The 111,982-nt window shown below is 59.6% G+C and carries 108 protein-coding genes and 1 pseudogene (1 of these 109 running past the window's edge); 58 read left to right on the top strand and 51 right to left on the bottom strand.

The annotated features are described in order from the left end of the window. Positions 1 to 508 precede the first annotated feature (508 nt). Positions 509 to 877 carry a hypothetical protein gene (locus tag QO231_RS13035; RefSeq protein ID WP_316776951.1) on the top strand — a complete coding sequence of 123 codons (369 nt, stop codon included), beginning with the start codon at positions 509 to 511 and terminating at the stop codon, positions 875 to 877. 130 nt (positions 878 to 1,007) lie between these two features. Beyond that, positions 1,008 to 1,385: a hypothetical protein gene (locus QO231_RS13030; RefSeq protein WP_316776950.1), complete on the top strand. Its 378-nt coding sequence runs from the start codon at positions 1,008 to 1,010 to the stop codon at positions 1,383 to 1,385. Between the two features lie 71 nt (positions 1,386 to 1,456). Here QO231_RS13030 and QO231_RS13025 read toward each other — a convergent pair whose 3' ends face one another. After that, entirely contained in the window at positions 1,457 to 1,954 is a 498-nt protein-coding gene (locus QO231_RS13025) for an RrF2 family transcriptional regulator (protein ID WP_316776947.1), read from the bottom strand. A gap of 69 nt (positions 1,955 to 2,023) precedes the next feature. Here QO231_RS13025 and QO231_RS13020 point away from each other — a divergent pair, with 69 nt between their 5' ends. Continuing rightward, complete coding sequence (locus tag QO231_RS13020; protein ID WP_316776945.1) at positions 2,024 to 2,941, top strand: hypothetical protein; 918 nt, start codon at positions 2,024 to 2,026, stop codon at positions 2,939 to 2,941. Positions 2,942 to 3,116: 175 nt separating this feature from the next. Then, positions 3,117 to 3,227, top strand: a pseudogene (locus QO231_RS13015) (IS630 family transposase); the annotation flags it as partial. A gap of 362 nt (positions 3,228 to 3,589) precedes the next feature. Here QO231_RS13015 and QO231_RS13010 read toward each other — a convergent pair. Continuing rightward, the gene (locus tag QO231_RS13010; protein WP_316776942.1) at positions 3,590 to 4,660 is read right to left on the bottom strand and encodes an AraC family transcriptional regulator; all 1,071 of its coding nucleotides are present in this window, start codon (positions 4,658 to 4,660) and stop codon (positions 3,590 to 3,592) included. A gap of 73 nt (positions 4,661 to 4,733) precedes the next feature. Here QO231_RS13010 and QO231_RS13005 point away from each other — a divergent pair, with 73 nt between their 5' ends. The 7 genes from QO231_RS13005 (at position 4,734) to QO231_RS12975 (ending at position 11,572) form a co-directional block, all read left to right on the top strand. Next, positions 4,734 to 5,528, top strand: a complete 795-nt coding sequence (locus tag QO231_RS13005; protein WP_316776939.1) for a methyltransferase domain-containing protein — start codon at positions 4,734 to 4,736, stop codon at positions 5,526 to 5,528. Positions 5,529 to 5,795: 267 nt separating this feature from the next. Continuing rightward, positions 5,796 to 6,497 (top strand): DUF2306 domain-containing protein, encoded by a 702-nt coding sequence (locus QO231_RS13000; protein ID WP_316776938.1) that lies wholly within the window; start codon positions 5,796 to 5,798, stop codon positions 6,495 to 6,497. A 1,235-nt stretch (positions 6,498 to 7,732) separates the two neighbouring features. Further along, on the top strand, positions 7,733 to 8,137 hold the full coding sequence (locus QO231_RS12995; RefSeq protein WP_316776935.1) for a DUF3768 domain-containing protein: 405 nt from the start codon (positions 7,733 to 7,735) through the stop codon (positions 8,135 to 8,137). Between the two features lie 145 nt (positions 8,138 to 8,282). Continuing rightward, positions 8,283 to 10,142 (top strand): ParB/RepB/Spo0J family partition protein, encoded by a 1,860-nt coding sequence (locus QO231_RS12990; protein ID WP_316776932.1) that lies wholly within the window; start codon positions 8,283 to 8,285, stop codon positions 10,140 to 10,142. A 91-nt stretch (positions 10,143 to 10,233) separates the two neighbouring features. Beyond that, a complete protein-coding gene (locus tag QO231_RS12985; RefSeq protein WP_316776930.1) occupies positions 10,234 to 10,776 on the top strand; it encodes a hypothetical protein in 543 nt (180 codons plus the stop codon). A gap of 219 nt (positions 10,777 to 10,995) precedes the next feature. After that, positions 10,996 to 11,295, top strand: coding sequence for a type II toxin-antitoxin system RelB family antitoxin (gene relB, locus QO231_RS12980; RefSeq protein WP_316776928.1), 300 nt, complete (start codon positions 10,996 to 10,998; stop codon positions 11,293 to 11,295). Next, on the top strand, positions 11,267 to 11,572 hold the full coding sequence (locus QO231_RS12975; RefSeq protein WP_394356599.1) for a type II toxin-antitoxin system RelE/ParE family toxin: 306 nt from the start codon (positions 11,267 to 11,269) through the stop codon (positions 11,570 to 11,572). Before relB ends, QO231_RS12975 begins: the two co-directional genes overlap by 29 nt. 57 nt (positions 11,573 to 11,629) lie before the next feature. Here QO231_RS12975 and QO231_RS12970 read toward each other — a convergent pair whose 3' ends face one another. Together QO231_RS12970 and QO231_RS12965 are read right to left on the bottom strand one after the other, a co-directional pair. Next, positions 11,630 to 11,878: a WGR domain-containing protein gene (locus QO231_RS12970; RefSeq protein WP_316776927.1), complete on the bottom strand. Its 249-nt coding sequence runs from the start codon at positions 11,876 to 11,878 to the stop codon at positions 11,630 to 11,632. Between the two features lie 75 nt (positions 11,879 to 11,953). Further along, positions 11,954 to 12,289, bottom strand: a complete 336-nt coding sequence (locus QO231_RS12965; RefSeq protein ID WP_316776924.1) for a hypothetical protein — start codon at positions 12,287 to 12,289, stop codon at positions 11,954 to 11,956. Between the two features lie 794 nt (positions 12,290 to 13,083). On the opposite strand from QO231_RS12965, the gene QO231_RS12960 reads away from it, so the two are divergent. Then, the gene (locus QO231_RS12960; protein WP_316776921.1) at positions 13,084 to 13,989 is read left to right on the top strand and encodes an ArdC family protein; all 906 of its coding nucleotides are present in this window, start codon (positions 13,084 to 13,086) and stop codon (positions 13,987 to 13,989) included. Between the two features lie 435 nt (positions 13,990 to 14,424). On the opposite strand, the gene QO231_RS12955 is transcribed toward QO231_RS12960, so the two are convergent. Further along, positions 14,425 to 15,456, bottom strand: a complete 1,032-nt coding sequence (locus tag QO231_RS12955) for a Fic family protein (protein WP_316776919.1) — start codon at positions 15,454 to 15,456, stop codon at positions 14,425 to 14,427. Between the two features lie 506 nt (positions 15,457 to 15,962). On the opposite strand from QO231_RS12955, the gene QO231_RS12950 reads away from it, so the two are divergent. The 5 genes from QO231_RS12950 (at position 15,963) to QO231_RS12930 (ending at position 21,375) form a co-directional block, all read left to right on the top strand. Next, on the top strand, positions 15,963 to 16,703 hold the full coding sequence (locus tag QO231_RS12950; RefSeq protein WP_316776917.1) for a ParA family protein: 741 nt from the start codon (positions 15,963 to 15,965) through the stop codon (positions 16,701 to 16,703). Position 16,704: 1 nt separating this feature from the next. Next, positions 16,705 to 17,676 carry a ParB/RepB/Spo0J family partition protein gene (locus tag QO231_RS12945; RefSeq protein ID WP_316776914.1) on the top strand — a complete coding sequence of 324 codons (972 nt, stop codon included), beginning with the start codon at positions 16,705 to 16,707 and terminating at the stop codon, positions 17,674 to 17,676. 421 nt (positions 17,677 to 18,097) lie between these two features. After that, positions 18,098 to 18,646 carry a plasmid mobilization relaxosome protein MobC gene (gene mobC, locus QO231_RS12940; RefSeq protein ID WP_316776911.1) on the top strand — a complete coding sequence of 183 codons (549 nt, stop codon included), beginning with the start codon at positions 18,098 to 18,100 and terminating at the stop codon, positions 18,644 to 18,646. Beyond that, positions 18,639 to 19,865: a relaxase/mobilization nuclease domain-containing protein gene (locus QO231_RS12935; protein WP_316776908.1), complete on the top strand. Its 1,227-nt coding sequence runs from the start codon at positions 18,639 to 18,641 to the stop codon at positions 19,863 to 19,865. The genes mobC and QO231_RS12935 overlap by 8 nt, the downstream gene beginning before the upstream one ends. A gap of 217 nt (positions 19,866 to 20,082) precedes the next feature. Continuing rightward, a complete protein-coding gene (locus tag QO231_RS12930; protein WP_316776905.1) occupies positions 20,083 to 21,375 on the top strand; it encodes a PQQ-dependent sugar dehydrogenase in 1,293 nt (430 codons plus the stop codon). A 142-nt stretch (positions 21,376 to 21,517) separates the two neighbouring features. Here the strand turns inward: QO231_RS12930 and QO231_RS12925 are convergent, their stop codons facing one another. Further along, the gene (locus tag QO231_RS12925) at positions 21,518 to 22,414 is read right to left on the bottom strand and encodes an AraC family transcriptional regulator (RefSeq protein WP_316776902.1); all 897 of its coding nucleotides are present in this window, start codon (positions 22,412 to 22,414) and stop codon (positions 21,518 to 21,520) included. Positions 22,415 to 22,582: 168 nt separating this feature from the next. On the opposite strand from QO231_RS12925, the gene QO231_RS12920 reads away from it, so the two are divergent. Together QO231_RS12920 and QO231_RS12915 are read left to right on the top strand one after the other, a co-directional pair. Further along, positions 22,583 to 23,611, top strand: a complete 1,029-nt coding sequence (locus QO231_RS12920) for an aldo/keto reductase (protein ID WP_316776899.1) — start codon at positions 22,583 to 22,585, stop codon at positions 23,609 to 23,611. Between the two features lie 288 nt (positions 23,612 to 23,899). Continuing rightward, positions 23,900 to 24,604 carry an SAM-dependent methyltransferase gene (locus tag QO231_RS12915; protein ID WP_316776897.1) on the top strand — a complete coding sequence of 235 codons (705 nt, stop codon included), beginning with the start codon at positions 23,900 to 23,902 and terminating at the stop codon, positions 24,602 to 24,604. A gap of 185 nt (positions 24,605 to 24,789) precedes the next feature. On the opposite strand, the gene QO231_RS12910 is transcribed toward QO231_RS12915, so the two are convergent. The 16 genes from QO231_RS12910 to QO231_RS12835 all read right to left on the bottom strand — a co-directional run bounded on the left by QO231_RS12910 (position 24,790) and on the right by QO231_RS12835 (position 39,775). After that, a complete protein-coding gene (locus tag QO231_RS12910) occupies positions 24,790 to 25,800 on the bottom strand; it encodes a purine-nucleoside phosphorylase (RefSeq protein WP_316776896.1) in 1,011 nt (336 codons plus the stop codon). Between the two features lie 214 nt (positions 25,801 to 26,014). After that, the gene (locus QO231_RS12905) at positions 26,015 to 27,787 is read right to left on the bottom strand and encodes an LPD7 domain-containing protein (protein ID WP_316776894.1); all 1,773 of its coding nucleotides are present in this window, start codon (positions 27,785 to 27,787) and stop codon (positions 26,015 to 26,017) included. Then, a complete protein-coding gene (locus QO231_RS12900) occupies positions 27,780 to 29,918 on the bottom strand; it encodes a type IV secretory system conjugative DNA transfer family protein (RefSeq protein WP_316776892.1) in 2,139 nt (712 codons plus the stop codon). The genes QO231_RS12905 and QO231_RS12900 overlap by 8 nt, the downstream gene beginning before the upstream one ends. Further along, entirely contained in the window at positions 29,915 to 30,955 is a 1,041-nt protein-coding gene (virB11, locus tag QO231_RS12895) for a P-type DNA transfer ATPase VirB11 (protein ID WP_316776890.1), read from the bottom strand. Before virB11 ends, QO231_RS12900 begins: the two co-directional genes overlap by 4 nt. A gap of 6 nt (positions 30,956 to 30,961) precedes the next feature. Continuing rightward, the gene (virB10, locus tag QO231_RS12890; RefSeq protein WP_316776888.1) at positions 30,962 to 32,107 is read right to left on the bottom strand and encodes a type IV secretion system protein VirB10; all 1,146 of its coding nucleotides are present in this window, start codon (positions 32,105 to 32,107) and stop codon (positions 30,962 to 30,964) included. Beyond that, complete coding sequence (locus QO231_RS12885; RefSeq protein ID WP_316776885.1) at positions 32,107 to 32,958, bottom strand: TrbG/VirB9 family P-type conjugative transfer protein; 852 nt, start codon at positions 32,956 to 32,958, stop codon at positions 32,107 to 32,109. The genes virB10 and QO231_RS12885 overlap by 1 nt, the downstream gene beginning before the upstream one ends. After that, positions 32,955 to 33,638: a virB8 family protein gene (locus QO231_RS12880; RefSeq protein ID WP_316776883.1), complete on the bottom strand. Its 684-nt coding sequence runs from the start codon at positions 33,636 to 33,638 to the stop codon at positions 32,955 to 32,957. Before QO231_RS12880 ends, QO231_RS12885 begins: the two co-directional genes overlap by 4 nt. Next, a complete protein-coding gene (locus QO231_RS12875; protein WP_316776881.1) occupies positions 33,625 to 33,813 on the bottom strand; it encodes a hypothetical protein in 189 nt (62 codons plus the stop codon). The genes QO231_RS12880 and QO231_RS12875 overlap by 14 nt, the downstream gene beginning before the upstream one ends. 45 nt (positions 33,814 to 33,858) lie before the next feature. After that, positions 33,859 to 34,740: a type IV secretion system protein gene (locus tag QO231_RS12870; RefSeq protein ID WP_316776878.1), complete on the bottom strand. Its 882-nt coding sequence runs from the start codon at positions 34,738 to 34,740 to the stop codon at positions 33,859 to 33,861. Positions 34,741 to 34,746: 6 nt separating this feature from the next. Continuing rightward, a complete protein-coding gene (locus QO231_RS12865; protein ID WP_316776876.1) occupies positions 34,747 to 35,004 on the bottom strand; it encodes an EexN family lipoprotein in 258 nt (85 codons plus the stop codon). After that, on the bottom strand, positions 34,997 to 35,701 hold the full coding sequence (gene virB5 / locus QO231_RS12860) for a P-type DNA transfer protein VirB5 (RefSeq protein ID WP_316776875.1): 705 nt from the start codon (positions 35,699 to 35,701) through the stop codon (positions 34,997 to 34,999). Before virB5 ends, QO231_RS12865 begins: the two co-directional genes overlap by 8 nt. Further along, complete coding sequence (locus tag QO231_RS12855; RefSeq protein WP_316776873.1) at positions 35,698 to 38,055, bottom strand: VirB4 family type IV secretion/conjugal transfer ATPase; 2,358 nt, start codon at positions 38,053 to 38,055, stop codon at positions 35,698 to 35,700. The genes virB5 and QO231_RS12855 overlap by 4 nt, the downstream gene beginning before the upstream one ends. Then, positions 38,055 to 38,369, bottom strand: coding sequence for a type IV secretion system protein VirB3 (locus tag QO231_RS12850; RefSeq protein WP_316776871.1), 315 nt, complete (start codon positions 38,367 to 38,369; stop codon positions 38,055 to 38,057). Before QO231_RS12850 ends, QO231_RS12855 begins: the two co-directional genes overlap by 1 nt. Before the next feature lie 19 nt (positions 38,370 to 38,388). Further along, on the bottom strand, positions 38,389 to 38,679 hold the full coding sequence (locus tag QO231_RS12845) for a TrbC/VirB2 family protein (RefSeq protein ID WP_316776869.1): 291 nt from the start codon (positions 38,677 to 38,679) through the stop codon (positions 38,389 to 38,391). A 15-nt stretch (positions 38,680 to 38,694) separates the two neighbouring features. Further along, positions 38,695 to 39,369, bottom strand: a complete 675-nt coding sequence (locus QO231_RS12840) for a lytic transglycosylase domain-containing protein (RefSeq protein ID WP_316776866.1) — start codon at positions 39,367 to 39,369, stop codon at positions 38,695 to 38,697. Then, positions 39,335 to 39,775 carry a hypothetical protein gene (locus QO231_RS12835; protein WP_316776863.1) on the bottom strand — a complete coding sequence of 147 codons (441 nt, stop codon included), beginning with the start codon at positions 39,773 to 39,775 and terminating at the stop codon, positions 39,335 to 39,337. The genes QO231_RS12840 and QO231_RS12835 overlap by 35 nt, the downstream gene beginning before the upstream one ends. Positions 39,776 to 40,016: 241 nt before the next feature. On the opposite strand from QO231_RS12835, the gene QO231_RS12830 reads away from it, so the two are divergent. The 5 genes from QO231_RS12830 to QO231_RS12810 all read left to right on the top strand — a co-directional run bounded on the left by QO231_RS12830 (position 40,017) and on the right by QO231_RS12810 (position 43,768). Next, entirely contained in the window at positions 40,017 to 40,568 is a 552-nt protein-coding gene (locus QO231_RS12830) for a hypothetical protein (RefSeq protein WP_316776860.1), read from the top strand. Positions 40,569 to 40,659: 91 nt separating this feature from the next. Further along, positions 40,660 to 41,031 carry a hypothetical protein gene (locus QO231_RS12825; RefSeq protein WP_316776857.1) on the top strand — a complete coding sequence of 124 codons (372 nt, stop codon included), beginning with the start codon at positions 40,660 to 40,662 and terminating at the stop codon, positions 41,029 to 41,031. A gap of 110 nt (positions 41,032 to 41,141) precedes the next feature. Further along, on the top strand, positions 41,142 to 41,525 hold the full coding sequence (locus QO231_RS12820) for a helix-turn-helix domain-containing protein (RefSeq protein WP_316776854.1): 384 nt from the start codon (positions 41,142 to 41,144) through the stop codon (positions 41,523 to 41,525). Next, positions 41,525 to 42,748: a type II toxin-antitoxin system HipA family toxin gene (locus QO231_RS12815; RefSeq protein ID WP_316776852.1), complete on the top strand. Its 1,224-nt coding sequence runs from the start codon at positions 41,525 to 41,527 to the stop codon at positions 42,746 to 42,748. The genes QO231_RS12820 and QO231_RS12815 overlap by 1 nt, the downstream gene beginning before the upstream one ends. A 174-nt stretch (positions 42,749 to 42,922) precedes the next feature. Beyond that, positions 42,923 to 43,768 carry a DUF6635 family protein gene (locus QO231_RS12810; RefSeq protein ID WP_316776849.1) on the top strand — a complete coding sequence of 282 codons (846 nt, stop codon included), beginning with the start codon at positions 42,923 to 42,925 and terminating at the stop codon, positions 43,766 to 43,768. Between the two features lie 2 nt (positions 43,769 to 43,770). Here QO231_RS12810 and QO231_RS12805 read toward each other — a convergent pair whose 3' ends face one another. The 10 genes from QO231_RS12805 to QO231_RS12760 all read right to left on the bottom strand — a co-directional run bounded on the left by QO231_RS12805 (position 43,771) and on the right by QO231_RS12760 (position 54,296). Further along, a complete protein-coding gene (locus QO231_RS12805; RefSeq protein WP_316776847.1) occupies positions 43,771 to 44,163 on the bottom strand; it encodes a PIN domain-containing protein in 393 nt (130 codons plus the stop codon). Between the two features lie 112 nt (positions 44,164 to 44,275). Beyond that, on the bottom strand, positions 44,276 to 45,049 hold the full coding sequence (locus QO231_RS12800) for an MBL fold metallo-hydrolase (RefSeq protein WP_316776844.1): 774 nt from the start codon (positions 45,047 to 45,049) through the stop codon (positions 44,276 to 44,278). A gap of 198 nt (positions 45,050 to 45,247) precedes the next feature. Next, positions 45,248 to 45,814, bottom strand: coding sequence for a biotin transporter BioY (locus QO231_RS12795; protein ID WP_316776842.1), 567 nt, complete (start codon positions 45,812 to 45,814; stop codon positions 45,248 to 45,250). Between the two features lie 49 nt (positions 45,815 to 45,863). Further along, positions 45,864 to 47,030 (bottom strand): acyl-CoA dehydrogenase family protein, encoded by a 1,167-nt coding sequence (locus tag QO231_RS12790; RefSeq protein WP_111368592.1) that lies wholly within the window; start codon positions 47,028 to 47,030, stop codon positions 45,864 to 45,866. Further along, positions 47,027 to 49,054 carry an acetyl/propionyl/methylcrotonyl-CoA carboxylase subunit alpha gene (locus QO231_RS12785; RefSeq protein WP_316776839.1) on the bottom strand — a complete coding sequence of 676 codons (2,028 nt, stop codon included), beginning with the start codon at positions 49,052 to 49,054 and terminating at the stop codon, positions 47,027 to 47,029. The genes QO231_RS12790 and QO231_RS12785 overlap by 4 nt, the downstream gene beginning before the upstream one ends. After that, positions 49,039 to 49,833 carry a crotonase/enoyl-CoA hydratase family protein gene (locus tag QO231_RS12780; protein WP_111368594.1) on the bottom strand — a complete coding sequence of 265 codons (795 nt, stop codon included), beginning with the start codon at positions 49,831 to 49,833 and terminating at the stop codon, positions 49,039 to 49,041. Before QO231_RS12780 ends, QO231_RS12785 begins: the two co-directional genes overlap by 16 nt. 10 nt (positions 49,834 to 49,843) lie before the next feature. Then, entirely contained in the window at positions 49,844 to 51,442 is a 1,599-nt protein-coding gene (locus QO231_RS12775; RefSeq protein ID WP_111368595.1) for an acyl-CoA carboxylase subunit beta, read from the bottom strand. A 4-nt stretch (positions 51,443 to 51,446) separates the two neighbouring features. Further along, positions 51,447 to 52,076, bottom strand: a complete 630-nt coding sequence (locus QO231_RS12770; RefSeq protein ID WP_111368596.1) for a TetR/AcrR family transcriptional regulator — start codon at positions 52,074 to 52,076, stop codon at positions 51,447 to 51,449. Between the two features lie 180 nt (positions 52,077 to 52,256). Beyond that, positions 52,257 to 53,087 carry an SDR family NAD(P)-dependent oxidoreductase gene (locus tag QO231_RS12765; RefSeq protein WP_111368597.1) on the bottom strand — a complete coding sequence of 277 codons (831 nt, stop codon included), beginning with the start codon at positions 53,085 to 53,087 and terminating at the stop codon, positions 52,257 to 52,259. Positions 53,088 to 53,111: 24 nt separating this feature from the next. Continuing rightward, a complete protein-coding gene (locus QO231_RS12760; RefSeq protein WP_111368598.1) occupies positions 53,112 to 54,296 on the bottom strand; it encodes a lipid-transfer protein in 1,185 nt (394 codons plus the stop codon). Between the two features lie 280 nt (positions 54,297 to 54,576). On the opposite strand from QO231_RS12760, the gene QO231_RS12755 reads away from it, so the two are divergent. Beyond that, the gene (locus QO231_RS12755) at positions 54,577 to 55,188 is read left to right on the top strand and encodes an acyltransferase (protein ID WP_111368599.1); all 612 of its coding nucleotides are present in this window, start codon (positions 54,577 to 54,579) and stop codon (positions 55,186 to 55,188) included. Between the two features lie 105 nt (positions 55,189 to 55,293). Here QO231_RS12755 and QO231_RS12750 read toward each other — a convergent pair whose 3' ends face one another. From QO231_RS12750 to QO231_RS12730, 5 genes are read right to left on the bottom strand one after another with little or no spacing between them, the layout of a single operon-like run. After that, positions 55,294 to 56,901, bottom strand: coding sequence for an acyl-CoA carboxylase subunit beta (locus tag QO231_RS12750; RefSeq protein ID WP_111368600.1), 1,608 nt, complete (start codon positions 56,899 to 56,901; stop codon positions 55,294 to 55,296). Between the two features lie 2 nt (positions 56,902 to 56,903). Next, the gene (locus tag QO231_RS12745) at positions 56,904 to 57,407 is read right to left on the bottom strand and encodes an acetyl-CoA carboxylase biotin carboxyl carrier protein subunit (RefSeq protein ID WP_316776820.1); all 504 of its coding nucleotides are present in this window, start codon (positions 57,405 to 57,407) and stop codon (positions 56,904 to 56,906) included. Beyond that, the gene (locus tag QO231_RS12740) at positions 57,407 to 58,876 is read right to left on the bottom strand and encodes an acetyl-CoA carboxylase biotin carboxylase subunit (RefSeq protein ID WP_316776817.1); all 1,470 of its coding nucleotides are present in this window, start codon (positions 58,874 to 58,876) and stop codon (positions 57,407 to 57,409) included. Before QO231_RS12740 ends, QO231_RS12745 begins: the two co-directional genes overlap by 1 nt. Before the next feature lie 12 nt (positions 58,877 to 58,888). Then, complete coding sequence (locus QO231_RS12735) at positions 58,889 to 60,688, bottom strand: acyclic terpene utilization AtuA family protein (RefSeq protein WP_111368603.1); 1,800 nt, start codon at positions 60,686 to 60,688, stop codon at positions 58,889 to 58,891. 21 nt (positions 60,689 to 60,709) lie between these two features. Beyond that, positions 60,710 to 61,468 carry an enoyl-CoA hydratase-related protein gene (locus QO231_RS12730; protein WP_316776960.1) on the bottom strand — a complete coding sequence of 253 codons (759 nt, stop codon included), beginning with the start codon at positions 61,466 to 61,468 and terminating at the stop codon, positions 60,710 to 60,712. A 161-nt stretch (positions 61,469 to 61,629) separates the two neighbouring features. Between QO231_RS12730 and QO231_RS12725 the strand changes: the two genes are divergently transcribed. Genes QO231_RS12725 through QO231_RS12700 form a run of 6 tightly spaced genes read left to right on the top strand, consistent with a single transcriptional unit; the run spans position 61,630 to position 66,616 of the window. Further along, positions 61,630 to 62,844, top strand: a complete 1,215-nt coding sequence (locus QO231_RS12725) for an acyl-CoA dehydrogenase family protein (protein ID WP_101657258.1) — start codon at positions 61,630 to 61,632, stop codon at positions 62,842 to 62,844. A 14-nt stretch (positions 62,845 to 62,858) separates the two neighbouring features. Beyond that, entirely contained in the window at positions 62,859 to 64,058 is a 1,200-nt protein-coding gene (locus QO231_RS12720) for an acyl-CoA dehydrogenase family protein (protein WP_111368604.1), read from the top strand. Between the two features lie 11 nt (positions 64,059 to 64,069). Then, positions 64,070 to 64,924, top strand: coding sequence for an SDR family NAD(P)-dependent oxidoreductase (locus QO231_RS12715; RefSeq protein ID WP_111368605.1), 855 nt, complete (start codon positions 64,070 to 64,072; stop codon positions 64,922 to 64,924). Then, complete coding sequence (locus QO231_RS12710; RefSeq protein WP_111368606.1) at positions 64,917 to 65,720, top strand: enoyl-CoA hydratase-related protein; 804 nt, start codon at positions 64,917 to 64,919, stop codon at positions 65,718 to 65,720. Before QO231_RS12715 ends, QO231_RS12710 begins: the two co-directional genes overlap by 8 nt. Before the next feature lie 12 nt (positions 65,721 to 65,732). Further along, on the top strand, positions 65,733 to 66,215 hold the full coding sequence (locus QO231_RS12705; RefSeq protein ID WP_027238769.1) for a PaaI family thioesterase: 483 nt from the start codon (positions 65,733 to 65,735) through the stop codon (positions 66,213 to 66,215). Further along, the gene (locus QO231_RS12700) at positions 66,215 to 66,616 is read left to right on the top strand and encodes a PaaI family thioesterase (protein WP_027238768.1); all 402 of its coding nucleotides are present in this window, start codon (positions 66,215 to 66,217) and stop codon (positions 66,614 to 66,616) included. The genes QO231_RS12705 and QO231_RS12700 overlap by 1 nt, the downstream gene beginning before the upstream one ends. Before the next feature lie 15 nt (positions 66,617 to 66,631). On the opposite strand, the gene QO231_RS12695 is transcribed toward QO231_RS12700, so the two are convergent. Beyond that, positions 66,632 to 67,987 carry a TetR/AcrR family transcriptional regulator gene (locus QO231_RS12695; protein WP_316776802.1) on the bottom strand — a complete coding sequence of 452 codons (1,356 nt, stop codon included), beginning with the start codon at positions 67,985 to 67,987 and terminating at the stop codon, positions 66,632 to 66,634. A 102-nt stretch (positions 67,988 to 68,089) separates the two neighbouring features. Between QO231_RS12695 and QO231_RS12690 the strand changes: the two genes are divergently transcribed. The 5 genes from QO231_RS12690 to QO231_RS12670 all read left to right on the top strand — a co-directional run bounded on the left by QO231_RS12690 (position 68,090) and on the right by QO231_RS12670 (position 72,928). Beyond that, positions 68,090 to 68,851: a glucose 1-dehydrogenase gene (locus QO231_RS12690; protein ID WP_111368607.1), complete on the top strand. Its 762-nt coding sequence runs from the start codon at positions 68,090 to 68,092 to the stop codon at positions 68,849 to 68,851. Between the two features lie 102 nt (positions 68,852 to 68,953). Continuing rightward, complete coding sequence (locus QO231_RS12685; RefSeq protein ID WP_111368608.1) at positions 68,954 to 70,891, top strand: AMP-binding protein; 1,938 nt, start codon at positions 68,954 to 68,956, stop codon at positions 70,889 to 70,891. Further along, on the top strand, positions 70,888 to 71,742 hold the full coding sequence (locus QO231_RS12680; RefSeq protein WP_111368609.1) for an SDR family oxidoreductase: 855 nt from the start codon (positions 70,888 to 70,890) through the stop codon (positions 71,740 to 71,742). Before QO231_RS12685 ends, QO231_RS12680 begins: the two co-directional genes overlap by 4 nt. Beyond that, complete coding sequence (locus tag QO231_RS12675; protein ID WP_111368610.1) at positions 71,726 to 72,451, top strand: helix-turn-helix domain-containing protein; 726 nt, start codon at positions 71,726 to 71,728, stop codon at positions 72,449 to 72,451. The genes QO231_RS12680 and QO231_RS12675 overlap by 17 nt, the downstream gene beginning before the upstream one ends. Positions 72,452 to 72,472: 21 nt before the next feature. Beyond that, positions 72,473 to 72,928, top strand: coding sequence for a PaaI family thioesterase (locus QO231_RS12670; RefSeq protein ID WP_101657152.1), 456 nt, complete (start codon positions 72,473 to 72,475; stop codon positions 72,926 to 72,928). A gap of 20 nt (positions 72,929 to 72,948) precedes the next feature. Here QO231_RS12670 and QO231_RS12665 read toward each other — a convergent pair whose 3' ends face one another. Further along, positions 72,949 to 74,469 (bottom strand): class I adenylate-forming enzyme family protein, encoded by a 1,521-nt coding sequence (locus QO231_RS12665; protein ID WP_111368611.1) that lies wholly within the window; start codon positions 74,467 to 74,469, stop codon positions 72,949 to 72,951. Between the two features lie 27 nt (positions 74,470 to 74,496). Continuing rightward, the gene (locus QO231_RS12660) at positions 74,497 to 76,530 is read right to left on the bottom strand and encodes an NADPH-dependent 2,4-dienoyl-CoA reductase (protein ID WP_316776788.1); all 2,034 of its coding nucleotides are present in this window, start codon (positions 76,528 to 76,530) and stop codon (positions 74,497 to 74,499) included. Positions 76,531 to 76,623: 93 nt separating this feature from the next. On the opposite strand from QO231_RS12660, the gene QO231_RS12655 reads away from it, so the two are divergent. The 18 genes from QO231_RS12655 (at position 76,624) to QO231_RS12570 (ending at position 97,370) form a co-directional block, all read left to right on the top strand. Further along, complete coding sequence (locus QO231_RS12655; protein ID WP_111368613.1) at positions 76,624 to 77,805, top strand: acyl-CoA dehydrogenase family protein; 1,182 nt, start codon at positions 76,624 to 76,626, stop codon at positions 77,803 to 77,805. After that, positions 77,802 to 78,581, top strand: coding sequence for an enoyl-CoA hydratase/isomerase family protein (locus QO231_RS12650; protein ID WP_111368614.1), 780 nt, complete (start codon positions 77,802 to 77,804; stop codon positions 78,579 to 78,581). The genes QO231_RS12655 and QO231_RS12650 overlap by 4 nt, the downstream gene beginning before the upstream one ends. Positions 78,582 to 78,590: 9 nt before the next feature. Further along, positions 78,591 to 79,751 (top strand): acyl-CoA dehydrogenase family protein, encoded by a 1,161-nt coding sequence (locus QO231_RS12645; protein ID WP_101657255.1) that lies wholly within the window; start codon positions 78,591 to 78,593, stop codon positions 79,749 to 79,751. Between the two features lie 26 nt (positions 79,752 to 79,777). Continuing rightward, positions 79,778 to 81,169, top strand: coding sequence for a phenylacetate--CoA ligase family protein (locus QO231_RS12640; RefSeq protein ID WP_111368645.1), 1,392 nt, complete (start codon positions 79,778 to 79,780; stop codon positions 81,167 to 81,169). Continuing rightward, a complete protein-coding gene (locus QO231_RS12635; protein WP_111368615.1) occupies positions 81,166 to 82,773 on the top strand; it encodes an acyl-CoA carboxylase subunit beta in 1,608 nt (535 codons plus the stop codon). The genes QO231_RS12640 and QO231_RS12635 overlap by 4 nt, the downstream gene beginning before the upstream one ends. Positions 82,774 to 82,783: 10 nt before the next feature. Beyond that, positions 82,784 to 84,790, top strand: a complete 2,007-nt coding sequence (locus QO231_RS12630; protein ID WP_111368616.1) for an acetyl/propionyl/methylcrotonyl-CoA carboxylase subunit alpha — start codon at positions 82,784 to 82,786, stop codon at positions 84,788 to 84,790. Positions 84,791 to 84,794: 4 nt separating this feature from the next. Continuing rightward, positions 84,795 to 85,754: a hydroxymethylglutaryl-CoA lyase gene (locus QO231_RS12625; RefSeq protein ID WP_101657251.1), complete on the top strand. Its 960-nt coding sequence runs from the start codon at positions 84,795 to 84,797 to the stop codon at positions 85,752 to 85,754. Between the two features lie 12 nt (positions 85,755 to 85,766). Next, entirely contained in the window at positions 85,767 to 86,681 is a 915-nt protein-coding gene (locus QO231_RS12620) for an SDR family NAD(P)-dependent oxidoreductase (RefSeq protein WP_111368646.1), read from the top strand. Next, on the top strand, positions 86,681 to 87,475 hold the full coding sequence (locus QO231_RS12615) for a citryl-CoA lyase (protein WP_316776772.1): 795 nt from the start codon (positions 86,681 to 86,683) through the stop codon (positions 87,473 to 87,475). The genes QO231_RS12620 and QO231_RS12615 overlap by 1 nt, the downstream gene beginning before the upstream one ends. A gap of 3 nt (positions 87,476 to 87,478) precedes the next feature. After that, positions 87,479 to 88,642, top strand: a complete 1,164-nt coding sequence (locus QO231_RS12610; protein ID WP_027238752.1) for an acyl-CoA dehydrogenase family protein — start codon at positions 87,479 to 87,481, stop codon at positions 88,640 to 88,642. A 10-nt stretch (positions 88,643 to 88,652) separates the two neighbouring features. Further along, the gene (locus QO231_RS12605; protein ID WP_111368619.1) at positions 88,653 to 89,492 is read left to right on the top strand and encodes an FAS1-like dehydratase domain-containing protein; all 840 of its coding nucleotides are present in this window, start codon (positions 88,653 to 88,655) and stop codon (positions 89,490 to 89,492) included. A 211-nt stretch (positions 89,493 to 89,703) separates the two neighbouring features. Further along, positions 89,704 to 90,483 carry an ABC transporter ATP-binding protein gene (locus QO231_RS12600; RefSeq protein ID WP_111368620.1) on the top strand — a complete coding sequence of 260 codons (780 nt, stop codon included), beginning with the start codon at positions 89,704 to 89,706 and terminating at the stop codon, positions 90,481 to 90,483. 25 nt (positions 90,484 to 90,508) lie between these two features. Beyond that, positions 90,509 to 92,485: an AMP-binding protein gene (locus tag QO231_RS12595; protein WP_111368621.1), complete on the top strand. Its 1,977-nt coding sequence runs from the start codon at positions 90,509 to 90,511 to the stop codon at positions 92,483 to 92,485. Positions 92,486 to 92,500: 15 nt separating this feature from the next. After that, the gene (locus QO231_RS12590; RefSeq protein ID WP_111368622.1) at positions 92,501 to 93,385 is read left to right on the top strand and encodes a branched-chain amino acid ABC transporter permease; all 885 of its coding nucleotides are present in this window, start codon (positions 92,501 to 92,503) and stop codon (positions 93,383 to 93,385) included. 3 nt (positions 93,386 to 93,388) lie between these two features. Beyond that, positions 93,389 to 94,441 carry a branched-chain amino acid ABC transporter permease gene (locus QO231_RS12585; RefSeq protein ID WP_027238747.1) on the top strand — a complete coding sequence of 351 codons (1,053 nt, stop codon included), beginning with the start codon at positions 93,389 to 93,391 and terminating at the stop codon, positions 94,439 to 94,441. A gap of 104 nt (positions 94,442 to 94,545) precedes the next feature. After that, positions 94,546 to 95,715: an ABC transporter substrate-binding protein gene (locus tag QO231_RS12580; RefSeq protein ID WP_316776748.1), complete on the top strand. Its 1,170-nt coding sequence runs from the start codon at positions 94,546 to 94,548 to the stop codon at positions 95,713 to 95,715. 61 nt (positions 95,716 to 95,776) lie between these two features. Continuing rightward, the gene (locus QO231_RS12575; RefSeq protein WP_111368647.1) at positions 95,777 to 96,568 is read left to right on the top strand and encodes an ABC transporter ATP-binding protein; all 792 of its coding nucleotides are present in this window, start codon (positions 95,777 to 95,779) and stop codon (positions 96,566 to 96,568) included. Positions 96,569 to 96,581: 13 nt separating this feature from the next. After that, on the top strand, positions 96,582 to 97,370 hold the full coding sequence (locus QO231_RS12570) for an SDR family NAD(P)-dependent oxidoreductase (protein ID WP_111368624.1): 789 nt from the start codon (positions 96,582 to 96,584) through the stop codon (positions 97,368 to 97,370). 25 nt (positions 97,371 to 97,395) lie between these two features. Here QO231_RS12570 and QO231_RS12565 read toward each other — a convergent pair whose 3' ends face one another. After that, a complete protein-coding gene (locus tag QO231_RS12565; RefSeq protein WP_246156676.1) occupies positions 97,396 to 98,499 on the bottom strand; it encodes a CaiB/BaiF CoA transferase family protein in 1,104 nt (367 codons plus the stop codon). Positions 98,500 to 98,611: 112 nt separating this feature from the next. On the opposite strand from QO231_RS12565, the gene QO231_RS12560 reads away from it, so the two are divergent. The 4 genes from QO231_RS12560 (at position 98,612) to QO231_RS12545 (ending at position 102,934) form a co-directional block, all read left to right on the top strand. Next, positions 98,612 to 99,400: an enoyl-CoA hydratase/isomerase family protein gene (locus QO231_RS12560; RefSeq protein WP_188078292.1), complete on the top strand. Its 789-nt coding sequence runs from the start codon at positions 98,612 to 98,614 to the stop codon at positions 99,398 to 99,400. Between the two features lie 16 nt (positions 99,401 to 99,416). Next, on the top strand, positions 99,417 to 100,655 hold the full coding sequence (locus tag QO231_RS12555; protein WP_316776735.1) for a thiolase family protein: 1,239 nt from the start codon (positions 99,417 to 99,419) through the stop codon (positions 100,653 to 100,655). A 16-nt stretch (positions 100,656 to 100,671) separates the two neighbouring features. Then, a complete protein-coding gene (locus QO231_RS12550; RefSeq protein ID WP_111368626.1) occupies positions 100,672 to 101,838 on the top strand; it encodes an acyl-CoA dehydrogenase family protein in 1,167 nt (388 codons plus the stop codon). A gap of 130 nt (positions 101,839 to 101,968) precedes the next feature. Then, positions 101,969 to 102,934 (top strand): NAD(P)H-dependent flavin oxidoreductase, encoded by a 966-nt coding sequence (locus QO231_RS12545; RefSeq protein WP_111368627.1) that lies wholly within the window; start codon positions 101,969 to 101,971, stop codon positions 102,932 to 102,934. Positions 102,935 to 103,005: 71 nt separating this feature from the next. On the opposite strand, the gene QO231_RS12540 is transcribed toward QO231_RS12545, so the two are convergent. The 10 genes from QO231_RS12540 to QO231_RS12495 all read right to left on the bottom strand — a co-directional run. Then, entirely contained in the window at positions 103,006 to 104,202 is a 1,197-nt protein-coding gene (locus QO231_RS12540; RefSeq protein WP_246156677.1) for a phenylacetate--CoA ligase family protein, read from the bottom strand. Between the two features lie 27 nt (positions 104,203 to 104,229). Continuing rightward, complete coding sequence (locus QO231_RS12535; protein ID WP_111368629.1) at positions 104,230 to 105,039, bottom strand: enoyl-CoA hydratase/isomerase family protein; 810 nt, start codon at positions 105,037 to 105,039, stop codon at positions 104,230 to 104,232. Positions 105,040 to 105,078: 39 nt separating this feature from the next. Continuing rightward, positions 105,079 to 106,230, bottom strand: a complete 1,152-nt coding sequence (locus QO231_RS12530; RefSeq protein WP_111368630.1) for an acyl-CoA dehydrogenase family protein — start codon at positions 106,228 to 106,230, stop codon at positions 105,079 to 105,081. Continuing rightward, complete coding sequence (locus QO231_RS12525) at positions 106,227 to 107,351, bottom strand: acyl-CoA dehydrogenase family protein (RefSeq protein ID WP_316776720.1); 1,125 nt, start codon at positions 107,349 to 107,351, stop codon at positions 106,227 to 106,229. The genes QO231_RS12530 and QO231_RS12525 overlap by 4 nt, the downstream gene beginning before the upstream one ends. Beyond that, the gene (locus QO231_RS12520) at positions 107,338 to 107,787 is read right to left on the bottom strand and encodes a MaoC family dehydratase (protein WP_111368632.1); all 450 of its coding nucleotides are present in this window, start codon (positions 107,785 to 107,787) and stop codon (positions 107,338 to 107,340) included. The genes QO231_RS12525 and QO231_RS12520 overlap by 14 nt, the downstream gene beginning before the upstream one ends. Next, complete coding sequence (locus QO231_RS12515) at positions 107,784 to 108,503, bottom strand: transglutaminase-like domain-containing protein (RefSeq protein ID WP_111368633.1); 720 nt, start codon at positions 108,501 to 108,503, stop codon at positions 107,784 to 107,786. The genes QO231_RS12520 and QO231_RS12515 overlap by 4 nt, the downstream gene beginning before the upstream one ends. A 64-nt stretch (positions 108,504 to 108,567) precedes the next feature. Further along, positions 108,568 to 109,704, bottom strand: coding sequence for a CaiB/BaiF CoA transferase family protein (locus QO231_RS12510; RefSeq protein ID WP_111368650.1), 1,137 nt, complete (start codon positions 109,702 to 109,704; stop codon positions 108,568 to 108,570). A gap of 10 nt (positions 109,705 to 109,714) precedes the next feature. Continuing rightward, complete coding sequence (locus QO231_RS12505; RefSeq protein ID WP_188078293.1) at positions 109,715 to 110,572, bottom strand: MaoC/PaaZ C-terminal domain-containing protein; 858 nt, start codon at positions 110,570 to 110,572, stop codon at positions 109,715 to 109,717. 23 nt (positions 110,573 to 110,595) lie between these two features. Continuing rightward, positions 110,596 to 111,747 (bottom strand): thiolase, encoded by a 1,152-nt coding sequence (locus tag QO231_RS12500; protein WP_111368634.1) that lies wholly within the window; start codon positions 111,745 to 111,747, stop codon positions 110,596 to 110,598. Positions 111,748 to 111,750: 3 nt separating this feature from the next. Then, positions 111,751 to 111,982: the 3' portion of a Zn-ribbon domain-containing OB-fold protein gene (locus QO231_RS12495; RefSeq protein ID WP_111368635.1), read on the bottom strand. It continues 146 nt past the right edge of the window; only the last 232 of its 378 coding nucleotides appear in the window; its start codon lies off the right edge, out of view — the gene reads right to left on this strand; its stop codon occupies positions 111,751 to 111,753.

The raw sequence follows: 111,982 nt of genomic DNA, 5'->3' as shown, positions 1-111,982 counted from the left end.
GATTGGGAGAAATCCATCGAGAGCGCCGAGGCTTGGCTGCTGATCGCCCATATCCGGCGACTGACCCGACATCTCGCAACAGGGTGAAATCATTCATTCCGTTTTGAATCGGACACTTAGGTTTGTGGCTGCTGTCAGCGTGAACTGCAGCGGCGACAAATCTGACAAGGAGGAAAGCGCGGGCAGGTTTCGGTGCTATGGGGATTGTGGTTTACGGCTGCATCGCTTGATGAGCAAACCGAACGACTGGGTGATGACAGGCAGTGCAAAAATGCTGTTCTTCCTGGCACGGCATGTCTGACAGGCTTGTGATCTTACCGCCATAGACCTGATGCAGCGCGGATTCTGCAGGGATGCCCGAGCATTTTCACCGCGCGCGACGTCTGAAACAGGATCAGGAACCCTCGCTACATTGCAGCAGGCCCGAAGACACCTTTACGAGCGCTATAAAAGCGGATAGTAATTGTCCGAATTAGAGTCGCAGAGATGGTTTGAGGAGAGGCGAACGTTGTTAGTGATTGCAGCTGTTCTGCTCGTACTGGTTGGTGCGATGCATAGCTTTCTAGGAGGAAGAAGGCTCGTTGCGCCTTTGCTGAGAAGAAGTGACTTCCCGGTTATCTTGGGCAGCCAGCGGAACGGACGCCTGACGCTTTGGTTTGGTTGGCACGCCTTGACCTTATTTTGGTGGAGCCAAGCGGCAATCCTCTTTGCGATGAGCATGGACGAAAGATTGACGGCAACAGCGGTCCTGGCGTCCATCGCCGTCGCCTGTGCGATCGTCGGTCTAGCCGCCGTATTTGCGACAAGAGGACGGCACCTCTCCTGGGTCTTCTTCTTTCCAATTGCCGCCATCCTGGCCTTCAAGCTCTTTGAATAGCAGTCGTGTCGTTCCTGCGCACAGGCGGTCTCAAACGGTCCGGCCTCTGAAATGAAACAGACCGGACAGTCGCCTTCAAAAACGCAATGTACCCCGTTTCAGCCCAAATCGAGCACAGATGGAGATCAAAATGTCATTCCCTATCCTGTTTGCTGGCCTTCTGTCGGCACTGTGGACCCTTATCCACATCTTTGCCGGAGGGCCTGGCGTTGCACGCCCTCTGCTCAAGGCCTCCGACCTTGAGAAAAGCCCGAAATACGTCGCCTACTTTTGCTGGCACCTGGTTTCCATCAGCCTTGCGACCATGAGCGTGCTGTTTCTGTGGCCCGCGCTTTGGGGCGGCAGCACCGATCTTGCCGTTGTCGGGAGTGTGATGGCGTTGCTGTTTGCGGCTTGGGGCATCGGTCTGGGACAGTTTTCAGCAGCCAACCTGACCTTTGCGGACTTGCCTCAGGGTTGGTTGTTTGTACCGGTCGCAGCTTTGGGGTTTTGGGGAAGTGTGCTTTGAGCGCAGCGCCGATCGAATTCAGAATGTCAGTCAAAGAACTCCTTGGCTTGGGTTATTTGAACCAGTTTCGGCTAGCCAAGTGTGCGATGGTTTTCCGACAACCAGTCCGCGGCGTCTCGAAGATTGTCGGGGCTGAGGTCGCTGATCACGCCTGCGTTGAGTGATTCAAGGTCAATTTTTTCAAGGCTTGCACGATATTGCCGCTCTGCCCTGGCGAAATGAGCAGCAATACCGCACGGCGAGGTACAGTCTTCCGATGCCTGCGCACAGGGTCCGTTTTGTCGGATTTCGGTGCAGACAAACATCGGTTCATTGCCGTCAACGGCCAACAAGATATCAAGTAATGTGATTTCCTTGGGAGATTTTGACAACACGTAGAAGCCATTGCGCCCGCGCCCGCCCTTCACAATGCCTGCTCTTGATAGGGCCTGCATTTGCTTGGCCATGTAGGCCTCCGGCAACTCGTGAAATTCCGCAAGCGCCGAAAGCGGCAAACCCTTGTCGGGCCATAAAGGCCCCAGCAGAGAGCATGCATGTGCTGCCCATTCGACACCTTTGTTGATCTTCATTGAGCATATGATCCTTTACTGCTGCATTTTATTTGGATATAAAATATCCGAATAATGCAGGGATTACAAATGTACGGCAAATTTGACGCGATAGATCGCGTTGTGCAAATCCTGATCGGATCGGCAGCACTGTTCTCATTTTTCTTCGGCCTCTATATGCTAATCAATCCGCTGGGTTGGTATGGGTTCGTAGATACGGTCAAGGCGACCGGCCCTGCAAACGTCCATTTCATTCGAGACATCGGATTAGCATATCTGGGCTCCGGTGTGGTGTTGGGATTTGCGGCGCTTCACCCCGGCCTTCGATGGGGGGCAGCCATCGTTGGAAACCTCTGGCTGTTTGCCCATGGGGTGCTTCATATCTACGAAGTGGTCATTGGAATCTGTAGCCAGGATATATTCTGGCGCGATGCTCCGGGTGTTCTGGGCCCGCCGCTGCTCGTATTTGCCGGCGTTTTCATCCAACTGCTGCGCCAGCACGTGTCGCCGGTTCCCCTGCCGAAATTCGCGTTCGTGTCGCTGATGCGCGATATGAACGAGCCCTACATTGACGATCTTTCGTGCGCCGGCGGCTTCATGACCGAAAGGTTCCAACATGGGATGCTGCTCTCTGGTCATCGTCATCACGCGTCGGCGCCGCTTTTTCACATGGCTTGCCTTGGTTCGGTGCGCTCCGAGGATTGCGGCCCGTGTATCGAAACGGTGCGTAGTTATGCGCTGTCTGAGGGGGTTGGCTCTGAACGGGTCAAGCACGCTTTGGCGGGCAAGCCGGACAGCGCGGAAGACGCGCTCGCATATGAATTTGGAACCGCCATCGCATCCGGCGATCTTGTTCAGGCCGCAGAGCTGGGTGACAAAATCGAGGCCCGGTTTGGCCGCGACGTGCGCACCGAGTTGTCATTAGGAGCGGCAAGTGTACGCATGTTCCCTGCAATGAAGCGAGGCTTGGGCTATGCATCCGCCTGCCAAATTCCCCGGCCCGGATAGAGGACGGTCCGACGCAACCAGAGCTATGAAGCCGCAGAGCGGAAACGATGGTGACGGCCCTCCGGCACTCTTCGGATGGCCTAATGAATGCCCGGCCACATCCTTGGGCAGTCCGACGGGATCGGCTGAACGCACAAGGCGGTCGTTGATGCCAGAGATGCTAACGGATGCGTTGCCGCCCGCCCATGCGGTTGTGCTGTCGGTGGATGAAAAATCGCATATACAAACGCTTGATCGAACCCAGCCCGGCCTGCCGCTGAAGAAAGGCCGTGGCCCTACCATGTCCTGTCATAGTCTGCCGCTGTTCAATTTACCTTCCATCATCTTCGTGAGGCGGACAGGGTTGAAGGTTATCAGGCCATAGGCATCACGCGTGGTCTGCCCATCTTGCTCCAGCGGGCAGCGAAATCGCGCTTTCGTTCTGCGCTGAAGAGGTCCGGTCAGCGTCGACTGCAGGATCGCCGATTCCTCGATGCGCGTGCTCGCGGCACAATCACCCACTGCACGGTCAAAAAATACGCTGCATGGCAGAAGGAAATGCGGCCGGTCGAACAAGGCGCAGCGAAGTTTCTAAGGACAACGCCCGGATCGCGTGAGGGACATTTGAGACCTTCGGATTGAATGCAGCGACGGGTCTCGATGTTGGGTCTAAACACCCGCGATCGTCTTCTTGCGCCAGTCGGCAGGAGATAGACCAACCGCTTTCTTGAATCTCCGGCTGAACGCCGCCTCGGATTTGTAACCGATCTCGCGCCCGACCCGAGCCACCTTCATGGAACTGTCGGCTAAGAGGCGAGCGGCAATCTGCATGCGCCAGAGAGTGAGGTACTGCATCGGAGAATGCCCGATCAGGTGGGTGAAGCGCGCCACCATGGCGGAACGAGACATGCCCGCCTCTTCGGCCAGCAAGGCGAGCGTCCAAGGATGGGCCGGGCGGTCGTGGAGCAGGGTCAGGATCCTGCCGATGGCCGGATCGCGCAGTCCCGACAGCCAACCGGTTTCGTGCGCCGGCAGGGAGTCCAGGTAGAGACGGATCACCTCGACGAAGATCAGTTCGCTCAGCCGCAGGCGGATGGCTTCGCCGCCCAGCTGCGGCAGGCGCGCGTCGGCAAGCGTCAGGTCGATCAGGCGTCCCAGCAGATCCTGCCGGTCCAGTCCGGACTGCCGGATGCGCAGCAACTGCGGAAGTGTCGAGAGCACCGGATTGAACGGGCGCAGGTCGCAGCCGAGAAAGCCGCACATGTATTCGGTGCCGCCCGCGCCACCGCCGCCTTCGCGAGTAACGAAGGACAACTTGCCGGCCATCCACTCGCGGAAGAAACCGATGGTCGCCGCACGGTCGTACTCGGGCGTCTGACCTGGCGAGCTGAGCAGCGAATAGGCGTCGCCGTGGGCCAGCACCAGGATGTCGCCCGCCTCGAACCAGGTCGAAGCCCCGCCCGGAATTCCCACCCAGCCCGAGCCCTTCAGGATGATGTGGTAAGAGATCACATGCTGTGCGCGGGGCAAGATGATCGAGGAATAGTCACGCGCCCGGGGAACATCCACGCCCCAGGGGAATGTCGCCTCAACCAGGTGGAACACCGCGCCGGTCAGCTTCACCATCCGCAGCACGTCGGACAGCGGGTCGGTGGCCGAGTCCTGACAGAGGACCGGCTGGCGCTGAACCGTGGACGATCCAGCATGTGAATGAGACGTCTGGTCATGGGTCCGAGCCATGTCTCAGGATAACCTCATTGCCGCGATGTGCCCAGCCGTCGCGCCCAGAACGTCCAACAGAAGGAGATACAGGATGACTGTTCAGCAGAAAACACGCCCGCCGGCGGAGGTTTATGATGCGCAATTCGTGCCAGCCCTGTTTGCTCAGTGGGGACCGGTGGTCTGCGCCGAAGCCGGGGTGCAGACAGGCGACCGCGTTCTGGATGTGGCCTGCGGAACTGGCGCGGCGACGCTCGCCGCCGCCGAGATTGCAGGGCCATCGGGCTCGGTGGTCGGACTGGATGCCAATCCGGAAATGCTGGCTGTTGCGTGCCGCAAGCCAGGGCAGATCGAGTGGCGGGAAGGCAAGGCCGAGAACTTGCCTTTCCCGGACAACAGCTTTGACGCGGTCGTCAGCCAGTTCGGCTTCATGTTCTTCGAAGACAGGCCGAAAGCGCTCACCGAGATGATGCGGGTCCTGAAGCCCAAGGGACGGTTGGCCGTGGCGGTGTGTGACGCGGTCGAGAATTCTCCAGGCTACGGCGCTTTTGCGCTCCTGCTCGATCAGCTATTCGGCAAAGACGTTGGGACCACCTTTCGAGCTCCATTTATTCTCGGCGATGCAGAGCGGCTGACTGACATCTGCCACAAAGCAGGTTTTGTCGATGCAGAGATCGTACGGCACAGCGGCGAGGTTCGCTTCCGGTCGATTGACGCAATGGTCTCGACCGAGCGAGCCTGCGTGTGGACGCTCGGAGGCGTCTTGTCAGACAAGCAGTTCGAACGACTGGTGGAGGCGTCCGAGCACGCCTTGGCGCCGTTCTCCGCCGGAGACGGAGGGGTTGAGTTCGATATGCCAGCACTGATCATCAAGGCACAGAAACCCTAGTCGCCTCTCTTACACCCACATTCGCAGCAGTAGTGCGATTCCGGTCTGTCCCGCCCAGTGTGAGTTCACCGGCACCGGAATCATGCGGTCGCAGCGAATGGCTCCTAGGACAGGCCGTGGCGCAGCATCGCGATCTCTTGACGAAGTTCCCCAATGGCGAAGATTTTTCGATGTGGGCCAATCAATGTGCGTGTTTTCGGCTTGTCTTGATTGTGAGCAGCACTGGAAGATCGGTCGCGGAAGAAGCCACTGCCAAGAGCTTGGCCAGTGGCTTTGACCCAGGATGCGCGCTATCTAATCTGCATGCAGCGTTACCTGCCGACTTTGCTCCTTTCGGTGCTGGCCCTGAATACGGGCTGGTTCGTGGTCTATTCCGGCGATCTGGGTGTGCGCGGCCTGGTTTCTCAATCGCCGGGCGAGGTATCGCGTGTCTTTCAGAAAGATGGCACTTTGGCCAATGCAGTAATCGCACTGCACATGATTGCGGGTGCCGTTTTGACCTTTGGCGCACCACTTCAGGCGCTTCCGATCGTCAGGCGCCGCTGGCCCGGTCTGCACCGGCGGTTCGGATATGTTCTTTTCGTGCTGGCCGTCACCACGGGGCTTGGCGGGCTCGTTTACATTACGCTGAATGGCACAATAGGCGGCTGGTGGATGAGTCTGTGGTTCGCCATCTATGGCACTGCGATGATCTGGACGGCGGTCAACACGGTTTACTACGCGATGGCCAAGGACTTGCGTCGCCATTTCGCTTGGGCCGTGCGCTTGGTCGTACTCGCGGTCGCGTCATGGATATATCGCATGCATTACGCCATCTGGTACGCTGCAACCGGTGGCCTCGCCTCTAACAAGGAGTTCACAGGTTTATTCGACCAGATCCAGGTCGTTGCGTTTTTTGTGCCGTATCTACTCGTCGCTGAGATCGCGATGCGATGGCGGGACGAGCGGCGACCCCCGACGGCAGCTTGACGCTCTATTTGCACGGTTTGGTCCGGTCGAGTTGGGGTGAATTGTGAGTGAATTCGGCCCCATGCCGGGCGGCAGGTGAGCCGGCCCGTTGTTCCGCCCTGATCAGCTGCTCATCGAAAATGCTGCAAGATGCAGGAATGGCAGGGATGCGAACGCTGCGCTGCGGCGTTGATCTAACAAGCGGACGTCTAATCGGGGTCGTGTGTAGATGCTGTAGGCCACGGCCCTGATCATAAAATTGGGCGCAAGGTCTCCCTTGCGCCCGGCACTTGATAAAATTGTTCGTGAACACCTTCGCTCAATTACGAAGAACTCGTTACCTTCACCACTCACCTATTCCGTACTCGTTGCCAGGATCATCGTTACAATATCCAAGTCTTGCCACAGCTTGCCTTGGAACTCTGTAATCCTGCTCACACAAGCTGGATTTAATATGGAATTTTCTGGACTTTTTGTGGCACGCGCGCTCAAATCCGGTGCTCTTACGGTGCCGTCCGTTCGATGTGAGGGCAGCTATATTATTGAAAGATCAGCGTTCTTTAATCGCGCGGCCGATCTCACGGCGCATTTGCGCTGATCCGAAGAATCAGAACTCGATTTGATGTAACTGATATCAGTGTCTGCTCGACGTTGAAGTCATGGAGCGCGCGCTGGCAAAGGCGGAATGACGAACGCATTTGATGACCAGCTGATCCACACAGCACTGCCTTGAAACAGCCGACGACCAGTATCGGTGCAAATCCCGAGCCTTGTGTCTCGGGACCAGGCACTAGGCTCCAGCCGGCAGGCCGGCTTTCACCCAGAACCCCACGTCCTGAACTCCCTGCCGCAATAGCCCCCGCGCCGTCTCTGCCGAGCCGGGGCAGGGGCTTTGCGGCAGGGTCGTCTCAACCCGCGGTGATCTGCCCTTTCGGGTGACGATCCTTTTTGCGCTCGCGCAGGATCGGGGATCCTTTGCCAATTCTTGCTGGGTCAGGCGGGATTTGGACAAGCCAAACGCCGCCTTCCCGTCAGGGGGAAGGCGCGGCCTCCCCCCTCGGACAAGACAAATAGACAAGGCCGTGTCCTCGGCTCTCGCCTGCGGGCCGCACCCCCCTTGTCGATTTGTCTGGTCTCGCCCCTCTCCGCGTTCGCCACGTGGCAGGTTTTAGAGACGACGCCCTTTCAGGGCTTGGCTCAAAACCAGCGCCATTCGGGGATCACCCCCGGAGGGATCAACACAAGGAGACCTGACTATGGAAGTCGAGACCGCAAGCGACATCGAACACGACACCGCCCAGCAGGCGGCAGAAATTGCCAAGCAGAATGATCTGTTCCGCAACGCTCTGATCGATCCTGTGGCGGCGTATGAGATGCAACAGAAGGGCATCAAGGGGCAGGTTCTCGTGACCCCCGGCGTGTCAGGTGAGGGGGCCGCGTTCCAGGCGGCTGCACTGGCGGCGGTGGCCACCGATACGCAGTTCACCGAAGATAACGACCCCTGGGGCGATCACACATTCGGATCGGTGACGGTCGGCGACCAAAAGCTGTTCTGGAAGGTCGATCTCTATGACCTGGACTTCAGATACGGCTCCGAGCGCCCGTTTGATCCGACGGTCACCCAACGCGCCCTGACCATCATGTGTCCGAGCGAATACTGATTTCAACCGCAATCGGGAAAGGTCTCTCCGCCAAGATCGGCCTCGCTTTCTTGAAAACACAAGCCCGGGCCTAGGCCCCTCGCTCTACACCGTCGGGGTAGGGCAACCCAAACAAAAGCACCGATCTTTATCAAGGAATGACCCAATGAATACGCAAACAACCATCGTCGCAGAGACTGCTGCTGAAATCATCGAATACGTGCCGCTGGCCGATCTGTACCTGTCCGATCTGAACCCGCGTCAGGAGGTGGCCGAGGAGGGTATTGCCCTTCTGGCGGATAGCATCACGGCTTGCGGCCTGATCCAGAACCTTGCCGGATTGCGCGACAATGCGGGCAAGGTGGGCATCGTCGCTGGCGGTCGCCGCCTGCGCGCGCTGACCATCGCTGTGGCCGAGCGCCCCGACTTGGCAACCGTTCCGGTCCGTATGGCCGCGTCAACGCATGTGGCCGAGGAATGGGCCAATGCGGAAAACACCGCACGCGAAGAGCTGGACCCGGTGGACGAGGTGCGCGCCTATGCACGAATGGCGGAAAAGGCGCTGTCCATCGGCAAGATCAGCCAGGCGTTCGGAGTGACCGAGGCGCATGTGCGCCGTCGCCTTGCGCTGGCGGGCCTGCCCGGCCCTGTACTGGACGCACTGAAATCCGAAGAGATCAGCATGGGCCAGGCCAAGGCCATGACTGTCAGTGAGGATCACAAGAAAATCCTGGAGGTGCTGGAACGGGCAAAGAGCGGCTGGTTCAACGAATACCAGATCAGAAGCGCCCTGAAACCCGATGCAGTTGATGGCGACAATCGCAAGGCACAATTTGTCGGGCAGGGGGCCTATGAAGCAGAAGGCGGCACCGTCACTCAGGATCTCTTTGAGGATGAGACCCTGTTTGACAATCCAGACATCCTGAATCGTCTGTTTGCCGAGAAGCTGGAAGAAGAAGCGGGTCGACTCCAAGAGGATGAAGGCTGGGCCTGGATCATGACCTCCGACGACAGCAACCCGTTCTGGTATGAGATGCAGCGCGACCACGGCTTTGCCCGCGTCTACAAAGAGGAAGGCGTGCTGAGCGAAGATCAATCCGCGCGTCATGATGCCTTGGCAGACCAAGCCGACAACGGGCCGTTGGATGAAGCAGAGCGTGCCGAGTTCGCGGCTTTGGAAGCGATCACCGAGGGTGCCTATTCGGATCAGCAGACAGCGCTGGCCGGGGCCATGGTCTATGTCAGCCACGATGGCGCACTGTCGGCACTTCGCGGGTTGATCAAGCGCGAGGATCAGGACGCCGCCATTGCGACAGGCGTTCTGGAAGCTTCACAACACGACGCCGGCGCAGCTTCGGCGGACAAGCCGAAATCGCCAATCTCCCAGAAACTGGCGGCTGATCTGGCCTGCGTCGCCACGGGGGCTCGGCAACATGCCGCCTTGCGCGATCCGGACATGATCCTCGCCCTGCTGGCGTTTCAATTGACGGGCAAGGCAGGCTATCGCCGCCCGTTTGGCCTGAGCGCCAGTGACGTGGCAAACCTGCCCTCGACCGATGCGGCAGGCTATGCGCTGGATGATCGCCTGACCACCCCGGCGAGCACTCCGAAGGACCCGTTTGGCAGTGATCTGGCCCGTGGGTTCCGTGCGTTCAAAGCAAAGGGCATGGAGCATATCATGGCGGAGCTGACCCGCCATCTCGCCGCATTGCTGACGGTGGAGGATGAGAAACTGGCCGGTCTGATCGACAAGAGGGTCTCGACCTCGATCCGTGAGGTCTGGACACCGACTGCCGAAAACTTCTTTTCCCGGGTTGGGGCCGCCTATCTCAATTCCCTGTGGCGTGAACTTCTGGACCTGCCAGAAGATCATGCGACCGTGACCGGTTTCGCCAAACTGAAAAAAGGTGAAAAGGCCGAGAAGTTGGAAACCCTGTTTGCCGACCCCGCTGTGCGTCGCGCGCTTGGCCTGAGCGATGCGCAGGAGGCAATTCTTGCAGCTTGGCTCCCCGAGGGAATGGGCTGAGACAGCGAGGCAGGGCGGAATACCGCCCTGCCTGCTCATCCTGAGAAGCGATGAACTTGTGCAACCAACCCTGTTGTGAAAGGTGCGATCCATGACTGTGACGAAGACCCCTCTGGCGCGGATATGGCGCTCGGCCCAACTTTATATCGGGTTTCACCGGGACCCGCAGGGCAATCGGCGGGCGGAGGCGAATGTCTGGCCACCCAAAAACGGAAATGCCACGATCCACTCCGATCCCGAGCAGCAGGAAGCGTTTCTGGTCGTGAGTACGATCGACAAGGACAGGCCGCGCGATGTTCAGATCAAGCTGCGCCCGGACAAGATCGTGCTGCGCCGTGATCCTGATGTCAGTTGGGAAGGCGTGGTGGTCGAAGATCACATGATTTCTGTACAAGTGGGCGGGGCCTGGGTGCGGATCAAGGCTGACGGATCGGTGTCACATGAACGTGGCGGTGACATGACCTACGTGGAATCCGATGGCTCAGTCCTGAAGAAAACCGAGTTTGTCGACGCCATGATGTCCGGCGATGGGGTCGAACTCTCGCGTCGCACGCCGACTTCGATTGCCGCAATCACCGAAGATGGCGTGCTCGCGAAACCACGGGCGACGATGCCTGAGATAGACTTCGAGTAAGGTCCTCGATTTGCGGCGGGCGCATTCCACCTTGTCAGGGTTGCTCGGGATTGGCGCACTACCGCTTCGCGCTAAATTTAGCGCGAAGCGCGTCATTCCAGCACGGAGCCGCTGCGCGGGATGCGTGCCGCTTGTCGAAAGTTGATCGGGTTCATGTGGCATCCATTGGGTTGAAGACGCATCTCAAATGAGATACATTCACGCTCAGGAGGATGCTCAATGCCAGCCCGAACCTCAATGCTTCATGTCCGCGTCGACGACCAGCTCAAAGCTCAAGCTGCGGACGCCCTCGCCGGCGTTGGTCTGACGCTTTCGGATGCGGTCCGCATTCTTTTGACACGCGTTGCAAGGGAAGGTGGATTACCTGCGGGGCTGACCACTGATCCGGATGCCTATGACGCCTGGTTTCGCGCAAAGGTGCAGGAAGCCCTGGACGATCCTCGCCCGGCTGTCCCTCACACTCAGGCGATGCAGGACGCCCAGGCGTTGATTGACGAAAAACGTCGTGCCGGTTCTTGAGTGGAGTGCGTTGGCCATCGCTGATTTGTTCGCGATCATCGACTACATTTCCGACGACAATCCCGACGCGGCTCAAGCGCTGAAAGACGAAATCGATGACAAGACATCTCGCCTGCCGGAGCATCCGCAGATGTATCGTGTGGGTCGGGTAGATGAAGCGCGCGAGATGGTCGTGCGCCCCAACTACATCGTGGTCTATGCTGAGACTGCGGCCGCCGTGACAATCTTGCGTGTGCTTCATGCAGCGCAGCAATGGCCTTTGACAGAAAGATCATGAGCGCAGACGTTTTTCCCGTGGCGGGTTCGACGTTGAAGTGGACGTCTTAAACCCGCGTCAGAAAACGCGTTGAGAGTCACACTGACAATACCCCCGATGACATTTCTGATCAGAGAGTTTTCTGAGAGCGGCTTCCGCGTCCTCTTGGGAGGCGGTGTAGTCGACCATCCTCTGTCCGCCTGCCGCTCCAATGCGGCCCCATTCCCGGATGAGACACCATTCGCCGAACAGGGTCTGTGCGACGTTCATCACGTAGAACCGCCGTTGGCGTTTCGCAGGGTTGATCTTTTCAAGCCGGACAAACATCGCAGGGTTCCTTCCCGGAGTGGATCCCGTGTGACTGTCGAACCATGAGCAATTGCTGCACTGATCGGTAAACGCCTAGCGGTTGCTGTCAATCCATTTGGACATCAGTGTCTTGTCCCGAAAGCACTCACGGGGAACATCGCGGTTTTTGATCCGGGCAATCCGTTCGGCAAATGCGACCTGTTTGGAAGATGGATAATTGGAGAACGGCGAAGTGGCGGCTTGTTTGCGATGGGCGTCAATCCAACGAGACAACCGGCGCCGATCGCTTGTGAGGTCTGCCGGTAGTTCCACCCTGGTGCGCTGCGCGATGTTGCGGGCAAACCGGATCTGTTTCTCGGTTGCGGGAACGACATGATAGTCGTTGCTGTTGAAGGATGTGGCTGTCGTTTCGATTGAAGTCGGTTGCATGAAAGGGGCCTCCGGTATCTTGATACTCAGCCTAGAACAAATGCGGAACAATAGCAAGTGTTGTGTGGGCTTCGACGTGTTCCACTTCATATGGTGTGTCGCGTCCTTTCTCGGTCTCGGTCGCGGGTCCAAGAGATGACCGTTGATCAAGTCAATACGCCACTCTTGCGGGTTTGAGGAAACGCACCAGTGCCTGCCTGTGTTTGCTCCGATCGGCGCGCAACAATGCGACCTCACCGCATGCTTGAAAACTGACCAACGACGGGAGTGAGCAGCGGATATCTGTTCTTGGCAAATCCCGAGCCTTGGGCTCGTGACCGCGCTCTCAGGCTTCAGCCGCATGGCGGCTTGCGCCCGGAACATCGCATCCCCGGTCTTCCTGCCGCAATACCCCGGGCCCGGTCTCTGCCGAGCCAGGGCACGGAGTTTGCGGCATGGTCGCCCAGGGATGTGCTGATCCGCCCCTTCGGGTTTCGATCGCTTTTGCAGGTGGCGCAGGATCGTTGATCCCTTGCCAATTCTCATTTGTGCCTTGGGGTTCGGGCAAGCCGAACGCCGCGGTGGCACGGTGCTTTAGAACCCGCTGGGTTCTCGCGCGCGCAACCAGAATAGACCGGGCCGTGTCCTCGGCTGCGCCTGCGGGCCGCACCAACCCGGTCGATTCTGGTGGCACTTGCTCACTCCGGCACTTCGCCAGCGGGTCAGGTTTTAGAGACGGGCGCGCAAATGCGCTTCGCTCAAAACCAGAAACCAACGGGGCCGACCCCCGGCGACACCGCACAGGAGCACAGCAAATGGCCAAGACACGTTTTGATATTCACCAGCACGTCACCGATACGATCATCGCTCAGATTGAGGCCGGAACACCGCCGTGGCGCAAACCCTGGACCGGCAGCACCGGTGGTGCATGTCTGCCCGTGCGTCACAACGGCGAAGCCTACAAGGGCATCAACATTCTCATGCTGTGGGCCACCGCCCATATGCGCGGTTTGACCTCCGAGCGCTGGATGACATTCAAGCAGGCGCAGGATCTCGGAGGGTCCGTGAAGAAGGGCGCAAAAGCCGCGAAATCGGTTTTCTACGGCACAATCGAAAAGGAGGATGACAGCAAGCCCGCCGGGGAAGAAACGACCATCCGGCGCTTTGCCAAGTTCAACAATGTGTTCAACGCGGATGACATCGAAGGGTTGCCGGAAGAATATTACATCCGCCCCGATCCGCCGCGTGATCTCGGCACCAAATCAGATCCGACGCTTGACGCATTCTTTGCTGGTACCGGAGCGGTCATCATCACCAGCGAGGATCCGCGCGCCTATTACAGTATCGAGAAGGATCACATTCACATGCCGCCGATTGCGACGTTCCATGACGCGGCTGGATTTTTCGGCAGCTTGGCCCATGAATCAATCCACTGGTCTGGCAGCGCGAAACGGTTGGATCGGTTCGCGAAGTTTCAGGATCGCAAAGCCTATGCGTTTGAAGAATTGGTGGCCGAGATCGGCGCCTGCATTCTTGGCGTGACATTGGGCGTGGCACCGCAATTTGATCAGAGCGCTGCCTATATTGAAGGTTGGATTGAAGCGCTCAAGAATGACAAGGGGATGATTTTCAAAGCCGCATCGGAGGCCCAGAAGGCCGTCGATTTTATCATGGCATCGTCTGCCGCGACGGCTGGACACAAGGAGGAACGGGCCGCGTGAGCGTCCTCGCCCCATGACACCACAGCAAAAGGCGATGCTGGCTGTTTCGGAGGCGCAATTTGTGGTAAGGTAAATAACTTCCCCGTCGGTTCCACCGACAACTGCCCCCGTCTCTCAAAGGCGGGGGTTTTCCATTGCGCCTGATGTGATCAGGATCAGCGTTTCAGAGGTGACGGTGCGTGTGAAAGAGCCAGGGCTCCTCCCCACGCACCGCCCGGCGCTTCGCTTGGACCTGGCATCTTGCCAGGGGATCGCCCACGGCAATTCGGGTAGTGAGACGAAGCCCTACGTTGCCGCATCCAACACGAACGGCGGGAAGCCGTCTGACGAAAACGCAGCATTTTGAACCTGCCGGGCCTTGAAGCCGGACATTCAGCCGACTTCATTCGTGTTGATACTATGTCATCTCTGAATGCGCACCGGCCGGGACCGGCATTACGCCTCCTCCGACACCGTCAATAGCAACCGCACGAGCGCTGTGTTGATGTAGTAATTGCTCTTCCCGGCTCGGTGCTTCTCGACAAAGCCATTTTCGGAAAGAGTGTCGAGATACCGCGCCGCTGTTTGACGGGTGATCCCAAGTTCGTTCTGAACATACTCAATCCGGGTGTAGGGGTGCCGAAACAGGTTGTTCAGCAACTCTTGGCTATAAATCTTCGGCAGTTCCGATCGCAGCCGATGCTTCGCATCGCGCATTCGCGTGCCGATACCGTCGACCAGCCGTGCTGTGGTGTCGGCTGTGTCGGCCACGGCGTCCAGCATGAAGATGACCCAGTCTTCCCAAGCGCCATCGTCGCGCACCGCCTGTAGCAGCCGGTAGTATTCGCTCTTATGGCGGGTTATGTGGCGCGAAAGGTAGAGAATGGGAATGTCCAGCAGTCCGGTCCGCGTCAGGTAGAGCACATTCAGGATGCGTCCGATCCGCCCGTTTCCATCCGCGAAGGGGTGGATGCTTTCGAACTGGTGGTGAATCAGCGCCATCTTGACGAGAGGATCAAGGTCCGAAAGCTCATCATCATTCACGAACCGCTCGAGATCGTTCATCAGCCGAATGATTTCGTTCGCATCTTGTGGCGGGACAAAGATCGTGTCCCCACTGCGCTCATTCTTTAGAGCCGTGCCGGGCGTCATCCGGAAGGCATCGTCTCGATCCTTCAGCAGACGGAACATATCGATGAGGGTCGAGTTCGGAACAAGGCCTCCCGTCTCGACCAGCCGACGATGTCCCAGCCGCAATGCATCGCGATAACGCGCCACTTCCTTGGCAGCGGGAGACTGTGGATCACCGGGAAATACGTCCGCCTGAAACAACTCGTCCTGAGTCGTGACGATGTTTTCGACTTCGGAGGATGCCTTGGCCTCTTGGAGGGCCAGGGTGTCGATCAGGATGCCTTGGTTCGGGATTGTCTTTGCTTGCCCCTTTAGAGTCGCGAGGGCGCGTGAGGCTCGATTAAGGCTCTTCAGCACCGGTACCGTCTCCAGAACGACCGGAGGAGGCAACTTTGGGATAATGTAGGTTGGCTTTAACATGACCTCAGTTACGTGTTACATAAGTTGGATTTTCTTAACATGACAGGCTGCACATGTTCGCTCAAGACCCATTTCGAGAACATGACGCGAAACTGCCCAGAGATTCAGACGGGAGTGACCCCATGCATCATCAAGTCAGCGGCTTGATGTTGGCCCGGCGGCTCTGAATGAGCTGACAACTTATGAACGTTGCCTCAACGGGCCTCGGACATTGAGCTGTTCCTCAAAGCAGTTTTTCAATCAGATTTTCGGCAGACTTTGGCGCGTCCTCCGACTTGAGACGCATTCCAGTTGCGGCCCCCAAACGGATGCTGCACTTCGGCGAAAGTCGGGCGATTTGTGGGTTATCTCTTCGCTCCAAGGTAGAACAATCGAGCAGACAGGACCTTCATGCCGAAACAGAATAATAGCGGATCGCACGTTCTTTGGGGCAGCGCGCACCCATGAAAAAGATCATCATCGCCAACAACAAGGGCGGGGTGGGCAAGACCACCATTGCCAGCCAGCTTGTCTATGCCTTGGCGACCAAGGGTCATTCGGTGATCGGCGTCGATCTCGACAGCCAGCGCAATTTCACGGGATCGTTCGAGGGCGTCAACGATCTGGGAAGCGCGCTCGACTTGGTGACAAAGGGAAAGCCTGTCGAGGCAGAACTGAACGCCGGCGATATCGGTATTCTCTCCGGTCACAAGGATCTTCTGGCGCAGAATTCCGATGATGTTCTGGTCAATGTCAGGAATGGCCTGGTTGGAAGCCGTGGCGCCGATTACTGCGTGATTGACACGCCTCCCAGCTTTTCTGAGGTGGTCTATGGGGCGCTGTTGGGATCGGACCATCTGCTGGTGCCGATCGAGTTGAAGAAGTTCTCACTCGATGGCATCGAGGGAGTTCTGGAAGCTTTCATTGCCGCGCAGGAGCACAATCCGGGCCTTGTGCTTGTCGGGCTGTTGCCGTCGCGGTTCGACGCGGTGAAGCAGGTTGAGCGGGATGCGCTTGTCAAAGTCGCCGAGGCCTTTGAGCGACTGTTGGTGCCACATGCAATTCGCAACCGCACAGCATACGTTCAGGCGCAGGAGGCGGGAACCGCGCTGTCTGAGATCAGAACCCGGAGCGGCAAGGAAGCGGCGGCCGAATTTGGCGCGTTCTTTGACTGGTTTTATGCAAAGATTGATGGAGACACCTGATATGGCACGCAGCCTGACAAGCACGCTGGACAAGCTCGCCGCATCCGGGAAACTGGACAGTTTCACGGCGGGTAAACGGCCTGATGCCGGCAACGTTGCCTTTATTGCCCTGTCCAGCATCGAAGCCGACCCTGATCAGCCGCGCCGCATTTTTGATGAGGAGAAGCTGCAATCCCTGAGCGAGAGCATCAGAGAGCAGGGTGTCTTGCAGCCAATCACGGTTCAGCCGGCGAATGCGGATGGTAAACACCTGATCATCATGGGTGAACGCCGATGGAGGGCAGCGCAGCTTGCGGGTTTGACAGCCATTCCGGCGATGGTGCGGGAGGTTACTGCAGAGCTCCAGGCGATCCAGTTGACGGAAAACGTTCAGCGCGCCGACCTGACAACCATGGAGATCGCACAGGCGGTCGAGCATATGCGCAAGGACGGAAAGAAGCGGGCCGAGATTGCCGGGGCCTTGGGGTGGAGTGAATCCGCGGTGTCCAGATATGCGGGTATTGCGAAGATGCCGGATGAACTTAAGGCGCTGGCGCAGGCCAATGCGCCTATTCTGGCCTTGTCTGATCTCAATTCGCTCTGGAAAAAAGATGAGGCTGCAGCACGTGCCTTTGTCGCGACTACATCCGCGGAGGACATTTCGCGCACGAGTGTTGCGATGCTGCGATCGTCGCTTGAAGCGGTGCCGCGCGAGATGACAACCGGTACTGACGCGCGGGACCGGCCTGCATCAACGCCATCATCCTTGCCGGAGCCCGCCGCAGAAAATAGCACTGAGGCGGGTAATGCCGTTCCCAATTCCCCGACCGGAGCGGTTGCCATCCTTTGTCGTCACGGTGAGGATATTGGCAGAATACTGACGGATCGACTGGCGCGTTCAAACAAGGCGCTCATGGTGAGCTTTGCCAATGGCGAACGTGTTGAGGAGATTGCGCTGAGCGACATCGAACTGCTGGAAGTTGTGGCGTTGTGAGGACGGACATGGACTGCGCCTAACCACTTGGACGAAAGACGAAGACTAAAAGTCACACCCGTCAACGTCTGCCCGGTCATGTTGCTGAGGACTTGGTCAGTCACGTCCTCTCCTGGCCGGATCGCATTCGGCCAACACAGCAGATCGAGAACCAGGATCAGTTATCCAGTCGCGGTGTTTTCGACCTTGGGAGAAAACGCCTCGACCTTGCGCCCCCGAAAGCGAAGACGCCAAACATCGGAGCGTCGGGGGTGTGGGTAACTGATCCTGGTTCGGCCTGGCAATGAAGTGCCAGCGTGGGAGGCGCGCTTCCTTCTCGCAACACCTGCTACTCTAAAATGTGCTCCCGGAGCACAAATTGGGTGGAGGAAGAGACTAATGCAGGATAGGCTAGACGCCAGCAATGTAGCACGAATTGAACATGCCCCAGAAATCAGAACTCCTCCGAACCCGCATCGCCCCCACCAGCAAGACCCGCTTTGAAGCGGTTGCAGCCGAGCACGGTCTGTCGCCATCCGAGTTTCTGCGGCAGGTGATCGAAACCGTGTCGGGTGATGCGGATGTGCCGGAACAAAGGCCGACAAAGGCCCGCCGCGAAGGCAAGGTGACGGTGCGGCTTGGTCAAGAGGTTCGCCATGCGCTTGACGTTGAAGCGCGAGGGCAGGGCGTTCCAGTCTCAACCTGGGCGGCGAAACTGCTGACGGCTCGGGTGAGATCGGCGCCTCAACCAGTGACGCAAGAGCGCAAGCCCATCCAGTGGGGGTTTCGCCAGCTCCGGGGCATGGCCACCAATCTCAACCAGATTGCGACGGTGATGAACCGGGGTGTGTTTACTGGCGACAGTTACGCGCCAGCGAAGGGCGAACTGCAGGCGCTGCGTCGGGACGTTCAGGCGCTCAGGGCAGACCTCGCGAAATATGCCGGCGGTCAGTTCAAATTCCAGACGGGCGTGGTGGTGCGAGATGAGTGATTTGAAAACCGAGCTGGGCTTTCAGGATTGCTGGTCCAACCTTGCGAGCGGTCGGTCGGTTCGATCCCCGGCAGCGGGGTTTTTCTCGACTGGCGAGGAGGAAGCTGCGGGTTCTGGGGGTGACGGAGCCGGCGATAGATCGGTTGGTTCTTCTGCATCGGCTCAGGTCAACTCAACGGCCACGTCGATCAGCGCCGCTGACAAGGCGCGGCTGGCACGCGTTGTGCGTGGCGCGCCGGAGGTCATGGTGAAGGTGTCAAAGCCAGCCAAGATGGACAAGCATGGCAATCCGATCCAGGTGAACCGTCGGACTGAAGGTGTGCGGGTGTCGGCGCATCTTGATTACATCAGTCGCAACGGCAAGATCGAGCTAGAGACGGGCCAAGGCGATCGTCTTTCCGGAAAATCAGCCACTGCCGAGCTGTTCGCCGAATGGATGCAGAACCATGATGAGGACCGCGCCAATGGGCTGGCGACCGATCGCACGCGGATCACCACCAGCATCGTGTTTTCCATGCCCGGGAATACCAACGCCGCTGCATTGAAAGATGCGGTGAGGTCCCTGGCTGAGCAAGAGTTTAGTGCACGGCACGACTATGTCGTGGCGCTTCATACAGATACCAATCATCCGCATGTGCATTTGACGGTGCGAACGGTCGGCCATGACGGCGTGAAGCTGAACCTGCGCAAGGCCGACCTGCAACATTTGCGCGATACGTTTGCCGCAAAGCTGCGGCAGCGCGGCATTGAGGCAGAGTCAACGCCTCGATCTGCAAGAGGCGTAACACGCCGGGGAGAGCGCACCCCGGTCTACAAGATCCGCCAGCGCGGTGAGGTGGTCACAGTCGACAAGGCCAAGCGGCGCGAAGTGCGACGGGATGTGGCGGATCATGGAGGCAAGCTCCCTGGTCAACCATGGGATGACGCGATCGTTGCCCGCAGAAACCGTGTGATGAACACCTATTCCGCGGCGGCAGCCGTACTGGCGCAATCGACTGACCCCGAAGATCAAACATTGGCCAGGGATGTCGAGAATTTTTCCAGGCGCCTGACCGATGTGACGACTGAGCGGGCGGCGTTGGCCCGCGATGTGGGTCCGGTGCGCTCAGCTTCTCGCTCCGCTGATAGCGAGCCGAGGACGTCTGTGGATCGGGATCGCGGCAGGGATCGTGATGATGTATCAACGTGGCTAGAGCGTGGTCCATCTAGAGAGCGATAGTTGGGCAAGGTTCAGGAAGCACCTGTGGGACGGGGAGCTGAATTCAAATTTGTCTCTCGCTGCAGTGATTTCGAAGGCGGGCCAATGGTCGCATTCCGTGCTAAGCCAATTCTACAGATTGGTTCTCCGCAGCGGCTTGATTGCTATCCTTCCGCGATTTCGCTGTCGAATGTGTCTGCCTTCAGGTAACCTAACTGGGCAAAAGGGAGGTGGCAAAATGGACCTCATCGCCAGAGCGACAGCCTTGGTGGGTGGCACCGTCGCATTTGTGCGGCGTTTGGGATCGCCTGCACATCAAGCATTCGGTGCTGCCCCCGAGATCCCCGCCGCGCGCAAGCAAGGGATCATGACCCTGAAGATGCCTGCGGCAGAGGGCTGGAAGGACGGGCGCCTGCCAACCTGCGCGCCGGGATTGGCGGTGAACGCATTCGCCTCTGGCTTGGATCATCCCCGCTGGATCGAGGTTCTTCCCAGTGGCGACGTTTTGGTGGCGGAGTCAAAGGAACAGGCTGGTCCGCCGCGGACGCTGATGGATCATGCCGCACAGGCAACGATGCGGCGGGTCAAGGCGATCGGAAAAAGCGCAAACCGGGTCACATTGTGGCGCGACGCTGACGGGGATGGCAAAGCGGAGATCCGAGAGGTTTTCGTAGAGGACCAGAACCAACCTTTCGGCATGGCCCTGGTGGGAAACCGATTCTACCTCGGCAATACCGACAGAATTAAAGTCTTCAACTACACGCCGGGCGACACCTCGCTGTCGGGCCGTGGAGAGACGCTGGTTGAGTTCAAGTCGCATGGTCACTGGACGCGAAGCCTGATTGTCTCACCCGATGGCACGAAAATCTACGCCGGCGTCGGTTCTCTTACAAATATCGGCGATCAGGGCATGGAAGTCGAGGAAGGCCGTGCCGCGATCTGGGAGTTGGATGTTGGGTCCGGGCAGGCCCGTATCTTTGCGTCCGGCCTGCGCAATGCCGTCGGCATGGCCTGGGAGCCGGTGACGGGCAAACTCTGGACCGTTGTCAATGAGCGCGACGGCCTGGGCGATGAAACACCGCCCGACTACCTAACATCCGTCGAGGACGGAGGCTTCTACGGCTGGCCATATTGCTATTGGGGGAAAACAGTGGACGATCGCGTCCCGCAAGACCCCGCCATGGTCGCTAGGGCGATTACACCTGATTTCGCGCTTGGTGGGCACACGGCATCGCTCGGCCTGTGTTGGATGCCTGAGGGCACCTTGCCGGGCTTCGGCTCTGGCATGGTGATCGGCCAGCACGGATCATGGAACCGGTCAAAGTTGAGCGGCTATAAGCTGATCTTCGTGCCGTTCGCGGACGGGGTACCCAGTGGTCCGGCGCGGGATATCCTTTCCGGTTTTCTGTCTGAGGATGAGAAGCTGGCTTACGGGCGGCCCGTCGGCGTGACCTTGGGGCCTGATGGTAAATCCCTGCTGATGGCGGATGACGTCGGTGACATCATTTGGCGTGTTTCAGCGGCGACCTAAGGCTTGATGGAGGTAGCCTAGCTACGCTTGCTCCGACATCATGTTTATCAATGCGGCATGGCGCAGAGATGGCTGTTTGGGCGGGGGCGCCGCAGTTTTGTGTCATCACGAAAATGGCCGGGTCTGTCGTCGGGCCGCGGTTTCAAATACTGGTTTCGCTTGTGACAGAACGACGGATATCGGCGCTGTCGCGGCCTGGGGGCGCGCCAAACATTCTGCGGTATTCGCGACTGAAGTGAGAGGGGCTTTCGTATCCAATGGAAAACCCAACCTGAGAAACGTCCGAGCCTTCGCAGAGCAACAGCCGGCGGGCTTCTTGTAGGCGTAGCTGCTTTTGAAACTGCACTGGCGTCATCGCCGTTGCAGCCTTGAAATGGCGGTGAAACGTGGCCGGGCTCATTCCGGCCAGCGCAGCGAGATGTGCTACATTGGCCGTCTCGGTAAAGTTGTCGCGAACCCAGGCGATCGAGCGCCCGATGCGGGCCATGCGGCTATCTGCGAGACCGATTTGACGCAGCATCGTCCCTTGAGAACCGCTCAGAAGGTGCCAGACAATTTCGCGCCGTATCATCGGAGCCAGGATCGGAATGTCCTGTGGTCGTTCGGCCAGTGCCAGAAGGCGTTCGAGTGGATCGACAATTATACCGGGCAGAGGATGGACACCCAATGCATCGGCTCTTGGTGCCGCGCGCGCAGCATCTCCGGCCAATTCCAACAACAGCTCGGCAATAACCGCCGGATCGATATTGAGCGCAAATGCGATATACGGGGTTTCACGAGATGCCGTGACAATTTCCGCGCGGATCGGGACATCGAGTGACGCTATCAGGCACTTTCCCGCGTCATAGCGATAGACACGATCTCCGAGGCGGCTGATCTTGGCACCTTGCAGAACAACAATGAGTGAGGGTTGATATACGCCATGAAACGGCCCTTCTGTGACGGCGACGACCAGACCCGGCAAAGGGGTTACACGACCGTGTTCATGCCAAAGCGCCAAGGCGCGCGCCTTTAGAGAGTCGAGCGAACAATTATCCATAACCTCTTTGTAGCCAATTCCCTAAGCGATGCCATCAGCAAGTCGGCCAGTATGAGAGGATTGGGCAGGATTTCGCGAGGATCGGCGTGGCCGATACAGGCAGTTCACGCCTAGATTGACGTCATGCCGCTGCCACCCGGACCGGCATCACTTCAAAGGATACAACTCATGCGCTACCGTCGTCTTGGCAATAGCGGTCTCTTCGTTTCTGAACTCTGTCTTGGCACCATGACGTTCGGTGGATCAGACGGCATGTGGGGCCAGATCGGGCAGCTTCAGCAGGAGGAGGCGGACGGTTTGGTCCGAACCGCGCTCGACGCGGGGATCAACTTCATCGACACTGCCAACGTCTACGCAAATGGACGTAGCGAGGCGATCCTTGGCCAGTCATTGAGAAACCTTGGCGTCACCCGCGAGGATGTGGTGATCGCAACCAAAGTGATGGGACCGATGGGAGAAGGGCCCAATGCCCGGGGTGCCTCACGCGGTCATATCATGGATCAGGCCAAGGCGAGTCTTGCGCGACTACAACTCGATCATATCGACCTTTATCAGATCCATGGATTTGACCCGGCGACGCCCATGATCGAAACATTGGAGGCGCTTGATACGCTGGTTCGGCAGGGGCTGGTCCGTTATGTAGGCCTGTCCAACTGGGCGGCATGGCAGATTGTCAAAGCAGTGGGGATCGCCGAGGCACGAAGATTGATGCCGATTGTTTCGCTTCAAGCCCACTATACTCTGGCTGGCCGTGACCTTGAGCGTGAGATCGTCCCGATGCTGCAATCCGAAGATATCGGACTGATGGTATGGAGCCCCCTCGCCGGCGGTTTTCTGTCTGGAAAGTATGATCGCGACGGAAAAACGGCGGAAGGTCGGCGTGTAGAGTTTGACTTCCCGCCGATCAACAAAGACCGCGCATATGACGCGATTGAAGTAATGCGCGACATTGCCGCCAAAAAGGGCTGTTCAATAGCCCAGGTGGCGTTGGCGTGGCTGTTGCAGCAGAACGCGGTGACCAGTGTGATCGTGGGCGCGAAACGGATCGATCAGCTGGATGACAATATCGGCGCAACACAGGTGTCTCTGGCGACAGAGGAACTCGACGCGCTCGACAAGGTGACCGAGCTTCCCGCGGAATACCCGGGCTGGATGCTGGAACGTCAAGGCGGATATCGCGCGCACATGATAGAGTAGGCCCGAATAGAGACGATCGCGTAGGGATGACCCGCCCCTCAAAACAGTGCCGTCGCGCTGGAAAGCCCTGCGCGACGATCGCTTGCAAAACAGATCGCGACGAACTGTCAGGGGCGATAACGCCGAGCGAAGGTCGAGCCTGTTGCTCTCAGCGAACGCGAGTGCACCCAAGAGCGTTTGACAGTACGTTTCGGCGAGGTTCGACAAAATCCACCAAGCAATTGGGTTCTGTGGTTTAAGTGCTGTATTCTGTTCTGGAACCGATTTCCCTTTATTGGATACAAACCTTTGATTGATAATCTGCCCAAGCCTTCGCCGTCCGCGTTTTTCTCCCAGAAAATGGCCACAAGCTATGACGAAAAGAATAGGCGGCTTTCGGAAATCTCGGACAATATGCATTTTCTGGTTCGTTTGATTCTTTTGGATTTGTCATCTGAGGCCCGAATTCTCTGCGTCGGGGTAGGAACCGGCGCCGAAATCCTTTCGCTTGCGAAAATCTATCCAGATTGGACTTTCGTTGGCGTCGATCCATCAGTCGAGATGCTCGGGGTCTGTCGTGACAGTTTGGCGCATGCAGGCTTTCTTGACCGGTGCGACCTGATCCACGGATACGTCGAGCAGGCACCGACCGGACCGCAATTTGATGCTGTGCTGAGCATTCTGGTCGCTCATTTTATCGGACACGAGGACAGACTTGACTTCTATCGGAATATTCATGACAGGCTGAAGCTTGGCGGTTCCTTCGTCAGCACGGAGATCTGCTACGATCTCGATGCTGCTGAGTTTCCAGCGATACTGAAAAACTGGGAAAGCGTTCAGGCACTGATGGGTGCGACGCCGGAATCGCTACAAGCTCTTCCTGATACGTTGCGCGACACGCTCTGCGTGCTATCGCCAACGGAGACTGAAGAGATGTTGCGAAAAACCGGATTTGAATTGCCGATCCAGTTTTTTCAGGCATTTCTACTTCACGGTTGGTACGCAAAAAAGTAACAATCGCCGTGGTCCCCGTGGTCGTACAGATAGTGGCGGTGATTGAGCTCCCTTTCAGCAATGGAAGAAACTGCGGATGGTACTAAAACGTTGAGATTGGTCCGGGATGCAACCGCCCGTTCGTTCAAAGCGGCTAACGCCATGGGAATGGCGTCAGCGCAAAATCTGCGTTCCTAAGGATTGCACTATTGGGAGTCCTGCGCCGGTACACCGTCTTTCCAGTGCTCCCAGTCGGCGACGATCCTGTCGACCAGCGGCGCGCCGACCAGGGTAATGTTCTCGACCGTTTCAGCAAAGCCACCTGCGGTTTCGCCAGGTGCAGGGTCAAGATGCTGAAGGGTCGTTTCGTTCGGGTTCCCCTGATCGAAGTTCACGGCACCTCGCAAGCTGACGATCCGGTCAGTTCCGTGCTGGCGGTCGATTACTAAAGCGATCGCAGCAGCCTCCATCTCCGTAATTAGATAATCATCCGCGCCATAGAGTTCGGCCATATACTGAGCCTCGTTCGATAGCCCCGGACCATGAAAGAACGTGTCTCCTGTCATATGTGTCCCGGTTTTGATACTGGGGGCGGCCTGAGCGGCAGCGTCGGGGTATCGCTGCCGGTATTCCTGCGCCGCTTGGGAGTCTCGCATTTCGACGTCGTCAGACAAGGCGACACCCCAGGCGACAAGGGACGGGTTCAATTCAAACAGGCGGTAAGCTTCGTAACCCGAACGTGGGATAAAAACGGGAGCGCCTGGCTCGCCTTCTTCCGGTGCCCAGCGATGGCCGAGGTCGTAATCCACAAGCCAGGTTCCCCAGACAACGTCACCGATTGTGCCCCTTGAGGGCGGCGTTCCCGCAACGCCGGCAAGAACATAATAAGCTTCGGAAAAATCGTAGTTGGGATTCAGCAGGATCGCCTGCATCGATGCAGACGAATTGACCTTTCCCATTCCCAATACAGACCCGCAAATACCAGCATCACTGCAATGCACTGGCCGGAAGGCGCCCAAGACCTCCTGCGGTTCGGTATCCATCCAGTATTTCGAAAACCAATGCTGAAACTCGCCAGCTCGATCGCCGGTGTTGTCGCCAATTTCAAACATCGAGCCGATAAAGACTTTGACCTTAACCGGCTCGGCGGACGCAATCGTTGCAGTCAAAGTTGAAATTGTCAGTGCAATTAGGCCCGACTTGCAGACTTCAAGCATAGCGTTTCCTCTTGATCATGGTCTTCGGCGACATTGTACTACCTTTGTTTCGGCGAACTGGAGGCACCGCGTCCGAACGTTTGAAACGTTAAATGGACATCCACTGTTCTACAATAGGTTGTCGCAATTGCGATGCAACGATGGTCACATGCGAAAGCTCCGATCTTGATTGGAAATCAATGGTACATAGTAACGTCGCCGCAACGATTTTGACCTACCGATCCCTCGCACGATCCGGTTGAGGAGCGTGTTCGCGCACCCGATCACCCTGCGCCGCAATGCCTTCTGCTGATCTCGGAATATTCGGGGGCGTTCGAACACGGGCCTGCTCGATGATCTGTGCAATGTCCTTGGCACTCAGGGATTTCGCCGCCATGACCTGGGATTTCGAGACATTGGCGAGGCGCTGAACGTCATACGTCCGGCCCGCTCGCAGTCCTTGCGCCAGCTCCTGCGATGCGAGCGTGCGTACTTCTGCGCGATCTTTCTCGGGAACGTCTGCAGCCAGCATTTCCGCCTCAAGCCGCGCAATCGTGCTGGCCGCGCCACGCAACATGGGATCTCGCGCCGCATCCTTTTGGGTCAACCGTTCTTCGAGCCGGTCGGCGTCGCGATCTTGTTGTGGTTGACGTTTGCTTTCGAGGTTCTCGCGTGAATCGGGTTGCTGTACGGGTTCTGCTTTGCTTTGACCCGAGGGAGATGCCGTCTCGACAACGGCTTCATCGCACTGCTGAACGGGCGCGACCTGTGTGCTTTCGCGCGCTTGCGTCCGTTCGATGTCGCGTGCACCCCACTCCCGGCGGAAGGTTTGCTTGTCGCTTTCTTCGCCGGTTACGGGATCGCGTTCCTTTACAGTGATGGCTTTTCTGCCCGCGTCATGGATGGTCGCCCTGTCCCCGACCTTGAGCTGGTTCCGCTCAATCATGTCCGGCAACGCGACGCCCCAAAGCTTGTGAGATCGCCCATCCGGCATATCCAGCGCCACATAGGGTGTGTTGGCGGCCCCTTCCCGGTCGCGGTACGGTGCGGTGCCAATATCGGTGATCGTGCCCTCGATTCCCCTCTTGTAATCGACCATGGGAACGACGTTTGACGGGGAAGGGTGTTGTTCATTCTGTTGTGGTGTGCGACCGGCCTTTGGTTCGAGGTCGGTGCGTTCAATGACGCGTTCCCCGATCATCTCGGCGCGGCGCTCAGCCTCGGCCCGATCTTTATCGTTGGGCCGATATCCCTGCACCCGGATGCCCTGGGCGGTGCCTTCGATCCACATCTCGCGGCGGAATTCTTCCGGGCCTTTCACCTTCATGGAAGACCATCCGCGATGCGCGGCAAGCTCGATCATGTCCATCGCAGTGCTGCGGTCCGCACTCTTGGTGTGCAGGCTTTCGCCTCGATCCGAAATCACCGGGCGCGTGTCGTCATAGGACCGGAACAACTCCTGCCGGTCGGTTTCCTTCGTGAGAATGAACCGCTCCTGGAAACTGGCGGGCATCGAGAACCGGTCTTCGGGTGTCTTTGCCGGGTGTGGCGGTGTTGACTCGGCCGATCCTTCAGGCGTCCTATCTACCGTGGGTGAGATATATGGCAGCGGCGCAGGGGATGTCTTTTTCACGGGTTGGATCTCTTTCGGATCTTTGCTCATCTCTTGCGCCTTTTCGAGGACCCGGGAATGAAACGCCGTCCAAAATTCAACATTGGTCTGCCCTATCCCGTCTTTCAGCTTTCCTTCGGCGTCAACATTGATCGGGTCCGATCGCACGTTATCCAGGGTCGGTACGGATTTCTGTATCTTGTCCGCTATTACAACGGTCTGCGCGACGGTTCTTGCAGAGGTCCCGAGGCGCTCAGTCACATGCGGCCGCAGTTCCGCGTTTGCATCGGCAAAAGCGCGCCCGGCCGCCGCCGCCGTTGCAAATTGCTCCACCCGATCCGAGTTCGCGTCGGACAGGGCAAACGGATGTTCAGTTTTGGTCTCGACCTCAGACATTCACGTCCCTCTGATTGGCAGTGTCCTGGATTGCAGTGTCGTGAGGTTTGACACCAAGCGATGACAGCAAATCCCTGACGCCGTCCCGGGTTGCCAATTGTCCCGACGCTTTCAGAGCGTGCAACTGGCTCCGAGCGGCGGAGTGATCGAGAGTCAGGCGCTCGGGCAAAATGGTTTCGGGGTTGGCGATTTCCTCATCTGTCATGTCGACGCTGGCCGGCTGGCCGTTGGCGACGTTCTCGTCGCGATAGGCGACCAGGGCGGTGATCTTTGCCAGCTGTTCTTTGACCGCGCCCAACTCTGCGCGCTGGCGGAGGTTTTCGGCCTTCACATCGGCAAGTTCATCGCTGGTTGCGCCTTTGATGATAGAGGGCACATCAGGGGGCGGAATTCTAGCGCGTTCCAGAAACACCGCTTCGGCGTAATATCGGAGTTTGTTGGCCAGCACCGGCGGTTGCCCTGCGATGATGACCAGAGCCTTTGATTGATCCATCGCCAACAACTCCTGCGGCATCATCAGGGCGCGTTTCTGTTCAGTGGTGCTGATAGTCGTGCCCTTGCTGTCGGCGAGGTGTTTTGCGCGGGATTCGTTTTTGCTTTCCATCGCAAACGTGCCGAAACGTTCCGATAGATTGCGGGCTTCCTTTAGGCTCTTCGGAGTGAACACGATCTCAACGCCGGCATTGTCCATATAGGCGGCGGCACCGTCGACGCCATAAATGTCGGAAAGCTGGGCGGGAGTCTGGATTATGGTCAAGACCTTGAGCCCATACCCGGCGAAATAGCCGATGCCGCGTTTGAAGGATGGCAATTCCCCCACGGCGGCAAACTCGTCCATGCACAGCAGAACCTTATGTTTCAGAGCCGGGTTGTTTTCGGGGAGCTCCTGCATGTTAGCATCCACGCAGGACTGGAAGAACAGGTTCAGCAGTGGTCCGAGACGACCGAGATTGTTGGGCGTGATCCCGACATAGATCGACATCCGGCGTTTGCGCAGGTCCGCAAAGTCAAAGTCGGAATGCGACGTTGCCCGGTCCAACATCGGATTGGCGAAGAGGCCTAGGTTGGCAGTGATCGTCGATTTGACGCTTTCAAAGGTGTTTTCGGACTTGGATATGAAGTCGGTCAGAGCCGCCTCGGTTTGCCAGGACAGGGGGTGCCCGTCGTCTTTTCGCTTCTTGATCCGGTCCTTGAAGGTCTCAACGATATTGCCGGTCAGCGTGAGCTGTCGGAAGATCTCGCCCAGCGTAAAGGGCAGATCAGGAGTTTCGGCCAGATAGCCACCGACGCCGACAAAGGCGGTTTGCGCCGCCCGGTCAAAGAACGGGTCCTTGGAGTGCACCGGAATGAACAGATCAGCCAGACGCTGCAAATCCTCGATCTGGAAATCCCCGCCCCGGCGTACGGTCGACAAGGGATTCCAGCGATGGGTCTTGCCGGAGGGTTCCATCGGATCAAACAGATACACGACCTGACCGCCGCTCTTGCGAAAACCCGCCGTCAGCGTCCAGTTTTCCTTCTTGATGTCGAGGATCACTGCGGACCCGGGCCAGTTTAGCAGGTTGGGGACTACCACCGCGACACCCTTGCCCGATCGGGTAGGGGCATAGAGGAACATGTGCTCGGGTCCGCCATAGGACAGCAGGTTCTTGGACGTCAGATGGCCGGCGGCGGCGGTCTTGATCGATCCGTCTTCAACAACGCGGCCAAACCTGTCCACCGGCTTGCCGTAGTTGCGCGAGGGCAGGGGGCCGGTGAACCCGGCGATCAGCCCGTTGGTCGCGCGCAGACCGGCCGCCTTGATATCCTGGTCCAACGCAAATCGCGCTTTGCCGTGCAGATCCTGTTTGGGTCGGTTCTTCAGGAAAGCCATAGTGATCAGCAACGTTGGCGCCAGACCGGCATAGCCACCGAGCTTGACCCATTTTGCCGTTTCCGTATCCGAGTATTCGGACAAGGCGACACGCGGCCAGAGAAGGAGGTCGCTGAGCGGATCAATGGCGAGATTGAGACCCCGGCTCAAGACAAGTCCTGAAAGCGCCAGGCCGCCGCCGACCGAGAGAACGGCGCAGAATCCGAGAAACGTGCCTTTTGTGGTGGGTGACAGGTCGGGCCAGCGTTCCAGGATCATGTCTTAGCCTCTTCGAGTTTCCGCGTTGGGTCATAAAAAATCTCGGAGATATGAAAGTGACCGTTGGTTCGCTTTACCTGGACCACCACGTCTACCATCTGAAACAGCATCTCCTTGATTTCGTTGCGCTTCAGGTCTCGGCCGGCGTCGCTTTCCTTGACCAGCAGCGCGAGTTGTTCAAAGGCCAGCATCGCTGTGTTCGCGTGTATGGTGGTGATCGAGCCGGAATGCCCGGTGTTGACACTGCGCAGGTAATGGAAGGCCGCAGCGTCTCGCAGTTCCTGCAGGAAAATCCGGTCCGGGCGCATGCGCAATGCAGTTTCAAGCAGGTCGCGCACCGACACTCTGGCCTGCCCCTGGTCTCCTTTGGAATAGATCAGGCGGACGTGGTTGGGCTGAGGGATCGCCAACTCCAGCGTATCCTCGATCGTGAGGATACGTTCATCCGCGGGGATCGCTGGGATCAGTGCTTTGGCAAAGGTGGTTTTTCCGGACCCGGTTGCGCCAGACACCAGGATGTTTTTCTTGTTTCTGACGGCGCCTTTCAGGAAGGCTTTCCAGGATTTTGCCTTGTAGAGATCGAGCAGGCTGTCATCGACTGTGGAAAGCGTCCGTGTCTTGGTCAGAACTCCCTCAAACATGCCGGCTTTTTCAAAGTCCTCCAGCGTGAATATGCGCTCCGACGGTTTGCGAATGGTGATGCTGATTGTTCCCTGCGGCACTGCCGGAGGCAGCACGATCTGGATACGCTCGCCGCCGGGAAGTGTTCCGGACAGGATCGGCTTTGTCGGGCCGATGGATTGCCGGGTGAAACTTGCAACCGTTGACGCGAGGCCGTTCAGATGGGAATAGCTGAGCGCCTCGATCTGCTCGACCTTCCAGCCCTCACAGGTTTCCACGAACAACTCCTGTGGGCGGTTGATGCAGAGCTCGATGACATCGGATCGGTTGAGATGGTGTTGAAGCGGGGCCAGGAACGACGCAAGCCCCGCAGGTGCCCTCAGAACGGCCTGTTCGATCATTGCTCCATCATGCATGCCGGATCACCGGGGTTTCAGGCGGTAGACGGACGAGAAGTCCAGATCGCGGGAGACCATCACCGCGACGCTTTCGCCCTGGTTCTTGCGCAGAACGATGGGCACATCGATGCTGCTCTGCAGTGCCACCGAGGCCACGTCACTTGCCGCGTTACTGGTGTTTTCCAGCTTATCGGCGTTGCTTGAGCTTACCACGGCGGCGGCAAGGGCATCGTCGATGACCGACAACAGCATGGTGCCGCCAAACCGCGTCCAGAACTGGGTGTCGACATCTCCGTCAAACCCGCCGCGGCCGAGCGCATCGGTTCCCGCCGAGTCCAGGGTGACGATCACACCATTGGGCGTTTCTGCCCGCGTCCAGATCACGAACAACCGCTTTGTGCCGCGCTGCAACCCGCCCCGATATTGGCCGACAATCCTGCTCCCCTTCTCCAGCAGAACAACGGTTCCCATTGTCGAGTAGACATCATTGGTCACCGTGCAACGCACCATCCCCGGCTGGGAGGAATCCATCGCCGTGTCCAGCGCGCAGGGAATGAGCGTGCCCTGGGTGATGGTCAGGTGCGGGTTTTCCAGGACGGAGGCCATCGATCCCGAGATCCTGGTGGTTTGGAGATCCCCTGCCAGTCCTGTCCTGCCCTGACCTGGTCCGCCATCGGGTGGTCCGAACAGGCTCTCTTCGGCGGACATTTCAGTGCCTGTTGCCGGGTCGGCCTGCGCTGATCCTTCAAATGCCATCAGTGGCGCGCGCTTTGAGCTTTCAAAGAGCAGTTCGGCCTCTGACGGCTCGGCCGTGTGCTGGTTCTGTTCAAGCCTGATCTGTTCGATCGGCCCGACGGGTTGATCGGCAACCTCCCGGGCGGTGGCGGCAGGCGCGGCTTCAGGTTGAGACTCGCCGATATCCGCAGGCTGGAACGCGCTGCCGGCGCGAATGCGGCGCGTGCTCTCCGTCACTTCCTCTGCTGCCTGTTCTTCGCTCGCGGGCCATTGCAGCCAGGCGAGCAGACCAAGGAAGACGATGCCAGCTGCGATCCCAACCTTCTTGCTGATTTCGACATTGCCGGTCTTGCCCGTACTCGCGGCAATCGAGGTGATTCCGCGCTCGCCGTCCAGCGTTCGCCCGTCATCTGCTGTATCCTCATCAGCTGCCATCAGTTTGTGCCTCCGATGATTTCGCGGTCCACATGATGACTGGTCGTGCCGGTGCTGATCTTGGTGTGACCCTGGTCCACACCCATGTTGTAGATCGCGGTAACATCGCTGCCGAGACGCAGCCGGATTTCATGGGCGGTGCCATGCACGATGACTTCGTTGCGATGAACGGTGGTGTTGGCCAGGCGCTCTTCGCCGCCCGGTTCAACCAGGTAAACCGATGGCATGCGGTTGCTGCGCTTGAAGGCCAGAACCGTCATGTCGCCATTGTCGTAGACGGATGCGGGCTGCAGATTGCGTGATCCGGCGGCCAGATACCGCCAGTTTTTGGTCCCGGAGTGCGCAACAGAGGCTGAAAGTCGGCTGCGGGCGGCCTGCTCCTGTGCGGCTTGGCGTTCGGCCGCGCGTGTCTCACGGCGGGCGTTTGCCTCATCTCGCGGATAGCGGAACCTTATCTGAAAATAGACATCCCGGTTGTTTGCCATGATATCACCTTCGCGGGTGATCAGCTCGAAGGAGTAGGTTCTGGTCGTGCCGTCCGACCTGACAGTCGCAATCTGCAGGTTTGTTGGCGGGTGGGGCTCTCGGGCTTTCAGATAGAGGATGTTGCCACGGGGCTTGAATTCCCACGCCACGGTATCGCCGCCGCCCACGTCCAGAATTTCCTCGGATTGGTCAAACACGATCTGCACGGCCGTGCGCACGGTCCCGACGACACGTACGACATCCCATTCGTTGTAGTTAACTGAGCGGACGCGGCTGTCAGACGAGCTGGGGTTTGGGACGTCCAGCCCAAGGGCTGGGGAGGCCACCAACAGTGCGGCTGCAATCATCGATGCGAAACATCTCATTCAACCACCTCCGGGTCGGCGCGGTAATTGGTAACGATGAACCCAAGCGGGTTGATCATGCGATCCTGGGCGCTGATTTCTGCCTGGCCGTCGAACGTGTAGGTGAGGGTAGCGACCCACTGGCTGCGGCGCTCGACATCTTCATCCTCATTCCTGGTGATCCGATAGAACCGGACCTGGGCCAGCCCATCGTCCAGGAAGGAAACCGACCTTATCTGGACTTCGGCCTTGGTCTTCTTGCCAAAGACATATTGCGGGCTGTCCGGATTGGAGGCGTTATAGCGCTCGGAGAATTCGGCCTGTTCCTGCGGCCCCGACAGGATCTGAACATGGTCGAAGATCACCCCGCGCGCCGCATAGGAATAGCCCTCACGGGTCCGTACATAGAGCGCGAGGAAATATCTGGTGATCGCTTCGTCATAGACTTGCTGCCCATCTGTCAGCGCCGTCATGACCTCCGGAACGCCGGTGGCCTGGTCGACCCGGATCACGAAGGGTTCGACGGATTTGAGTGGAGCAAGGGCGGTTACGGCGACGACCCCGGCGAAGGCGGTAATACTGGCGACGCCGGCGACCGACCAGGCCAACACAGTCGAGCGCCGCGCGGCCAGCAGTCGGTCCTGATCATAGGTGCGCGCTTCCGCAAGGTATTGCCGCAGTTCTTTGTCATTCTGGATCATTTGCGGCCTCGTTTCCGGCGACGCCGATCTCGGCTTGCTTGCGTTCAAGCGCGTCCTGATAGTCCCACTCCGTCGGGTTGAGCGGGCGCACAACTGAACCGCGAACGTTGGGCAAAGGCGTAAGGGTAGCGCATCCCGCCACAAGGAGCAGGGCAAATAGGGTCATTTTCTTCATTGGTTTACCTTGGTCGGTGAGGAGATGTGCCGGAAGTTCCCGGCGCTATGTTCTGGCGGCGCTCCCCCTGGAACTGCCCGTGCCGCTGCTCGTCGGAAGGCCCAGATTGCGTTCGATCGACCGCTGCAGCATGCCGGTTGAGGCTTGGGCGCCAGCGGCAAGACCAGACGCAACCGATGGAATAAGAAGGAAGAAGACAAACCCGCAGCTGAGGGCAACAAGAAATGCGGCAAGTGCCGCCATGCCTCCCACGACATCAATCTTCGTATAGACGTCTCCAAGCATTGCTACGATGACAACGGTCAGAACGATGACCAATACCTTGACCAGCGCCCAGTTCAGAATTTGTCCAAGCCAGGCAAAGAACCAGCTGCGAGTGGAGTCAAACAGGGCGAAGCAAATGAAAATTGGCCCAATCGCTGCCATCATGGTTAAGCCGAAAGTGGCCAGAAGGGACGCAACAAACGCGATAGCCGCGAACAAAATGGCCCAAACCAACACGATTCCGCTCATGAAATAGCCATAGGCTTTTCCAGCCCATCCCTGTGAGGCGTATTCTTCCTGCACCTTGCTGGCAATTTCGCCAGCCTTCACCATTACCGGATCAGATGGTAGTGAGCCGCTACCTCCTGTCAGAGTATCAATGAAGTCAGGAATCGCCGAATTGATCGTGCTGCTAACCCACTTCGTGTAGTCGTCAGCCGAGGTGACAAGCGCCCAGATTATTGCCAACTTTATCCCTCGAATGGCAAAATCCAGAACCGGCTCCTGGATCGCTCCTCGCATGACTGCAATTCCGTACAGAATGATATACAGCGTCATAGCGGCGGTGAGCGGCGCCGAAAGAGCGCCGGACATAACGGCTGATACCGCATCGGTTTTGGCGGTCAGAGTTGCTATGAAGCTATCGTACAAATCTTGCAGCATCTACTTTCAATCTCCGAACAGAGTGTTCATGTCCGAAAGGTTCTTCTTGCGCGTTTCAGCCTCAGACGAGCGCATTTCGGCTTCGAGCGCATTGTTGCAGTTTGCATCCAATGTTGCGCCGTCAGACACTTCGCATTCCGCAAGGGTTTCAGCGCGCACTTCAGGGTTTTCGAGAAAGAACTCTACGGTCTTGTTCTCGTTCTCTTGGCAGGCCGAAACGACTACCAGCGCAACAATGGCGAATGTATGAATGCGACTAACCACCGAATAATGTCCCCATGTCTGAGCCGAACCGATCCCGGTTCTCCACTTCAACTTCCCTCTGTCGCTGCGCCTCGACCTCGCTTTGGGCCTCTTGCAGCATTGCCAGCCCCTGAATGCGATTGGTGTCGTTCTGCAGCATGGCGGTTTCGACCTGCAGGCGGGCCTGTAGCGCGTCGATGTCCTTCTGAGTGGACGCGCGGCCGATCTCCTGGCGCAGCCTTTCCAGGCCGGCCAGACGATCGTCGGCGGATTTCACGATGCGATCTCCGATCGCTGCATCCCGCGCTGAGCGCGCCCCGATCCGATCCAGCTCCTGACGATAGAAATCCTCGGCGGAGACGTCCGATGTCGCCACTTTGGTTTGCTCAAGGAACCCTTTCGCGCTGCCAGCCAGATCACCAAGCGCGTCAATGTTCACATCAAGGGCGCTGGCAATCTCCATCGCATCCGGGCCAAGAAGTTCGCGCACATTGGGATCATTCAGGGCGTCGACAACATCAGCCATGTCGGTCAGGCCGTTGACCGCATCGTAAAGTCGTTTCGCTTCGTCCAATTCCTTCACCATCTGCGCGATTTCCTGGGCGAACTCGGCCTTGGCATTGGCAATAGCGGTGGTGTCGATCACTGGAACACCGGCGGCAAACGCCGGCGGTGCGCAGGCAATGGCGCTGAGCAGCAGGGCCGTCCTGAACTTCATCTTATGTCCTTTCGTTTGGCATGAAACATCGGGAGCCACTTGGATGGCTCGGGATGATCGGATCTGATCGCGTTCATCAAGGCGGTTGTTCCGGTGCGGCCCGACAGCACCGCGAGTGCATCGTCCTGCCCGGTCAGATCGAGTTCACAGACAACCGAGTTGCCACCCTGCTTTACGAGAAACTGACCGACTGAAAGCTCGTCGCGTACGATTTGTAACTCTCGACGGGTCAATCCGAACTGGCCAACCAGTTCCGAGTCATTCGCTCGGTCGTTCCGGAAAAAGATCAGCGTCGCACATTGCTCGATGACGGTTCGGGAAATCGGACTGTTCACCACGTCAGAAGTCGATTGTGTACTGGCGACCATGATGCCGTTCTGCTTGCGGATCACCTTGAGTTTGTCCTTCACGAAATCGACAAAATAGTCGTCGTCGAGCGCCTTCCAGAACTCGTCAATGAAAATCGCGATGCGTTGGCCGGTGATCAGCTGCTCAACCCGGTGCATGAGATACATCATCAGGGGGTTTCGGATGGTCGGATCATCCAGAAACGATGTGATGTCAAAACCGATCAGATCGGCGCCGAGATGGATCATGTCGGCTTCACCGTCAAACACCCAGGCCAGACTGCCACTGCCAGCCCATTTATCCAGTCTGTTGCCAATATCATCGGCCGCGCCGGTACCGAACCCGATCAATTCGCGCAGCACCGAGACCGAACGCTGATCCCGCGGCACATTCGCAAGACCCGACACGGCAGTGTCGATCCGGTCCCTGTCTTCGGCGGTAAGCGGGTGTTGGGTATCAGCGAGCATCGCTTTCACCAGGGACACAAGGAACGCTTGGTTGGACGGCGTCAGTTCCAGAGACTTGAACGGTGCGCATCCCGTTTTCTCCCCTGTATCCAGAGCCAGATAGGTTCCGCCCGAGGCCCGCACGAAGATTTCGCCACCTCGATCCTTGTCAAACAGCACCCGCTTTACCGAGAGTTTTTCGAGTTGGGACAGCATGAAGTTCAGAACCACCGTTTTCCCGGTTCCGGAGGGACCAAAGATGCCGGTGTGGCCAAGATCGCCAACGTGGAAGTTGAAATAGAACGCGCTGTCCGCACTGGATTTCAGCTTTGCAACCGCCGCGCCCCAGACATTTCCACTTCGATCGCCCAACGGATAGTTGTGCAACGGTGACAGCGCCGCGAAATTGCGGCCCGTGATCAGGGCCGGGCGCAGGCGCTTGGAGTGGTTGCCTGGCAATTGTGCCCAGAACGCGCTTTCCAACCCCAGATCTTCGCGGGCAACAACCGCGCCGGAATTTGCAAGAAGCGTGCTGGCATCAGACACAAGGCTGCGCACGGATGCAGGGTCCTCACCAAAGATCAGCAATGACATGTTGTGCTCGCCCATGACGAAACGTCCGGACATCAGCTCGTCGCGTGCGGCCTGCAACTCGTCGGCCTGAGAATGCGCCGGATCGTTGGCATTGCGCATGCGGCCTTCTTTGAGCGTCATGCTCTTCATGGCTTCGGATTTCGCCACACATCGGAACGACTGCGACAGCACGAAGCGACAGGGGGCGGCCAGCAGATCATCCAGCATGTTCGGGCGGGTGGTCGACGGGTATTCGTTGATACCGAACATGGCGCCGAATGTGGACTGCGCCGGGTGACGGATTTCCAGGGCCTCACGGCCAAAGATCACCCGGTCCGTGTGGATGGCAGCCCCGATGGAGCCGCGCACGAGCGGCAAGAGATCGTGGCGACCGGTGATGATCTGGCGCAGGACGCTCATTGGTTCCGAGCAGACAATGCCTCTGTCGTTGTCGACCAGCCCGAGCCGACGTGCACCGTACCGGGACAGGTTGCGGGTAAGCTGGGCCGCCTTTTCGTCGAGCTTGTCGAGCATGTCCTGATCGGCCTCGGTCTGGCTGTTGCGAGCCCGCCTGAGCCCATTGGCGAAGCGAGTTCCCGACAGGCCGCGCGGCTGCAGGTAAAGGCTTATGTAGATGTCGTTGCGAAACAGACGCTTGCTCTGCATCTGGTTCTTGTAGGCGGCGTCAAGCCAGGCGCCGAACCCGGAGCGGAACGCACCGGTTGGGTAGTGGGGGTCCTCGCTGCGGATGACATGTGTGAAGATCATCAGGTCTTCGTCGGCGAGATTGCGGATGGAATGGTTCAACCCATCATGCAGGGCGTTGATGCCGTTAGTGTCGGCGGTACGAAACGATGCGCCATCGACCTTGAGCATCTGAAACGCACCCCGATTGGTGGTGATGACAGTGCGCGCATCCGCATGACGCACAAAGGGCAGATACTCGGTCGCCGCCCTTTCCCGTCTGATCGCCCGACCGAACCCCATCAGCCGATCTCCTCAATACTGTATTTGCGCTGAACGCGTAGCGGTGAAGAGGAGGAGCCGCCCCAATGCGTGCGGTTTCGGCATTTTGCGCCAGTGTCGAAAAAGCGAAAGAGAATGCGAAAGGCGTTCTGGTCACGCTTCACGATGAAATGGGAAATGGCCAGAAGCGGCACGATGAGGATCAGGTAGGCAATGGAATCCCCGATGATCATTGCGAGACCGCCGATCAGCACTGAGATAAAAGCGGCTTCCATCGGCACGCCGAAGAGCATGGCCGGACGGGTCAGCGCCAGATATAGCTTGTCGTGGTTCAACCGTTCCTCTGACATGGGATCACGTGATGATCAGGTCGAGGATCTCCGCAGCGGCGAAGATCACGATGACACCGATGGCCACCTGGCCGGTGCGCCGCATGTCGATGACGTTGAACATGTAAAGGCACCCGACAATCATGATGGCGATCAGCGCCAGCGGGCGGCGGGCATTGTTGAACTCGTCCACCACGTTGTTCAGGAAGTCGGTGAACCCGGCGGCTGCGGCGGGGCCTGAAAAGCCGATCAGGAGCACCAGAGCAAGGCTCAGCGATATGCCAAATTGTCGGCAGGGTGCGGTGGATGATTTCATACGGGGAGGGCCCTTCTAGTTGAATACGAGAGATGACGAAGCAGAGCCACCGGAGAACACGTCCCAAACCGGAGTCGTGTCCGCCGGAGCGGTGGTCTTGACGGTGTGCGGCAAGTCTTCCGAAGGGACGGTTACATCCCGGCCCATCACACGTTCGACGTAGCCGTTGGAGAAACCACGCGTGAAGGTGCCGGTATTGTAGGCTGACAAGGCCTGATGCAGCGCAGTGTGCGGGTTCGATCCCTGATCCCGGGCGCGGTCATATCCGTCGCGCAGCACAGTCTCGGCCGCCGTGAGGTTGCTGCAGGACTCAAACACGCTCTCGACCGTCAGGTTCAGCCAGTCGAGATTCTTCGAGTTGATCTGCCCCAGCCCCATGTCGATGGAATGACCCTGGGCAATCAGTTCACGCGCGATGCGCCGCGCGTCTTCCTTGCTTTCGGGGCTGAAACTGCGCGCGCTCGCGCCATTCACGCCGATCGCAAAACGATCAAAGCCACTTTCCGCCCGGACGATCTTTTCCATGACATCAGGGGCGACCGAAGGCGCGCAGTTTTCGGCCAGAATGCGGAAGGCTGGCAGGGAGATGGTCTCTGCCGGCGCCGCGGTGTTCCAGCTAAGGAACACCGTGGTCGCAAGCAGCAGCGGGCCGAAATCAGGTTGCGGCGATCCCGTGCTGTTCCGGGGCAACCGGAATAAACAAGCCGCTCGCATCTGGATACTGGCGCAGATGGAAAGCCAGCACTGCGTCAGCCGTCTTGAAGACGCGCGGTTCCCCGGTCTTTGAGGAAACGACATGCGTTCTGCTTGCGTCGGGCGAAATTGCCCAGAGCTCCCAATTCCACCCGCTCGAGGTGTGAATCGGCAGGTATTCGAGCTTTCCGCCTCTTTTGATGAACGCCGGAATGGCATCGCTTGTTACCACACGTTGGGACCACATTACCTCACCTGTCTTCTTGGTCTGAACAGGTGAGGCGTAACCCCTAACCTTGGCATCGACCAAGCAAAAGAGTGCAAAAGAAACAAAAGCGCGAATCAGCATAAACGCGCTTATGGCAAAAAAGCGCCATTCGACATATTGGGGATTGCGGTTCAATGGGCGACCGGAAAGACGTGGTCCGATCTGCGCCTGGCGCGGATGTGATGGATTTGGACGCAACTTATGGCGGGACCTAAAGATGAATGATGCCTTGGACAATACTCTTTTGGGTTGTAGTGGCAGAGCGACTGGTAAACGCTTTGCAAAGTGGAAGCCATGTGGGGCTCTCCCAGTTCTCGTTGTGTCTCTTTTTCTCGGTATGGTGGGTAATGCACACGCCGGATCAGGCGGGGCACCGATGGATTGCGTGATACTGCTGTGCATGGGGGGAGGGTTTCCGGCAAATCCTGAATGCAATGCCGCCAAAGCTGAGGTGGTTCGCCGGATCACGCCCAATCCGCATTCGGAGCCACCATTGCAGGTTTGGAACTGCCCGATGGGCGCGAGCTTCTCGCCAATGACGGAACCTGTGCCGCCAGCTAGGGTCTCACAGGCCGTAGGCCAGAATTGGTCAGTAGAAAACGTGCCCGAGGGCGCACCGACGATGGTTTCCGCGGAGCCCGCAGAACCAGCGACGCTGGCGTTCATCCGATCTATCCGGGTCTACAACGTCATGCACTACAGTCATGCCAAGCAGGGTCGTGACGAAGACTGTACCGAAAGCTGGTCGATGCAACTCGGCAGCTATCGCGCAGATGGTCACTATAGCTGGTCAGGGCTTCATCCCGCAGCGGTTCCCGGCTGGGTTGGTCTCAGCCGAAGCTGCAATCCGGCTACCAACTACCGTGGGGTCGCATTTGAATGGACGGATTATTCCGGTCGACACGGCACGGAATTGGTGCGCTATTAGACGCGCCTATGGGCGGCGCTGCAGCAATCTACCGAGACTTTGCTGCTACATGTAGCCCACGCCGTATCCACCTGAGCTCGGGATTTTGACAATGTCGTCTATCAAAGGGCCAGTGTTGATCCTGGCATTGTACGCAGCATCCAGGGCTGTTGCTCAAGAGGTCTGCATCGAACCCTTTCGCCCGAATATGGAATACTTGGCCGATGGTGGGGTTGGGCCGGAAGAAATGCGCGATGCATACCGGGTCTATTTCTCCGAGGTTGAAACCTATCTGAATTGCCTCAATGTCTCATCTGCCCGTATTCGGGAGGAGGCAACGGCTGCGGTACAGGAGTACAACCGTGTTCTGGATCAATATCCTGCACCAAAGGGACAAGTGGTCGAGTCTGAACCAGCGCCGCGCATCGAGATGAGCGAAACGGGCACGTTGTTTCTGGACTATCAGGCCGATTGGTTGCGTTGAGCCGTCGCTGACTGGCACAAGCCAAGCGTGGCTCCGTCTGCGCATTGCGGTTCACAGAATCTCGTGCTAACAGTCATATATGAAGGCCAATCTCAATAAGAACATCATATATGGCAGCTAAAATTAGCTCTCTAAACGCGAGGCGCGCTCTTGAAACTCTGGGCGCGAACATCAAGACCGCGCGATTGAAGCGGCGTATCTCCGTGCGGGACTTCGCCGAGAGGGTCGGCGCGTCTGAAAGCACGGTCATGCGCCTGGAAAAGGGTGACGACGGGGTGGGCATCGGTACACTGGCGATGGCTTGCCTTGTGCTCGGTGAAATTGATCGAATTTCGGAGTTTCTCGAGTCCGGAACAGATGATACCGGCTTGCTTCTTGATCGGGCGGCGCTTCCAAAACGGATCAATCGGAAACGCAACTCCGGATCTGCTCAAGCCGGCAAGAATCACGATGGTTCTGCCGACAACGATAATGACGATGGGGTCGGGTTTTGATGCCGGAAGCTGTTGTCGCCCTTGGTGAAGCCAAGCGCATTGTTGGTCGCCTACGGTTCGAGACCGACGGTCGCCGTCAACATTCGCAATTTGAATATGAAGCCGAGTGGCTGACCGCGGCAGACCGCTTTGCGCTGTCGCCCGGATTACCTCTCCGCGAAGGCAGCCATTACAATACCGGGAAGCGAGACAGGCGATCTGCATTGCCCGGCTGTTTCGCCGACGCAGCGCCGGATTCTTGGGGACGGGGGCTGATGACCGGGGCGCTTGGCGGTGGCCTTAGCGAATTTGATTTCCTCGTGTTGTCCGATGATCGAACACGGCAGGGCGCGTTACGATTGCTCGAGGATGATATGGAACCGCTCTCCGATCTGACGCCACCGATTCCGCGTCTCGTTGAACTGGAGCGTCTGCGTACGCTCGCACAACGGTTCGAGCGCGATCCAACTGGCGCGGAGGAAGAGGCCCGCGACCTGGCCGGCGTGGCTGGCTCGCTCGGTGGTGCGCGCCCTAAGGCCAACGTGGAAGGCGATGGGCATCTTTGGATCGCCAAGTTCACTTCTGCGCAGGACACCAAGCCCGTCGAGCGCGCCGAAGTCGCCACTCTGAAGCTTGCGGCTTTGTGCGGGTTAAGAGTTTCAGAGGCAAAACTGGAGTTGCGCGAAAGCGATAGCCCGGTCGCACTCATCCGCCGGTTTGATCGTCGCGGCGAGACGCGTATTCCCTATATGTCGGCCCGCACAGCGCTGGATTGGCAGGGCGACGAAAGCGGATACTACACTGATATTGCCGATGTCATCCGACAGATTTCCAGCAAACCCGCCGAGGACTTGAGGGAGCTCTGGTTGCGGATTGTTTTCACGGTCCTCGTGTCAAACAAGGACGATCATCTCAAGAACCACGGTTTAATTTATGCGGGCGGCGATCGGTGGCGGCTGTCACCGGCCTTTGATATCAATCCCTCGCCGTCGCGGCACAGGGTTCTGGAGACGGGGATTGTGCAGGGCGGGTCGTTCGATGCGTCGCTTGGTATCGCATTGGACGCGTGTGAATTCTTCGATTTGAGCCTGACCGAAGCCCGGCAATTTGCATTGCGAATGGCCGAGACGATCACAAACAACTGGAAGCGATCATTCCGCGATCAGGGGGCATCACCTGATGAGGTCCGAGCCTATTCTGATGCGTTTGAACATCGGGAGACGGAAAAAGCACTGGCTTTGTGAAACACGCGGGTATGATGGCCAAACCCAATGAATTGACATAAGAAGCTTGTGTCGGTTTTCCTGTAGTTGGGGGCGTTCTAACTTTGGTTCCTTACATCTGCGGCTTGAGAGCGTGCGGAACGCCTCTCATCTCTTGTCTTAGTCAGCGCGCATTTTACGAAGAGTATCTGAGCAATGGATCAAGCCAATGTCACGGTGGAAACCACCGCAGCCACTGAGTCCGCGATCACTGATGCAATCCGTGTGCGTGCTTTCGTTTGCAAGCACTTCTATTGGCCGGGAGTACTCCGGTTGCACAAGCCCGCGCTTGGGTTGGACCTATTGCGGGCACCGCTCAATGTGATCCTTGCGCCTGTTTTCATTCTGGTGCGTCTCGCGTCACTCGTTTTGACATGTCTGTCGTTCGTTCGCGCAGGACAGTGGTTGGCAACCCGCCGCATCATCCTGCGTTCGGCCGTCTCGCGCGAGATCGAACGCGCCCTGATTGAGGAGGTCCTGCTTCCCCGAGCGCCGTCTGGCACGATACCTGACAAGGCCTGCGGACGGATGGTCGAAGATTATGTCGGCATTCGCAGCGCCGTTGCCGAAATTGCAACGACGCTTGTCGTATTGGGCTTGGGCCTGATCGTGTTTCGGGCTGCAACGCCGGGTGTGCTGTCGCTTGCGCCACTTGTGTCCGACCAGGCGGCTTTCGGCGCGGCGGTCGCGGAGTTTCCGCTCGGGCAAGCGCTTGGCCGCGCCTGGTACGGGTTGTTTCCCGTCGACCGCTCGGGCTGGTTCATCGCTGGCATCACTGTACTGCTCGTGTTCTGCGCTTCGATCCTGACGACTTTTGCAGGGCTTGTGGCGGACCCGATACAGGCGGTGCTCGGCATCCACCGGCGGCGACTGATGCGCTTGTTGGCTCGGATTGACCGGACACAGGAACCGGGATCGGGTATTGCACGGGAGCATCTACTTGCCCGTCTGGCCGACATGACAGATGCCACTGCAGCCATTCTGCGTATTCTGCGGCCATGACATTACGTCGGTGGAAAGGCGTTCAAACCTGGAAACTGATGACAGCAGATATTCAAAACGGATTCAGCAATTCTGCGCCAGTTGCTTTGAAGTCTGAAACATTGCGGGTCACAATTGTTGCCTGATGCGACAGAGCCGATGCGGCAATCATCAGGTCCGCGCCGGCATCTCCGATATCGGCGGACAGCCTGTCCCCACTGCTGCGCGTCACGCGTCGTGAATGGCAATATCCGATCCTGAAACAGCGTTTCGGTCCGGCTCAGCCACTCCTTCAGATCGCTGTCAAAATCGGGATTGAGCTTTTCTTGTTGGCGTATTCCTCGGGAGAACTCGCCGATAGAGATCACACTCAGAAAGAGCTCATCATCCCGTTGGGCATAGAGCCAAGTTGCCAATTTGTCGTGACGCTCCGGACGCCGCACCGCCGAGACGACATTGGTGTAGAGGATATACAGGCTAGATAGATGGCTAGATGAAAATCATAAATGAATGATAATGAAGTTTATGTTAATTTACCCTCCAGATCCCTTCTTCCTGAGCCACTCGCGATTCAGAAAGAAGTTTCTGTAAATGAGCCACAACATTCCTTTCGGCGGCCATTGCAATATGCGGGTCAGATTTCTTGTAGACTGAAGCGGCGATATTCTGGACTGTATCGGAAGTATTTAGGAGATGCTTGAGGATCTGGGTCTCGCGGCGCATCCGGTTGGCAAGTAACCGTTCGATGTAAGGGCGCGGATCCTGGAGTACGGGCCCGTGACCCGGCAGGCAGATCCTATCGTCGCGATCAATAAGCCGTTGAAGCTGGTCGCAGTAATCACGCATGTTGCCGTCAGGGGGGCTGACGATCGAACTGTTCCAACTCATCACGTGGTCGCCCGTGAATAACACTCCATCCAGCCTCGCAAAGCAGAGGTGATCGCTCGCGTGACCGGGTGTGTGAAGGACAGTAAGACCGGCAATCCTTTGCCCGTCTTCCAAAAACCCGTCGGGTTGAAATGCATCGTCTGGAAAGGCACGCGAAACATAAACGGGCAGACCTGTCCGTTCGCGCAATCCCGGCACGGCACCGAAATGATCGGAATGGTGGTGTGACACTAGAATTCCGGCCGGGTTGCCTCCCAGATTCTCGACAATTGCTTCGAAATGTGCACTGTCTTCTGCTGGACCCGGATCGAGAATGAACCGACCGTCAGGTGTATCAATGATGTAGCTGTTCGTCCCGTGATAGGTCATCTTCCCGGGATTGCTCGCAACGATCCTCAGGATTCCCTCGGCCACCTGTTCTGCACGCGCGCGACACGGTTCCGGCTCTGTGTGAAACATGCTGCGTTTTGTCATTGAATACGACCACTTTCTGACAGTGAAAAGTCTGGGACTTGCAAAGCCGCCTTTTGCTTTGCATAGCTTTGGAAGCCTCGGGCTGGCGTCCAGCGCCGGTCAGAACCGGCGCTGGAACAAGGCAACAAAGCCCAGCAGTCAAGCGTGACCCCGATTATGGAAACCTGTATACAGCACTACAGCAATTGCTGCCTTCGTCAGGTCTCCAAGCAGGAACGGGTAAAGCCCGGCGTTCAGCAATTTTTCGCCATAGCCGACAAAGCCACCCAACCAGAATAGCCCTGCGCAATACATAAGTATCGAACCGGAGAGGACCGCTACAGATGCTCTGATTGAAGGCGGAAGCCCTGCCAGCTTTTGAACCATCCATCCTGCAGCCGCCGCCGCGAGCGCAAACCCAATCAAGAATCCGCCAGTGGGACCCGCAAAATAGGCCAGACCCGCCGGTGCGGGAGGCGTGCCAGCGAAAACCGGCAGGCCAAACAGACCTTCCAGAAGGTACGCAGCGACAACTAGACTACTGCGCACCGACCCCAGGAAAAGGCCGAGACCCAAGACCACCAGGGTTTGTGTTGACATCGGTACCGGGTAGAACGGCACCGCGATTTTGGCGGATAGTGTCAGAAGTATTGTGCCGATGAGTATTATTGAGATCTCTCGGGTCAGTCTTGCGACCGGTTGGCGTTGAGTGGCTTCCAAATTCATCTGTTTCGTCCTTGTTTCTGTAGATCGTTGATTTGCTGGATAGGGAAGCTCACATGCGCTTGGCGACTTCTTCCAGCATGACCTCGCTCGCACCGCCGCCGATGGCCTGAACACGGGCGTCGCGCGACATGCGTTCAACCGGGGTTTCGCGCATATAGCCCATGCCGCCGTGAAACTGGACGCAGTCGTAGAGCACGCTGTTTACCAGTTCGCCGCAATAGGCCTTGACCATCGAGACCTCTTGCACGCAATCGTGGCCCGCCGCGTCCAGACCTGCGGCATGATAGACCAGCTGCCGTCCCGCCGCGATCCTCGTCTGGCAGTCTGCCAGCCGCTGGCGCACCACCTGCTTGTCCCATAGGACACCGCCAAAGGCCTTGCGCTGCTTGACGTATTCCACTGTCATGTCCAGCGCGGATTGCGCTTCGGCACAGGCCATTGCGCCCAGGACGATGCGTTCGTTCTGGAAGTTTTTCATCACCGAATAAAAGCCTTTGTTAACCTCGCCCAGCACATCCTCGGCCGGGATGCGGACATCCTCAAAGATCAGTTCGGCCGTGTCCGAGCAGAGCCAGCCGGTCTTGTTCAGCGCCCGACCGACCGAAAAGCCCGGCGTACCCTTTTCGATCGCGAACATGGTGATCCCGCGGGAACCCTTTGCATCGGGATCGGTCTTGGCACCGACAAAGTAGAGGTCGCCATGCACGCCGTTGGTGATGAACATCTTGGTGCCGTTCAGCACCCAGTCCGACCCGTCCTGCACCGCGCGGGTACGCATGCCAGCCACGTCCGATCCTGCGCCCGGTTCAGTCACGGCCACGGCGGTAATCTTTTCGCCCGATACGATCGATGGCATCCAGTGCGCCTTTTGTTCCGGGGTGCCTGCGTTTTCCAGATGCGGTGAGGCCATATCCGTATGGACCAGAACCGTGGCTGAAAACCCGCCGAAAGTGGAGCGCCCCACCTCTTCGGCCAGTACCACGCTGGACATCACGTCCAGCCCCGCGCCGCCATATTGCGCGTCATAGCGCATCCCCAGCACGCCGAGATCGCCCATCCGGCGCAGCACGTCACGGGGCACCATGCCCTCCTCTTCCCATGGCTCCGCCTTGGCGGTCACTTCGGTTTCAATGAACCGGCGCAGCTGGTCGCGGATCATGTTGAGGTCTTCGTTGAACGGGCCGGTGGCCGCGGTGATGGTGTCTTGTCTGGTCATGTGTTTTCCTCCGGGTCGAGTTTGATAAGTGGGGCGTGCCCGGCGACCGTATCGCCTGGTGCACAATAGATTTCTGTCACCACGCCCGCGACCGGCGCGGGCAGGCTTTGCAAGAGCTTCATGGCTTCCAGCACCACCAGCGTATCACCTGCTTTGACCCGGTCTCCGGGCGCGACACGCACCTCGGCGACGGCGCCGGGCATGGGTGCCGTCAGCAGGTCAGCGCCGCCAGATCCGCCGGTGGCACGTTGCAGATGCTGATCTTCCAGCGTACGCAGGTCTGTCGCGGTCATTCCGGCAGGGGTTTGCAGGTGCACCCGCCAGTGACCCGGCGCGCGCACGACATGGGCGATGCGCGAAAACGGAACGCCGTCGATGCGTCCGCTCAGACGGTTCCCTGTCAGGCCGACATTTTCGGCCGTTATTGTCTGGCCGTCCGGCTGTACGGCGGCAAGCACCGTCCCGGGCCCGGGCCCGGACCCGGTCACGCGGATCGGATCTTCCTCGGATGCGCTCCAATAGAACGCAGTGCCGGGCAGTCCCGCAGGGGCCGTGAGCCGCCAAGATCCAAGGCTGTCCCAAGGCGATGCGCCTGCCGGAGTGAGGTGCAGATGCAGCGCCATGGCGGCGAGGCCGGCGTCCTCGGCTTTGGGCGTCGGTTCTGCCCAGCCATCCGGGAACAACTCGGCAAGGCCCGAGGTATGATGCCGGAAGGCATGAAAATCAGGATGGTTCAACAGCGCCCGCTGATAAGACAGGTTCAACCCGACGCCGCCCACCACAAAGGCATCAATCGCAGCAATGGCCTGACGGATTGCCCCTGCCCTGTCCGGCGCATGGGTGATCAATTTGGCCAACATCGAATCGTAATGGTGGCTGACGATTGACCCAGCCGCGACGCCGCTATCGAGCCGCATGCCAGCAGGCGGCGCCCAAAGGGTGATCTTGCCGGTTTCGGGGCGGAAATTCTCGGCGGGGTTCTCGGCGGCGATGCGCACTTCAATGGCGTGGCCGTTTAACGGCACATCCGATTGCGCCAATGTCAGGGTCTCGCCCCGCGCGATACGCAACTGCCATTCGACCAGATCAATGCCGGTGATGGCCTCGGTCACCGGATGTTCCACCTGAAGGCGGGTGTTCATCTCAAGGAAGTAATACTCGCAGCGCTCGGAGTCATAAAGATACTCAACCGTCCCGGCGGACCGATAACCTATCGCCTGCGCCAGTCGCACAGATGCTGCGCGCATTTCGTCGCGAAGGGCCTCGGGAAGATCGGCAGCAGGGGCTTCTTCGATCAGCTTCTGATGATTGCGTTGAAGCGAACAGTCGCGGTCACCGAGGTGCAGGACATTGCCATGGCTGTCGCCGAACACTTGCACTTCGACATGTCGCGCACGAGGCGCGTAGCGCTCAAGGAACACTGCGGGATCGCCGAAGGCGCCTTGCGCTTCGGCCCGGGCAGATGCGATTGCTTCAGACGCGCCGCTCAGATCAGAAACAAGCCGCATGCCGCGCCCGCCCCCACCGGCGCTGGCCTTAACCAGAAACGGGGTGCCAAGCTTGCGCGCCTCTTCCAGCAATCGTGCGTCGGACTGATCTTCGCCGCGATAGCCGGGCAGCACAGGAACTCCCGCATCCTCGGCGGCGGCCTTGGCTTCGATCTTGCTTCCCATCCGTGCGATTGCAGCGGCAGAAGGCCCGATGAACACAAGGCCCGCCGCATCGACCGCTGCGGCGAAACCGGAATTTTCCGACAAGAAGCCATAGCCCGGATGCACTGCCCCTGAGCCGGTCGCGCGCGCGGCGTCCAGAATGGCCTCGACGTTCAGGTAGCTGTCCGCAGGCGCGGCCCCGCCGATACAGACGGCGTGATCGGCCTCCGCCACGAAGGGCGCTTCGCGGTCTGCATCCGAAAACACCGCCACGCTTTCCAATCCCAGCTTGCGGCACCCGCGCTGGATGCGCCGGGCAATCTCGCCCCGGTTGGCGATCAGAACGCGGGTGAAGCTCATTTCACCCGCCATGACGGAATGTCCTTGTTAATGAAGCTATTGATGCCCTCGATACCTTCCTCAGTCTCCCACGCATCGGCTAGCCGGTCGGCGGTGTAGATCATATTGGTCTCCAGATCGTGCGATGCGACATAGGCGATCAGCGCCTTGGTATCGGCCACTGCACCCGGCGCAGCCTGAAGGTGATCGTGCACCACACGGTCCACCACGGCGTCCAGACCGTCGGGCGCGACAACTTCCGTCAATAGTCCAATCCTCTCGGCGCGGGCCGTGTCGAACAACGCGCCCGACAGCATGGTTTCACGCGAATGCACCTTGCCGATGCGGGCCACAACGTAAGGCGATATATTCGCGGGCAGCAGGCCCAGTTTGACCTCGGTTAGACCGAAGCGCGCGCCTTCGGCACCGATGGTGTAGTCGCAGACCGAGATCATACCGACACCGCCACCATAGGCTGGGCCGTTGATCCGCCCGATCAAGGGCTTGGGCAGCGTGTCAAGACGGCGCAAAAGCCGTGCCAAGGTAGCGCTTTGTTCGACCCGCTCGGCGCGGCTTTTCTCGACATTCGAAGCGAACCAGTTGAAATCGCCGCCTGCGCAGAAGCTTTTTCCTATGCCGGTCAGGACCACGATCCGCACACTTTCATCCGCGGCCAACTTCTGGGCCGCGTCGTAAAGCTCGGCGATCAGCGTGCCGTTCAGCGCGTTGTGCTTGTCCGGGCGGTTGAGCGCGACAGTGGCAACTCCTCGCGCATCGGTTTCGACAAGGATGGTTTGATAAGTGGTCGTCATGGCGTCGGCCTCACATTCTGAAAACAGGCGTATGACGACCGACTTCGGGCACCGACGTCACAATGGCCAGACACAGGCCAAGGATATCGCGGGTTTGCGCGGGTTCGATCAGCCCGTCATCCCAAAGCCGCGAGGTGGCATAATAGGGATCGGATTGTTCACCATACTGGGCGCGCACCTGCTCTTCGATCAGCTTCATGTCGGCCTCCATTTTGTCTGGGTCACCCCCCTTCTGGCGGCGCAGTTCCAGCATCACATTGGTGGCGATGTCGGCGGACATGGTAGCCAATTCTGCCGTTGGCCAGGCAAAGAGAAAATTCGGAGCGAAACCCCGTCCACACATGCCGTAATTTCCCGCCCCGTATGAGCCCCCCAGCAAAACCGACAGGCGCGGCACCTTGGCCACCGACATGGCATAGACCAGCTTGGCACTGTCTTTGGCGATACCACCGCGTTCGGCGTCGGTGCCGACCATGAAACCGGAAATGTTGTGCAGGAAAACAAGCGGGATGTTCCGCTGATCGCACATGGATACGAATTGCGCGCCCTTGAGCGAGCTTTCGGACAGAAGCGCCCCGTTGTTGGCCAGAATACCCACGCGATAGCCGTGGATCCGTGCCGTGCCGCAAACCAATGTTTCACCCCATCCGGGCTTGAACTCGCGGAATTCGCCGACGTCGATCATGCGCAGCAGAACCTCGCGCATGTCGTAGGGCTCCTTGCGGTCGGCGCTGATGACGCCAAGCAGCTCGGACGGATCACGCGCAGGCGGCTGGGGCACCTCGTCTGCCTGAATCGGGCGCGACTGACCAAGCTCGGCCACAATGTCGCGCATCAGTGCGAGCGCGTGGTGCTCGTCCTCGGCCAGGTGGTCGGATACGCCGGAGACACGCGAATGCATCTCGGCCCCGCCCAGCGTTTCGCCATCGACCTCTTCGTTGATCGCCACCTTGACGATCGACGGCCCGCCCAGATGGATGCGCGCGTTGCCGCGCACCATGATGACCTCGTCCGACAGGGCGGGAATATAGGCCCCGCCCGCCGTGCAGCCGCCGAACACGGCCGAGATCTGCGGAAGACCGCTGGCCGACATGTTGGTCTGGCGATAAAAGGAATTGCCGAAATGGCGAGCATCGGGGAAGACCCTGTCCTGTTCAGGCAGATAGGCCCCGCCGCAGTCCACCAGATAGAGGCAGGGCAACCGGTTTTCCGCCGCGATTTCCTGGGCGCGAATGTGTTTCTGCACGGTTTCGTGATAGAAAGAACCACCCTTCACTGTCGCATCGTTGGCGATCACAACGCAGGGCAGCCCGTGGACGATCCCAATACCGGTCACGATCCCCGCACCGGGCACCTCGCCTCCGTATTGACCGTAGGCGGCAAGCGACGACAGCTCAAGAAACGCAGTGCCCGGATCCACCAGCAGGTCGATCCGTTCGCGAACCAACAGCTTGCTGCGCTTGCGATGCCGCGCGACCATGTCGGGGCGGCCGCCAGCCGTTGCTTCGGCGATCCGCGCGCGCAGCGTTTCGACGCGCTCGCTTTGTGCGGCGTGGTTGAGGGTGTAGGTCTCTGATGCGGTCAGCACCGCTGTTTCAAGACGTGCCATGAAGTCAGGTATCCTGTCTTTGGAGTATCCCGTTGAGGAACACATCGGCATAGGTGCGTGACAACGCATCGGCGCTACCGCGGTCCGGGTCGAACCAATCGAGCGTGGCGTTCAATGTACCGATCAGCATCAGGCGCAGGCGGCGGATATCGACGTCTTGCTTCAGCGTGCCGTCTTTCTTAAGCTGGGACAGAAGACTATCCCACTCTGCCTCATAGGCCCGTCGCGTGGGCAAGTTGGCATCCCGCACGGATTGCGGCACCTGCCCGAAAATACGCACATTCGCCGACGTATAATCGCTCACATCAAGAAGCGCGCGCAGATGCGCCCGGATCGCGGCGCGAAGTACCGTTTCGCCGTCGGTATCGGCTGGCAGGTCGGTGATGGCGTCTCTCATGCTCGCGTGAACGACTCGAATCCCTGCATCAAGAACGGCCACGACGATCTCGTCCTTGGAACCGAAATGATAGTATATGCTACCCGCCTTGATCCCGGCGGCCTCGGCAATTTTTCGGAGCGAAACGGACCCGTAGCCTTGTTCGCGGAAAAGCCGCGCGGCAATGTCGAGCACCCCGTCCCGTCCGACCGCGCTGCGCGATGTCTCGTTGACTTTGCTTGCCGTGTTTTGTGCCATAGACCTTCGTTTCGCCCCAACGTCTAACTAACGACCGTTAGGTGAATAACGCAAGTGAGTCAATCGTCGTGATCGTGCCAGATTAGAGTTTGCGGGAAATTCCGCATGGGCGACCGCCATGAGGCCGCCCAGACATTAATGTGCTTGCCTGGACCCCGTCATCGGGTCTGGGCAAATGCCTTAGATCACGAAGCCGCCGCCGCAGATGATGTGCTGGCCCGAGATGAAGTTCGATTCGGGTGAGCAGAACAGATAGACAGCACCAGCAGCCTCTTCTGGAGTACCGACCCGACCCAGCGGGATCATGCGCTCCATCTGGGACAGAAGATCAGGGTTGACGCCGACCTTGATCTCTTTTTCCTCGACCTTGATCGTGCTGTCACCGTCCGCGCTGCCCTCCGTCAGACGGGTGCGGATCGGGCCGAAGGCCACGGCATTGACGTTGACCTTGTAGCGGCCCCATTCCTTGGCCATCGTCCGGGTGACACCCAGTATGCCGGCCTTGGCGGCGGAATAGTTGATCTGCCCCGCGTTACCGCCAGTGCCGGCGATAGACGAAATGTTCACCACTTTGCGGAACACTTCCTTTCCGGCGGCGGCCTCTTCCTTGGCCTTGGCGCTGATTACCGGCTGGGCGGCGCGCAGGATCTTGAAGGGCGCGGTCATGTGAACGTCGATGATCGCCTGCCACTGCTCGTCGGTCATCTTCTGAACGACGCTGTCCCAGGTGTAGCCGGCATTGTTCACGATGATGTCGAGTCCGCCGAAGCTGTCCACGCCCGTCTTGATGAACCGTTCGGCAAAACCGTCTTCGGTCACGCTGCCGGCGCAGACCACCGCTTCGCCGCCAGCGGCGCGGATAGCTTCAGCGGCTTCATTGGCCGGGTCGGCGTCCAGATCGTTGACCACTACCCGGGCCCCTTCCGAGGCCAGTTTGAGTGCGATTTCGCGGCCAATGCCTCGGCCCGAACCCGAGACCAGGGCAACACGCCCGTCGAGTTTTCCAGTCATATTAATTCCTCCCGAAAGACGCTATCAGGCTTTCTCATAAAGTGTGGTGACACAGGCCCCACCGAGGCCCAGATTGTGCTGAAGTGCCAGGCGCGCGCCATCGACCTGGCGCGCATCAGCCTGCCCGCGCAACTGCTGGACAAGCTCGGTACATTGCGCAAGGCCGGTCGCCCCAAGAGGATGACCTTTGGACAACAAACCGCCCGACGGGTTGGTCACGTATTTTCCGCCATAGGTGTTGTCGCCATCATCAACAAACTTCGCAGCTTCACCTCGGCCGCAAAGGCCAAGCGCCTCGTAGGTGATGAGTTCGTTGTGGGCGAAACAGTCGTGCAGTTCGACCACATCCACGTCTTCGGGCCCGATGCCCGCAGCCTCGTAGACCTGATCGGCGGCGCGCTTGGCCATCGAAAAGCCGACCACCTCGCGCATATCATGGGCTTCGAAGGTTTCCGGACCGTCCGTTGTCATGGCCTGCGCCGCGATCCGAACCGAACTGTCCAGTCCGTGCTTGTCGGCGAATTCCTTGGAACAGATGATCGCGGCGGCTGCGCCACAGGTTGGCGGACAGGCCATAAGCTTGGTCATGACGCCGGGCCAGACCACCTGCGCAGCCATGACGTCTTCCGCCGTCACTTCCTGGCGGAATAGGGCCACCGGGTTCTTGGCCGCATGGCGGCTGGCCTTGGCGCGGATCTTGGCGAAGGTCTCAAGAGGCGTGCCGAACTCGTCCATATGCGCCTTGCCCGCACCGCCGAAGTACCGCAGTGCCAGCGGGATCTCCGAACTGCCAACCAGATCGTCGGTTTCTTCGTCGAAAGCCGCAAACGGGCTGACCCGATCGTGAAACATCGCGCCGATTGCGCCGGGTTGCATTTGTTCGAACCCAAGCGCCAGAGCACATTCCACCGCCCCGCTTTCCACGGCCTGACGCGCCAGGAACAGGGCAGACGACCCGGTCGAGCAATTGTTGTTCACATTCACAACCGGGATGCCAGTCATTCCAACATTGTACAAGGCGCGCTGACCGCAGGTGCTGTCGCCATAAACATAGCCCACATACGCCTGTTGAATTTTTTCGTAGTCCAGACCTGCGTCGGCCAGAGCAGAGCGGGTCGCCGCGGTTGCCATGACATCGTAGCTCTCGGATTTTCCCGGCTTCTGGAACGGGACCATCCCGACGCCGGTGACATAGGCTTTGCCTGTCATTTCTTTCTCTCTCCCATGCTTCGTCCGGCGATTCTGAACGCGCTGCCAAACCAATTTCTACCATTTGTTAGAATTTAGATCCTAACCTTGGGAACTGTCAACATCTTCACGCCGAGACGTCGGGTGCTTGCGTTGTTTTCTAACATATGTTTGTTTTTCTTGACTGCGAGTTCTGGAAATCAGTACATTTCAGGCCTTTGGATTCCGGCAAGACGGGCGATGAACATTTGCTGCTTGTTTCCTGAAATCAGCGACACCCAGACTACGAAAGGCAGAGAGAATGGCGTATTGTTATGAATTCAAGGGGTTTATACCCGTTGTTCCCGAGGACACGTATGTCCATCCTCAGGCCATTTTGATCGGAAATGTCATCTTGGGTCATGGATGCTACATCGGACCCGGAGCAAGCCTGCGGGGCGATTTCGGCAGGATCGTGATCGGCGACGGCGCCAACGTCCAGGACAACTGCACCATCCATTCCTTTCCCGGCCGCGATGCGGTGGTCGAAACCGACGGTCATATTGGCCATGGCGCGATCCTGCACGGTTGCACTGTGAGCCGGAATGCTCTGGTCGGTATGAACGCCGTCATCATGGATGGCGTTGAACTTGGGGCGGAATCAATCGTTGGCGCGCAGGCTTTTGTGCGAGGCGAAACCGTCATTCCGCCCCGTTCGATGGTGGTCGGATCTCCGGCAAAGGTGATCCGCGAGGTCAGCGAGAAAGAAGTCGCTTGGAAGACCCGCGGCACGGCGGAATACCAGCAACTCGCGCGTGACTGTCTGGTCGGATTGATGCCCGTCGAGCCGCTGAAGGTGGTCGAGGCGGACCGGCCCGAGATGGCTGCCTCTGACGTCGTTTCCATTCAGGAGGCGCGGCGGACGTCGTCCTGACCTGTCCGGTCTCGGGACGGATTTCTTCGGATTCCGAAAGCGCCAGATCGTAACGCCTTGATAGGGTACGGCACTCCGTAGCTCGGTGTGCCGTCCCTCGTACAGTTACAGCCGGAAGATCCCGTAGTGCGGATCGTCGATCGGCGCGTTCAGCGAGGCGGAAATCGACATGCCAAGCGCATTGCGTGTGTCCGCCGGGTCAAGGATGCCATCGTCCCACAATTCCGAGGTCGAGGTATAGGCTTCGACATCTCGGCGGAATTTCTCCAGCACGGGATCACGGATCGCGGCGATTTCTTCCTCGCTCAGTTCTTTGCCTTCGCGCTGAAGCTGCCGAATCTTGACGTCGGCCATGGTATTGGCAGCCTGATCCGCACCCATCACGCCGATTTCGGCCTGCGGCCACATGAACAGCGTGCGTGCATCCCAGGCCCGTCCGCACATGCCGTAATTGCCTGCCCCGTAAGAGGCATTGGCGATCACGGTAAACTTCGGCACGACCGAGCCGCCCTGCGCCATCAGCATCTTGGCGCCGTCCTTGGCGATGCCGCGTTCTTCGTATTCGCGGCCCACCATATAGCCGGTGATGTTCTGGAAAAAGACCAGAGGCGTACGGTTCTGGTTGCACAGCTGAATGAAATGCGCCGCCTTGAGCGAGCTGTCGTTGAACAGCACCCCGTTGTTGGCAAGGATGCCGACCTTGTAGCCCCAGATATGGGCATAACCGCAAATCATCGTGGTGCCGTAGTCGGGCTGGTATTCGTGAAAGCGCGAACCGTCCACGATCCGGGCCAGAACCTCGCGCATGTCGAATTGGGTTTTCCGGTCCTTGGGAATGATCCCGTAAAGCTCCTTCGGCTCGTAGTAAGGCTCTTCATAGGAAGCAGTTTCGATGATAGTTTTCGGTGTGCGTTTCCATTGGCTGACAATCTCGCGCGCCAGTGAAAAGGCGTGCTGTTCGGTCGCGGCACGATAATCGCCGGTGCCCGAAACCGAGGTATGCATAACCGCCCCACCAAGTTCCTGAACACCGACATCTTCGCCGGTGGCCGCCTTGACCAGCGGGGGACCGCCAAGGAAAATCGCCCCAGTGCCTTCGATGATGATGTTGTAATCGCTCAGCGTAGGTACATAGGCACCGCCTGCGGTGCAATGCCCGCCGACCACAGCAATCTGCGGGATATTGGCCTGACTCAGCTTGACCTGGTTGCGAAACACCCGCCCGCCCAGATAGCGGTCGGGAAAGACGCCATGTTGCAGCGGCAGGAAACCGCCGGCGCTGTCGCAGATATGGACGACCGGCAACCGGTTCTCCAGCGCGACATCCAGAAGGCGCACGACCTTTTTCACGGTATGCGGATACCAGGCACCGCCCTTGACGCTGGCGTCATTGGCATGAATAGCGACCTCGCGGCCCTGCACGATGCCAATGCCCGTAACCACGGCGGCACCCGGCACTGTACCGTCATATTCGCGACAGGCTGCGAGGGTGGAGAATTCCAGAAACGGTGTGCCGGGGTCCAGCAGCAGTTTTAGCCGTTCGCGCACGCCCAGCTTGTTTTGCCGCTCGAGGCGGTCAATGTCGCGTTGCGGGCGTTCGAAACGCGCCGCGTGCTGGCGGGCGTGAAATTCCTTCAGCCGCTCGGACATGGCGGCATAATTTGCCTTGTAGTCGGCGGCGTTGGTATCGATCAGACTTTCAATCCTGCGCATTCTCACTCCTCCTCCGGGGCCAATTGGGCCAGGATATCTTTCAGCCCAAAACTGTCGCCTTCGGCGAATGGCATTTCGGCAACGACCCCGTCGCGTGGCGCCGTCAGTGTGGTTTCCAGCTTCATGCTTTCGATAACCAAAAGCGGCTGGCCTTCTTTAACTGTATCGCCGGGTTTGACCGCGACCGACACCACGACTCCGGGCATAGGCGCGACCAACCGATCATCGCCTGTGCCACCATCGCTTCCAGCCAGGCGCTCGGCGGGATCAACCCGCCCGACTTCGTAGGTGCGACCGTTCATGTGCACAAAAGTTGCTTCCGGCCCCACGGCCAGTCGCAATTCGCGGACAACACCCTTAGCCCGCAACGTATAACCGCCCGGCAGGCCCGTCGGGTCCAATTGGCAGGCAACAGTACCATTGGGGGTATTAAGTACGAACCGGCTGCCATCATGGCCCAACCAACATTCAGTCTCTTCTCCGTCGATCTGAAAGATCCGTTGCATCAGTTTCTCCACCCGCCCATCTTGCGGTACATTTCCGGTATCTGCATTACGTCGCTCACCAGCCGTTCGTCCGACAGGGCCGCCGCCGCCATCAGCAGGTCAGAGACATCTTCCCCCGGTGCGGTCAGCGTTTCGGATTGTTCAGCCAGGAAGCCGGTTGAAACATCGCCCGAGGCAAAATCTGGATGTGCAAGGATCTCATCCAGGTAACCGGTGTTGGTCGTCACCCCGAGAATCACATAGTTTTGCACCGCATTCCGGGCACGGGCGATGGCCTGCGCGCGATCCGGGCCATGCACGATCAGCTTGGACAACATCGGGTCGAAGTCGGTTGTCACCTTGCCGCCGTCCAGAATGCCGCTGTCCACGCGGATCCCCTCGCCCATGGGTTCGTCCAGCAGCAGGATATCCCCGATCGCGGGGCGAAAATCGGCGGTCGCGTCCTCGGCACAGATGCGCAATTCGATCGAATGGCCGGTCTGCGGAATATCCGCCTGTGCGGCACTCAAGCCCTCGCCCGCAGCTACGCGCAGTTGCTCGGCAACTAGATCGAAGCCAGTCACCAGTTCGGTCACCGGATGTTCGACCTGAAGGCGGGTGTTCATTTCGAGGAAGTAAAAGGCCCCGTCCTGCGCATAAATGAATTCGACGGTCCCTGCCCCGCGGTATTTGACGGCGCGGGCAATCCCCGCAGCGGTTTCACAGATCTCGTCCCGCTGTTCTGGGGTCAGCGCCGGTGACGGCGTTTCTTCGATAATCTTCTGGAACCGGCGCTGGATCGAACATTCGCGTTCCCAGAAATGGACCACGTTACCCTGCCCGTCACCCATCACCTGCACCTCGATATGGCGCGGACGTTCGATATAGCATTCGACGAACAGCCGGCCATCGCCAAAATAACGGACGCCTTCGCGACGTGCCGTTTCGATTTCGGTTTCCAACGTGCTGTCTTCGCGCACAATGCGCATACCCTTGCCGCCGCCGCCAGCCGAGGGCTTGATCAGCAGAGGGTAGCCCACCGTGCGGGCGCGTTCGACAAAACTCGCCGGATCGTCATCCTCGATCGCCGAGGGGGCAACCGGGAAGCCGTGCTCCTCGACAAAGGCGCGCGCACGGACCTTGTCGCCCATCAGGTCGATGGTCTCGGACGTCGGGCCGATAAATGTCACACCGGCCTCTTCCAGCGCCGCGACGAAGGCCGCGTTCTCGGACAAAAAGCCATAGCCGGGATGCACCGCGTCGGCGCCGATTTTCTTTGCAGCCTCGACAATCTGCGGAATATCGAGATAGGCGGCCACAGGCGTTGGCCCTTCGATCATCACAATCTCGTCTGCGATCAGGTGGGCCGGCCCCTCTTGTTCAGCGACGTGGCTCAACACAGCCGTCGCAAGGCCGCGGGCCTTGGCGGTGCGTAACACGCGCGCTGCGATTTCACCCCGATTGGCGACCAGGAGTTTTGAAATGGTCATGGTATTGTCCTATTAGTTCCGGTCCGAGGCGTTCAGCCCGTCGCGCGCGGCCAGATCGACCGGCACAGGAATTTCAATATCAAGCAGCATCTGCGCAAACCCTTTGCCTTGCGGATCGATGCGGACCGAGGCGATGCCGCCCCCGCCCAGCGATTCATGCAGCAGGAAGTTCAGCGAATGGCTTCCGGGCAGGTCGAACCGCTCGACCTTGCCTTCGCAGACATGGGAGAAATAGTCTTTCACCACCTTTTCGCTAAGGGCCGAGCGGATATATGGCAGGTAGTCGGGCTTGCGCGCAAGGATGCCGATATTGGCGATATCCCCCTTGTCGCCTGAGCGGCCCCAAGCCAGATCGACGAGGCGCACCTTGATCGCGTCCGGACCGGGCGCGCGGCTATCTGCCGGCGGCGCGGCAGGCGGATCAAGGTGGACTGGACTGGTGGCCACGGCGACGGGCACATCCTTGCCGTCGACCTCGACTGCGACGGGGGTGTCGGCCTTGTTCTGCAGGAAGGAGAACAGACGGACCACCGGCTGTACCTTTGGCCGTCCGGCGAAGAACCCGGTCAGACCCTGCGCGGTCGAAATCGCCATGGGTGCGATTTCTCCGGCAAAGATGTTCAGCGCGGTGCGATCGTCATGGACCGCGCCGATCTTGAGCACCACTTCGCGGGTCTGGGCGCGCGCATTTGCGCCATAAGTGGACTCGGCGCCCAGCACTTCGACGCTGACCTGCCGGAAATCGCCCATGTTGCGATCGCGGAAAATCCGGCGACAGCGGGTCAGGATCGCCTCGGCCACGCGTTCGGCCTTGGCGGGTGCATCAATCGCGGCCAGTGTCAGGGTAGAGACCGCGCGCCAGCCATCTGCATGGGTCGCCGACACCTTGTAGCTGTCGGTGCGCCCGAGACCCTTGCCGCCCTTGACCAGCACCCGATCGGGTCCGACCTGTTCCAGGTTGACCCCGGACCAGTCGCAGATCACGTCGGGCAACAGGTAAGCGCGCGGATCACCGATTTCATAGAGCATCTGCTCTCCGACCGATCCGGGCACGACCAGCCCGCCGGTGTCAGGCGTCTTGGTCATGACGAAACTGCCGTCTTCCGACACCTCGACGATGGGCATCCCCATATTGTCCCAACCCGGCACGTCCTGCCAGTCGGTAAAGTTGCCGCCCGTTCCCTGGGGGCCGCATTCGATCAGGTGACCCGCCAGCGATCCCTGGCTCAGCTTGTCCCAGTCGTCATCGCCCCAGCCGTATTCGTGCATCAGGGGGCCAAGCGCGACCGCGCTGTCGGCGCAGCGCCCCGTGATTACGATGTCGGCCCCGGCATCCAGCGCGGCCGCGATGGGGCGGGCACCCAGATAGGCGTTCATGCTCCAGATGTCGCCCGGAAACTCGACACCCGAGAACATTTCCGTCTGACCGCTTTTGCGAATTTCGTCGGCCTTCGGCAACAGGTCATCGCCCAGCACGACTCCGATGGACAAATCGATCCCGGCTTCGGCAGCGGCCTTAGCAAGCGCGTCGCGGCAGCCGCGCGGGTTCACGCCCCCGGCATTGGCAACGACCTTGATCCCCTTGGCCTTGATGTCCGGCAACCAGGGTGCCAGCGCCTTGACGAAATCCGGCGCATAGCCCGACTCGGGTGTCTTGGCGCGGGCACGCGCCATCAGCGACATTGTCACCTCGGCCAGATAGTCGAACACCAGATAGTTGATCTCGCCCTTAGAGACCAGTTGACCGATCGCTTCAGGCGTATCGCCCCAAAATCCCGATGCGCATCCAATGCGCAGTTTTCGATCTGACATATGCTTCTCCTCCCCGCTTGATTAGCGGCCTGTCCATTCAGGTTTGCGTTTCGCAATGAAGGCATCAAAGCCCTCGCGCGCATCTTCTGTCTGTGCAACGCGGGGCAATAGCGTTTCTGCAAACCGCATTTGCTGCGGATAGGTCATGTCCTCCATCGCATGACAGGCGTATTTTCCCAGCCGGATCGCGCTCGGCGACTGCGCAGCAATCTGGGCAACCAGTTCTGCAACTTTGTCGTCCAACCCCGCGGCATCGGTCACATAGTTGACCAGATTGAATTGCAGGGCTTCCTCGGCCGTCAGAGGGACGCCGGTGATGAACATCTCCATCAACCTGCGTCGGGGGAGCACGCGCATCATGGGTGGTACGATCGTCATGGGAAACAAACCCACCTTCACTTCCGGCGTTCCGATGCGGGCGTGGTCCGCCATCACAGCCAGATCGCAGGCACAGATAATGCCCGCCCCTGCCCCCATCGCGACGCCGTTGACACGCGCGATCGTCGGCTTTCGGCAGGCCTGTATCGTTTCGAACAACCTTCCGGCGAAATGATCAGGATCGGCCGGATCCTGAACGAACGGACCACCGTCCGCACCCGCCTTGATGTCGCCGCCGGCGCAGAAGGCGCGATCTCCCTCGCCGGTCAGAACGATCACACGGCAATCGCTGTCCTTCTCGGCAGCATATATGGCGGCCATGATCCCGTCTGCGACTTCACGGTTTAGGGCATTTCGATTCTCAGGACGTCGAATCGTGATACGAACTTCGTCGCCACGCATCTGCGATTGAACAACGCTCTCACCCATTTCCGAAGCTCCCCCAAAATAGTTTGTGCGCCGTGCCTTCTAACGTCAGGTCGCAAAAAGCTTGGCTTGATCTATTTTCTAACATGTGTTTGATTTTGGTCAACACCACAAACGACATTTCTCGGGAGGATGATATGACGACTCAAAGTGAGGCTATCGCGGCTGACCTGGAAGCCATCAGGGCAAACTATTCGTTGACCGACGAGCAACGCCAGATTGTCGATCACGTGGATCGTGTGTCGCGCGAGGTACTGCACCCGTTGCAGGCTCGCATGGACGAGGAAGAATGGTGGCCCGAAGACCTGTTCAAGCAAATGGGTGAGCTGGGCCTGCTGGGAATCACCGCTCCCGAGGAGCTGGGCGGATCGGGTCAAGATGAATTCACCCAGGCGCTAGTGTCCGAGGTGATCTCGAAATGGAACCCGGCTGTGGGGTTGTCGCATGGCGCGCATGACAACCTGTGCCTGAACAACCTGCTGCGCAACGGGTCCGAAGAGCAGGTAAAGAAATACGTACCGGGCCTTTGCTCGGGCGAGCTTGTCGGTGCTCTGGGTCTGACCGAACCGGGTGCGGGATCCGATGCGCTTGGGTCCATGGCGACCACCGCGCGCCGTGACGGTGATGACTACGTCATCAACGGCTCGAAGATCTACATCACCAACGGCCCGATTGCCGACGTGATTCTGCTTTACGCAAAGACCGAGAAATCGAAGGGCGCCAAGGGCATTTCCGCCTTCATCATTGAGACCGACAATCCCGGCTTCAAGGTGGCGCAAAAGCTCGACAAAATGGGCTTCCGAGGCTCTCCGACCGGAGAGTTGGTGTTCGAAGATTGCCGCGTGCCCGCATCCGCCATGGTGGGTGAGGAAAACACCGGCGTTTCGGTGGTAATGAGCGGGCTGGATCTGGAGCGTGCTATGGTTGCCTCAGTCTGCGTAGGTATGGCCGAACGGGCGCTGGAACTGGGTCTGGAATACGCCAAAATCCGGGAGCAGTTCGGCAAGCCAATCGCAAGTTTCCAGATGATGCAGTCGAAACTGGCCCAGATCTACATCGAGGTCGAAACGGCGCGCGCCTTCGGGTATCGAGCGCTGGCCGCCTGTACGGGCCTGCCAAAAGGGGCCGGAGGCCGCGGCGAAATTCACAAACTGACTGCGGCGGCCTGTCTGTACGCCGGCGAGGCATTCAACAAGGCGGTGACCGAAGCCTGCCATATCCATGGTGGCTCTGGCTACATGCAGGACACCGAGATCAACCGGTTGTTCCGCGCCAACAAGTTGTTGGAAATCGGCGCGGGCACAAGCGAAGTCCGCAAGATCATCATTGCCGAAGAACTTCTGCGCGCCTGAGGGGGGACGAAACCATGAACAAGCAACTTCGCAACGACACCGCTTTGCCAACACATTTCATGACGGAGGAGCAACAGGCTCTGGCCGATCAGGCCGGCAAGTTCTTCATGTCCGAGTTTCACCATCTGAATGCGGAAATGGACGACACTGATGACCTGCCGCCTTCGGTCTTTCCCAAGCTTGGCGAGATGGGCTATCTGGGCCTGAACGTGCCGCCTGAATTCGGCGGTGCGGGGCTGGATTTTACCTCGGCCTGTATCATCACCGAACAGCTTTCGCGGTCCTCTGCCGCCATCGGGCTAACCCATGTGGCCCACGACAACTTGTGCGTCAACAACATCTATCGCAACGCCAGTGACGACCTGCGCCACAAGTATCTGCCGGGCCTTTGCGACGGCACGCTGATCGGCGCCCTGGGTCTGACCGAACCCGGCGCGGGGTCTGACGCGCTCGGTTCGATGCGGACCACGGCCAAAAAGGATGGAGACGACTACATCCTGAACGGTTCCAAGATCTACATCACCAACGGACCGATTGCCGATCTGGTCCTGGTCTATGCCAAGACCTCGCCGGAAAAAGGGGCCAAGGGAATTTCCGCCTTCATCGTTGAAACCGACACGCCAGGTTTCAAGGTTGCCCAGAAGCTCAACAAGATGGGCTTCCGTGGCTCGCCCACCGGGGAACTGGTGTTCGAAGATTGCCGCGTTCCGGCCAAGAATATGGTCGGCAAACTGGATGGCGGCGTTGCCGTGACGATGTCCGGGCTGGATCTGGAACGTGCCATCGTCTGCTTCAACGCAATGGGCATTGCGCAGCGGGCGCTGGATATTTCCGTCGACTACGCCAAGACACGGCAGCAATTCGGCAAGCCGATCGCCAGTTTTCAGATGGTGCAGGCGATGCTGGCCGACATGTACACCCAGATCGAGGCGGCGCGCAGCCTGTCCTTGCGTACCGCGGCCATGTGTGAGGGCCTTGAAGAGGGCGAAGGCGGGCGTGGCGAGATCCACAAGCTCACCGCTGCGGCAATCTACAAGGCCGCCGAGGCGACATCCTTCGTGCTGGACAAGGCCGTCCAGATTCACGGCGGTTCGGGCTATATGCGCGATACCGAAGTGAACCGGCTCTACCGTACCGGTCGCGTGCTAGAGGTCGGCGCGGGCACCCAGGAGGTGCGCAAGCTCATCATCTCTGGCGAACTTCTGAAAAACTAAGGGGTCGGAACATGAGCGAAGAAAAATCAAGGCGCTACGCGCCGGATCTCATGGCGGGACAGGTTGCCCTGGTCACGGGATCCGGATCAGGTATGGGCCGGGCGACAGCGCTTGAAATGGCCTCCTGCGGGGCCAGACTTGCGCTGTTTGCACGCCGGGAAGAGCCGCTGGAGGAAACCGCCGAGATGATCCGGGCAGCGGGGGGCGAGGCGTTTGTCGTGCCCGGCGATACCCGTGACGAGGACAGCATCGAAACCGCGATGGAACGGATCAAGGACCATTACGGTCAGCTCGATGTTCTGGTGAACAATGCGGGCGGCCAGTACATCGCTGCCGCCCGCGATATCACCAACAAGGGCTTCGAGGCCGTGATCCGCAACAACCTGATCGGGTCATGGCAGATGACCCGCGCCGTTGCCGATCACTTCATGTATGACAACGGGGGATCGGTCGTGTTTGTCACCGCCATTTCAGTGCGCACCGCACTCACCGGCTTTACGCACACCGTCGCCGCCCGCGCTGGCGTGACCGGCATGATGAAGACACTGGCCGCCGAATGGGGCGAATACGGGATCCGTCTGAACTGTGTTGCGCCGGGCACGATCAAGACCGATGCGCTTGGCCGCTACCCCATTTCACCGGAACAGTGGAAGAAGCTTAACCGCTCGGTCCTGAACCGGATGGGTATGGCCGAGGACATTGCCGGGACAATCATCTTCCTGGCGTCCGATCTGGGGAATTTCATCACCGGCGAAGATATCTATGTGGACGGTGGGGAAACCCTGCATATGGGCCACGATGCCCGCGACATGATCAATCCCGACATGTTCGAAAAACGCGAACGCGGAGATGGAAAGAATGAGTAAGCAACCCGTCCTTTTGGACATTTGCGACAGGATCGCCACGGTCACGCTGAACGATCCCGAGCGTCGCAACCCGATCACCGGCAATGAAATGATCGCCGCCCTTCTGGACACATTCGCCAAGGTGCAGGCAGACCCGCAGGTCAGCGTCATGATCCTGACCGGTGCCGACCCGGCCTTTTGTGCCGGCGGCGACATCAAGGAGATGAACGACCCCGACAGCATCTTTCGCAAGGAGCCGCTTGCGGCGGCGCAGAGCTATGTCGATGGGGTGCAGCGCCTGCCACAGGCGCTCTATAACCTGGATGTTCCGACGATCGCCGCGGTCAACGGACCCGCGGTCGGCGCGGGGTGCGACCTGACCATGATGTGCGACATGCGCATCGCATCGGAGAAAGCAAAGTTCGGCGAGGTGTTTCTGAATCTCGGGATCATTCCGGGCGATGCAGGCAGCTGGTTCCTGTTGCGTCGTCTGGGCCACCAGAAGGCCGCCGATCTGACCTTCTCGGGGCGCATGGTCGAGGCCGAAGAGGCACTGGAGCTTGGCATGGTGCTTGAACTTGTGCCCCATGAAAAATTGATGGAACGGGCCGGCGAACGGGCCGCCGCGATCGCCGCGAAACCACCGCGCGCGGTGCGAATCGCCAAGCGTCTGATGCGCAATGCCGAACGAATGGATCTACCAGATTTCCTGAATTCCGCGGCGGCCTATCAGGCACTCATGCATCAGACCGAAGACCACCACGAGGCGGTTGCTGCTTTCATCGAGAAACGAAAACCCAACTTCACTGGGCGTTAAAGGAAAGATCGCATGTCTGACATCACCAAGAAGAAGATGGAGCAAATCGCGCAAATGTGGAATGCGCGCGGCAAGGGTCTGATTACGCATATGGCGCTTGAGATCGAAGAGGTTTCGAGCGAAGGTGTTCGGGTTCGGATGCCGTTTAATCCGGATTTTTGCGTCGATGCGGACCAGACCCTGCTTCATGGTGGTATCCTGACGGCTCTCCTGGACAGTGTCTTCGGACTGGCAAACTTTGTGGCAATCGAGGGCGTCAGCACCATGGCCACTCTCGACCTCAGAGTTGATTACCTGCGCCCCGCCTATTCGCGCGCGGATGTCATCGTTCGCGCGCATTGTTTTCGGAAGACCCGCCATATTGCCTTCAATTCCGGCAGCGTCTGGTTCGAGGGCCATGAGAATGCTGAAATAGCCCGTGGAACCGCCTCGTTTGCTTTGACGCGCGGCGGCACTGACCTGTTTGATGCGATGACTAAAGGAAAAACCTCGTGATGGATGTGCAAACTGCCAATGCCAATGTATCCAGGGTGCCGTTCTTCCGATTTCTCAATTTTGAGATCCGAAGCTTGGACAACCTTCATGCCGAGGCTGAAATGACCTTTGATGACCGCCATATCGGTAACCCTGTCATGGAGTACTACCATGGCGGAATCATCGCGAGTTTCATGGAAGCCACGGCCGCGATCGCGGTACAGCCCGACTTCGCGGATGTCCCGGCCAAGCCGATTAACCTGACCGTCGATTACCTCCGACCTGGCGTGAAGGGCCCGCTTTTTGCCCGCGCCAATGTGACGCGCAAGGGCAAGCGGATGGCGAGCGTCAGCGTGATCACCTGGCAGACGGACCGGGAAAAGGCGGTTGCGGAAGGGCTGTATCACTTCCTTCTGGTCTGACCACTGCGACTGCTTTCAGGGCGTGCCTTGTCCTGTAGACGGGGCGGTTTCCCGGTTGCAAATTCCTTCCAGCAGAAGCTTGATGAGCATACCGGAGAACTCAGGCAGTGAGAGATACCCTTCCACTCCTGCCTTGTTCGGGTCGAACCACTCTACCGTCCAGTTCAAGGCACCCAACAACACCTGGCGCAAAGGAACGATCTTGATATCCGACCTTATCGCACCGTCTTGCTGCGCTTCGCGAAGGATCATGTCCCAAAGTCGCCCGTAGTCGTGGCGAATGCCTCGGTGCTTTTCCCGAAAGTGGTTGGGCAGCATCCCATAACTTCTGATGTTCGCTGAGGTGAACTCGCTTGCCTTAAAGAGAAAATCCAGATGCGTCCAGATTGCGGTTGCTATTCTGGTGTGATGATCGCATGGGGAATCGAACTTCTGAACGGCTGCACTGACACCGGATAGCAGATCGCTTAACCCTTCGTTTAGTACCTCGTCCACGATCGCTTCCTTGGATTTGAAATGGTAGTAGACGCTACCCGCCTTCATGTCCGATTCGTCAGCGATCTTCCGCAGCGTTGTCGCCTTGTAGCCATTGTCCCTCAGAACGCGCGCCGCCACTCGCAGGATCTCTGCGCGGGTCTTCGCGGCCTTGCCGTTGGTATCAAGGATATTGACGGGAGCGGCGGGGGTCAGCTTCAGACCTTCTGTTTCAGCTCTGCGATCCAAACACATACCGTCAAGTATCAGCTTGCTCATACGTTCAGCGAGGATGTGCACCGGATACTTATCGACATCGTACCATTCCACGGTCCAGTTCATGGCACTCAGGATGAACTGGCGGATCACAGTAATGGATATGTCACTTCGAAGATAGCCGTTGCGTTTTGCTTCATTTAGGAAACTGCCCCAGGCCTCTGCATAAGAGGCACGCAACTCACGGTGAGGCGCGCGGGTTTCATCCGACAACATCGGATAGTTCCGGATATTGGCCGAGGTGAAATCGCTCTCAGTCAACAGGTAGGTCAGGTGTGTTTCGATCAGCAATGCGAAGGTCTTGCAGAAATCCTCCGGGTTCTTCTTTGCAACCCGAACAATTTCTCGGACCTCCTCGTAGAGCTGACGGACACCAAGTTCGAGAACCTCGCTCAGAATCTGGTCCTTGGATTGAAAATGGTAGTATATGCTGCCGGCCTCAACGCCCGCTTCCTGCGCGATGTCGCGCATCGTCGTCGCGTAATAGCTTTCGTACCGAAAAAGTCGAGCGGCCGCCGAGAGAATGGCTTCACGTGTCCTCTCTGACTTGCTCAGATCTTCATTCACTGTGCTGGTTGCGTCAGTTCTTATTACCATTCCATGTCGATACTCGTTGGCCACAAAGCTGTCCATTGCATTAAATCTAACAAATGTTAGAATGCACCAAAGAACGTCTCGAATCAAGTTCTTTACCAAGGTACAGCGGAAGAGGAGGACCTCCATATGCGAGGGTTGAGTGGGAAACGGGTCATCGTGACCGGCGGCGGCAGCGGCATCGGTCGCGCGGTTTGTGGACGGTTCGGCGAAGAAGGTGCCGAAGTCGCCGTTTTCGATCTGAACAAGGATGGGGCGGAAGAAACTGTCCGACTGATCGCCGAGGCTGGCGGAAAGGCGCAGGCCTTCAAGGTAGACATCACCGACCGCACCCAGATCGACACGGCGGTGACCGAGTTCGAGGCCGGAGGTCCGATCGACGTGCTGGTGAACAACGCCGGCTGGGACGAAAGTAGGCTGTTCCTCGACACCGATGCCGAACTTTGGAAGAAGGTCATCGACATCAACCTCTATGGCCCGCTGAACATGCACCACGCGGTGCTGCCGGGCATGGTAAAGAACGGCGGCGGCCGTGTGGTGAATATCGCGTCCGACGCGGGTCGTGTCGGATCATCGGGCGAGGCCGTCTATTCGGCCTGCAAGGGCGGCATCATTTCCTTTACAAAGACCGTAGCTCGAGAACTAGCGCGCAAGGGGGTTCAGTTGAACGCTGTCGCGCCCGGCCCCACGGACACACCTTTGTTCGCCGAATTCGCGCAAGGTGAAGCTGGCGAAAAGATTGCCGAGGGTCTCAAGCGGGCGATCCCGATGAAGCGCCTGGGGCAACCTTCCGACTATCCCGGCATTATCTGTTTTCTTTCATCCGACGACGCAGGGTTCATCACAGGCCAAGTAATTTCGGTTTCAGGCGGCTTGTCGATGCACGGCTAGTCGTTGGTCGCAGCCCTTGTCACAGGGCGCTGCTGCCAAGAGATACCTCCCCTACTGGCCGCGCCTTATGTGCGGCCCTTTTTCATTGTAGAAAGGTGAAGAATGTTTCGGCCAGACTCTGACATTCAACGTTCGAGCACGCTGACCGCTTTTCTGAAGGACTGCGGTATCGACAGCTACAAGGATCTCGCCCGCCGCGCCAATGAGGAGCCGGACTGGTTCTGGAGTCGGATCATTGACCATGCTGGTATTCGGTTCAGCAAGCCGCACACGGTGCTGCGGGATATTTCCGACGGGCCTGAATCGATCAAATGGGCCGTCGGAGGCACTTTGAATCTTACGGAAACCTGTCTTGATGCCCGAATTGCCGATGGCCGAGGCGAAAAGGTCGCGATCGACTGGGTCGGTGAAGACGGAAGTCGCCGCCGCTGGACCTATTCCGAACTTGCTGCCGAAGCCTCCCGCGTCGCCTCTGCCCTTGCCGTCCGCGGGGTGCGGCCGGGTCAGGCGGTGGGCATCTACATGCCAATGATTCCCGAGATCGAGGCCGCGCTTTTGGGTATTGCCCGACTGGGCGCGGTCGCGGTACCGCTGTTTTCCGGCTTTGCGCCCCATGCCATCATCTCGCGCCTAAACGATTCCGGTGCCGTGGCGGTGCTGACAGCGGATGCCACACCCCGGCGAGGCAAGCCGGTCTGGATGGAGGCGGCGCTTGCCGAAGCCCTGACCGAGGTGCCTTCGGTGCACACCGTGGTCAGCCTGCGACGGTTCGGCGGCGCGGCGGCCAATCCGGCCCGCGATCTCGACTGGACCGAAGCCGTGGGCGCCGCCAGTCCGGATTTCGCCGCTGTTCCCGTCAAGGCCGAAGATCCCTTCCTTATCGCCTATACATCGGGCACCACCGGGCGGCCCAAAGGCGTCGTGCATACCCATTTGGGGGTGCAGGCCAAGGCCACGGCTGATTTCCTGCTTTGTCTCGACATGAAACAGGATGACCGGCACCTGTGGATGACCGACATGGGATGGGTCATGGGACCGCTCACCCTTTTGTCGGTGCTGCTGTCGGGTTCAACGCTGGTGGTTGCTGAAGGCGCACCATCGATGCCCGGCGATCCGTTCAGACTTTTGCGCCTTGCGTCCGAGATGGAGGTCACGCATCTCGGCGTGGCGCCAACCCTGGTACGGCAGTTCATGACGCATGAGCTCGAGCCGCTGACAGACTACGACCTGTCGCCCCTGCGCATTGTCGCCTCGACCGGGGAACCCTGGACCGAGGACGCCTGGCGCTGGCAACTGGATCATATCTGCCGCCGCCGCGCGGTGCCGCTGAACATCTCGGGCGGGACCGAGTTGTTCGGTGCTATCCTGACATCGACCGTGCTGCACGAAATCAAGCCCGGCGGATTTTCCGCCCAGGCCCTGGGGGTCGGCGCGAAAGTGCTGCGCGAGGACGGCAGCGAAGCCGCGCCGGGCGAGGTGGGCGAACTGGTCGTTACCCAGCCGCCTCTGGGGCTGACCCCGGCCATTTGGGGCGACCGCGATCGCTACCTTGAAACCTACTGGTCCACCTTCCCCGGCCTCTGGCGGCACGGCGACTGGGTGCGCTGCGATCCGGACGGGACATGGTTTATCCTGGGCCGGTCGGACGACACGCTGAACATCGCCGGTAAACGGATCGGCCCGCCCGAGATCGAGGCGGCCCTGACCGAGAGCGGAGAGGTGGTGGATGCCGCCGCCATCGCGGCACCTGACGACATCAAGGGTGTGGCCGTCGTCTGCGTCTGCGTGGCGGCACCGGATGTGTCGCTGGACGCGGACCTCGTGGACCGGCTCAAGGATCGGGTCGGAGAGATCGTCTCGAAACCCTTCCGCCCGCGCGAGATCCACTTTGTCGAGGCGCTGCCAAAGACGCGTAGCATGAAAACCATGCGCCGGGTCGTGCGCGCCGCCTTTCTCGGTGAAGATCCGGGCGATCTGTCGTCGATCAGCAACCCGGAAACCATTCAACCCATCGCAGACCTGCAAAAGGAAAAGCCATGATCACTGTATTCGGAGCCACGGGCACCACTGGCGCGCCTCTTGTCGATACGCTTTTGGCAAAGGGCGCAACCGTGCGCGCTGTCACCAGTGACCCGGCAAAGGTTGGCACGCTCAAGGCCAAGGGATGCGAGGCGGTCGCAGCGGATTTCACCGATCCCGCCGCGCTGGCGCGTGCCTGTGACGGGGCAGAAAAGATATACCTGGTCACGCCTGCGCATCTGGACATGCGCCGGTGGAAGGCGAACGTGATCGAGGCGGCCAAGGCCGCCGGGGTGCGCCATGTCGTTGTGGGCACCGGGCTTGGCGCCTCGCCCAAGGCGGGGCTGACCTTCGGCAAATGGCATTCCGAAACCCAGGAACTCTTGAAGCAAAGCGACCTTGACTGGACCTTCGTTCAGCCGACCTATTTCATGCAGAACCTGCTGTGGCAGGCCGGCAACATTGCGAAGGACGCGGTGTACTACGATGATCTGGGCGGCCCCGTGGCCTGGATCGACGCCCGCGACATCGCGGATGTCGCCGCCGAGGCGCTGACCGCTCCGGGGTACGAAGGCAAGGCCCTTGGTCTGACCGGACCCGAAGCCCTTGCCGGAGAAGATATTGCCGCTCTCCTGTCCGCAGTGACAGGGCGAAATGTCACCTGTGCCCCCCTTTCGGCCGAGGATGCGAAAGCGGGCATGGTGGCCGGTGGGATGCAGGATGAGGTCGCCGGAGCCATGGTCGAACTGGCCTGCCTCGCGCCCAAGGGCTACCTTGCCGGCATCGAGACAACGGTCAGCGACGTATTGGGCCGCCCGGCCCGTCGATTTGCTGATTTCGTCGCCGAGAACCGGGATGCATTCGTTCAGTGACCTAGCGGCGCCGCCGCTCTATCTCGAGCTGGTGCCGCCTCTGGAAGCGGTCACACAGATCGACCACCTTTTCATGTTCCGCGATTCCGGTGTGCTTAGCCGTCGTGGAAGCGGGCGGTTCGCAACTGACCTCTTTACCCTTTCGATAACCTGCGACGACAGCGACGGGGCACGCGTTTCGCTGGCAGAACCGCGCCCTTGTTTCACGCCCCGCCCAAGGCCATTCCGGGGTGTCGTGGCCGGGCTGCGACTGTCGTCACGACCGCAGCGATTGACGGACTGCAAAGTGCTGGACATGCTGGCCTTGGAACTGGGCCGCGTACAGACCGAGGAGGATGACCTGCCTGCGCTTGTCGCGGTGCTTGACGGCCTCGCGAAAGGCCTGCGCTTTGCCGCGCCACCCGGAGCGTACAGCGACCGGACCGAACGTCGAAAGGTGCGGGCGGAAACCGGCGTGTCGCGGCGGAGGCTTGCGGCCTCGCGACGCTTTCGTCAGGCTCTCGGGCAGCTTGCGTCACAGACCCTGCCGCTGAGCGATCTGGCGCTGGACGCCGGATATTACGATCAATCTCATTTGTCCGCCGCTTGCCGGACCTTTGCCGGCAAACCGCCCGGCGCGTTGCGCGCTCAGTCCGCAACGAGTCGATTTGGCCTTTCGCTACAAGATGCGCGCCTCAAAGACCGCCTAAGAGTGGTCATCAATGAATGAAATCGAAGAGGAAGACCCGCCATGACGCGATTCGAACCGAAAAACGCCGACTATGACGCAAGGGTGCATGACAGTTTCAACCGCCAGCACGTGATGCATACGTTGGGGATCAGCATTGCCGAGTTGTCGCCCGGCCGCATTGTTCTGGAAATGGCACATCAGGATACGCTGACCCAGCAGCATGGTTTTTTACATGCCGGAATCGTGTCGACTGCGCTCGACAGCGCCTGCGGATACGCGGCCTTTTCGCTGATGCCCGCGGAAGCGGCCGTTTTGACAGCCGAATTCAAGATCAATCTGCTCAACCCGGCCGACGGCGAACGGTTTCGCTTCGTCGCTGACGTGGTGAAGCCGGGAAGGACTCTGACCATCTGCGAAGCGCGTGCCTATGCCGTGAAGGGCGAGGATGAGAAGCTGGTCGCAACGATGACCGGAACGCTTATGGCGCTTGTGGGACGAACGGGCGTGGTGGGCTGACGACCGGGCTGGGGCGCAAATCAATCCGCGAGCCGGGCTTCTAGGACATGCCGCTGGACCTTTCCGCTGGTCGACCTGGGAAAATCCTCGAACGCGATAAAGCGAAACTCGCGGGGGCGTTTGTAGCCTGCGAGGCTTTCGCGGCACAAATTCATCAGCGCCTCGGCATCCGGCCCGTCATCGCCATGGGCGACAAAGGCCACCGGGCTTTCCCCCCATTTCGTGTCAAATGCCCGCACCACCGCGGCATCGACCACACCGGGGTGGGATAGAAGGACACGCTCGATTTCCGCCGGGTAGACGTTCTCGCCGCCGGTCTTGATCAAGTATTTGGCCCGGTCCACAAAGTCGACCGTGCCGTCCGCATTGCGCCGGAACAAGTCACCCATGTGGAAAAAGCCGTTGCGGAAGTCGCGGGCGTTGGTGTCGTCGGCGTTCCAGTACCCTGAAAACAACGTTGGGCCCCGCACTGCCATTTCGCCCGGCGTTCCATCGGGGACTTCGCGGTCGTCGGGATCGACCAGCCGAACCTCGCAAAATGCGCTGATGCGCTTGGAAAGCCGGTCCGGGGTGACGCCCGGCGCGATCAGATCGGCGGTCCCCGGTGGCAGGCCGGTTTCGGTTGCCCCGAAAGAATTCAGATAGGGCGTGTCCAGAAGGCCCGTCAGTTCCGCGATTTGATGCGGCGGCACCAGATCGGCCATTGCGCCGCAAACCTTGATGCCCTTCACCGGCAGAGGGTTGGCGCGCCGGTCTGCGATAAAGGCGTCCAGCGCACCGGGCATCATCACGAACCAGCCGATCCTGTGGCGCGACAGCGCCTCGTTGATGACCGCAGGCTGCAAACCGTCCACCATCACCACGGTCCCGCCCCGCAAGATCGTTGCCAGCGCATGATCGGTGGAGGCCATGTGGAACATCGGTGCCCAGGCGATGAACCCGTCACCGGGATCCAGCGCCAGTTGTGCCGCAAAAGCCATGGAACGGGCGATATGCGCGCGGTGGCTGATGAGCGCCCCCTTGGGCAGACCCGTGGTCCCCGAGGTGTAAAGGATCGTCAGACCGGCCTCTGGATCGTCTACCATGGTTCCGGTGCGCGGGTCCGGCCCGGCCCCGGCAATGGCCGTTTCCAGGTCTGGCCCGATGGTCAGACAGGGTGTCGCCGCGACGGCCCGATACGCTTCTGAAAGATCCGGTTCGGCGACCGCGAGAACCGGCGCGACCAGATCGATGCAATGCCGCAGTTCATCGGGGGCAAGCCGCCAGTTCAGGCAAGCGACGATCGCGCCGATTCCCGCCGCAGCCAGTTCGACCTCCAGGTATTCAGACCGGTTGTGCGACAGGATCGCGATCCTGTCGCCGGGCGCCACGCCTCGTGCCAGAAAGACGGCAGCCAGACGATCGACGCGCCCCAGCAATTCGCCGTAGGTCAGTTTCTTGCTGCCGTCCTCAATGGCCAAAGCCCTGGCGCAGTCCTGTGCGCGGGTTCGAAAGATCGAATACAGATCAGCGCGCCCTGCACGGATGACGTCGGTCAGCATGGCTTCCTCCCTTGCCAGGGCTTCGGTTCAGAGACTTTGCGCCAGACGCACCCCTTCATCAATGGCGCGCAGAGCATCAAGTTCGGCGGCCTCCTTTGCCCCGCCGATCATCGTAACCGTGACGCCGCGCGCGGCAAGCTCTTCTGCCAGGGCGCGTTCCGGCTCCTGGCCAGTGCATAGCACAATCGTATCGGCCGAGATGATCATTGGGCTTTCGTCCGTGAGGATATGCAGCCCCGCGTCGTCGATGCGGTCATAGGTCACCCCGCCCATCGCCTCGACCCCGTGTTTGCGCAGCGCGTTGCGCAGGATCCACCCTGTTGAAACTCCAAGCCCCGCGCCGGGTTTTGCTGCCTTGCGCTGAAGCATAACGACTTTGCGTCGCGACGGTTTCGGTGCCAATGGATCGCCAGCCAGGGCGCCCGGCGTGGCAAACTCGGGGTCCACGCCCCATGTATCGCAAAAGGCGTCTGTGTTGGCGGCCTCGGCGGGTTCGGTCACCAGGAACTCGGCCACATCATGGCCAATGCCACCGGCCCCCATCACCACGACACGGTCGCCCGCCTCGCGGTCGCCGGACAGGATTTCCGCATAAGTCGCGACGCTGGGATGGTCGATACCCGGCAGGTCGGGAATACGCGGCGTGACCCCTGTGGCGATAACCACATGGTCGAAGCCGTCAAGATCGTTCACGTCGGCCCGCTGCCCCAGCCGCTGTTTGACCCCGTGCTTTCTCAGCTGACCGGCATAATACCGCAGGGTTTCGTCGAATTCGTCCTTGCCCGGCGCCGCGCGGGCCAGATTCAGCTGACCGCCCAGCTTGTCTTGCGCTTCGAACAGCGTGACATCGTGGCCCAGCCGCGCCGCTTCGGCCGCCGTGGCCAGGCCCGCCGCGCCACCGCCGACGACAGCCACTTTCTTTGGCGCGTCGGTTAGCGTGTCCCGGAATTCCGTTTCACGCCCAGCCCTTGGATTAACCAGGCATCCGACAGGCCGGTCCGAAAAGATGAAATCCAGACAGGCCTGGTTGCAGGCAATGCAGGTGTTGATCTCGTCCGCGCGGCCCTCGCGCGCCTTTTTCACGAAATGCGAATCGGCCAGAAACGGGCGCGCCATCGAGATCATGTCTGCATCGCCAGAGGCAAGGATGTCTTCGGCAAGCTCGGGTGTGTTGATTCGGTTCGAGGCGACCACCGGAATCGATACCGCCGCTTTCACGTTGGCCGCTGCCTTGCGCCAAGCACCGCGCGGCACCGGATAGGCAATCGTCGGGACGCGCGCCTCGTGCCAGCCGATGCCGGTGTTCAGAATATCCGCGCCTGCTGCCTCGATTTTGCGGGCCAGTGCCGCGATTTCATCGGCGGGCGCGCCGCCCTCGACCAGATCGGCCGCCGAAATCCGGTAGATGACCAGAAAGTCGGGCCCACAGCGTTCACGCACTGCGCGCACGATCTCGACCGGGAATCGATGGCGCTTCTCGGCGCTTCCGCCCCAGTCGTCTTCGCGCTTGTTGGTGTGGGTAACGGTGAATTCGTTAATCAGGTATCCCTCGGACCCCATGATTTCGACGCCATCGAATCCTGCGGCCTGCGCGTTGGCGGCTGCCGCGGCAAAATCCTCGATGGTTCGGAAAATATCGGCTTCGGTCATTTCACGCGGCACGAAACGGTTGATCGGTGCCCGGATTGGCGACGGGGCAACACATCCTTCGATCTTTGCATAGCGCCCGGCGTGAAGGAGTTGCGCGCAGATCAGGCTGCCTTCGGCCTGCACCGCCTCGCAGATCGGGCGCAGGCTGCGCGCCTCTTCCGGGTCGTCGATTCGTGGACCTTCGGGATCAAATATACCCTCGGCATTGGGGGAAAACCCGCCGGTGACCAGAATCGCCGCCTCCCCCCGCGCACGCTCGGCGTAAAACGCGATCTGTTTGGCTATGCCGTCAGGCTCGGTTTCCAACCGCGTGTGCATCGACCCCATGATGACACGGTTTCGCAATGTATGCTGGCCTGCGCGGATGGGCGAGAGCATGGTCCCGAAGCTCTCCGTTGGCTTAATTTCCATTGTGGGCATCCTCCTCAAAACTGTGCTTGATCTGTATTCTAACATTTGTTAGATTTTTGGAAAGATAATTTTCGCTCATGGGGAGGAGCACCGATGCAATTCCAGCCAACAGACGATCAGAAGGCTTTTCGCGAAACCGCGAAGCGCTTCGCAACTGAAAAGCTTGCGCCCACATATCAGGAGCGCGCAAGCGGCCATACCTTTGATCGTGCGCTGATCAAGGAGATGGGCGCACTCGGTCTGATCGGGGCCGATCTGCCGGAAGAATTCGGCGGACTGGGTGAAAGCTCTGTCGCGTCAGGGCTGATCGTCGAAGAGATCGCCTATGCTGATTTCAACGCAAGTTACGTGCAGCTTCTCGGCTCTCTCATGGGCGGAATGGTTGCCAAGCATGCCTCCCGCGACATCGCGTCGAAATGGGTGCCCAAGGTTGTTTCGGGTGATGCCGTCATTGGTCTGGGTCTGACAGAGCCGCGCGGCGGATCGGACGCGGCGAACCTGATTCTGAAGGCCGAGAAATCCGAAAACGGTTGGCGGCTGAACGGTGAAAAGACATCCATGAGTTTTGCCAGTCAGGCCGATGCGGCGGTCGTCTTTGCCCGCACCGGCGATCCCGATGGCGGCTCACGCGGGGTCAGCGCCTTTTTCGTCGATCTGAACCAGGACGGCATCAAGCGTACCCATTTCGACGACATCGGCACCAAGCCCGTCGGGCGCGGGTCGGTGTTCTTTGACGACGTCTTCGTGCCGGCCGAAAACATGATGGCCGAACAGGATCGTGCCTTTGGCACGATCATGGCCGGGTTTGATTATTCGCGCGCACTGATCGGGTTGGAATGCCTGGGTGCTGCGCAAGCGTCGGTGGATGAAACCTGGGCCTACGTTCAGGAACGCGAAGCCTTCGGGGCCCCGATCGTACAGTATCAGGGCGTCAGTTTCCCGCTGGCCGAAGCTGAGACCCAACTGACCTTGATGCGCCAGCTTTGCTATTACACGCTGGACCTGCGTGACCGCGGCCTGCCGCATACGTCCGAGGCGGCCATGTGCAAATGGTACCTGCCCAAAACCGCCTGCGAGATCCTGCACCAGTGCCTGATCCTGCACGGACATTACGGCTACACCACCGACCTGCCCCACCACCAGCGCTATAACGATGTGCTCGGCCTGCAGATCGGTGACGGCACCGCGCAGATCCAGAAGCTGGTGATTGCCCGCGAGAAGGTCGGACGGATGGCGCTGCAGTATGACAAGAAGGCGACGGGAGCTCAGAAATGAACGATCCCATCATCGTCACGACCGAGGGCAACACCGGCATTATCGAGCTGGCCCGCCCCGAGAAATTCAATTGCCTGTCACTTGACGTGCATGAGCGCATATCTGCCGCGCGTGCGGAATTCGAGGCGAACCCGGCTATCCGGGCGATCCTCATCCGGGCGCAGGGCAAGCACTTTTGCACCGGCGCCGATCTGGTGGAAGTGAAAGGTAAATTGAACGATCCCGCCGCGCTGAACCACTTCATCGCCTTTGGCATGAACACCCTGCGTGCGCTCGAAACCTCCTCCCTCCCTGTCGTCGTGGCGGTGCAGGGGTTGTGTCTGGCCGGCGGGATCGAACTGATGTTGGCTTGCGATGTGTGTTTCGCCGCCGAAACCGCTCAGTTTGGCGATCAGCATGCGCAATTCGGACTGATTCCCGGTTGGGGCGGCTCGCAGCGGCTAACGCGGTTGATGGGGCAGCGCCGGGCGCTCGACCTGATGTTCTCAGCCCGCTGGCTTGAGGCGGGCGAGGCCAAAGAGGCCGGTCTGGTCAACTATATAGTGCCGGATGCGGATCTGCATCAGGCCGCGTTGGATTACTGTCAGAAAATCGCCACCCGCTCGCGTCCCGGTATCGCCGAGATGAAGCGGCTGGCGCGGGAAGGCGCGGACTTGGGCATCGACCAGCAGATGCGGCTTGAGCTGGATGCCGCCGTACGCGCGTTGCCCAGTGATGACGTCGCCGAAGGGCTCGACGCATTCGAGAACCGGCGCACCCCTGAATTCAAGGTTTGAGGACGAAACATGGAATTCACTTTGAATGACGAACAGCGCCAGATTTACGAATACGGCGGTCAGTTGGCGCAGAAATACGACAATGCTTATTGGCTGGACCACGCGCGCAGGCATGAATTCCCGCAGGAGATGTTCAAACAGATTGCTGATGACGGCTTTCTGGGCATCATGGTGCCCGAGGAATACGGCGGCGCCGGCCTTGGCATGACCGAAATGGCCCTGTTCATGGAAGGCACCGCCAATCACGGCATTCCGCTTCTGATGATGGTGGTCGGGCCGACCATGTCGCTGGCCCATATCGCCAGCCACGGGAGCGAATTCCACAAGAAGGAACTGCTGCCGGCCGCCTGCCGTGGTGATATCCAGTTCTGTTTCGCGATCACCGAACCGGGGGCCGGATCCAACACGATGAAGGCCACCACGCTGGCCAAGCGCCGGGGCAACCGGTTCAGCCTGTCGGGCGAAAAGACCTTTATCACCGGCGCCGAGGTATCGGACTATTGTCTGGTGGTAGCACGCACCAAGCCCCACACCGAAGTCAGCCGCAAGACCGACGGCTTCACGCTCTTTGCGGTGGACCTGAAGAAAAAGGGTGTCGACAAGCAGCGGGTGAAGATCTCGATCCCCCTGCCCGAAGAACAGTGGACCCTGTTCTTTGACGAGGTCGATCTGGGCCCCGAGGACGTTGTCGGCGAGGTTGACGAAGGGTTCTCGATCCTGTTCGACAGCCTCAACCCCGAACGCATCATCCTGGCCGCTTTGTGCTGCGGCATCGGCCGCTTCGCGCTGAACAAGGGGGTGGCCTATGCCTCCGAGCGCAATGTCTTCGATCAGCCCATCGGCGCGCATCAGGGCGTGCAGCACCCGATGGCCAAGGCGCACACAGCGGTCGAGATGGCCAGCCTGATGACCCGACGCGCGGCCTGGGAATTCGACAACAAGCTGCCCGCGGGGGCCTCGTCGAATATGGCCAAGTATGCCGCCGCCGAAGCCGGGATCGAGGCCGTGGATGCCGCGCTGCAGGCGCATGGCGGATCGGGCTTTACCGAGGATACGGGACTATACGAGATGTATCCGCTGGTGCGCCTGCTGCGCACGGCACCCGTGAATCGCGAACTGTGCCTCAGCTTCATCGGCGAAAAGGTCATGGGTCTGCCGCGGTCTTATTGATCGCGCTGGCCGACAGGGAGGACGACATGCAATTTGGAATGCGCTTCCGGCGGGAGGATGCCGCCGACAAGGTAAACGATCGTTTCTGGCACGAAATCGAGGGCACGGCGCTCGAAGAGGTGCGCCGCATTCAGGAAGAGCGACTGCGTGCGCAGATGGCCTATCTCAAGACGAACTCCACCTTCTATCAGGAGAAGTTCGCCGAGGCCGGCGTGGAGTTCGACGATATTCGCACCATCGAAGACCTGCAAAAGCTGCCCTATACCTACAAGACCGAGATCCGCGAAAGCCTGTCCGCCGAGCCGCCGTTCGGCAAACACCGCGCCGCGCCGATGGCGGACATCATTCAGATGCAAGCCTCATCGGGGACAACCGGCAGCCCGTCCTATGTGGCGCTGACCGAAGCGGATACCGAAATGTGGCACGAGATGACAGCGCGATGCTTCTTTGCCAATGGCGTGCGTCCCGGCGACATGGTGCTGCACGCGTTTTCGCTGGCCAAGGGCTTTGTCGGCGGCATCCCCGTGATGCAGGGATTGCAATACATGGGCACGATCGATGTGCCGGTGGGCGCGGATGGCGGTGCGGAACGGCTGCTGCGCGCTTGCGCCGACACGCGTCCGCGCTGCATCGTCGGCGCACCGAATTTCGTTCTGCACCTGGCTGAAAAAGCGCCAGAGGTGCTGGGATGCAAGGCCAGTGAGCTGGGCGTGGAACAGGTGATCGTCGGCGGAGAGCCCGGTGGTGGCATCCCGGCAATTCGCGCCAAGATCGAAGCGGCCTGGGGTGCAAAATGCACTGAAATGCTGGGCGGCACCGATCTGGGTGTGACCTACTGGGCCGAATGCGACGCCCAGTCGGGGATGCATATGGTCAACATGGACTATATCATCACCGAGCTGCTGGATCCCGAAAGCGGAGAAATCATCCCTTGGGAAAAAGGCGCCGAAGGCGAGATGATCTATACCGCGCTCGGCCGTCAGGCTAGCCCGGTGGTGCGGTTCCGGTCGGGTGATTATATCGAGGTCATCGACACCGAATGCTCCTGCGAGCGGACCGGCCCCAAGATCCGGTGCACAGGCCGGACCGACGACATGCTGATCGTGCGCGGTGCCAATGTTTTCCCGTCGGCCATCAACAGCGTCATCACCGAAATGGTGCCGGACACCAACGGCGTCATGCGCATCGTGGCCGATTTCAAAGGCCATACCACGCAGGGCGCGCTGACGGTGATCGTCGAGCGCGGTCCCGGTCGCGACGCTGCGGATGACGACGCCCTCAAGAAGAAAATCGAACAGCGGCTGCGCGACGCGCTCGTCTTCAAAGCCGACGTCCATCTGGTGGCGGCTGACACTTTTGAAAAACCCGGCGCCGCCAAGGTTGCCTTTGTTCTGAGAGAATACCCCGAGCTGCCATGACAAAAATGAAATCCCTACTCGATACCGGGTCCGATGACTTCCGGCAAAACGATACACAGTATCGCGACAAAGTCGGCGAGCTGCATGCCCTTCGCTTGCAACAACGTGTCGGTGGCCCTGAAAAGGCCCGCGAACGGCACGTGTCGAAAGGCAAGATCCTGCCGCGCGAACGCGTCGAACGGCTGATCGATCCGGGCACCCCCTTTCTGGAAGTCGGGGAGCTTGCCGGGCTGAACAAATATGATGGTGTACCGCCGGGGGCGGGCATCATCACTGGCATCGGCGTGATCGAGGGCCGTCAGTGCATGGTCATCGCCAATGATGCCACCGTGAAGGGCGGCACCTATTTCGGCATGACCAGCCGCAAGCACGTGCGCGCCCAGAAGATCGCGTGGAAGAACCGCCTTCCGGTGATCACGCTGGTCGATTCCGGCGGCGCGTTTCTGCCGGATCAGGAGAACATTTTCCCCGACGAAGGCCAGTTCGGCTCAATCTTTCACCAGCAGATCGGCATGTCCGGTGACGGGGTGCCGCAGATCGCTGTCGTCATGGGGCCTTGCACTGCGGGTGGTGCCTATATTCCCGCGCTCTGCGATGAGGTGGTGATCGTGCGTGGCCAGGGCTTCATGTATCTTGGCGGGCCGGAACTGACCTTTGCTGCCACCGGCGAAAAGGTGGATGCCGAAGAACTGGGCGGCGGCAAGATGCACTCGTCCGTGTCGGGTGTGACCGACCATCTTGCCGAGGATGACGCCCACGCGCTGGCCATTACCCGCGAGATCGTCAGCCATCTGGGCGAAAAACCCCTGCCCCGCAAGACGCCCAAGACGCCGCGCGCGCCCGCCTATCCGGTCGAGGAAATCTACGGCATCGTCAGCCGCGACCCCAAGGTGCCAACCGATAACCGCGAAATCATCGCGCGCCTGGTCGATGACAGCGATTTCCACGAGTTCAAGCCGCTTTACGGTGACACCATCATGACCGGCTGGGGCCGTATCCACGGCCACGAAGTTGGCATCATCGCCAACACCGGCGTGCTGTTCGTCGAGGCCGCGCTGAAGGCTACGCATTTCATCAACCTCTGCGTCCAGCGCGATATCCCGCTGCTGTTTCTGGCGGATGTGAACGGCTTCATGGTTGGCCGCGAGGTGGAGCAGATGGGCATCGCCAAGGCTGGTGCCAAGATGATCACTGCCATGTCCTCGGCCCGGGTGCCCAAGTTTACCATCATCACCGGCGGCTCCTACGGTGCCGGGTATCTGGCCATGCTCGGCCGCCCGTTCCAACCCGACGCGATGTTTGCCTGGCCAACTGGACGATCCGCGATCATGGGGCCGGAACAGGCCGCCAGCGTGCTGGCGCAAGTCCGCGGACAGATCAACGAACGCGAAGGCAAAAGCTGGACCCCCGAAGAGGAAGAAGCCTTCAAGGCGCCCATCCGCAAGGAATACGAGGATTTTCAAGGTGCTTACAATTTTGCCTCTAACCTCTGGATCGACAGCGTGATCGAGCCTTGTGAAACCCGCGATGTCATGGCGCTCATGCTGGATGTGACCTCACGCAGACCCAAGGCCGAAACCAATTTCGGCGTGTTCAGGATGTGAGGAGCGAGTCATGAAAATCAAAACGCTTCTAATCGCCAATCGCGGCGAAATTGCCTGCCGGATCGCGCGTACCGCGCGGGCCAGCGGCATCACTCCTGTCGGCGTACATTCGCAAGCCGACGCCAATGCCCTGCATGTCCGCGAGATCGGGCAATCAGTCTGCATCGGTGCCGGACCGGCGTCCGAGAGCTATCTGAAGATCGACGCGGTGATTGCCGCCGCGAAATCGGTCGGTGCGGATGCGATCCATCCCGGTTACGGCTTTCTGGCCGAGAACTCTGATTTTGCCCGTGCGGTCGAGGCCGCCGGAATGATCTTCATGGGGCCAACGCCGGACACGCTTGACCGTTTCGGCGACAAGGCCAGCGCCAAAGAGGCCGCCGTGGCGGCCAGCGTCCCGGTTATTTCGGGTGCCGAAGGCGCGTGGTCCGATCCGCAAGAGATTGCCGATGAAGTCCGCGCAATGGGCCTGCCCGTTCTGCTCAAGGCCGTCGGCGGCGGTGGCGGGCGCGGCCAGCGGCTTGTCACCGATGAGGCCACGCTTGTGGAAGACATCGAAGGCGCCCTTCGCGAGGCGAAATCCACTTTTGGCTCCGAAGGGCTTTTGCTGGAACGCTTCCTGCCTGAAGCGCGCCATGTCGAAGTGCAGATCGCGGGTGATGGCAAGGGGCACGTGGTGCACCTGTTCGAACGTGACTGCACGCTTCAGCGCCGTCACCAGAAGGTCATCGAAGAGGCTCCGGCTTGGGGCTTGCCCCGCGCGCTGCTGGACGAGATCGCGCATGACGCGGTGCGCCTGGGCGAAACGCTTGACTACCGCGGCCTAGGCACAGTGGAGTTTTTGGTCGCGGGCGAAGAGTACTTCTTTCTTGAGGTAAACCCCCGCATTCAGGTGGAACATCCCGTCACCGAAGCGATCACCGGGCTGGACCTTGTTGCGCTTCACCTGCGCATTGCCGAAGGCGCGGGCCTTGGCCTGATGCAGGATGACCTCAAGATCAACGGCCACGCGGTCGAGGCGCGGCTTTATGCCGAAGATCCGGCGATGCAGTTCGCCCCGTCGACCGGCACCTTGACCACGCTCAGCTTGCCGGAAGGTTTGCGCATTGACAGCGGTGTCGAAGAAGGCGACGCAGTGACGCCCTTCTATGATCCGATGATCGCCAAACTGATTGTGCATGCGCCGGACCGGGAAACCGCCTTGGCGCGGCTGGCGACAGCCTTGGATCACGTCGCAGTTGAGGGTGTGCAAACCAACCGCGCCTTTTTGAAAGCACTGGCGCGCAATCCCGAATTCGAACAGATGCAGGTTCATACACGCTGGATCGACGGCAGGCTTGACGCACTGACGTCCCCCCCCGCCCTTGCGCGCCCCGAGTTGTGGAAAGCCGCCGCTGCCGTTCTCTTCGTGGCGTCCGACCGGCGTGACCCATGCGCGGACCCTTGGACCAATCTTTCCACGTTCACTGGCTGGCGGCTTGGCCTGGGCGGTGACCCGCTTGAAGCGGGACAGCGCGTAACATTGACCGACACGACCGGTGCATCCGAAGAACTGCGCGTCGGCCCTGTCAAATCCGGGGACCGATACGCCGTGATCGCAGAAGACGGCACCAGGATCATCCTCGCCGTGCGTGAAATTTCGCCCGGTAGCTGGCGCGTCGCGGAAGGTGAGTCCATCTTTGTGCTCGCCGCGCGCCGCCACGCTGGCGTGATCGAAATGGACACGCCCGAAGGCCGCCTTGTTTTCCGTCCAGCAGCCCCGCTTGACTTTGCGGGCGGCGATGCGGCGGCGGATCGGGCTGTGGCCTCACCGCTGACCGGCATGATTGTCGAGGTCAAGGTTGCAGACGGGCAGACCGTGGCCGAAGGCGATGTGCTCGCGGTCATGGAATCCATGAAACTTGAAATCTCGATCCGCGCCACCGCAGCGGGGATCGCCAGCAACATTTCCGTCTCGAATGGGGACATGGTCGATCGCGGCCAGGTCATCGCCGAGATACTACCATCCGAGGAGTGATGAGATGAGCGACTTTCCCAAATTCGTCGAGTTTCGTGAAGAAGGCCCGCGTGAGGGGTTTCAGATCGAAAAGAAGATCTATCCGATCGAAGAGCGCATCGAACTGATCGACATGCTCAGCGAAACCGGCCTGAAACGCATTCAGGTCGGCAGCTTTGTCAGTCCGCAATACGTGCCTCAAATGGCCGATACCGGTGAACTGTTCAAGCGTATCAAACGCAAGCCGGGCGTGAATTACACGTCGCTCTGGCTGAACGACAAGGGGTTTCGCAAGGCCCTGACGGCGCATGAGGTCGATATCGACCCGCGTCTGCTGTTCTATCCATCCGAGGCATTTGCCCAATCGAACAACAATTGTTCGTCCGAGGAAATGCGCGAAAGACAACGCGACTGGGTCCGGCTTTATAAGGAAGAGGGATACACGGTCGACGCCGCCTATGTGATGACGGCCTTCGGCTGCAATTTCGAAGGACCCATCCCGCAAGAACGCATCCTCGACGATTTCCGCTTCATACTTCAGCTGTGCGAAGAAGAGGATATCCCGGTGCCGATCCTTGTGGTCGCCGACACCATGGGCTGGGGCAACCCCGAGGCGGTCAAACGTATGATCGGCGCACTGCGCGAACTGGCGCCCGAGGCGCGCATCGGCATGCACATCCACGACACGCGGGGGCTTGGGATCGCCAATCTCCATGCCGCCCTGTCGATGGGCGTGGACATGTTCGAAAGCTCGGTCGCCGGTCTTGGCGGCTGTCCTTTCGCGGGCCACGGCCACGCCCGCGCCGCAGGCAATGTCTGCACCGAGGATGCGGTGTTCCTGTGTCACGAGCTCGGCATCGAAACCGGCATCGATCTGGACAAGCTTATCGCAGCGGCGATCAAGGCGGAAGAGATCATCGGCGTGCCGCTCATGGGCCGGGTCATGCATACCGGCGGCCTGGACAAATATCGCAAGGCAAGCTGAGGGAGAATGAAGATGACAAAGGCACTTGATGGAAAGGTGGTTCTGGTCACCGGGGCCGGCGGTGGGATCGGGCGTGATATCGCCTTGATGGCAGCCTCGGAAGGCGCTGCCGTGGTGGTCAATGATCTGGGCGCGTCCCTGAAAGGCACCGGCCAGACCGAAACTGCGGCGCAGAAAGTCGTCGAAGAGATCAAGGCCGCAGGGGGCGACGCCATTGCCGATGGCGGCAACGTCACCGACCCCGACGCCGCCCGCGCGATGATCGAGGCCGGTGTCAAGAAATTCGGCCGCATCGACGCGGTGGTGAACAACGCCGGCATTCTGCGCGACGGGTTCTTCCACAAGATGACCTACGAGGATTTCGACGCGGTGGTGAAGGTCCATCTTTACGGCGCTTTCAACACCAGCCGCGCGGCGGCCGATTATTTCCGCGAACAGGAGAGCGGTGCTTTGGTGCACATGACCTCGACCTCGGGGCTGATCGGCAATCTGGCGCAGGCGAACTATTCAGCCGCAAAACTGGGCATCGCGGCCTTCTCGAAATCGGTGGCCCTCGACCTCAAGCGGTGGAACGTCCGTTCGAACTGCATCGCGCCCTTCGCCTGGAGCCGGATGATCTCGTCTATCAAGACAGACACCCCGGAACAGGTGGCGCGTGTCGAGAAGATCAAGGAAATGACACCGGCCAAGGTCGCGCCAATGGCCTGTTTTCTGATGAGCGACCGCGCGGCTGACGTGTCCGGTCAAATCTTTGCGGTTCGCAAAAACGAGATCTTCCTGTTCAATCAGCCCCGCCCCGTGCGGTCGGTCCATTCCGGTGATGGCTGGACCGCCGATGAAATCGCCGAGCGCGCCATTCCCGCGCTCAAATCACAGTTCACGCCGCTCGAAGTTTCGGCGGATGTCTTTTCATGGGATCCGGTCTAATGGGAAAACGCAAAGAAAAAATCAGCTCCGATATTGCCTGGAGCACCTCTGACAAGATCAGCGTGCGTAGCCTCGACCTGCCGAACGAGATCCTCGGGCACATGAACCTCGGCGATCTGGCGTTCCTGCAGTTGACGGGACGCAAAGCCACGCCCGAGGAAAGCCGGGTGTTCAACGCCATCGTCATTACTCTTGTCGAACATGGCATCACGCCTTCGGCTCTGGCGGCGCGGATGACTTACATGGGTGCGCCGGAATCGCTTCAGGCGGCCGTTGCGGCCGGGCTGTGTGGGCTTGGCACCGTCTTTGTCGGTTCGATGGAGGGTGCCTCGAAATTGCTTTACGAGGCGCTGCCGCAGGAAAAACTCGGCACCGGCGTCGATCTGGATGCGCTTGCCGTCGAAACAGTTGAAAAATTCCGCGCCCGCAAGGCCATCGTGCCGGGGCTTGGCCATCCGGTGCACAAGCCTGTCGATCCGCGCACGCCGCGCCTGTTCCAGATCGCCGCCGAAAACGGAAAATCCGGTGAATACATCGCGTTGATCCAGAAAATTCAGGCCGTCGCCGAAGAAAAATCGGGCAAGATGCTGCCGATCAACGCCACCGGGGCGATCGGTGCAATCTGCTGTGAATTCGGCTTCCCCTGGAAGATCGTGCGCGGCTTTGGCGTCATGGCGCGTGCCATCGGTCTGGTCGGTCATATCCTCGAAGAGAGCGAAAACCCGATTTCCTATGAGCTGTGGCAGCGCGCCGAACAGGAAATTCTTGAAACGTCGGGACCGGGAGCGAAGTAACCAATGCAGACGTCAGCCCCAGACACTCACACCGATCTGCGCGACGCCTTGCGCGCACTTTGCGCGCAGTTTCCGCCAGAATATCATCGCAAGTTCGGCGAAAACGAAACCTACCCCGAGGAATTCGTCGATGCGCTGACCCGCGAGGGCTGGCTCGCGGCGATGATCCCCGAGGAATACGGTGGCTCGGGACTGGGGTTGACGGAAGCCTCGATCATCATGGAAGAGGTGAACCGCTGCGGTGGCAACGCGGGTCATTGCCACGGGCAGATGTATAATATGGGCACGCTGCTGCGGCACGGTTCGGACGCGCAAAAGCAGAAATACCTGCCCAGTATTGCCAGCGGCGAGTTGCGCCTACAATCCATGGCCGTGACCGAACCGACAACCGGAACTGATACCACCAAACTGAAGACCACCGCGGTCAAGAAGGGTGACCGGTATGAGATCAATGGCCAGAAGGTCTGGATCAGCCGCATCCAGCATTCTGACCTGATGATCCTTCTGGCACGCACCACGCCTCTGAACGAGGTCAAGAAAAAGTCGCAGGGTCTGTCGATCTTTATGGTCGATCTGAAAGAGGCAATCGGCAACGGCATGGAGGTCCGCCCCATCGCCAATATGCCCGGCCACGAAACCAATGAAGTGTTTTTCGACAACCTGGAAATCCCCGCTGAAAACCTGATCGGGACCGAAGGGCGCGGGTTTTACCATATTCTTGACGGGCTGAACGCCGAACGGACCCTGATTGCAGCGGAATGTATCGGTGATGGATACTGGTTCGTTGACAAGGCCCGCGCCTATGCCGGCGACCGCGTGGTCTTTGACCGTCCCATAGGCCAGAACCAGGGCGTGCAATTCCCCATCGCCAGGTCCTATGTGAACATCGAGGCCGCCAATCTGATGCGCTTTGAGGCCTGCAGACGTTTCGATGCCGGGCTGGATTGTGGGGCGCAGGCGAATATGGCCAAGCTGCTGGCTTCGGAAGCCAGCTGGGAAGCGGCCAATGCCTGCATCCAGACCCATGGCGGCTTCGGTTTCGCGCGGGAATACGATGTCGAGCGCAAGTTCCGCGAGGCCCGACTGTATCAGGTGGCCCCGATCTCGACCAACCTGATCCTGTCCTATGTCGGCGAGCATATCCTCGGCATGCCGCGATCCTTCTGAGGCCGCGACCATGAGTGAGATCGACCTAGACGCGCTGGCGCCCTGGCTGGGACGCACCGAAACCAGTGAAGATGTTCTGACGCAGGGACTGATCGACAAATTCCGTGCCACGTTCGGCCCGCACCTTTGGGGCGGAGCGGGTGATGTTCCGCTGGGAATTCATTGGTGTATTGCCCTTGATACCGTGCCAGCTGCCGCCCTGTCAGAAGATGGCCATGCCGCAAGGGGTGGATTTCTGCCCCCGGTACCGCTGCCCGCCCGCATGTGGGCCGGCGGCGATGTTACACATATCGCGCCGCTGACGATCGGTGAAACCTTCACCCGCCGCTCGTCGATCGGGGATATAACGGCCAAGCAGGGCCGCAGCGGAGCGTTGGTCTTTGTGACCATCGAACACGAGTATTTCAGCGGCAACCGGCTTTGTATCCGGGAACAGCAGTCGATTGTCTTTCGTAAGATCACCGCGCCCCGCCCGGTGAAGAGCGCACCCGACGCGGGCGACCCCGCCACGCTCAGATCGAGCCTGACTCCGGATCCTGTGCTGCTGTTTCGCTATTCGGCGCTGACGTTCAATGCCCATCGCATCCACTATGACCACATCTACGCGACCGAAACCGAAGCCTATTCCGGGCTTGTTGTGCATGGCCCTTTACAGGCAACGCTGCTTCTGAACCTGGCGGCGGATGCGTTGAAGACGTCGCCCCACCGGTTTTCTTTCCGCGGACTCGCACCGCTGACCCTGCCCTGCGAATTGCAATTGCACAATGAAGGGACCGGTGCCTCCGGGACAGTCTGGTGTCAGGATCAAAAAGGTCTTCGAAGCTTTTCCGCAGAGTACGCGGCTGTCTGATCGGTTTTCTTCGGTAGCGAATTCAGTTGTTGACTAAATTTTCTAACATCTGTTAGGTTGCGCGGGGAGACTTGGTAAATAGCCCAGGCAAACCTCTGAACAAAGAGGTGGGAGGAGAAACGATGCGAGGAAAACTCGTTCTCAACGGACAACCCTACGGTAGGGCTGTGCGCGACTCCATGACGTGTCGGGAAAAGGCACGGGCTGCATCATGACTACGAATGGCGGGATCGTCTCATCGCCGCTTGCGGTGCGTGGTGCAACTTTGAAATTTGGCGGTGTGACGGCGCTCGACGATGTGAGCATCTCTATAAACGACGATGAATTGCTTGCGATCATCGGCCCGAACGGTGCCGGAAAAACATCACTTCTGAACGTTACTGCGGGCTTCTACCGTCCGCAGAAAGGCCGTGTCGAATTGTCTGGTCAGGACGTGACCGGCCTGCGTGTTGACCAGATCGCCCGGCGCGGTTTGGCGCGGACGTTTCAGGGCACCCATCTTTTTGCCGGGCAGACCGTGGTGGAAAACATCATGATCGGCCGTCACATGCTGATGAAATCGAATGTGATCCAGGCTTTTTTCCAATTCGGTCCCGTGATGCGCGAGGAATCGGAACATCGCGAAGCCGCCGAAGAGATCATCGACTTTCTGGAGATCGAGGCAATCCGCAACCGGCCCGTGGGCACGTTGGGGTACGGGCTGCGCAAACGTGTCGATCTGGGCCGTGCATTGGCGCAGGAACCGTCGATCCTGCTGATGGATGAACCGATGGCCGGTATGAACTCGGAAGAGAAAGAAGACCTCGCGCGCTTCATTCTCGATGTGCGCGAAGCGCGCAAGATTCCGGTGGTTCTGGTCGAGCACGACATGGGCGTGGTTATGGACCTTGCCGACCGGATTGTGGTGTTGGATTTCGGGCGGGTGATCGCCGAAGGCACCCCGGAAGAAATCCAGAAGGACCCGGCTGTGATCAAGGCATATCTGGGGTAGCGGGATGGTCAAACAAAGAACAGCAATGGTCTATTCAGACCCGGCAGTGACACATAGCGAAACCCTGCCACAGGTGTTGCTCGCGCGTGCAATCTCCTCGCCGAATGACCTCGCCGAACGCCACAAGCGCCTTGGTATCTGGCGTGAATTCACCTGGGCCGATGTGCTTGACAGGGTTCGTGCCCTGGCTCTCGGGCTGGAGAACCTGGGCCTGTCGGCGGGCGATTCCGTCATGATGATCGGCGAAAACGAACCCGAACATTTCTGGGCTGAATACGCCGTCCAGTCATTGGGCGGCAAAGTCCTGTCCGTCTATCCGGATCAGAACGCCGAAGAGATTCTGTATCTGGCCGAAGACTCGCAAACGCGGATTTTTCTGGCGCAGGATCAGGAGCAAGTCGATAAATGCATCGAGATCGCGGGCAAATACCCGGGTGCCCTGGCGATCGTTTACTGGGATGATTCCGGCCTCTGGGGCTATGATCATCCCCTGTTGCATTCCTTTGAAAGTGTGAGCGCGGCTGGACGTCAGATCCACGCCAAAGAGCCTGCCAGATTTGAAGAACACGTCAAACGCGGGCGGGCGGACGATACCGCCTTGCTGTCCTATACCTCCGGGACCACGGGAAAACCCAAGGGCGTTGTCATCAGCCATCGCTACCTGTTCGACAACTGCTCGCGGGTGATGGGGGCAATCGAAATCGCGCCAGGCACGGAGTACCTGACCTACATTTCCCCCGCCTGGGTCACGGAACAGATTTTCGGCCTGTCGATCGGTTTGATCGCGCCCATGGTCGTCAATTTCCCCGAAGGCCCCGAAGACGTGCTGACCAACATTCGCGAACTGGCGGTTGACGCGCTGGTGTTCAGCCCGCGCCAGTGGGAGAACCTCGCTTCTATCGTCCAGGCCCGGATGCTGGGTGCGGGCAAGTTCCGCAATGCGATGTACAATTGGGGTATGAAAGTCGGCCGCAACGTTTATGTCGAGCGGCTGGAGGGGCGCAGCCCCAGCCTTGCCGCACGTCTGCAGCTTCCCTTTGCCGAGGCGCTGGTGCTGCATCACCTGCGCGACAATCTTGGCCTTGGTAAGGCCAAAAACGCAATGAGCGGCGGCGCCCTGATGGCACCTGACGTCTTTCGCATGTTCCACGCGATGGGGGTCAAGCTGCGCAACGTCTATGGCGCGACCGAAATCGGCCTTCTGACTGCGCATGTCGGCGATAGCTATCAGCTGGAAACCAGCGGCAGCTGGATGCAAAGCAACACGAACTATGGCGACCCGCTGGACTACAGAGTCTCGGACGAAAGCGAGCTTCAGGTGCGGGGCGGATCGGGCTTCGGCGGCTATCACGGCAAGCCCGAAAAGACCGCAGAGGAGCTGACCGAAGACGGTTGGTACAAGACCGGTGACGCGGTGTCGATGACCGACGACGGCGAGCTTTTGTTCTTTGACCGTGTCAAGGACATGCGCCGCCTGGCAAACGGGCACAGCTATCCGCCGCAGTTCATCGAAACGCGGTTGCGCTATAGCCCCTTCATCAAGGATCTCATGACCCTGGGCGACGAAAGCCGTGACTTCGTCAGCGCGCTTATCAATATCGATATGGAAGTTCTGGGTCGTTGGGCGGAAGAGAACAAGATCAGCTTCTCGACATACACCGATCTGTCGCAGAAACCCGAAATTCTGGAGCTTATCAAAGGCGAAGTGGCGCGCATCAATGGCCTTCTACCCCAAGGCTCGCGCATCGCGCGGTTTGCGAATTTCCCTAAAGAGCTCGACCCGGATGAAGGCGAGTTGACCCGCAGCCGGAAACTCCGGCGGGCCTTTCTGGAGGAACGATATGCAAAGCTTGTCGAAGCGATCTATGGCGGCGATGACAAGACCGATCTTGAAATCGCCGTGACCTATCAGGATGGCCGTCAAGGCGTTCTCAAGGCCACGGTTCGCGTATCAGATGTCGAAAACGCATCGAAGGCTGCCAAGCCGCAGTCCAAAACCTAAAGGAGGTCGGCGAACATGGTTTATTTCATCAATGACATCATAACCGGGGCTTTGATCGGCCTACTATATTCGCTGGTGGCCATGGGCTTTGTCGTGATTTACCGCGCCAGCAAGGTATTCAACTTCGCGCAGGGCGAACTTGTGATCATCGGCGGGTTCATCGTCTGGTTCACAACGATGCAAGCGGGGCTTAGCCTTTGGTTGTCGATACCGCTTTCGCTGGTTCTGGCGGGCCTTGTCGGATACGCAATCGAACGGATTTTTCTGACAAAGCTGATCGGTGAATCGGTTTTTTCGATGGTCATGGTAACTGTCGGCCTGCTGATCCTGTTGCGCGGGCTGGTGCTACTTGTGTTCGGTCCCGCCGTGCGGCCCTTCCCGATCATTTTCCCGCTGAAACCGTTGTTCCTCGGTGATATGTTGATCCCGATGAACCTCCTTATGGGCGGGATCATCACCATTGTCGCCGCCGTCGGGCTGTCGTGGTTCTTCAACCGGACCCGGTCGGGCCTGCGGATGACCGCAGTGGCAGAAGATCACGTCGTGGCATCTTCGATGGGGATTTCAGTGAAGGGCTCGATTGCCTTTGCCTGGGTGCTTGGGGCAATCCTGTCCACGATCGGTGCAATGATCTTTCTCAGCGGCAAATCGCTGACTTTCCTGGCCTCGGATATCGGGTTCGCGGCCCTGCCGGTGGCGCTGTTTGCCGGGCTTGAGTCCATCGGCGGGCTTATCCTAGCGGGCGTGATCATCGGAATCGCCCAGAGCCTGACCACCAACTATCTTGACCCGCTGATTGGCGGCTCACTTGGCAGTGTCGTGCCATACATCATCATGCTTGCCATTCTGCTGATCCGGCCGACCGGCCTGTTCGGCTGGCGCACGATCGAGCGGGTGTAATCCATGGATCCCTCCGGTATTTTCCCGACAAGCTATCGCAGTGACAGACGTATTATCCGAACGCGCTGGCAGGTGCTTGCCCTCGTCTTGTTCATGGCTTTATTGTTGTTAGCGCCTTATCTGGTAAGCGGGCGTATCATCGCTATCCTGAACATGATGATGATCAGCGCCGTCATTGCCGTAGGGCTTCAGATCTGCACCGGCTATGCGGGCCAGATCAACCTGGGTCAGGCGGCTTTCATGGGGGTCGGGGCCTATACGGCCTCGATACTGGCCTCGAAGACCGGCCTTACATTCTTGTTGACGATTCCTCTGGCCGGCCTCTCGGCTGCGCTATTCGGCTTTCTCTTTGGTTTGACCGCGGCGCGGATCAAGGGGTTTTATCTGGCTCTGACCACGATTGCGGCACAGTTCCTGTTCCACTTTGCCGTATTAAACCTGCCGTCAACCTGGATGGGTGGATCAAACGGCATCACCGTGCCGCCCGCAGAACTTTTTGGGCTGCGCTTCGTTGGCGAAACTGCGCAGTTCTACATGAATTTTGCGGTCACCGCGATCATGGTCGCGGGCGCATTCGGGATCGTGCGGTCACGCTTTGGCCGTGCTTTCGTGGCGGTCAGGGATGATGACGTGGCCGCAGGTATCATGGGGATCAATGTCGCGGCCACCAAGGCGAATGCCTTCCTGATCGGCGCTTTCTATGCGGGTGTCGGCGGGGCGCTGTGGGCCTATCTGATCCGCTTCGTGGGGGTGGACCAGTTCACCCTGTTTCACTCGATCTTCTTTGTCGCGATGATCATCGTCGGCGGGATGGGATCAATCGTGGGAGCCCTGGTCGGTGTCTTCATTATCCGCATCATCCAGGAAATCATCGCGACGGTCGGCCCCAATATTGCCGACTCGGTATCATTCCTTGGCGGTGACATCGTGTTCGCCGGCATGAATGTCGTTCTTGGCGGCGTGATCGCATTGTTCATGATCCTCGAACCCAAGGGGCTGATGCACCGCTGGAACATAATGAAATCATCTTATCGTATCTGGCCGTTTCCCTACTGAAAAAATAGAGCGGCTCTTAACCTGGGAGGAAGAATATGACTTACCAAACGAAACAAGGCCTCCGCGGCCTGCTGGCAGCGTGTGCCATAGCTGTTGCGGCATCTATGCCTTTGAAAGCGCAGGCGGAGACAAACTATAATCTCGCCTTGCTCTCGGACTTTTCCGGCCCCTATGCTGACATCATGCCCGTTCTGGCGGGCGGACGCGAGGCCGTGTTCACCTGGTGGAATGAAACCCGGGGCAAGGAACTCGGCGTTACGCTGAACTACAAGAACTACGAAACCCGCTATGACGCGGCACAGGTGGCGAGCCTCTGGCCCGGGATCAAATCGGAACTGAACCCGATTGCGGTCGTCGGCCTTGGCGGGCCTGACGTTGCCGCCCTTTCCGAACGCCTGCCGGAAGACAAGATTCCGATGTTCATGGCCACGGCCAGCTACGGTTTTGCCTGGAAACCGGATTCCTGGATTTTCAACCCGCGTCCGACCTATTCGCACGAAAGCGCCGGCTTTCTGAACTGGATGCGTGAACAGCGAGGTGGAGACGGTCCGCTTAAGGTCGCGATCCTGGCTTCCGAGGCCTCGCCTGCCTATGTCGATATGGCAAAGGGCCTCGAACTCTATGCCGAAGAGCACCCCGAGGAGATTGACCTCGTCGAGGTCATCTATACCGAAGTGCAACCGACCGATCTGACGGGGCAAATGCGCCGCGTCGTGCGGGCCAGGGCCGAGGCGCTGGTCATCCAGACGAACACTTCTATCGTGGTTGCGGCGAAACGTGGACTGCAGGCCAACGGTTCGAGCATCCCGATCATGATGAGTTCGCATAACGGGCTTCCGGCCTCGGGCGGCGCGCTTGGCGGGCTTGATCAACTGGAGGGCGACTTTGAAGCCTACGGCATGGCGATCGCAGCCGATGAAGACACTCCCGCGCGGCAATTCTATGAAACACTGGTTGCGGATCATGGACTCAAGGCGCCCTGGAACGTCGTGACCGCAATGGGCGTGTCTCAAGGTCTTTTTGTCGTGACCGTGATCGATCACGCGATCGAGGCGAACGGTGCCGAGGGCCTGACCGGAGAGATGGTACGCGAGGCGCTTTTTGCCGGGCCGATCACGACCGAAGAAACCCACGGCTTTCTTCCATCCCTCACGTTCACTCCCGATGCGCCTTTCCCTTTGGAAGGTCTCAAGGTGAATGTGGGCACTGTCAAAGATGGCAAGATCACCATCGAAGCGACCGGCGTCGACGTTCCTGACGTTCAGAAGTGGTGAATTAATCCGGGCGCCGCAGTCGCGGCGCCCGTCCAGATCCTTAGCCCCGGGCAATATGACCATGCTGGAACTCAATAATGTAGAAGTGACCTATTCCGACGTCATCCTGGCGCTCAAAGGCGTGTCCATGACAGTCAGTGAAGGTCAATGTATTGCTCTGCTCGGTGGCAATGGCGCGGGCAAAAGCACGACGCTCAAGGCCATCTCGGGAACGCTCAAATCCGAGGATGGAACCGTTTCGGCAGGGTCCATCGTTCTGGACGGAACCCCCGTTCAGAACATGGAAGCCTCGGAAGTCGTGAAGAATGGCCTGATCCACGTGATGGAAGGCCGGCGCGTGTTGCGCCATCTGACGTCAGAGCAGAACCTGATCGTCGGCGGACACATGGTGCCCAATTCCGCCGAGCTTAAAAACCGCCTGGACCATGTTTACACCTTGATGCCTCGGCTTGCCGACCTCCGCAATCGAACCTCTGGCTTCATGTCTGGTGGCGAACAGCAACTGCTGCTGATTGGTCGGGCCATGATGGCCAAGCCCAAGATCATCGCGATTGACGAGCCGTCCCTGGGTCTGGCCCCGATGATGATCCGGGATGTTTATGAAGTGCTCAAGCAACTCAAATCAGAAGGCACTACCTTTTTCCTGGTCGAACAGAACAGCGCTGCTGCACTGTCGATCGCCGACTACGCCTATGTGATGGAAAATGGCCGTATCGTGATGGATGGCCCGGCAGACAAGCTCGCTGACAACGAGGACATCAAGGAGTTTTATCTTGGTGTCACCGCGTCCGGCGAACGCAAAAGTTATCGTGAAATCAAACATTATCGCCGCCGCAAGAGGTGGCTGGGATAGGAAAGGAACGAAGATGAGTGAACTTCTATCCATCAAGGGTCGTACCGCAGTAGTAACCGGAGCGGGTCAGGGCGTGGGCCGACAAGTCGCGCTTTATCTGGCTGAACACGGGGCCGGTGCCGTCGTCGTCAACGATTTTCACGCCGAACGGGCCGAAAGCGTTGCCGCGGAAGTGGAGGCAGCCGGTGCAAAGGCGATGCCGCTCGCGTTCGATGTGTCGGATTTCGACGCGGTCGGCGCGGCGTTTGCCGAGGCTCAGAACGCCTTCGGCGGCGTGGATATTCTGGTCAACAATGCGGGCAACGCCGGGCCGACATCGCGTCTTGACGATCTTGTTCCGTTTTGGGAATCCGATCCCGCCGAATGGCGCCGCTGGATGGCGACCAATTTCGATGGGGTTCTGAACTGCACCCGACACGCCATGCCCTTGATGGTCAAAGGTGACTATGGGCGCATCGTGACCGTCATTTCCGACGCCGGTCGCGTCGGCGAGCCGCATCTGGCGGTTTATTCCGGAGCCAAGGCCGGTGCGGCAGGCTTCATGCGGGCCATCGCCAAGGCGGGTGGCCGGTTCGGGATCACCGCGAATTGCGTCGCCCTGGGGGGAACGAAAACACCGGCTGTTGCCGACCTGATCCCGGATGCAGAGACCGAGAAGCGGGCATTGTCGCAATATGTGATCCGCCGGCTGGGCGAGCCGGAAGATCCCGCCGGAATGATCCTGTTTCTCTGCTCGGATGCCGCCAGCTGGATCACCGGACAGACCTATCCGGTGAATGGCGGGTATTCCTTTGCCTGCTAAAGCCGACATCGGACGGATGCCGTCTCTAGCTGGCGCTGCCCGAAAGAACGCTGTCATTGTCTGCGCCAAGCTCTGGTGGCAGGTCAGGGGCTGCGGTCTCGAAACCATCGAACTTCAGAGGCTGGACAATGAAAGTCTCGGACTTGCCGCTGTCATGCGCGATCGTGCGCAGCAACTGTCGCGCACGCACATGGGGGTCGTCCAGCGTTTCGACCAGGGAATTGACCGGACCCCATGGCACCCCCGCCTTGTCCAGAAGATCGCCCCATTCGGCGCGCGTCTTGCCGACCAGAACCGCCGCGATCTCTTCGCGCAACGCGTCCTTGCGGGCGACACGGTCGCGGCCTGTCAACCCCGCGAGGTCCGCCTTGTCGATCACGTCGCAGAACGGTTTCCAGAACCAGTCTTCATGCGCGATGGACAAGGTCATGAGCTTGCCGTCCTTGCAGGTGAACACGCCATAGCCCGGCTCGGCAATGAACTCGCCCAGCGGTGTGCCATTGGCGGCCGGAACAAGGAATGCCGTCAACATCGAAACCACAGCGTCCGACATGGACACGTCCACGTAACGCCCCTGCCCCGTCCGCTGGCTCGACACCACCGCCGACAGGATTGCGATCGCCGCGAACAACGCCGCGCCCACATCCGCGAGGGGGACCGCCGGAACAGGGCCCGGTTGCCCTGCATCGGCCTGATCGGCCAGCAGGCCGCCAACGCCTTCGTAGCTCAGGTCGTGGCCGGCACGGTCACGATAGGGGCCGTCCTGCCCGTAGCCCGAAATCGACACGTAGACCAGCCGCGGGTTGACGCCACGCATGTCCTCGAACCCGGCGCCCAAGGCTGCGAGCTTTCCAGGGCGGAACCCTTCGACGATAACATCCGAAACCTTGGCCAGTTCGCGAAACCGTGCCAGCCCCTCGGCCGATTTCAGATCCAGCGCGACGCTGCGCTTGCCCCGGTTCAGAGCCCGGAACAACGGCGGAAACTGCCGGGCCGGATCACCGATGCCCGGACGTTCGATCATGATCACCTCGGCCCCCATGTCGGACAACAGCATTGTCGCGTAGGGGCCGGGAAATTGTTCGGCAAGGCTGAGAATCCTCAGGCCGGCCAGGGGTGCATTACTCATATCAGTCTCCAGCTCTTGTATTGTCCACGTGCGGGTCCGCCCCAGTGCAGCGCAGATCGCCGCAAAAGACAAGACGGAAAACATAAATATCCTTATTTTTCAGGAGCGTAGCATGACTGAAGAGAAGCAGACGCTATTTGTCGAGCGGGTGGCAAAAACTGAATGGATTACCTTCCAGCGCACCGAACAGCTCAACGCGATGTCAACGCAGATGTTGCGAGAGATCGCGGCCGCGTTGGAATCGGCGCTGGCCGACGATGCGGTTCGCACAATTGTCCTGACCGGTTCGGGGCGGGCGTTCTGCGCCGGTGCCGATCTGAAAGAAGTTGCTGGCGCCAAACATGCACCGGGCGAACCGGACCTTCTTGATCTTGTCGATCACACGTTTGGACTGATGCGGCATGGCCCGAAACCCGTAATCGCCGCGGTGAATGGGCTGGCCATGGCCGGCGGTCTGGAAATGGTGATGGCCTGCGATCTGGTCTTTGCCGCCGAAAGCGCCCAGCTGGGCGACGCACACTCCAATTTCGGGGTCTTTCCCGGAGCAGGCGGTGCGGCGATCCTGCCGCGCAGGATTGGACTGAACCGCGCGAAATACCTGCTGTTCTCGGGCGAGAACGTTTCGGCGCGGGACATGATGGACTGGGGGCTGGTCAACAAGGTCGTCGCGGACGAAGAACTGCGCGACGCCGTGCAGGAATTTACCGACAAGCTGGCCGACAAAAGCCCGGCGGTCTTGCGCCGTATGAAGGCGGTTGCCAACCGGTCGCTGGACGTGGATGAAACCGCCGCCCTGTCCGAAGAGATGCTGAACCTGCGCGCGCACATGCGGTCCTGGGACATGCACGAGGGCCTGTCGGCGTTCAATGAAAAACGAAAACCGCAGTTTCGCGGATACTAGATCAGGAGGACAAACGATGCAGGACATTTACGTCGTTGGCGTCGGGATGACGCCGTTCGGAAAATTCCGGGACAAAACCATCAAGGCCATGACCGGCGAGGCCGTCGCCGCCGCCCTTTCAGACGCCGGAGTGTCGGCTGATCGCATCGACGGCGCGTTCTTCTCGAACGCGGTGCAGGGCCACATGGAAGGCCAGCACATGATACGGGGCGAGATCGCGCTACGCGAGATGGGCATTCAGGGCATTCCGGTGGTGAATGTCGAAAACGCCTGTGCCAGCGCCTCGACCGGGTTCAAACTGGCGGTGGATTTTCTCAAGGCGGGCAATGGCGATTGCTGCCTCGCCATAGGCGCCGAAAAGATGTATTCCGACGACCGCGCGTTGATGTTTTCGGCCTTCGACAGCGGCTGGGACGTCAGCAACGGCGACGAGGTCGCGCAACGGCTGGCCGATCTGGGTACCGGAGTCGAGGAACCCGAAGGATCGAAATCGCCCAAGCCCTACAGCGTGTTCATGGATGTCTACGCAGGCTTCGCGCGGTTGCACATGAAGACCTTTGGCACCACGCAGGAACAGTTCGCCGCCGTCGCCGCCAAGAACCATGCACATTCCGCGCATAATCCGCTGGCGCAGTATCGCGATGCCATGAGTGTCGATCAGGTTCTGGCCGCGCCGCCCATCACCTATCCGCTGACCCTGCCGATGTGCGCCCCGATCTCGGACGGTGCCGCGGCGGCCGTGCTGTGCACGGGCGAAGGGCTCAAGCGGCTGGGGCTCGATCCCGCCTGCGCGATCAAGGTCAAGGCCGCGATCCTGCGCTCGGGCACCGACCGTCCGCCGGAAGATTACAAGAACCACCTGACCCGGCTGGCCGCGCATCAGGCCTATGAACAGGCGGGGCTCGGCCCCGAAGATATGTCGGTTGCCGAAGTGCATGACGCCACCGCCGTCGGTGAAGTGATCCAGATCGAGAACCTCGGGTTTGTCGAGTTCGGTGAGGGCGGCCCGGCCAGCCTGCGCGGCGACACAAAGATCGGCGGACGCATTCCGGTGAACCCTTCGGGCGGATTGGAATCCAAGGGCCACCCGGTCGGGGCCACCGGTATCGGGCAGGTCTTTGAACTGGTTACGCAACTGCGCGGCGAAGCCGGCGCGCGTCAGGTCGAAGGGGCGCAGAACGCCATCGCCGAAAACGGTGGCGGCTTGCACGGGGTAGAAGAAGCTGCCGCCTGTGTCACCATTCTCGGCCGCTGAAACAAGGAAAAGAATTATGGAAAACGTGATCGCCGCCGCTCAGGCAATCTATACAGACGAGCAACGCATGTTGCTGGAGAACTTCCGCAAGATGGCCGAGGCAGAGTTCGCTCCGCTGGCCGAGAAATACGAAGACCTCGGACACCCGCCCGATGCGAAAACGCTGAAGTCCCTGTTCGCCAAGGTCGAGGAATTCGGGCTGATCAGCGGCCTGATCCCCGAGGAAGACGGCGGTGCCGGAATCGACCGCATGACCTATGGCATCCTTTACGAGGAACTGGCCCGGATATGGGCAGATCTGGCAATTGCGGTCCTGATCCAAGGCCACGCCGTGTTTGCGGTCAACCTTCTGGGAAATGCGGCGCAGAAAGAAGCCTATCTGAAGCCGCTCCTGCGCAGCGAACGGATCTGTGCCACGTGTATTTCCGAACCAGAGGTCGGCTCGAACGTGCGCGAGGTCAAGACCCGCGCAGACCGCGAGGGCGACAAGATTTTCGTCACCGGCCAGAAGCTCTGGATTTCCAACGGGGCCCAGTCGGATTTCGCCATCGTTGTCTGCAATCTGGACGACGGTATTTCCATGGTCATCGTCGACCGTGACACCGGCGGATACGAAAGCCGCGAATTGCGCAAGCTGGGGCTTGTTGGTGCATCGACCTGCGAATTGTTTTTCGACCGGGCCGAAACCACCGCCGAACATGTTCTCGGTAATGCAGGCGGGGGCCTGTTCCAGACTTTGAAGCTGTTTGAAAGCGCACGCGTGTTTGTCGGCCTGACCAGCATTGGCATTGCCCAGGCGGCACTGGAATGTGCCGTCAAATATGCGCAGGAACGCGAACAGCACGGCAAGCCGATCGGCGGGCACCAGTTGATCCAGGGCTACCTGGCCGACATGGCCACGCATCTGGATGCAGCGCGCCTGTTGTGCCAGCGCGGGCTGCAACTTCTGGATCTGGGCGTGCGTTGCGACACCCAGACCTCGATGGCGAAATGGTATGCGACAGAGATGGCGGTAGAGATCGCCGGAAAAGCGGTGCAAATCCATGGCGGCAATGGCATTACCAGAGAGTTCCCGGTCGAACGGCACTTCCGCAACGCAAAAATCATGCCGATCCCGGACGGGACCACCGAGATTCAGAAGCTGGTCATCGGCCGGAACCTGACCGGGTTGAACGCGTTCTGAACACGGCGCCTTGCCTGCGCAATGTCCGTTGGGGTCGGCAGACAGGATTGTTTCGGACTGGCGATTCATGGACTATCGCGCCGGAAGCGGCCCCTGCGTGCGCCGTTGTGGACGTAAAAAGGACAGGACCATGTACTCCGACACCCCTCTCGGCCGCTTCCGCCTGCCCGTGATCTGCTCGCCCATGTTCCTGGTGTCCGGGCCGGATCTTGTCATCGCCCAGTGCAAGGCCGGCGTTATCGGCAGCTTTCCGGCGCTGAACGCACGCGAGTCCGAAGGGGAGCCACCACTGCTCGAAGCCTGGCTCAAGCGCATCACCGAAGAGCTTGACGCGCACAATCAGGCCAATCCCGATCGGCCCGCCGCGCCATTCGCGGTCAACCAGATCGTCCATCGTTCGAATGATCGGATTGAGCGGGACGTCGAAATATGTGCGCGCTGGAAAGTGCCGGTCTGGATCACATCAATGGGCGCACGAGAAGACGTCAACCAGGCGGCGCATGACTGCGGCGGCATTGTACTGCACGACGTGATCAACAACAAATACGCCAGCAAAGCAATCGACAAGGGCGCCGACGGCCTGATCGCGGTCTGCGCCGGCGCGGGCGGCCACACCGGTGCCTTGTCACCCTTTGCGCTGGTTCAGGAAATCCGGGAATGGTTCGACGGTCCGCTTGCCCTGTCCGGGTCCATCGCGACCGGGCGTGCCATTCTGGCGGCACAGGCCATGGGCGCGGATTTTGGTTATATCGGATCTCCCTTCATTGCCATGACCGAGGCGGTGGCGTCGGAGGATTACAAGCAGATGATCGTCGACGGCGGGGCCGATGATATTGTGTATACCAACTATTTCAGCGGCGTGAGTGCCAACTATCTGAAACCGTCGGTGCGGGCGGTCGGTCTCGATCCTGACAACCTGGCCGGGATCGGCAACAAACTCGATCTGGCCACCGGCGACATTCGCCCCAAGGCGTGGCGTGACATCTGGGGCAGCGGTCAGGGGATCGGAGCGGTGAAAGAGGTGATGACCACGGCGGACTACGTCGACCGTCTCGACCGGGAATACCAGGCCGCCAAAGATGCGCTCTGTTCCTGACGAAAGAGGGCGGCCGGTCACCCGGCCGCCCATCTGTTTCTGCGGTTGCCGCCGAAGATCGAGACGCGATCTCAGACGTCTTTTTGGTTGACGATCAGTTCTGCATTCTCGGGTAGTTCCGAAACGATGCTCACCTCGTCGGCGCGAATTCGCGCATGCAGTTTGAAGGTTTCGACGGCGGCTGTTTCCGCGGCAGAAGCGTCGGCACCGCCTTCCAGCACAAGCGAGAGGCGGATCATGTCGCGATCGTTCTCGCGCGTTACCATGGCCTGCGCGGCCTTTGCGCCGGGCGTACCGATGACAACTTCTTCGATCACGCGCGGGTAAACGAATATCTCGCGCACTTTGACCGCTGCGCCGACCCGGCCCTGCAGTGCGGAAATCCGGCTGACGGTGCCATCCGCGTTGCTTTCCAGCGCAAAGGCGCTGTCGCCGGTGCCGAACCGGATCATCGGCCAGGTGGCATCGCGCGCGGTCACAACAACCTCGCCCGGTTCCCCGTGAGCGACCTGTTCGCCACTGACCGGATCGCAGATCTGCACCACGCGGTCGGGATGAACCACATAGCCTTCGCCGCCATCCTCATAGGCGACAAGGCCCAGATCGGCCGTGGCATAGGCAGCCCAGGTGGAGACGCCATAGTCGGCCTCGATCCGGCGGCGCTTGGCCATCCAATCGCCCATCTCACCGCCGAGGAAGGCCGTTTTCACCTTCCAGGCGTCGCGGCCATAGGTTTCGATTACCTTGTCTGCCAGCGTCAGGAAAAACGCGGTCGAAGCGCAGATCGAAGTCACGCCGGTTTCGACGATGATCTGTGCCTGAAGCTCGGTATTGCCGACGCCGCCGGGGATCACTGTCGCGCCCGCCGCCTGCGCCGCTTCGTCGAACAACAGCCCCGCCGGCACCAGGTGATACATCCAGGTATTCAGGATGATGTCTCCGCTGCCCACTCCGGCCGCTTTGAACAACAGGTCCAGACCATGCCCGCCGCCGCCCGAAAGCGCCGGTTCGAAGATCGGGCCAGGGGACACGTAGATCCGTCCGACATCTTTCAGATCCGATGCGAGGAACCCGCCGAAGGGCGGATTGTCACGCTGAATCCTCAGGAGCTCTTCCTTCTTCATCACTGGCAGACGCGACAGGTCCGCCAATGACGCCACAGCTGCCGGGTCGAACCCGGCAGCCGCAAATCGCGATTTCAGGCCAGGAGCCTTTTCGGCCGCAGCGGCATAGGCTTGAGCTATATCTTGGTAGATATCTTCAGACATTTCCATGCCTCCTCGTCCAATCAGGCGTTAAAGCGGGCAGTCCTTGCGGAAGTTCGGCGCGCGCTTCTCCCGGTGTGACAGAACGCCTTCCTTGACGTCCTCGCTCATGAAGCCGAGCATCTCCAGCGCGGTCGACGCATCGAAGATCGGGCCAGCCTGGCGCAGCCAGTTGTTCAGCGAATACTTGGTCCAGCGGATCGCGCTTTGCGAGCCGTTGGCCAGCTCGACGGCCGTGTCCAAAGCGATCTGTTGCAACTCGTCATCTTCGACGCACATTGAGACAAGGCCGATGCGCTCGGCCTCTTCGCCCGAAACCGGCTTACAAGTCATCAGATAGTATTTCGCCTTGGCCATCGAGGTCAGCAGCGGCCAGATGATCGCCGCGACATCGCCAGCGGCAACACCCAGGCGCGGGTGACCATCGACAATCTTGGCCTTCTTCCCGGCAATCGAGATGTCGGCGAGGATGGCAACCACAAGACCGGCACCGGCCGCAGGTCCGTTGATCGCGGAAATGATGGGTTTGTTGCAGTTGATGATGTTGTAGACAAGGTCCTTGGCCTCTTTCCAAGTCTTCATGATCTCGTGCGAGTCGCCGATCATTTTTTCAATCAAGCTAAAATCACCGCCGGCGGAAAACGCCTTTCCCGCGCCGGTTACAATGACCGCGTTGATGTCGGGATCACGGTCGATATCGATCCACATGTCCGTCATCTGGGTATGGGTTTCCGCGTCCACGGAATTAAAGGACTCAGGGCGGTCAAAAGTGATGCGCAGGACGCGATCCGCCGGGTAGTCAAATTTCAGTTTGTCGTACTTTGCATAGCGCTCCGACATAGTTCTTTTCCTCCGTAGGGTGTGGGTATGAGTATGGGTTCAGCCAGGCAGTCCGAGGACGGCCTTGGACAGAATGTTTCGTTGGATTTCGTTCGACCCACCGTAGATCGTGGTCGGCCTGGCCTTATAAAAGCTCGCAAGGACATCGACACTTACGTTGCCGACCTGAAGTGGCCCGATGGTGCCGCCGTCGGGGCCGGCAGCTTCGATCATAAGCTCGGTAATGCGCTGAAAGCACTCAGTCACCCAGATTTTGAGCATCGAGACATCCGCGCCGAGCGTTTCACCTCGCTTGAGCTGATCGGCAAAACGGGCGTATAGCGCGGCGTGATCTTCAACATCGAGTGCGGCTTGGGCAAAGCGGTCGCGGAACACCGGATCATCGAAAGCGCCACGGCCCCGGGCAAAGCTTTCCAGTTGCCCCAGTGCGTTCTGGGCCAGGCTTGGTGAGCCGATGAAGATGCGCTCGAAACTCAGAAGCGCCTTGGCCATCGTCCAGCCCTTGTTCAACTCGCCCACGAGGTTTTCACTGGGCGTACGGGCATTGTCGAAGAAGACCTCGCAAAACTCCGTTTCCCCCGAAAGAGTAGTGATCGTGCGCACATCGACACCTGGCTGTTCCATCGGAGCGAGTAAGAAACTGATGCCCTGTTGTTTCTTGGGCGCGTCCGGATCGGTGCGCACCAGCATGAAGATGTGCGTGGCATCATGCGCCATCGTGGTCCAAATCTTCTGTCCGTTGATGACAAAGTCGTCGCCATCAATCTCTGCGCGTGTGCGCAGGTTGGCCAAATCGGACCCGGCACCGGGTTCCGAATAGCCCTGACACCAGATGTCTTCACAACTCAGGATACGCGGCAGCCAATAGTCTTTCTGTTCCTGGGTGCCAAACTTGATAATCAGCGGGCCGACCATCTGCACGCCCATGTCGCGGCCACGATTAACGCCCCAGCGTTGCTGCTCCTCGTAGAAAATCAGAAGCTTGGCGGCGTTTAGCCCCATGCCGCCGTATTCCGCAGGCCAGGCCGGCGCGACCCAGCCCTTGGCGTGCAGCTTGCGGTGCCAATGTTCGATCTCGGCGAATTTGGGACGATGCGGCAGGTGGCGCAGCTCCTCGGGATATTCCGCCTCGAAGAACTGGCGCACTTCTTTGCGGAAGTCCGCATCGCTCATTGCGTTCCAGTCGGTCATTGTGCTGCCCCCTCTGCTTCGCGTGCATCGAACCAAATCCGCCTGTGATAGGCGTCGTCGCCCAACCAGGCCGACAGCACCAGCGCCCGATTCAGGTAGAGCCCGATATCGAAATCATCGGTGTAACCGACCGCCCCGTGCAACTGAACTGCGTCGCGGGTAATCCTTTTGGCGGTCGTAACCGCACGCGCCTTGGCACGGCTGGCAAGCTGTGCCCGAACCTTCTGATCGGTTTCACGGTCCATCAGCGCCAGAACTTCGCGGACGCCCGCCTGTGCAACCTCGCACATCACGTTGAGGTCGACAGCACGATGCTGGATGACCTGGAATGACCCGATCGGCTTGTCGAACTGCTCGCGCGTCTTGATGTACTCGAGCGTAATCTCGAAGGCGCACTCGCTCAGGCCGACAAGCTCGGCCGCGGCAAGCGCCGTTGCATCGGCGACAGCCTCGGCAAGCGCAGCCTGAACCGCGTCGCCGCTAGCCAGTTCCGCGGCCAGTGTTCCTGAAAACGAAAGCTCGCCCAGGGAACTGCCGTCGGCCTGCGCCCGCTTGTCGATGACAACCCCGTCCGCGGTGGCCTCGGCCAAGACTAGAACCGGTCCACCATCTTGTTCGGCCACGACGAGGAACCCTTGCGATCCGGTCGCACCGACCACCCAAGCCTTGTTTCCGGTTAGCCGCCCGTCCGCGTATCGGCAGGTCGCATCGGCGGGCGCCCCGCCCGGGCCACGTTCCTGCCAGGCAACCGCCAGTGAAACCTCGCCGCCGATGAGCTGCGCCATCTTCGGATGTTCCGGGCAAAGGCGACGCAGAAGGCCGAGACTCAGACCGATCGTCAACACGACCGGTTCCGGTGCAATCACGCGACCGGCCTCTTCTGCGATAACGCCCCCGGCGGCCAGGCCCATGCCAAGACCCCCCTGCTCTTCGGGCACCGCCACGCCGAAAACGCCGGCCTCGGCCAGTTCCCGGACCATATTCGGGTCGAAACTGCCCCCGGCATCACGGAGTTTTCGGGCTCTTCCACTTCCGCCCGCGCGCTCGAACAGGGTGCGCGCGCTTTCGCGCAACAGGCGAAGGTCTTCTTGTTCGCTGGAAACTGTATCAGTCTGTGTCATTTTGTTTTCGCTGGATCATCACGGGGGTGTCGGTCGAAAAAACGACCTCGCCCTCGGGGTTTTTGGCGCTGAGCGTATAGTGCAAAACACCTCTGTCGGGCTTGCTTCTTGAAGGCGTGACCGCGTTGACTGTCAGTTCGACATCAAGGGGTTCGTTCGGGCGCACCGGCCGCAGCCAGCGCAGATTGTCAAAGCCCATGCCACCGATATTGGCAACATCGACCATCATTTCGGTCATGACGGGCTTGAATGCCTCCAGCATCGTCTGAAAGCCCGAGGCAATCAGGCTGCCGTGAATGGTGGCCGCATAGGCTTCGTCGGTGTGGAGCCGCTGCGGATCCCATTCCTCGGCAAATGCCTTTATCGAGTCTGCGCTCATCGGGGCACTGCGAAAGTGATAGACTTGGCCCGGCGCGAAATCCTCCAGATACTTCAAGAAGCACCCTCCTTTGCGAAACCGGAATCATATCCGTTGGCATCCCTGGAAATTCGTACGCGGTTGAATTCTTCCAGCTTCGGATAGGTTTCCTTGAAGGCCACTAAGAATTCGTCCATGGGCGCGTCGAAATAGAGTCCCCGATCGTTTACATATTCCATGTGCCGGTGGTCCAGCTCATCGAACTCGTGGAACAGCGCATCGTGATAGCCGTCGAAGACCAGTGGTTTGACCCCGAATCTTTCACACAGCTCCATGTTAAATGCAGGTGTTACTTTGTAGGGCTCACCATCCAGCCACAGTTGAACGTAGCCGTGATAGATGAATAGGTCAGTTCCCATCAACTCCTGCAGCTTAGGGGTGTTCAGGTGGTTGCGCACATCGGCAAACCCAAGTGCGGCGGGGATACCCACAGCACGCAAACAGGCCGCAAGCAGGATCGCCTTGGGAACGCAAAATGCCGCTTCTGCCCCTGCGATCCGGCTGGCACGGTAAGAATCTTCATCCAGCGCAAAACAATATGGGTCGTAACGAATGTCGTCGCGAACCGCTTCAAACAGACGGATCGCCTTGTCCCGCTTGGTTGCATCCAGCGAAAGATCGCGCAAAGCCGCTGTCGCAAACTCCTGCACTTCGAGGCTGTCGCTTTCGACATAGTGCGACGGCATGACATAGCGCTCGGCTTCTGCAGGCAGGTGGTCATCGGACTCGGCCATTGGATCTCTCCATTTTTCTAACAATTGTTAGAATAGTGATTCACCACCAGCACGTCAACGGGGTTTAATCTGTGTCCGGCGCGTCCAGCCCGTAACGCGCATTGTCTTCTCCCAAGGCGGCCGCAACTCCGAACGAGTTGGCCGGAGACCGGAACTCCGGCGCAATTGGTAGCGGCAATGCGGGCGCATTCTGGCCGGATATGCTCAGGGTTCGCCCAAAAACGTCACGCACTTTGAAATGCGGGTCACGCGACGCCTCGGCGGGCGTTTTTACGACCGAACAGCAACAATCGGCCGCCGCCAGCAAAGGCTCCCAATGGGTCGAGGGCTGTTTCCCCAGACGACGTGCAACTTCCGCGGCACAAGTGTCGGGATCGGACCAGTCATCGCGAAGCTCCGGCGGTAGGCCGATGACATCGCAGAAGGATTGCCAGAACTTTTCTTCCAGCGCACCCACGGCGATCTGACGTCCATCCGCAGCCGTATACAGCCGATACCGGGCTAGGCCGCCCGTCAGGCGGCTGCCACCGCTTTCGATGTTTTGCCCGGCGATCACACCTTCGGCATGGGCCCAATAGGCAAAGGCGAACGCCCCCTCGGACATGGCGATATCCAGATGCGTCCCCTGCCCGCTTGCCTGCTGCGCAATCAGGGCCAGCAGGATATTCATCACCGCCGGATAGGTTCCGCCTCCGATATCGGCGACCAGCCCGAACGGTGCCGTTGGTTGGTCATCCGGTCCGCGGCTCAGCGACAGGATACCCGCATCACCGACGTAGTTAAGGTCGTGGCCAGCGGCGCTGGCCTTTGGTCCGGTCTGGCCATAGCCGGTGATCGAACAATAGATGAGACCGGGATTGATCTCGCGCACAGCTTCATAACCAAGACCGAGCCGGCCCATCACGCCGGGACGGAACTGCTCTACCAGAACATCGGCCTTCTCGATCAAGGGGCGCAGAAGATTCACTGCGCCCCTTGATTTGAGGTCGATGGCCACCGATCGCTTGCCGTGGTTCAACACAGCAAATCCGATGCTCTCTCCGTCGATCATGGGTTCCGTGTGGCGCGCGTCCTCACCAACCCCGGGCCGTTCGAACTTGACAACTTCGGCGCCGGCCTCGGAAAGCATGAGCGTTGCCATCGGACCGGGAAGAAGGGTGCTGAAATCCAACACCAGAATATCCTTGAGCGGTTGAGTCATCTTCTGCTCCTCACGCGAAGCGCGCGACACCATTGTTCAGAACAACGACGTCGCGTGCCGGGACCGACGCGCGAAACCGGGCCTCGCCGTCCTCTTCCCAGATTTCGAACCGCACGGTTTCGCCGGGATAGACCGGAGCCGAGAACCGAACATCCAGACCGACAAGCCGGGCGGCGTCGTAATCCAGCACCGACTTGAGGATCGCCCGGGCCGCCAGCCCATAGGTCGCCAGACCATGCAGGATCGGGCGGTCGAACCCGGCAGAACGGGCCACATCCGGGTCAGCGTGAAGCGGATTGAAATCACCGCTGAGACGATAAATGAGCGCCTGGCGGGGCAGGGTATCGATATCACATATGTGATCAGGCGCCCGGTCAGGCAGCACTGCGGGTGCCGGACCTGCCTGGTTTTCACCGCCGAACCCCCCATCACCGCGACAGAAAGCCGACATCGCCACGCGCGCCAGTTTTTCACCGCTGTCCGCGTCGATAATATCGCGGCTTTGGTAAATGACGGCTCCCTTGCCCTCGCCCTTGTCGGCGATGAAGTCGATCTTGCTGCGGCCGACAATCCGGCCATGGGTCGGCAGCGGCTTGTAGATATCCAGCCACTGTTCGCCATGTAGCACTTGCTGCCAGTTCACACCGGTCTTGGGATCGCGCAGCCAGAAGCCCGGATACCCCAAAGTGACAGCCATTGCGGGCACCGCCTTAAGCCCGTCCTCATAGACATAGGCCAGTTCCTTTTTGTCGGTCGGATCCTCGCCGAACCCAAGGCCGAGCGCATACAGGATGGTATCCCGCTCGGTCAGTGTCTGTTCGATTTCCTCAAAGTCCCAGTTCGACAGTGCATCAAAATCCAATGGCATTTACTTTCCTCCCTTAATTGCCGTCAGAGCGTGTTTTGCGATCCAAGTATCGCCGTGACCTGACTGGACAGCACACCGCCGTTGCCATGCGCCAGCGCCAGGTCGACATCCTTCAACTGAATGCCCGGCGCGTCGCCACGGATCTGACGCGCAGCCTCGATCACGGTGAAGATTCCGTACATCCCGGGGTGCACGCAGGACAGGCCCCCGCCATTCGTGTTCACCGGCAAGACGCCGCCAGGCGCGATGCGCCCGCCTTCAACGAAGGCCCCGCCCTCGCCCTTGGCGCAGAACCCCAGATCTTCAAGAAACAGGATGGTATTGATGGTGAAGGCATCATAAAGCTCGATCGCCTGGATGTCCGCAGCGGTCACTCCGGCCGCCGCAAAGGCGCGCGCGCCTGAGTCGCGGGCGGCGGTCACGGTGAATTCTTTCATCTGCGAAATCTGCCGGTGCGAGCTTTCCGCAGCACTGCCCAGCACATAGACAGGCGCCTTTGGGAAATCCCGGGCGCGGTCCGCGCGTACCAGAACAATCGCACCGCCGCCGTCGGTGACAAGACAACAATCGCGCACGGTCAACGGATCGCCCACCATGCGCGCGCCCAACACGTCCTCGCGGGTCAGCGGGCCGCGCTCGAACGCTTCGGGATTGTGGTGCGCCCAGGCCCGCGCGGCAACGGCCACGTCGGCCAGTTGTTCGCGGGTGGTGCCGTATTCATGCATGTGCCGCGCCGCGGCCATCGCATATGCCGAGATCGGATAGCGCGGATTGTACGGCGCCTCATAGGCCGGCGGGCGCGAGGCGGTCACCAGTCTGCCCGACGCGGTGCGCTGGTTGGAGCCATAAACAATCAGGGCGACATCACACAGGCCGGCATCAAGCGCCATGGTCGCTGACGTCAGATAATTCACGAAGGATGATCCACCCGACATCGTGCCATCAATGAAACGCGGCTGAATGCCCAGATACTCAGCCGCCATAAGCGCCGGCATGCTGTCTTCCATCATGGTGCAGAAAAGCCCATCGACGTCGGACAGATTCAGCCCGGCATCGCCAAGCGCTGCAAGTGCGGACTGCGCCATGACATCATATGCCGTCAGACCATGGGCCTCTCCAAAACCGGCATGACCGGTTCCCACGATGGCGGATTTTCCCCGAAGTTCAGCGGTCATATCTTATCCCTCCGATGGCTTGAAAAGCACGGCCGGAGCGCCCTCGGCCTCGCCCACGAAAGCGGTTACAGCCATGTCGATGGCGACCTCACCTGGAGCAATGCCCTCGACCCGGCTCATCATCCGAACGCCCTCGTCCAGTTCGACAACGCACACATTGTAGTCACCTCCCCATTCGGGCTTTCGGCGCACGACGGTTGTGGTGTGGACCCGTCCCTTGCCGGTGGCCTGCTTC

Origin of the sequence: Sedimentitalea todarodis (genome assembly GCF_032595355.1) — a bacterium.
Classification (GTDB): domain Bacteria; phylum Pseudomonadota; class Alphaproteobacteria; order Rhodobacterales; family Rhodobacteraceae; genus Sedimentitalea; species Sedimentitalea todarodis.
This window is presented reverse-complemented; position numbering and strand designations above follow the sequence as displayed.

Bases quoted from the DNA above. Each gene is read 5' to 3' on its own strand.
- QO231_RS13030 (WP_316776950.1), top strand. From the start codon at position 1,008: ATGTCATTCCCTATCCTGTTTGCTGGCCTTCTGTCGGCACTGTGGACC.
- QO231_RS13025 (WP_316776947.1), bottom strand. From the start codon at position 1,954: ATGAAGATCAACAAAGGTGTCGAATGGGCAGCACATGCATGCTCTCTG.
- QO231_RS13020 (WP_316776945.1), top strand. From the start codon at position 2,024: ATGTACGGCAAATTTGACGCGATAGATCGCGTTGTGCAAATCCTGATC.
- QO231_RS13010 (WP_316776942.1), bottom strand. From the start codon at position 4,660: ATGGCTCGGACCCATGACCAGACGTCTCATTCACATGCTGGATCGTCC.
- QO231_RS13005 (WP_316776939.1), top strand. From the start codon at position 4,734: ATGACTGTTCAGCAGAAAACACGCCCGCCGGCGGAGGTTTATGATGCG.
- QO231_RS12995 (WP_316776935.1), top strand. From the start codon at position 7,733: ATGGAAGTCGAGACCGCAAGCGACATCGAACACGACACCGCCCAGCAG.
- QO231_RS12990 (WP_316776932.1), top strand. From the start codon at position 8,283: ATGAATACGCAAACAACCATCGTCGCAGAGACTGCTGCTGAAATCATC.
- QO231_RS12985 (WP_316776930.1), top strand. From the start codon at position 10,234: ATGACTGTGACGAAGACCCCTCTGGCGCGGATATGGCGCTCGGCCCAA.
- relB (WP_316776928.1), top strand. From the start codon at position 10,996: ATGCCAGCCCGAACCTCAATGCTTCATGTCCGCGTCGACGACCAGCTC.
- QO231_RS12970 (WP_316776927.1), bottom strand. From the start codon at position 11,878: ATGTTTGTCCGGCTTGAAAAGATCAACCCTGCGAAACGCCAACGGCGG.
- QO231_RS12965 (WP_316776924.1), bottom strand. From the start codon at position 12,289: ATGCAACCGACTTCAATCGAAACGACAGCCACATCCTTCAACAGCAAC.
- QO231_RS12960 (WP_316776921.1), top strand. From the start codon at position 13,084: ATGGCCAAGACACGTTTTGATATTCACCAGCACGTCACCGATACGATC.
- QO231_RS12950 (WP_316776917.1), top strand. From the start codon at position 15,963: ATGAAAAAGATCATCATCGCCAACAACAAGGGCGGGGTGGGCAAGACC.
- QO231_RS12945 (WP_316776914.1), top strand. From the start codon at position 16,705: ATGGCACGCAGCCTGACAAGCACGCTGGACAAGCTCGCCGCATCCGGG.
- mobC (WP_316776911.1), top strand. From the start codon at position 18,098: ATGCCCCAGAAATCAGAACTCCTCCGAACCCGCATCGCCCCCACCAGC.
- QO231_RS12935 (WP_316776908.1), top strand. From the start codon at position 18,639: ATGAGTGATTTGAAAACCGAGCTGGGCTTTCAGGATTGCTGGTCCAAC.
- QO231_RS12930 (WP_316776905.1), top strand. From the start codon at position 20,083: ATGGACCTCATCGCCAGAGCGACAGCCTTGGTGGGTGGCACCGTCGCA.
- QO231_RS12925 (WP_316776902.1), bottom strand. From the start codon at position 22,414: ATGGATAATTGTTCGCTCGACTCTCTAAAGGCGCGCGCCTTGGCGCTT.
- QO231_RS12920 (WP_316776899.1), top strand. From the start codon at position 22,583: ATGCGCTACCGTCGTCTTGGCAATAGCGGTCTCTTCGTTTCTGAACTC.
- QO231_RS12910 (WP_316776896.1), bottom strand. From the start codon at position 25,800: ATGCTTGAAGTCTGCAAGTCGGGCCTAATTGCACTGACAATTTCAACT.
- QO231_RS12905 (WP_316776894.1), bottom strand. From the start codon at position 27,787: ATGTCTGAGGTCGAGACCAAAACTGAACATCCGTTTGCCCTGTCCGAC.
- QO231_RS12900 (WP_316776892.1), bottom strand. From the start codon at position 29,918: ATGATCCTGGAACGCTGGCCCGACCTGTCACCCACCACAAAAGGCACG.
- virB11 (WP_316776890.1), bottom strand. From the start codon at position 30,955: ATGCATGATGGAGCAATGATCGAACAGGCCGTTCTGAGGGCACCTGCG.
- virB10 (WP_316776888.1), bottom strand. From the start codon at position 32,107: ATGGCAGCTGATGAGGATACAGCAGATGACGGGCGAACGCTGGACGGC.
- QO231_RS12885 (WP_316776885.1), bottom strand. From the start codon at position 32,958: ATGAGATGTTTCGCATCGATGATTGCAGCCGCACTGTTGGTGGCCTCC.
- QO231_RS12880 (WP_316776883.1), bottom strand. From the start codon at position 33,638: ATGATCCAGAATGACAAAGAACTGCGGCAATACCTTGCGGAAGCGCGC.
- QO231_RS12875 (WP_316776881.1), bottom strand. From the start codon at position 33,813: ATGAAGAAAATGACCCTATTTGCCCTGCTCCTTGTGGCGGGATGCGCT.
- QO231_RS12870 (WP_316776878.1), bottom strand. From the start codon at position 34,740: ATGCTGCAAGATTTGTACGATAGCTTCATAGCAACTCTGACCGCCAAA.
- virB5 (WP_316776875.1), bottom strand. From the start codon at position 35,701: ATGAAGTTCAGGACGGCCCTGCTGCTCAGCGCCATTGCCTGCGCACCG.
- QO231_RS12855 (WP_316776873.1), bottom strand. From the start codon at position 38,055: ATGGGGTTCGGTCGGGCGATCAGACGGGAAAGGGCGGCGACCGAGTAT.
- QO231_RS12845 (WP_316776869.1), bottom strand. From the start codon at position 38,679: ATGAAATCATCCACCGCACCCTGCCGACAATTTGGCATATCGCTGAGC.
- QO231_RS12830 (WP_316776860.1), top strand. From the start codon at position 40,017: ATGGATTGCGTGATACTGCTGTGCATGGGGGGAGGGTTTCCGGCAAAT.
- QO231_RS12825 (WP_316776857.1), top strand. From the start codon at position 40,660: ATGTCGTCTATCAAAGGGCCAGTGTTGATCCTGGCATTGTACGCAGCA.
- QO231_RS12820 (WP_316776854.1), top strand. From the start codon at position 41,142: ATGGCAGCTAAAATTAGCTCTCTAAACGCGAGGCGCGCTCTTGAAACT.
- QO231_RS12815 (WP_316776852.1), top strand. From the start codon at position 41,525: ATGCCGGAAGCTGTTGTCGCCCTTGGTGAAGCCAAGCGCATTGTTGGT.
- QO231_RS12810 (WP_316776849.1), top strand. From the start codon at position 42,923: ATGGATCAAGCCAATGTCACGGTGGAAACCACCGCAGCCACTGAGTCC.
- QO231_RS12795 (WP_316776842.1), bottom strand. From the start codon at position 45,814: ATGAATTTGGAAGCCACTCAACGCCAACCGGTCGCAAGACTGACCCGA.
- QO231_RS12790 (WP_111368592.1), bottom strand. From the start codon at position 47,030: ATGACCAGACAAGACACCATCACCGCGGCCACCGGCCCGTTCAACGAA.
- QO231_RS12785 (WP_316776839.1), bottom strand. From the start codon at position 49,054: ATGGCGGGTGAAATGAGCTTCACCCGCGTTCTGATCGCCAACCGGGGC.
- QO231_RS12780 (WP_111368594.1), bottom strand. From the start codon at position 49,833: ATGACGACCACTTATCAAACCATCCTTGTCGAAACCGATGCGCGAGGA.
- QO231_RS12775 (WP_111368595.1), bottom strand. From the start codon at position 51,442: ATGGCACGTCTTGAAACAGCGGTGCTGACCGCATCAGAGACCTACACC.
- QO231_RS12770 (WP_111368596.1), bottom strand. From the start codon at position 52,076: ATGGCACAAAACACGGCAAGCAAAGTCAACGAGACATCGCGCAGCGCG.
- QO231_RS12765 (WP_111368597.1), bottom strand. From the start codon at position 53,087: ATGACTGGAAAACTCGACGGGCGTGTTGCCCTGGTCTCGGGTTCGGGC.
- QO231_RS12760 (WP_111368598.1), bottom strand. From the start codon at position 54,296: ATGACAGGCAAAGCCTATGTCACCGGCGTCGGGATGGTCCCGTTCCAG.
- QO231_RS12755 (WP_111368599.1), top strand. From the start codon at position 54,577: ATGGCGTATTGTTATGAATTCAAGGGGTTTATACCCGTTGTTCCCGAG.
- QO231_RS12750 (WP_111368600.1), bottom strand. From the start codon at position 56,901: ATGCGCAGGATTGAAAGTCTGATCGATACCAACGCCGCCGACTACAAG.
- QO231_RS12745 (WP_316776820.1), bottom strand. From the start codon at position 57,407: ATGCAACGGATCTTTCAGATCGACGGAGAAGAGACTGAATGTTGGTTG.
- QO231_RS12740 (WP_316776817.1), bottom strand. From the start codon at position 58,876: ATGACCATTTCAAAACTCCTGGTCGCCAATCGGGGTGAAATCGCAGCG.
- QO231_RS12735 (WP_111368603.1), bottom strand. From the start codon at position 60,688: ATGTCAGATCGAAAACTGCGCATTGGATGCGCATCGGGATTTTGGGGC.
- QO231_RS12730 (WP_316776960.1), bottom strand. From the start codon at position 61,468: ATGCGTGGCGACGAAGTTCGTATCACGATTCGACGTCCTGAGAATCGA.
- QO231_RS12725 (WP_101657258.1), top strand. From the start codon at position 61,630: ATGACGACTCAAAGTGAGGCTATCGCGGCTGACCTGGAAGCCATCAGG.
- QO231_RS12720 (WP_111368604.1), top strand. From the start codon at position 62,859: ATGAACAAGCAACTTCGCAACGACACCGCTTTGCCAACACATTTCATG.
- QO231_RS12715 (WP_111368605.1), top strand. From the start codon at position 64,070: ATGAGCGAAGAAAAATCAAGGCGCTACGCGCCGGATCTCATGGCGGGA.
- QO231_RS12710 (WP_111368606.1), top strand. From the start codon at position 64,917: ATGAGTAAGCAACCCGTCCTTTTGGACATTTGCGACAGGATCGCCACG.
- QO231_RS12705 (WP_027238769.1), top strand. From the start codon at position 65,733: ATGTCTGACATCACCAAGAAGAAGATGGAGCAAATCGCGCAAATGTGG.
- QO231_RS12700 (WP_027238768.1), top strand. From the start codon at position 66,215: ATGGATGTGCAAACTGCCAATGCCAATGTATCCAGGGTGCCGTTCTTC.
- QO231_RS12690 (WP_111368607.1), top strand. From the start codon at position 68,090: ATGCGAGGGTTGAGTGGGAAACGGGTCATCGTGACCGGCGGCGGCAGC.
- QO231_RS12685 (WP_111368608.1), top strand. From the start codon at position 68,954: ATGTTTCGGCCAGACTCTGACATTCAACGTTCGAGCACGCTGACCGCT.
- QO231_RS12680 (WP_111368609.1), top strand. From the start codon at position 70,888: ATGATCACTGTATTCGGAGCCACGGGCACCACTGGCGCGCCTCTTGTC.
- QO231_RS12675 (WP_111368610.1), top strand. From the start codon at position 71,726: ATGCATTCGTTCAGTGACCTAGCGGCGCCGCCGCTCTATCTCGAGCTG.
- QO231_RS12670 (WP_101657152.1), top strand. From the start codon at position 72,473: ATGACGCGATTCGAACCGAAAAACGCCGACTATGACGCAAGGGTGCAT.
- QO231_RS12665 (WP_111368611.1), bottom strand. From the start codon at position 74,469: ATGCTGACCGACGTCATCCGTGCAGGGCGCGCTGATCTGTATTCGATC.
- QO231_RS12660 (WP_316776788.1), bottom strand. From the start codon at position 76,530: ATGGAAATTAAGCCAACGGAGAGCTTCGGGACCATGCTCTCGCCCATC.
- QO231_RS12655 (WP_111368613.1), top strand. From the start codon at position 76,624: ATGCAATTCCAGCCAACAGACGATCAGAAGGCTTTTCGCGAAACCGCG.
- QO231_RS12650 (WP_111368614.1), top strand. From the start codon at position 77,802: ATGAACGATCCCATCATCGTCACGACCGAGGGCAACACCGGCATTATC.
- QO231_RS12645 (WP_101657255.1), top strand. From the start codon at position 78,591: ATGGAATTCACTTTGAATGACGAACAGCGCCAGATTTACGAATACGGC.
- QO231_RS12640 (WP_111368645.1), top strand. From the start codon at position 79,778: ATGCAATTTGGAATGCGCTTCCGGCGGGAGGATGCCGCCGACAAGGTA.
- QO231_RS12635 (WP_111368615.1), top strand. From the start codon at position 81,166: ATGACAAAAATGAAATCCCTACTCGATACCGGGTCCGATGACTTCCGG.
- QO231_RS12630 (WP_111368616.1), top strand. From the start codon at position 82,784: ATGAAAATCAAAACGCTTCTAATCGCCAATCGCGGCGAAATTGCCTGC.
- QO231_RS12625 (WP_101657251.1), top strand. From the start codon at position 84,795: ATGAGCGACTTTCCCAAATTCGTCGAGTTTCGTGAAGAAGGCCCGCGT.
- QO231_RS12620 (WP_111368646.1), top strand. From the start codon at position 85,767: ATGACAAAGGCACTTGATGGAAAGGTGGTTCTGGTCACCGGGGCCGGC.
- QO231_RS12615 (WP_316776772.1), top strand. From the start codon at position 86,681: ATGGGAAAACGCAAAGAAAAAATCAGCTCCGATATTGCCTGGAGCACC.
- QO231_RS12610 (WP_027238752.1), top strand. From the start codon at position 87,479: ATGCAGACGTCAGCCCCAGACACTCACACCGATCTGCGCGACGCCTTG.
- QO231_RS12605 (WP_111368619.1), top strand. From the start codon at position 88,653: ATGAGTGAGATCGACCTAGACGCGCTGGCGCCCTGGCTGGGACGCACC.
- QO231_RS12600 (WP_111368620.1), top strand. From the start codon at position 89,704: ATGACTACGAATGGCGGGATCGTCTCATCGCCGCTTGCGGTGCGTGGT.
- QO231_RS12595 (WP_111368621.1), top strand. From the start codon at position 90,509: ATGGTCTATTCAGACCCGGCAGTGACACATAGCGAAACCCTGCCACAG.
- QO231_RS12590 (WP_111368622.1), top strand. From the start codon at position 92,501: ATGGTTTATTTCATCAATGACATCATAACCGGGGCTTTGATCGGCCTA.
- QO231_RS12585 (WP_027238747.1), top strand. From the start codon at position 93,389: ATGGATCCCTCCGGTATTTTCCCGACAAGCTATCGCAGTGACAGACGT.
- QO231_RS12580 (WP_316776748.1), top strand. From the start codon at position 94,546: ATGCCTTTGAAAGCGCAGGCGGAGACAAACTATAATCTCGCCTTGCTC.
- QO231_RS12575 (WP_111368647.1), top strand. From the start codon at position 95,777: ATGCTGGAACTCAATAATGTAGAAGTGACCTATTCCGACGTCATCCTG.
- QO231_RS12570 (WP_111368624.1), top strand. From the start codon at position 96,582: ATGAGTGAACTTCTATCCATCAAGGGTCGTACCGCAGTAGTAACCGGA.
- QO231_RS12565 (WP_246156676.1), bottom strand. From the start codon at position 98,499: ATGAGTAATGCACCCCTGGCCGGCCTGAGGATTCTCAGCCTTGCCGAA.
- QO231_RS12560 (WP_188078292.1), top strand. From the start codon at position 98,612: ATGACTGAAGAGAAGCAGACGCTATTTGTCGAGCGGGTGGCAAAAACT.
- QO231_RS12555 (WP_316776735.1), top strand. From the start codon at position 99,417: ATGCAGGACATTTACGTCGTTGGCGTCGGGATGACGCCGTTCGGAAAA.
- QO231_RS12550 (WP_111368626.1), top strand. From the start codon at position 100,672: ATGGAAAACGTGATCGCCGCCGCTCAGGCAATCTATACAGACGAGCAA.
- QO231_RS12545 (WP_111368627.1), top strand. From the start codon at position 101,969: ATGTACTCCGACACCCCTCTCGGCCGCTTCCGCCTGCCCGTGATCTGC.
- QO231_RS12540 (WP_246156677.1), bottom strand. From the start codon at position 104,202: ATGTCTGAAGATATCTACCAAGATATAGCTCAAGCCTATGCCGCTGCG.
- QO231_RS12535 (WP_111368629.1), bottom strand. From the start codon at position 105,039: ATGTCGGAGCGCTATGCAAAGTACGACAAACTGAAATTTGACTACCCG.
- QO231_RS12530 (WP_111368630.1), bottom strand. From the start codon at position 106,230: ATGACCGACTGGAACGCAATGAGCGATGCGGACTTCCGCAAAGAAGTG.
- QO231_RS12525 (WP_316776720.1), bottom strand. From the start codon at position 107,351: ATGACACAGACTGATACAGTTTCCAGCGAACAAGAAGACCTTCGCCTG.
- QO231_RS12515 (WP_111368633.1), bottom strand. From the start codon at position 108,503: ATGGCCGAGTCCGATGACCACCTGCCTGCAGAAGCCGAGCGCTATGTC.
- QO231_RS12510 (WP_111368650.1), bottom strand. From the start codon at position 109,704: ATGACTCAACCGCTCAAGGATATTCTGGTGTTGGATTTCAGCACCCTT.
- QO231_RS12505 (WP_188078293.1), bottom strand. From the start codon at position 110,572: ATGCCATTGGATTTTGATGCACTGTCGAACTGGGACTTTGAGGAAATC.
- QO231_RS12500 (WP_111368634.1), bottom strand. From the start codon at position 111,747: ATGACCGCTGAACTTCGGGGAAAATCCGCCATCGTGGGAACCGGTCAT.